Source organism: Deltaproteobacteria bacterium, from assembly GCA_019308905.1.
Taxonomy (GTDB): Bacteria; Desulfobacterota; BSN033; order WVXP01; family WVXP01; genus JAFDHF01.
This window is the reverse complement of sequence record JAFDHF010000001.1, coordinates 115344-230686: the sequence shown is the minus strand read 5'-3', so window position 1 is coordinate 230686 and position 115343 is coordinate 115344. Positions and strand designations below refer to the sequence as shown.

106 protein-coding genes, 2 tRNA genes, 1 pseudogene and 1 riboswitch (2 of these 110 cut by a window edge) are annotated in these 115343 nt (G+C 56.7%); of the genes and pseudogenes, 77 read left to right on the top strand and 32 right to left on the bottom strand.

From position 1 onward, the window contains the following. The 3 genes in view from JRJ26_01050 to JRJ26_01040 are tightly spaced (at most 13 nt apart) and all read left to right on the top strand, a layout consistent with a single transcriptional unit that may run on beyond the window. Positions 1–33, top strand: the final stretch of a protein-coding gene (locus JRJ26_01050) for an inositol-3-phosphate synthase (protein ID MBW2056062.1). 1062 nt of this gene lie to the left of the window's left edge; 33 of the gene's 1095 nt are visible here — the last part of the coding sequence; its start codon lies beyond the left edge, outside the window; it ends in the stop codon at positions 31–33. 4 nt (positions 34–37) lie between these two features. After that, positions 38–1369, top strand: coding sequence for an NTP transferase domain-containing protein (locus tag JRJ26_01045; protein ID MBW2056061.1), 1332 nt, complete (start codon positions 38–40; stop codon positions 1367–1369). Between the two features lie 13 nt (positions 1370–1382). Beyond that, positions 1383–1946: a DUF4202 family protein gene (locus JRJ26_01040; protein ID MBW2056060.1), complete on the top strand. Its 564-nt coding sequence runs from the start codon at positions 1383–1385 to the stop codon at positions 1944–1946. A gap of 104 nt (positions 1947–2050) precedes the next feature. On the opposite strand, the pseudogene JRJ26_01035 reads toward JRJ26_01040, so the two are convergent. The 6 genes and pseudogenes from JRJ26_01035 to JRJ26_01010 all read right to left on the bottom strand — a co-directional run bounded on the left by JRJ26_01035 (position 2051) and on the right by JRJ26_01010 (position 9147). Continuing rightward, positions 2051–2635 (bottom strand): annotated as a pseudogene (locus JRJ26_01035) (adenylate/guanylate cyclase domain-containing protein). Between the two features lie 21 nt (positions 2636–2656). After that, positions 2657–4183: a hypothetical protein gene (locus tag JRJ26_01030; GenBank protein ID MBW2056059.1), complete on the bottom strand. Its 1527-nt coding sequence runs from the start codon at positions 4181–4183 to the stop codon at positions 2657–2659. Further along, the gene (locus JRJ26_01025) at positions 4176–7400 is read right to left on the bottom strand and encodes a cyclic nucleotide-binding domain-containing protein (protein ID MBW2056058.1); all 3225 of its coding nucleotides are present in this window, start codon (positions 7398–7400) and stop codon (positions 4176–4178) included. The genes JRJ26_01030 and JRJ26_01025 overlap by 8 nt, the downstream gene beginning before the upstream one ends. A gap of 417 nt (positions 7401–7817) precedes the next feature. After that, positions 7818–8273 carry a hypothetical protein gene (locus JRJ26_01020; GenBank protein ID MBW2056057.1) on the bottom strand — a complete coding sequence of 152 codons (456 nt, stop codon included), beginning with the start codon at positions 8271–8273 and terminating at the stop codon, positions 7818–7820. An 82-nt stretch (positions 8274–8355) separates the two neighbouring features. Continuing rightward, positions 8356–8559, bottom strand: coding sequence for a tetratricopeptide repeat protein (locus JRJ26_01015; protein MBW2056056.1), 204 nt, complete (start codon positions 8557–8559; stop codon positions 8356–8358). 144 nt (positions 8560–8703) lie between these two features. Continuing rightward, positions 8704–9147: a hypothetical protein gene (locus JRJ26_01010; GenBank protein MBW2056055.1), complete on the bottom strand. Its 444-nt coding sequence runs from the start codon at positions 9145–9147 to the stop codon at positions 8704–8706. A gap of 362 nt (positions 9148–9509) precedes the next feature. Between JRJ26_01010 and JRJ26_01005 the strand changes: the two genes are divergently transcribed. Then, the gene (locus JRJ26_01005; GenBank protein MBW2056054.1) at positions 9510–10556 is read left to right on the top strand and encodes a VCBS repeat-containing protein; all 1047 of its coding nucleotides are present in this window, start codon (positions 9510–9512) and stop codon (positions 10554–10556) included. Between the two features lie 24 nt (positions 10557–10580). Here the strand turns inward: JRJ26_01005 and JRJ26_01000 are convergent, their stop codons facing one another. Then, positions 10581–14246: an AsmA-like C-terminal domain-containing protein gene (locus JRJ26_01000; GenBank protein MBW2056053.1), complete on the bottom strand. Its 3666-nt coding sequence runs from the start codon at positions 14244–14246 to the stop codon at positions 10581–10583. A gap of 498 nt (positions 14247–14744) precedes the next feature. Here JRJ26_01000 and JRJ26_00995 point away from each other — a divergent pair, with 498 nt between their 5' ends. Together JRJ26_00995 and JRJ26_00990 are read left to right on the top strand one after the other, a co-directional pair. Beyond that, positions 14745–15377, top strand: a complete 633-nt coding sequence (locus tag JRJ26_00995) for a hypothetical protein (protein ID MBW2056052.1) — start codon at positions 14745–14747, stop codon at positions 15375–15377. 352 nt (positions 15378–15729) lie between these two features. Continuing rightward, complete coding sequence (locus tag JRJ26_00990) at positions 15730–16119, top strand: PilZ domain-containing protein (GenBank protein MBW2056051.1); 390 nt, start codon at positions 15730–15732, stop codon at positions 16117–16119. Positions 16120–16183: 64 nt separating this feature from the next. Here the strand turns inward: JRJ26_00990 and JRJ26_00985 are convergent, their stop codons facing one another. Continuing rightward, on the bottom strand, positions 16184–16813 hold the full coding sequence (locus tag JRJ26_00985) for an NUDIX hydrolase (protein MBW2056050.1): 630 nt from the start codon (positions 16811–16813) through the stop codon (positions 16184–16186). Positions 16814–16863: 50 nt separating this feature from the next. Then, a complete protein-coding gene (ltaE, locus tag JRJ26_00980; GenBank protein MBW2056049.1) occupies positions 16864–17907 on the bottom strand; it encodes a low-specificity L-threonine aldolase in 1044 nt (347 codons plus the stop codon). A gap of 461 nt (positions 17908–18368) precedes the next feature. On the opposite strand from ltaE, the gene JRJ26_00975 reads away from it, so the two are divergent. From JRJ26_00975 to JRJ26_00930, 10 genes are all read left to right on the top strand, one after another. Then, positions 18369–18641: an HU family DNA-binding protein gene (locus JRJ26_00975; GenBank protein ID MBW2056048.1), complete on the top strand. Its 273-nt coding sequence runs from the start codon at positions 18369–18371 to the stop codon at positions 18639–18641. Positions 18642–18809: 168 nt separating this feature from the next. Next, a complete protein-coding gene (locus JRJ26_00970) occupies positions 18810–19133 on the top strand; it encodes a hypothetical protein (GenBank protein MBW2056047.1) in 324 nt (107 codons plus the stop codon). Between the two features lie 293 nt (positions 19134–19426). Beyond that, a complete protein-coding gene (gene selB, locus JRJ26_00965) occupies positions 19427–21337 on the top strand; it encodes a selenocysteine-specific translation elongation factor (protein MBW2056046.1) in 1911 nt (636 codons plus the stop codon). An 88-nt stretch (positions 21338–21425) separates the two neighbouring features. Next, a complete protein-coding gene (locus tag JRJ26_00960) occupies positions 21426–22406 on the top strand; it encodes a hypothetical protein (GenBank protein ID MBW2056045.1) in 981 nt (326 codons plus the stop codon). Position 22407: 1 nt separating this feature from the next. Then, entirely contained in the window at positions 22408–22977 is a 570-nt protein-coding gene (locus JRJ26_00955; GenBank protein ID MBW2056044.1) for an HNH endonuclease, read from the top strand. A gap of 42 nt (positions 22978–23019) precedes the next feature. Next, a complete protein-coding gene (locus tag JRJ26_00950; GenBank protein ID MBW2056043.1) occupies positions 23020–23514 on the top strand; it encodes an HIT domain-containing protein in 495 nt (164 codons plus the stop codon). Beyond that, positions 23515–23814 carry a LapA family protein gene (locus JRJ26_00945; GenBank protein ID MBW2056042.1) on the top strand — a complete coding sequence of 100 codons (300 nt, stop codon included), beginning with the start codon at positions 23515–23517 and terminating at the stop codon, positions 23812–23814. A gap of 2 nt (positions 23815–23816) precedes the next feature. Beyond that, positions 23817–24596, top strand: a complete 780-nt coding sequence (locus tag JRJ26_00940; protein MBW2056041.1) for a nucleoside phosphorylase — start codon at positions 23817–23819, stop codon at positions 24594–24596. 172 nt (positions 24597–24768) lie between these two features. Next, positions 24769–26142, top strand: coding sequence for an amidohydrolase family protein (locus JRJ26_00935; GenBank protein ID MBW2056040.1), 1374 nt, complete (start codon positions 24769–24771; stop codon positions 26140–26142). Positions 26143–26400: 258 nt separating this feature from the next. Next, positions 26401–27150 carry a creatininase family protein gene (locus JRJ26_00930; protein MBW2056039.1) on the top strand — a complete coding sequence of 250 codons (750 nt, stop codon included), beginning with the start codon at positions 26401–26403 and terminating at the stop codon, positions 27148–27150. A gap of 113 nt (positions 27151–27263) precedes the next feature. Here the strand turns inward: JRJ26_00930 and JRJ26_00925 are convergent, their stop codons facing one another. The 6 genes from JRJ26_00925 to JRJ26_00900 all read right to left on the bottom strand — a co-directional run bounded on the left by JRJ26_00925 (position 27264) and on the right by JRJ26_00900 (position 33759). After that, positions 27264–28346, bottom strand: a complete 1083-nt coding sequence (locus JRJ26_00925; GenBank protein ID MBW2056038.1) for a branched-chain amino acid ABC transporter permease — start codon at positions 28344–28346, stop codon at positions 27264–27266. After that, complete coding sequence (locus JRJ26_00920; GenBank protein ID MBW2056037.1) at positions 28343–29239, bottom strand: branched-chain amino acid ABC transporter permease; 897 nt, start codon at positions 29237–29239, stop codon at positions 28343–28345. The genes JRJ26_00925 and JRJ26_00920 overlap by 4 nt, the downstream gene beginning before the upstream one ends. A gap of 3 nt (positions 29240–29242) precedes the next feature. Next, positions 29243–29947 carry an ABC transporter ATP-binding protein gene (locus tag JRJ26_00915; GenBank protein ID MBW2056036.1) on the bottom strand — a complete coding sequence of 235 codons (705 nt, stop codon included), beginning with the start codon at positions 29945–29947 and terminating at the stop codon, positions 29243–29245. Beyond that, positions 29940–30716, bottom strand: a complete 777-nt coding sequence (locus JRJ26_00910) for an ABC transporter ATP-binding protein (GenBank protein ID MBW2056035.1) — start codon at positions 30714–30716, stop codon at positions 29940–29942. The genes JRJ26_00915 and JRJ26_00910 overlap by 8 nt, the downstream gene beginning before the upstream one ends. An 88-nt stretch (positions 30717–30804) precedes the next feature. After that, positions 30805–31980 (bottom strand): ABC transporter substrate-binding protein, encoded by a 1176-nt coding sequence (locus tag JRJ26_00905; GenBank protein ID MBW2056034.1) that lies wholly within the window; start codon positions 31978–31980, stop codon positions 30805–30807. Between the two features lie 243 nt (positions 31981–32223). Further along, positions 32224–33759 carry an amidohydrolase family protein gene (locus JRJ26_00900; protein MBW2056033.1) on the bottom strand — a complete coding sequence of 512 codons (1536 nt, stop codon included), beginning with the start codon at positions 33757–33759 and terminating at the stop codon, positions 32224–32226. Between the two features lie 367 nt (positions 33760–34126). On the opposite strand from JRJ26_00900, the gene JRJ26_00895 reads away from it, so the two are divergent. The 17 genes from JRJ26_00895 to sppA all read left to right on the top strand — a co-directional run bounded on the left by JRJ26_00895 (position 34127) and on the right by sppA (position 52079). Continuing rightward, on the top strand, positions 34127–34858 hold the full coding sequence (locus JRJ26_00895; protein MBW2056032.1) for an amino acid racemase: 732 nt from the start codon (positions 34127–34129) through the stop codon (positions 34856–34858). Positions 34859–35051: 193 nt separating this feature from the next. Further along, entirely contained in the window at positions 35052–35513 is a 462-nt protein-coding gene (locus JRJ26_00890) for a ribosome maturation factor (protein MBW2056031.1), read from the top strand. A 144-nt stretch (positions 35514–35657) separates the two neighbouring features. After that, the gene (gene nusA / locus JRJ26_00885) at positions 35658–37127 is read left to right on the top strand and encodes a transcription termination/antitermination protein NusA (GenBank protein ID MBW2056030.1); all 1470 of its coding nucleotides are present in this window, start codon (positions 35658–35660) and stop codon (positions 37125–37127) included. Continuing rightward, positions 37120–37404, top strand: a complete 285-nt coding sequence (locus JRJ26_00880) for a YlxR family protein (protein ID MBW2056029.1) — start codon at positions 37120–37122, stop codon at positions 37402–37404. The genes nusA and JRJ26_00880 overlap by 8 nt, the downstream gene beginning before the upstream one ends. After that, the gene (infB, locus tag JRJ26_00875) at positions 37392–39920 is read left to right on the top strand and encodes a translation initiation factor IF-2 (GenBank protein ID MBW2056028.1); all 2529 of its coding nucleotides are present in this window, start codon (positions 37392–37394) and stop codon (positions 39918–39920) included. Before JRJ26_00880 ends, infB begins: the two co-directional genes overlap by 13 nt. A 23-nt stretch (positions 39921–39943) precedes the next feature. Continuing rightward, a complete protein-coding gene (locus tag JRJ26_00870) occupies positions 39944–40246 on the top strand; it encodes a DUF503 domain-containing protein (protein ID MBW2056027.1) in 303 nt (100 codons plus the stop codon). Further along, the gene (gene rbfA / locus JRJ26_00865) at positions 40239–40619 is read left to right on the top strand and encodes a 30S ribosome-binding factor RbfA (GenBank protein MBW2056026.1); all 381 of its coding nucleotides are present in this window, start codon (positions 40239–40241) and stop codon (positions 40617–40619) included. The genes JRJ26_00870 and rbfA overlap by 8 nt, the downstream gene beginning before the upstream one ends. After that, a complete protein-coding gene (truB, locus tag JRJ26_00860; protein MBW2056025.1) occupies positions 40597–41580 on the top strand; it encodes a tRNA pseudouridine(55) synthase TruB in 984 nt (327 codons plus the stop codon). The genes rbfA and truB overlap by 23 nt, the downstream gene beginning before the upstream one ends. A 68-nt stretch (positions 41581–41648) precedes the next feature. Beyond that, complete coding sequence (gene rpsO, locus JRJ26_00855; protein ID MBW2056024.1) at positions 41649–41918, top strand: 30S ribosomal protein S15; 270 nt, start codon at positions 41649–41651, stop codon at positions 41916–41918. A 49-nt stretch (positions 41919–41967) separates the two neighbouring features. Beyond that, a complete protein-coding gene (pnp, locus tag JRJ26_00850; GenBank protein ID MBW2056023.1) occupies positions 41968–44082 on the top strand; it encodes a polyribonucleotide nucleotidyltransferase in 2115 nt (704 codons plus the stop codon). Between the two features lie 5 nt (positions 44083–44087). Next, positions 44088–45365, top strand: a complete 1278-nt coding sequence (locus JRJ26_00845) for an insulinase family protein (GenBank protein MBW2056022.1) — start codon at positions 44088–44090, stop codon at positions 45363–45365. A gap of 28 nt (positions 45366–45393) precedes the next feature. After that, complete coding sequence (dut, locus tag JRJ26_00840) at positions 45394–45846, top strand: dUTP diphosphatase (GenBank protein MBW2056021.1); 453 nt, start codon at positions 45394–45396, stop codon at positions 45844–45846. A 133-nt stretch (positions 45847–45979) separates the two neighbouring features. Next, entirely contained in the window at positions 45980–46879 is a 900-nt protein-coding gene (gene xerD, locus JRJ26_00835) for a site-specific tyrosine recombinase XerD (protein MBW2056020.1), read from the top strand. Between the two features lie 140 nt (positions 46880–47019). Then, a complete protein-coding gene (locus JRJ26_00830) occupies positions 47020–49755 on the top strand; it encodes a CBS domain-containing protein (GenBank protein MBW2056019.1) in 2736 nt (911 codons plus the stop codon). Next, on the top strand, positions 49748–50458 hold the full coding sequence (locus JRJ26_00825; protein MBW2056018.1) for a segregation/condensation protein A: 711 nt from the start codon (positions 49748–49750) through the stop codon (positions 50456–50458). Before JRJ26_00830 ends, JRJ26_00825 begins: the two co-directional genes overlap by 8 nt. 14 nt (positions 50459–50472) lie before the next feature. Further along, positions 50473–51186 carry a hypothetical protein gene (locus JRJ26_00820; protein ID MBW2056017.1) on the top strand — a complete coding sequence of 238 codons (714 nt, stop codon included), beginning with the start codon at positions 50473–50475 and terminating at the stop codon, positions 51184–51186. A 2-nt stretch (positions 51187–51188) separates the two neighbouring features. Further along, positions 51189–52079: a signal peptide peptidase SppA gene (gene sppA, locus JRJ26_00815; protein MBW2056016.1), complete on the top strand. Its 891-nt coding sequence runs from the start codon at positions 51189–51191 to the stop codon at positions 52077–52079. Here sppA and JRJ26_00810 read toward each other — a convergent pair. Next, a complete protein-coding gene (locus JRJ26_00810) occupies positions 52052–52717 on the bottom strand; it encodes a uracil-DNA glycosylase (protein MBW2056015.1) in 666 nt (221 codons plus the stop codon). The genes sppA and JRJ26_00810 overlap by 28 nt on opposite strands. A 315-nt stretch (positions 52718–53032) precedes the next feature. Between JRJ26_00810 and tsaD the strand changes: the two genes are divergently transcribed. Continuing rightward, on the top strand, positions 53033–54106 hold the full coding sequence (tsaD, locus tag JRJ26_00805) for a tRNA (adenosine(37)-N6)-threonylcarbamoyltransferase complex transferase subunit TsaD (protein ID MBW2056014.1): 1074 nt from the start codon (positions 53033–53035) through the stop codon (positions 54104–54106). Next, positions 54081–54935, top strand: a complete 855-nt coding sequence (gene rsmA / locus JRJ26_00800; GenBank protein MBW2056013.1) for a ribosomal RNA small subunit methyltransferase A — start codon at positions 54081–54083, stop codon at positions 54933–54935. Before tsaD ends, rsmA begins: the two co-directional genes overlap by 26 nt. A gap of 5 nt (positions 54936–54940) precedes the next feature. On the opposite strand, the gene JRJ26_00795 is transcribed toward rsmA, so the two are convergent. After that, the gene (locus tag JRJ26_00795; protein ID MBW2056012.1) at positions 54941–55222 is read right to left on the bottom strand and encodes a hypothetical protein; all 282 of its coding nucleotides are present in this window, start codon (positions 55220–55222) and stop codon (positions 54941–54943) included. 299 nt (positions 55223–55521) lie between these two features. Here JRJ26_00795 and JRJ26_00790 point away from each other — a divergent pair. From JRJ26_00790 to miaB, 14 genes are all read left to right on the top strand, one after another. Continuing rightward, positions 55522–55596: transfer RNA gene (locus JRJ26_00790), tRNA-Val, on the top strand. Between the two features lie 92 nt (positions 55597–55688). After that, the gene (gene thrS / locus JRJ26_00785; protein ID MBW2056011.1) at positions 55689–57608 is read left to right on the top strand and encodes a threonine--tRNA ligase; all 1920 of its coding nucleotides are present in this window, start codon (positions 55689–55691) and stop codon (positions 57606–57608) included. Between the two features lie 19 nt (positions 57609–57627). After that, positions 57628–58182, top strand: coding sequence for a translation initiation factor IF-3 (locus tag JRJ26_00780; GenBank protein MBW2056010.1), 555 nt, complete (start codon positions 57628–57630; stop codon positions 58180–58182). A gap of 24 nt (positions 58183–58206) precedes the next feature. Next, positions 58207–58404 carry a 50S ribosomal protein L35 gene (gene rpmI, locus JRJ26_00775; protein MBW2056009.1) on the top strand — a complete coding sequence of 66 codons (198 nt, stop codon included), beginning with the start codon at positions 58207–58209 and terminating at the stop codon, positions 58402–58404. 87 nt (positions 58405–58491) lie between these two features. After that, complete coding sequence (gene rplT / locus JRJ26_00770; GenBank protein ID MBW2056008.1) at positions 58492–58848, top strand: 50S ribosomal protein L20; 357 nt, start codon at positions 58492–58494, stop codon at positions 58846–58848. Positions 58849–59056: 208 nt separating this feature from the next. Continuing rightward, positions 59057–60097: a phenylalanine--tRNA ligase subunit alpha gene (gene pheS / locus JRJ26_00765; GenBank protein MBW2056007.1), complete on the top strand. Its 1041-nt coding sequence runs from the start codon at positions 59057–59059 to the stop codon at positions 60095–60097. Between the two features lie 91 nt (positions 60098–60188). Further along, a complete protein-coding gene (locus JRJ26_00760) occupies positions 60189–62675 on the top strand; it encodes a phenylalanine--tRNA ligase subunit beta (GenBank protein MBW2056006.1) in 2487 nt (828 codons plus the stop codon). 121 nt (positions 62676–62796) lie between these two features. Beyond that, on the top strand, positions 62797–63084 hold the full coding sequence (locus tag JRJ26_00755) for an integration host factor subunit alpha (protein MBW2056005.1): 288 nt from the start codon (positions 62797–62799) through the stop codon (positions 63082–63084). Between the two features lie 11 nt (positions 63085–63095). Next, positions 63096–63452 (top strand): MerR family transcriptional regulator, encoded by a 357-nt coding sequence (locus tag JRJ26_00750; protein ID MBW2056004.1) that lies wholly within the window; start codon positions 63096–63098, stop codon positions 63450–63452. Between the two features lie 165 nt (positions 63453–63617). After that, a tRNA-Pro gene (locus JRJ26_00745) sits at positions 63618–63691 on the top strand. A 42-nt stretch (positions 63692–63733) separates the two neighbouring features. Continuing rightward, on the top strand, positions 63734–64795 hold the full coding sequence (locus JRJ26_00740; protein ID MBW2056003.1) for a metallophosphoesterase: 1062 nt from the start codon (positions 63734–63736) through the stop codon (positions 64793–64795). Then, the gene (locus tag JRJ26_00735; GenBank protein ID MBW2056002.1) at positions 64792–67176 is read left to right on the top strand and encodes an AAA family ATPase; all 2385 of its coding nucleotides are present in this window, start codon (positions 64792–64794) and stop codon (positions 67174–67176) included. The genes JRJ26_00740 and JRJ26_00735 overlap by 4 nt, the downstream gene beginning before the upstream one ends. Beyond that, positions 67173–67913: a 5'/3'-nucleotidase SurE gene (gene surE / locus JRJ26_00730; GenBank protein ID MBW2056001.1), complete on the top strand. Its 741-nt coding sequence runs from the start codon at positions 67173–67175 to the stop codon at positions 67911–67913. Before JRJ26_00735 ends, surE begins: the two co-directional genes overlap by 4 nt. A gap of 61 nt (positions 67914–67974) precedes the next feature. Further along, the gene (gene miaB, locus JRJ26_00725; protein ID MBW2056000.1) at positions 67975–69303 is read left to right on the top strand and encodes a tRNA (N6-isopentenyl adenosine(37)-C2)-methylthiotransferase MiaB; all 1329 of its coding nucleotides are present in this window, start codon (positions 67975–67977) and stop codon (positions 69301–69303) included. A 179-nt stretch (positions 69304–69482) separates the two neighbouring features. Here the strand turns inward: miaB and JRJ26_00720 are convergent, their stop codons facing one another. The 6 genes from JRJ26_00720 to JRJ26_00695 form a co-directional block, all read right to left on the bottom strand. Beyond that, positions 69483–70691 carry a transaldolase gene (locus JRJ26_00720; GenBank protein ID MBW2055999.1) on the bottom strand — a complete coding sequence of 403 codons (1209 nt, stop codon included), beginning with the start codon at positions 70689–70691 and terminating at the stop codon, positions 69483–69485. After that, entirely contained in the window at positions 70684–71484 is an 801-nt protein-coding gene (locus JRJ26_00715) for a GntR family transcriptional regulator (GenBank protein MBW2055998.1), read from the bottom strand. The genes JRJ26_00720 and JRJ26_00715 overlap by 8 nt, the downstream gene beginning before the upstream one ends. Positions 71485–71549: 65 nt before the next feature. Then, positions 71550–72647 (bottom strand): histidinol-phosphate transaminase, encoded by a 1098-nt coding sequence (hisC, locus tag JRJ26_00710; GenBank protein ID MBW2055997.1) that lies wholly within the window; start codon positions 72645–72647, stop codon positions 71550–71552. Between the two features lie 303 nt (positions 72648–72950). Further along, positions 72951–74645, bottom strand: a complete 1695-nt coding sequence (locus JRJ26_00705) for an ABC transporter permease subunit (GenBank protein MBW2055996.1) — start codon at positions 74643–74645, stop codon at positions 72951–72953. A 48-nt stretch (positions 74646–74693) separates the two neighbouring features. Beyond that, positions 74694–75767: an ATP-binding cassette domain-containing protein gene (locus tag JRJ26_00700; GenBank protein MBW2055995.1), complete on the bottom strand. Its 1074-nt coding sequence runs from the start codon at positions 75765–75767 to the stop codon at positions 74694–74696. A gap of 76 nt (positions 75768–75843) precedes the next feature. Then, positions 75844–76881 carry an ABC transporter substrate-binding protein gene (locus tag JRJ26_00695; GenBank protein MBW2055994.1) on the bottom strand — a complete coding sequence of 346 codons (1038 nt, stop codon included), beginning with the start codon at positions 76879–76881 and terminating at the stop codon, positions 75844–75846. A gap of 373 nt (positions 76882–77254) precedes the next feature. On the opposite strand from JRJ26_00695, the gene JRJ26_00690 reads away from it, so the two are divergent. The 9 genes from JRJ26_00690 to JRJ26_00650 all read left to right on the top strand — a co-directional run bounded on the left by JRJ26_00690 (position 77255) and on the right by JRJ26_00650 (position 86234). Continuing rightward, positions 77255–77923: a (d)CMP kinase gene (locus JRJ26_00690; protein MBW2055993.1), complete on the top strand. Its 669-nt coding sequence runs from the start codon at positions 77255–77257 to the stop codon at positions 77921–77923. A gap of 96 nt (positions 77924–78019) precedes the next feature. Then, positions 78020–79822, top strand: a complete 1803-nt coding sequence (locus JRJ26_00685; GenBank protein MBW2055992.1) for a 30S ribosomal protein S1 — start codon at positions 78020–78022, stop codon at positions 79820–79822. 506 nt (positions 79823–80328) lie between these two features. Then, on the top strand, positions 80329–81873 hold the full coding sequence (locus tag JRJ26_00680; protein ID MBW2055991.1) for an RDD family protein: 1545 nt from the start codon (positions 80329–80331) through the stop codon (positions 81871–81873). 50 nt (positions 81874–81923) lie between these two features. Then, positions 81924–82904: a hypothetical protein gene (locus JRJ26_00675; GenBank protein MBW2055990.1), complete on the top strand. Its 981-nt coding sequence runs from the start codon at positions 81924–81926 to the stop codon at positions 82902–82904. A 179-nt stretch (positions 82905–83083) separates the two neighbouring features. Further along, on the top strand, positions 83084–83509 hold the full coding sequence (locus tag JRJ26_00670; protein ID MBW2055989.1) for an NUDIX hydrolase: 426 nt from the start codon (positions 83084–83086) through the stop codon (positions 83507–83509). 87 nt (positions 83510–83596) lie between these two features. Further along, positions 83597–84454, top strand: a complete 858-nt coding sequence (gene amrB, locus JRJ26_00665) for an AmmeMemoRadiSam system protein B (GenBank protein ID MBW2055988.1) — start codon at positions 83597–83599, stop codon at positions 84452–84454. Between the two features lie 16 nt (positions 84455–84470). Next, positions 84471–84989: a DUF4124 domain-containing protein gene (locus JRJ26_00660; protein MBW2055987.1), complete on the top strand. Its 519-nt coding sequence runs from the start codon at positions 84471–84473 to the stop codon at positions 84987–84989. Then, entirely contained in the window at positions 84986–85714 is a 729-nt protein-coding gene (locus JRJ26_00655) for a 2-phosphosulfolactate phosphatase (GenBank protein MBW2055986.1), read from the top strand. Before JRJ26_00660 ends, JRJ26_00655 begins: the two co-directional genes overlap by 4 nt. Positions 85715–85748: 34 nt before the next feature. Continuing rightward, positions 85749–86234 carry a pyridoxamine 5'-phosphate oxidase family protein gene (locus JRJ26_00650; GenBank protein MBW2055985.1) on the top strand — a complete coding sequence of 162 codons (486 nt, stop codon included), beginning with the start codon at positions 85749–85751 and terminating at the stop codon, positions 86232–86234. Between the two features lie 38 nt (positions 86235–86272). On the opposite strand, the gene JRJ26_00645 is transcribed toward JRJ26_00650, so the two are convergent. Beyond that, positions 86273–87640 carry an aspartate kinase gene (locus JRJ26_00645; GenBank protein MBW2055984.1) on the bottom strand — a complete coding sequence of 456 codons (1368 nt, stop codon included), beginning with the start codon at positions 87638–87640 and terminating at the stop codon, positions 86273–86275. Positions 87641–87751: 111 nt separating this feature from the next. On the opposite strand from JRJ26_00645, the gene JRJ26_00640 reads away from it, so the two are divergent. From JRJ26_00640 to JRJ26_00630, 3 genes are all read left to right on the top strand, one after another. Then, positions 87752–89065 carry a DUF362 domain-containing protein gene (locus JRJ26_00640; protein MBW2055983.1) on the top strand — a complete coding sequence of 438 codons (1314 nt, stop codon included), beginning with the start codon at positions 87752–87754 and terminating at the stop codon, positions 89063–89065. 4 nt (positions 89066–89069) lie between these two features. Then, positions 89070–89807 carry a tRNA pseudouridine(38-40) synthase TruA gene (gene truA, locus JRJ26_00635; protein MBW2055982.1) on the top strand — a complete coding sequence of 246 codons (738 nt, stop codon included), beginning with the start codon at positions 89070–89072 and terminating at the stop codon, positions 89805–89807. An 82-nt stretch (positions 89808–89889) separates the two neighbouring features. Continuing rightward, positions 89890–91089 (top strand): D-alanyl-D-alanine carboxypeptidase, encoded by a 1200-nt coding sequence (locus tag JRJ26_00630; protein MBW2055981.1) that lies wholly within the window; start codon positions 89890–89892, stop codon positions 91087–91089. Between the two features lie 37 nt (positions 91090–91126). Here the strand turns inward: JRJ26_00630 and JRJ26_00625 are convergent, their stop codons facing one another. Continuing rightward, complete coding sequence (locus JRJ26_00625) at positions 91127–92233, bottom strand: DUF362 domain-containing protein (GenBank protein ID MBW2055980.1); 1107 nt, start codon at positions 92231–92233, stop codon at positions 91127–91129. Between the two features lie 318 nt (positions 92234–92551). On the opposite strand from JRJ26_00625, the gene fusA reads away from it, so the two are divergent. The 5 genes from fusA to amrS are packed head-to-tail and all read left to right on the top strand — an operon-like array spanning position 92552 to position 97607. Next, positions 92552–94633, top strand: coding sequence for an elongation factor G (gene fusA, locus JRJ26_00620; GenBank protein ID MBW2055979.1), 2082 nt, complete (start codon positions 92552–92554; stop codon positions 94631–94633). Between the two features lie 30 nt (positions 94634–94663). Beyond that, positions 94664–95113 (top strand): D-tyrosyl-tRNA(Tyr) deacylase, encoded by a 450-nt coding sequence (locus tag JRJ26_00615; protein ID MBW2055978.1) that lies wholly within the window; start codon positions 94664–94666, stop codon positions 95111–95113. Then, on the top strand, positions 95104–95766 hold the full coding sequence (gene amrA, locus JRJ26_00610) for an AmmeMemoRadiSam system protein A (GenBank protein MBW2055977.1): 663 nt from the start codon (positions 95104–95106) through the stop codon (positions 95764–95766). Before JRJ26_00615 ends, amrA (JRJ26_00610) begins: the two co-directional genes overlap by 10 nt. Positions 95767–95815: 49 nt before the next feature. Next, on the top strand, positions 95816–96403 hold the full coding sequence (gene amrA / locus JRJ26_00605) for an AmmeMemoRadiSam system protein A (GenBank protein MBW2055976.1): 588 nt from the start codon (positions 95816–95818) through the stop codon (positions 96401–96403). Positions 96404–96437: 34 nt separating this feature from the next. Further along, positions 96438–97607, top strand: coding sequence for an AmmeMemoRadiSam system radical SAM enzyme (gene amrS, locus JRJ26_00600; GenBank protein MBW2055975.1), 1170 nt, complete (start codon positions 96438–96440; stop codon positions 97605–97607). 108 nt (positions 97608–97715) lie between these two features. Here amrS and JRJ26_00595 read toward each other — a convergent pair whose 3' ends face one another. The 4 genes from JRJ26_00595 to mazG are packed head-to-tail and all read right to left on the bottom strand — an operon-like array spanning position 97716 to position 102026. Continuing rightward, positions 97716–100064: a fused MFS/spermidine synthase gene (locus JRJ26_00595; GenBank protein MBW2055974.1), complete on the bottom strand. Its 2349-nt coding sequence runs from the start codon at positions 100062–100064 to the stop codon at positions 97716–97718. Further along, entirely contained in the window at positions 100061–100792 is a 732-nt protein-coding gene (gene rsmI, locus JRJ26_00590) for a 16S rRNA (cytidine(1402)-2'-O)-methyltransferase (GenBank protein ID MBW2055973.1), read from the bottom strand. Before rsmI ends, JRJ26_00595 begins: the two co-directional genes overlap by 4 nt. Before the next feature lie 17 nt (positions 100793–100809). Then, a complete protein-coding gene (locus JRJ26_00585) occupies positions 100810–101193 on the bottom strand; it encodes an FxsA family protein (protein MBW2055972.1) in 384 nt (127 codons plus the stop codon). Then, a complete protein-coding gene (gene mazG, locus JRJ26_00580; GenBank protein MBW2055971.1) occupies positions 101190–102026 on the bottom strand; it encodes a nucleoside triphosphate pyrophosphohydrolase in 837 nt (278 codons plus the stop codon). Before mazG ends, JRJ26_00585 begins: the two co-directional genes overlap by 4 nt. 589 nt (positions 102027–102615) lie before the next feature. On the opposite strand from mazG, the gene ileS reads away from it, so the two are divergent. From ileS to JRJ26_00545, 7 genes are all read left to right on the top strand, one after another. Then, on the top strand, positions 102616–105381 hold the full coding sequence (gene ileS / locus JRJ26_00575; GenBank protein ID MBW2055970.1) for an isoleucine--tRNA ligase: 2766 nt from the start codon (positions 102616–102618) through the stop codon (positions 105379–105381). A gap of 97 nt (positions 105382–105478) precedes the next feature. Next, complete coding sequence (lspA, locus tag JRJ26_00570; protein ID MBW2055969.1) at positions 105479–105955, top strand: signal peptidase II; 477 nt, start codon at positions 105479–105481, stop codon at positions 105953–105955. A gap of 17 nt (positions 105956–105972) precedes the next feature. Then, positions 105973–106482: a peptide deformylase gene (gene def, locus JRJ26_00565; GenBank protein ID MBW2055968.1), complete on the top strand. Its 510-nt coding sequence runs from the start codon at positions 105973–105975 to the stop codon at positions 106480–106482. Further along, complete coding sequence (locus tag JRJ26_00560; GenBank protein ID MBW2055967.1) at positions 106479–107420, top strand: methionyl-tRNA formyltransferase; 942 nt, start codon at positions 106479–106481, stop codon at positions 107418–107420. Before def ends, JRJ26_00560 begins: the two co-directional genes overlap by 4 nt. Positions 107421–107506: 86 nt before the next feature. Then, entirely contained in the window at positions 107507–108334 is an 828-nt protein-coding gene (locus tag JRJ26_00555; GenBank protein MBW2055966.1) for a DUF116 domain-containing protein, read from the top strand. Further along, positions 108282–109607 carry a 16S rRNA (cytosine(967)-C(5))-methyltransferase RsmB gene (gene rsmB / locus JRJ26_00550; GenBank protein ID MBW2055965.1) on the top strand — a complete coding sequence of 442 codons (1326 nt, stop codon included), beginning with the start codon at positions 108282–108284 and terminating at the stop codon, positions 109605–109607. The genes JRJ26_00555 and rsmB overlap by 53 nt, the downstream gene beginning before the upstream one ends. After that, entirely contained in the window at positions 109607–110233 is a 627-nt protein-coding gene (locus tag JRJ26_00545) for a DUF3786 domain-containing protein (GenBank protein MBW2055964.1), read from the top strand. Before rsmB ends, JRJ26_00545 begins: the two co-directional genes overlap by 1 nt. Positions 110234–110286: 53 nt before the next feature. On the opposite strand, the gene JRJ26_00540 is transcribed toward JRJ26_00545, so the two are convergent. Beyond that, positions 110287–110466 carry a helix-turn-helix domain-containing protein gene (locus JRJ26_00540; GenBank protein MBW2055963.1) on the bottom strand — a complete coding sequence of 60 codons (180 nt, stop codon included), beginning with the start codon at positions 110464–110466 and terminating at the stop codon, positions 110287–110289. 91 nt (positions 110467–110557) lie between these two features. Next, a riboswitch (cyclic di-GMP riboswitch) is annotated at positions 110558–110636 on the bottom strand. Positions 110637–111036: 400 nt separating this feature from the next. On the opposite strand from JRJ26_00540, the gene JRJ26_00535 reads away from it, so the two are divergent. Continuing rightward, positions 111037–111636, top strand: coding sequence for a hypothetical protein (locus tag JRJ26_00535; GenBank protein MBW2055962.1), 600 nt, complete (start codon positions 111037–111039; stop codon positions 111634–111636). 83 nt (positions 111637–111719) lie between these two features. Here JRJ26_00535 and JRJ26_00530 read toward each other — a convergent pair whose 3' ends face one another. Then, positions 111720–112313 carry a TIGR04211 family SH3 domain-containing protein gene (locus tag JRJ26_00530; GenBank protein MBW2055961.1) on the bottom strand — a complete coding sequence of 198 codons (594 nt, stop codon included), beginning with the start codon at positions 112311–112313 and terminating at the stop codon, positions 111720–111722. Between the two features lie 419 nt (positions 112314–112732). Between JRJ26_00530 and JRJ26_00525 the strand changes: the two genes are divergently transcribed. Beyond that, entirely contained in the window at positions 112733–113023 is a 291-nt protein-coding gene (locus JRJ26_00525) for a transcriptional coactivator p15/PC4 family protein (protein MBW2055960.1), read from the top strand. A 441-nt stretch (positions 113024–113464) separates the two neighbouring features. Here JRJ26_00525 and JRJ26_00520 read toward each other — a convergent pair whose 3' ends face one another. Continuing rightward, positions 113465–113920 (bottom strand): cyclic nucleotide-binding domain-containing protein, encoded by a 456-nt coding sequence (locus JRJ26_00520; GenBank protein ID MBW2055959.1) that lies wholly within the window; start codon positions 113918–113920, stop codon positions 113465–113467. A 395-nt stretch (positions 113921–114315) separates the two neighbouring features. Here JRJ26_00520 and JRJ26_00515 point away from each other — a divergent pair, with 395 nt between their 5' ends. Together JRJ26_00515 and JRJ26_00510 are read left to right on the top strand one after the other, a co-directional pair. Next, on the top strand, positions 114316–114918 hold the full coding sequence (locus JRJ26_00515; GenBank protein ID MBW2055958.1) for a flavodoxin family protein: 603 nt from the start codon (positions 114316–114318) through the stop codon (positions 114916–114918). A gap of 130 nt (positions 114919–115048) precedes the next feature. Further along, positions 115049–115343 carry the 5' portion of a hypothetical protein gene (locus tag JRJ26_00510; protein ID MBW2055957.1) on the top strand. The gene runs 143 nt beyond the window's last position, so the window shows 295 of its 438 coding nt (coding positions 1–295); its start codon is at positions 115049–115051; its stop codon lies beyond the right edge, outside the window.

The following is a 115343-nucleotide window of genomic DNA, read 5'->3' as shown; positions in this document are numbered from 1 at the left end:
AAGATGGTCGAACAGTTCATCAACAGTGCTTGAGGCGATGGCGGTTGTGGAGTGCCTGATTATCGCAGCCGGCAAAGGCAGCAGACTTAAGGGTATAGGGAACAGTAAACCCCTTATTCCGGTCTTGGGCGTGCCCCTGATCGAACGTGTCATCCGCTCTGCCGTGGAGTCCGGAGTCGATGAGTTCTATGTCACGACGGGTTACAACGGGAAGCTGGTTCGTTCTTTCCTCGCCGGTCTCTCCACTTCTCTGAGAGTCCGGATCACACCCATCGTCAACCGGGATTGGAGAAAAGGAAACGGCCTTTCAGTGCTAAAGGCACGGGAGTACGTACACGGGCCCTTCTTGCTGCTCATGGCAGATCAGTTGTTTGATCCTTCCATAGCCCGGAAATTGAAGGAGGTCCCTCTGGGGGAGGGTGAAATCGCCCTCGCTGTGGACAAGGGCATGTCGAATCCTTTGATCGACATGGAGGATGTTACGCGGGTGAAGACGGAAGGGGATAGGATCCGTGATATCGGCAAGGGTTTGAGGGACTTCGACGGCTTTGACACCGGTATCTTCCTCTGTACTTCCGGCATATTCGGCGCGGTCGAGCGCTGTGCGGAAGAACACGGAGACACTAGCCTGTCGGGCGCGGTGCGCGTTCTTGCCGCCGATGAGCGTGCCAAGGCGGTCGAGATCACCGGTCGGTTTTGGATCGACGTGGATGATCTCCCCGCTCTGAGGCGGGCCGAGAAGGCTCTTGTGGCTAATCTGGGGGAGAAATCCAACGACGGGCCTGTATCACGTTATCTCAACCGGCCCATCTCTCTGAGCATATCGAGACGTCTGGCGAACCGCCGAATCACCCCGAATCAGATATCCCTTTTCTCCTTTTTCTGTTCGGTCCTGGCTGCCGGTCTTTTCGTCCAGAGGGGCTATCTCGCCCTTTTGCTGGGGGGGCTGCTGGCTCAGTTCGCCTCGATCATAGACGGTTGCGACGGTGAGGTGGCACGGCTCAAGTTCCGGAGTAGCGCGTACGGAGGCTGGCTTGATGCGGTGCTTGACCGTTACGCGGATGCCTTTCTGCTGTTCTGCCTCACCTGGCACGCCTTTCGGGACAGGGCGGAGAGCGGCATACTCTGGGCGGGATTCCTCGCGGTTATCGGTTCTTTCGTGGTGAGCTATACGGCAGACAAATACGACAGCCTCATGGCGGAAAAGGTGGGCCGCATCTCGAGGCTGCGCCTCGGCCGTGATATGCGCGTCTTCGTGGTGTTTCTGGGCGCCATAGCCAACCAGGCATATCTGGCACTGGTTGTGATCGCCACTGTGATGAACATCGAAGCCATACGCCGTATAGTGATCTGTCGGGATCGTGGATAGCATAGACCGTGCAATGGAGAGAATAAGGGCGATCGTAGCCCGCTCCGAGGTCCCGGAGGACGCCCTGCACGCGGAAAATACCCTTGAATGGGTCTTGAGGCTCGATCCTGAGAGCGGTCAAGCAATCCAGGTTGCGGCCCTTGCCCATGACATAGACCGGGCCGTAGGCCCGACAAAAGTGCGCCGCTCGGATTATGCGGACTTTGACGCCTTCAAAGCGGCTCATGCGTTACAGGGGGCAAAAATCCTGCGGGCGATCCTGGAGGAGTGCGGCGTAGCCGGGCCTACCATCGAGGAGGCCTGCCGGCTGGTGGAACTCCATGAGGTCGGTGGAGACCGTTGGTCGGATCTCCTTAGGGATGCGGACAGTATCTCCTTTTTTGAAGTGAATCTCCCTCTATACTACAAAAGGGAAGGCTGGGAAGAGACCAAGCGCCGCTGCATCTGGGGGTATCGACGTGTCTCGGCGCGAGCCAGGGAGATCATACTCGCCTTGTGCTATGAAGACGGGACCCTCACGGCACTGATCGACGAGTCGATAAGGAGGGTTCCTCAAAAGGATCAAGAGGCTTTCTGAGACGCTCCCTTTGCCCCGTGTGCAGCCTTATTTATTCGCCTAATGAAAAGGGGATGCGGCTTCTCTGATCCCGTCCTGGGGCAGGCTGAGCCGATCGCGGGTGCCTACTTTACCGTGAAGCGGGAGACCCCGTCCCAATCCTCTGGGGGAGGGCCTTGATCATAATCCTTGCAGAGCCCAGAAAGTCGGCGGACAGAAAGGTCCCCGGGATGTTCTGCCTCGATCTCCCTCAGGAGCTCCAGAGCCCGCCTGAATTGCCGTGACTCATAGAGCGAAAAGGCTTCCTCGTAGTTCTTTGCAAAAGCCAGGATCTTTTGATCCACCTCGTCTTTTTGCCCGAGCAGTTCGAAGATCCTGACCCCGCGGGTTTTTCCCTTTACCGCTACCAGGTCGACCTGGCGCCAGAGGAATTCCTCGCCGGCTTTGTCCCGAACAGGCCTGGAAGCAAGCGCCGAAGTCCCGTAGACACGATTGAGAGCCTCCAGCCGGCTGGCGAGGTTTACCGCGTCACCGAGGGCCGTGTAACTCAGGCGGGAAGGGGCCCCTACGTTTCCCACCACTACGGTGCCCGTGTTGAGACCGAAGCAGGTAGGCAGGGGAGGCAGCCCATGTTCAACCCAGTTTCGGTTGAACTCGACGAGTCTTCTCTGGCAGAGGAGGACCGCCTTTACGGCGTTTGTCGCCTGTTGAGGGTCTGGATTTGGCGCTCCTCAAAAGGCCACGATGGCATCGCCCACAAACTTGTCGACCGTGGCGTTGTTCGAATGGAGGACCTCAAGCATCCCATCGAAGTACTCTGCCATCTGGGCTGTCAGAGTCTCCGGAGACATTCCCTCGGCAATGGTTGTGAACCCGCGGATATCGGTAAAGAGAATCGTAAGCACTTCGCTCCGCCCTCCGATCTGGGCCACTTCACCGCGCCGGAGGAGTTCCCGCACCAGTTCGACAGGCACGTAACGGGCAAAAGACCGGAGCCCCGATAGCATCTGTTCCTGGGCCTCGGCCAATTGGTTAACCTCTGCCAGCTTGGAGTTCACACGGTCGCCTGTCCTCAGATCCAGGTCACGAATCCGCCGGCTTTGCTCGGCCAGCTCCTCCAAGGGCCGACCGTACCGGCGGGCAAGGACCGTGGCCATCAAGACCGCCACTGCCAGAGCTCCCATGGTAATCAGGAGAATCATGTCACGCCGTCTCTTGGCTTCGGCGAGAAAATCGGCCTCCGGTACAAGGCAGGCCATCCAGAGAGTCCAGTTTCCGAGATGGAAAGGGTGGAACCCTGCCCACCAGTATGCATCTCCACTCTTGTACCGGAAAAAATCACGGCTGCCTCCATCCATCGTCTTCCAGGTCTTGAAGGCGTCTGCCAGGGGGGGGACTCCCAGGTTTTCCACTTGAGACAGGGCGGCTTTCTTGATGTCTGCGATGCTCTGAAACCTCTGATCCCGTGGCAGTCCTATCATGGTTCCATCCTCGGTGAGGACGAGAGACTTTCCGTGCTCACTCACCTGAAGCCCGGTGGTGAAAATGGAGATGTCTGTCAAGAGGATGTCATAGGCGATCACATAAGTAGGGCCACGGCCCACTCTCGGCCTCCATGCGATGGAAGCGGTGATGCCGGGGTCTTTGGTTGTGAAGAAGGTATAAGGTTCTGTCCAGTACGGCTCGCCTTCGCCCTCCCGGCTGATGGCTCCCTGAAACCACTTGGTTTCCCTGGGATCGTAGTCCAGTTCTTTCCAGGACTCGTCGATCAGATGTTCCGCGTCTTTCCAGCGCCTCCACAGCGTCTTCTTTCCCCAGCTATCGGCCCGGACGATTCGGTTTTTCCATGTCCACGTCTCTGGATCCCGGAGCAGGAGATGTCCAAATCCATCGGTATTCGCCAGGTTCAAGGAAGAAATCTGCGGAAACTGCTCCAGTAGAGGAATGAAAAGCGCGTTTAGACGCCGTGAATCGCCTGAATCGTCCAGCATACCCTCACGTCCCCAATCCCTTGCAACCATGAGGTTCCTCATTATCGGCGCGAATGACTGCCTGAGTTCAGCAGCGGTCCGGTCGGTGGTCAGCCTTATGAGGGAGCGTGAGAAGTCTCTGGCTATCCTTCGCGACCCTGCAAAATAGACCACCGCCAAGATCGCGCCCGAGGTGAGCAAAATCAGCAAAACCATGTTGCGCAGGAGGCTGCGCCGGATGGTGATGGGGCCGCGGGCAAAGAGCCCGGAGAACCTCAGCCTAGGCAACGGTCTCCCCTCCGCTCGAGAGTTTCTCTTCCGACTCTCTTATCCGGCGGCTGAAGACCCGGCAGATATTGATGGGAATCTGAGGGAAATGTCTCATGATATCCTCAAATTGACTCTTTCCAAGAACCAGGAGTTTCGAGTCGGTATCGGCCTTTACGGTATTGGCTCTGGGCTTGTCTTCAAAGAGGGCCATCTCTCCGAAGTAGTCGCCGCTTCCGATCGTATTGATGACCAGGCCTTGGTCTGTACCGTCCTTCTGGATCACCGAGAATTGTCCCGAGATGATCAAGAACATGTTGTCGCCCGGATCTCCCTCTCTGACGACCACGTCACCCGCGGAGCAGTCCTTTTGCGTGGTTGCCGAGCTTATGGCTGCGAGCTCTCTGACCTGAAGGTCGGAGAAAATGTATGCCCCTTTGAGGTGGATCATCTTGTCTGTCGTAGACAGCGAGGTTTTTCCTTCTGTTCCCCTGTCGGTTCCTTTGATCCTGTCCAGGGCCTGCCCCGCTGTTTGCCTGACCATCAGGTCCGGATGATTCCTGAGACTTTCGAGTTTATCAGAAAACCCTGCCATCCTTGCTTCGCCGATCACGGAGAGGGCACAGATCTGGGTTATGGGATCGTTGCTGACCAGAAGGTCTCCAAGGACGGATGCAGGGTCGGAGCGTGTGGCTCCGTCAAGGCCGAATTGTTTCCCGGCGATTTTCAGCTTTTCTTGAGCAGGGATGTCCTCGATGAGAGGGATCAAAATGTGGGTCAGGACGGGATTGAGGGTGGTTTCCAGCGTTTCGAGAGCGTTCGCCCTATCCCTGGCTCCGGCCTTCAGACCCCGATAGACGGTGCGCATCTGTGTGCCTCCTCCCTGAACCTCCAGGATTCGGAAAACAGTGAAGACCGCGTCTTCGTTCCTGTCCTGAAGGTGCTTGACCAGGAGGGCGAGGGCGGGTGTCTGCTCGAGGGCCTTGAGGCTCTCGATGGTGCGAATGTTCTCGTATGCCTGACGGATCTCCCTGGTGATGACCTCCGAAAACTCTAGGTCTTTGACCTCCAGCCTTTCGAGGAGGGTGAGGACTCCGTCTTTGAGGACCCTCCTGGGAGAGGTGAGAGATTTCAGGAGGAGTGGGACGGCCCTTTTGCCGGTCTCTTCGATCCGTTTCAGTGCCGTCTTTCTCACGTCCGGGGACTCGTCTCCGAGCATCTCGATCGCCTGCCCCAGGGCCTCTTCGTCGTCCAGGGCCAGGGCTTCAAGGACGGCACGTCTGACTGCCGGACTTGGGCTCCTGAGCCATGGGATTATCCTGTCATTCCTGCCCGGTATGTCCAAGGCACCCAAGGCCTCAATGGTTCTTGCGCGGACTACGGGATCTTCCTCCTTTTCAAGAATCGCATAGAGGCCATCGGCCAGTTTTGCCTCTCCTGTCCTGGCTGCGGTGGTGACGGCAAGGAGTAAGTCTTCCCGATCTCGGCTTTCCAGCCAATTTGAAAGAAGGGAATACCCGGTCTCTCCCATCCCGCCGTTGTATAACCCGACAATGGCCTCTGCCTGAAGCGCCCTGTCAGGAGCCTCGTACATTCGCCTTAGAAAGTCGATGTTTTCGGTAGGGGCGAGCCTTGCCACGGCTCTGACCAGGTGCGGACGGAGTTCTTGAGGGGCCGTCTCGGTCATTTCAATCAGGGCCGGAACAACTACGGGCGCTTCCTCCGGCTTCAGCAGGTCGAGGAGCTCGGCCTGCACGGCCCTGTCCTTTTCACCGATAAGCGAGAGTATGGTCTCACCGAGCTTCGGGTAGCGGGCTTCGTCGAGGATTCGGGCACAGAGGACCGCGGCCTGCCCCTTTTCCTCGCGCAACCCCTTGAGCAACGTGTCGAGGGCTTCCCTGTCCTGAACCAGAACTGTCAGATCGACCTCCTGGAGCTCTCTCAGGTCGACCTGCTTTTCCAGCAGGCTCTCCAGGAGAAAGGAGGAATACCGCTTCTTCAGCCGGAGAGTCACGAGAATCCAAGGGGCCGCGAAGATAAGGCCGAAGATGGAGAAGTAGCTGGTAGGGATGAAAGCGTTGAGCCCCACGAGTATCAGGGAACCAAGCAGGCTTCCTGCCCTGGAGACCATCTGGAGGAAAGGACGTATCTTGGCCCTGAACCTATCGGGAAAGAGGTTGATAAGGATGTTGTTTGCAGGATTGTGCAGAGTCGTGGTGATGACACTGATGCTTATCCTTCCGTATATCCCCACGATAACGTTGAAGCGAAACAGGAGAAGCGCAAAGACCAAGAAGTAGTTGCTCGGCCTGAACAGGAGGGCATTTGGGATCCCGACCCGGGTATGTACCTTTCCGATGAACATGAGGACGACAAAGGTGATGACGTTCAGTATTCCCCGGAATACCCCGTAGAACTGGGCAAGAGCTTCTTCGGAGGGAAAGGTGTGGGCTAGGATCACGCTGTACTGGTAATCGAAAAGTGGGCCGACCACATTGGGGAGAACCCGGATGGCTGCTAGAAGCATGAAGAGGAGCGAGCCCTTGGCAAGGAGGCTCATCTCTTTGATACCGGCAAGGGGTGAAGACCAGCCTTTTTTCTTTGAAGCGTATATCTTCGAAGCGGCAACCGGGGAGGGGAAGAGCCGTCCGACCCGCTGGCTGGCCACGGCTGCCAGAAAGAGCAGGCCGGCAGAAATGAGGAGAAGATTGTCGATGTTTGTGGCCCGGGTCAAGAAGTCCGTGGAGAAACTCCCAATGACACGTCCCAGAATTCCGCCTGCCGTAATCAGGGGGAAGATCCTTTTGGCCTGGCGCGTGTCAAAGATGTCGTTGCAGATGTTCCAGAAGATAATGAGGATTACGCCGTCGATCTGCAGCCGCAGGAGAAAGATTAGAGGGTAGAGGAGAGAGAAGTTCAGCAGGATCAGAAACCGGCAGATTACCTCAACGGCGGCGAAGATCAAGAGGATCCGCGTCAGGAGTACCATGGGAGAGTACTTCCCCACCAATGCCCGGACCAGGTCCATGGCAAAGAAGACGAACACGGCGTCGATGACGAACATGTGCGGGAGGTACTGGACGCCGAATCGCTTGATAAAGGCCGTGTCGGCAAAGTTTGCAAAAAGAATCTGACTGGACAGAATCAAGAACATCAAGCCGGCCGTCCAGCCGAAAGCCTTGTACTCCTCGGAACGGACGGTAATCACCCTATGTAGGATCGTTGACGGAATATTCATGTGCAGGCTCCTGTTTCTGACGCGCAGCGGCAACGAGAACCGATTCTACGATAGTAGCATGTTTTCCGCAAGGCCGGAGGCAGAACATGAATGGCTCTCTTAGGGTATACGGTCTTTTCGGTCTTCCCTAACTCCCCTTCAGAGAGGACGGCCCTCATCGTCCGGGGAGCGATTCCCCCGCACGAAGCGCCGTAATTGGTTTCAAGCAAACAGGGCCATGGGCGAGGTCCAGAAACAGTGCGGCGGCAATGGCCCCGAGAGCGGCTTTCATGAGTTATCGGTCTTCATCCGGTCGGTCTGGCCATTCTCTATTGTGCCGAGAGGAAGCAGCAGAAAGAAACAGTCAGCTCTCCCAAAGCCGAGCCGACGTAATAGCAGGGTAGGGTTCGGTCTCCATTCACGGGGGTTTTCTCTCTATCAGGGATACGTACCCCATGCGCTCCATCTCCGCCAATCCATAGCCCCACTCTGAGCCCTTGCTGCCATCGCTCGCTCGTGGTCGACCTTCTTCTCTTGGGCGAGCTGTTGATACCGCCGATAGGCTTCCTCGGTTCCCACGTATGCACACCTGCAAAAGGTCGCGTCCGCATACAAGTATTGGACCTTGCCGTCCCGTTGTTCTTGGCGGACGAGCTCACGCTGGGGGAAGGCCTCAAGACGGGCGAGTTTCTCGGGTGTATCGGCGGGCCACATCTTAAACCCGGCGGAAGCGAGCATCTCCTTGATATCGGGTCCTCTGTTGCCTTGGGTGGTCGCACATCCCGCCAGGACGAATCCCAAGCCGAGCAATAAGACTACAGGTCTTATCCGTATCCCACACCTTCTCACCGTGTCTCTCCTCTCCACATCGACATACGTTTCCAGCTTTTTCATCACCTCGTCTCCGTCGTCTCGATTTCTTGCCCGTGGCCTGCGGAATCAATCCGCGAGGAACCGCAATTGCAAGCCCTGCCTGTCAATCACTCTCTGCGGCGGGCGGCAAGGCCTGGAGTCTCGATTCCAAACGGTATCGATCGCGTCTGGAAAGCTCTTGTGTGGCCAGGGCCTGGCGGTAAACGGCCCGGGCCTCTTCCGCTTTTCCTTGCTTCTCATAGATGTCACCCAGCAGCAGGTAGACCTCAGCGTAGGGTGGCTCTAGCTCAATCGTCGGTCGCAGCACCTTGATCGCACTGTCTGTATCACCTTTTTCCCGCAAGTAAAAGGAAGGGTATAGGCGTATTTCGCATTCGGGCTTAGCTCAAAGGCTTTCGAGCACCAGTAGACGGCCTCGGTTAGACGGTCCCTACTCAGAAGGACGGCCAGATTATAGGCTGCCGCGGCCAGCGGCGTCGTACCACGCGTTTCTACGCACATCATAGGCCACAGGCAGAACCTGGAGGCAGCCCCGCTCCATGGTCGTGAGAAAATAATAGACATTCTTTCCGCCCAGGGCATATGCGATCCCGTACTTCTTCTCTCCCTCGGGTCCACGCTCGAGCACCCAGCCTGTTTCGCCACCGATCTCGGCACGGGCAAACTCGGGAGTGTAGGGCTGCATGGCCAGCCCGTGGTGTGAGGGTGCCCATAATTTGTAGAACTTCTCGTGACACTCCCGGCAGCTCACGGAGCCGGTGTATTTTTGTGACTGAGGCGATGCCTCAGGTTCCTCGGCAAGGGCCGGCACAACATCCGGCCTTCCGGCTAACCAGATACCCGCTGCCAGGCAGGTTGTGAGAAGAACGGCTAATGCCAAATTAGTCTTACCCAATCTCGGGTCCCCTTGCCGACTATTCGACCGCCACATCTCTCCCGACGTGAGCGAGGGGTGTGTCAAGGAGCAGTCTGCCGTGATGGTTACGTGTGGGATCTGCTTGTGGGGCTAATCGTTATGGAAAAATTATAACACGCGGTGTCAAGGGTCGGTCAATCGGGCTTTGTTTCGATACAGAGTGGTCGTGCCCGTGATGTTGGAGGGGGTGGCCCGGCCTTGAGGTTTTGATGTAAAATCATGCAAAAATACTTGACAGGATTTTCAACTCTGCTATGATGGAACCCTCCGTACTCACGGTTCTTGGAGTGCTAATAACCGGGAACGGGCGGGCATAGGGACCGGCCTTACAGGAGACGATAATGTTGAGAGGCATCTCTTGGAAGACGTACTTGCCGGTGGTATTGACGTTGAGCCTGGCAACGTGCAACGGTGGAGGCTCGTCAAACGGCGGGGAAAGCCCTCTTCCATCGGTGCAAATCGTCGCCCTCGACCCTGCTGCCAACGAACGTGCCGCCGCGGTCAATACAACGGTTAAGGTCGAATTTGACCAGACCATGAACCCTGCCGACAGCAGCACTTTTGTGGCGGACGGTTCTCTGAGCGGCAGGCTGGAAGGCATGTACAGCGGGGGCGGAACAACCTTTCTGACCTTTGCTCCTGACAGTGACTTCAAACCTGGCGAGGAGGTCGAGATCACCCTGACCAAGGGCGTGACCTCGCCCACAGGAGCGGCTCTGGATCCACCGTTTGTGTTTCGCTTCCGTGCTGCCGTGTCCGGGGGCGATGCTGATTTCACGAAGGCCCCGGGGAGCCCCTTTGGAGTGGCCGGCACCCCTTCATTTATCACGACTGGTGACCTGGACGGAGACGGGGATTTGGATCTGGCGGTGGCGAACTCCTCGACCCGCAATGTTACTGTGCTGTTGAACGAGTTGAGCGGGCCTGGTGGAGGATTTAGTGAGGCGTTGGGGAGTCCTTACGATGTGGCGGGAGAGCCTTCTTCGATCACTCTGGGGGATTTGGATGGAGACGGGGATTTGGATCTGGCGGTGGCGAACTCGACGACCTGGAATGTCACTGTGCTGTTGAACGAGCCTGGTGGAGGATTTTCGGGGAGTCCTTATGATGTCGATGGCGACCCTTCTTCGATCACTCTGGGGGATTTGGATGGAGACGGGGATTTGGATCTGGCGGTGGCGAACTCGACGACCTGGAATGTCACTGTGCTGTTGAATGAGTTGAGCGGGCCTGGTGGAGGATTTGGCGAGGCGTTGGGGAGTCCTTACCATGTGGCGGGAGAGCCTTCTTCGATCACCCCAGGGGATTTGGATGGAGACGGGGGGCTGGATCTGGCGGTGGCGAACTCCTCGACCGTTAATGTTACCGCGCTTCTTAACGGGCCCTAACCGGTTGCCGGCTGAGGGATTCTTCTACCACTTTTCCTTCTTCTCAGAGAGCACGGGTTCTACTATCTTGACAGGGAGCGTGAGGGTTCTCGTGAAGATACCCAGAAGTTGGGCTCCAACTGCCGAGGGAGAGAGAGTCACAACCGTCGGGTCTGTCAAATCACCCTTGACCTCGACGGGAATTGAGACGAGAGACCCTCCGAGGATCTCACGAACCAGTGGAACGAGCTTGACGATGCGGTCCACGGTTTTCAGTGGGGCTACCAGAACCTTGAAATCCATTTGCTGGTCGATCAGATCGAGTTCACCGTGCCAGGCGAGCTTCATAATAGGAGAGTCCATGATCCCTTCTTCTATCGTGAGCTTGTCCCCCTTGAGATCCCCTTTGATCCTTATGGAATCGTATGGAACCCCCTTTTTGCCCAACTCTGGTGCCTTACCCACGAAGATTTCGGTGAGATTGAGAAGGGCGAGGACCTTTTCGAACCGTATCTCGTGGCGGACCAGGCCGTTCCTGGCAACGAGTTTGAAACCTCCTCTCAGGGACCGAACAAGCTCTTCCGGCCTGCCCCGGCCCGTGATCTCCCCCTTGAAGTCGAGGCTGCCTGTCACGAGCACTTCCTCGTTCGCGACGCACTGCAGCGTGTGTGTCAGGTCCTGGCCCGTGGAAGCCGCTTTGAAATCAAGTGACACAACCTGAGGAGTGATCTTTATGACCCCGGGAGTCGAAATCCCGCACAAATCCGCATCGGTGACGGCGACTGTCACCTCGTCATGACCAAAGGAGATGTCAGCGTGAAAGGGCCTCCAGGTGAACCTCCCATAGGTGAAATACTCTGATTTGACTCTTAGATGTCCTCGCAGCGGCAAAGCCCACGTCTTTTCGGCCTTTTCAGATGGGCTTGGCCGATTCTCTCCTCCTATTATCCGTTTTATCCCGCTCCACTCAAGGCCGTCTGCAGACAGAGCCATATCGATCGTGAACTCTTCTCCTGAAAGATTCAGATCTCCGTAAAGGCTCACGTGGTGGCCTCCCATCGTGAGGCTGGCAGATTCGACCTCGAGCCTGTTTCCCGTGGCGATGAGGGAGACCTTCTCTATGTTCACCGGCACCTTCAGTCCCAGCGGGTTGCCGAGCCCGACTGCCTGGAGCTTTCCGTGAGCCGTCGAACCCATGGGCTGGTCGAACAGGATGTGAGCCTCGAAGTCCCCGTCGATCCGTCCGGCGAGAACCCGGTTTTTCACGAGAAGCCCGTCGAGAGTCGCCTTGTCCAGGTGTCCCTTGAAGCCAAGATGGAGCTCCCTCTTCTTGAGGCCGACGGCAAGACTCGCACGAGAGGCTCCATCCTCAACAAGCAGCTTCTTGATAGTAAGTTCCCCTGGGTTCGCGAGGAGGTCGAGAGAGACCACGGGACCGTCTTCCACGGCCAGATCACCCGAAAAAGATAGCCTCCCCTTGCCCTTCCATCCCAGTTTCCCCTTTGAGATCGAGAGGGGGGAGCGGACCCTGAGCCTCTGGGGCAGGCGGGCCAGGTCTGAAACCCAGGAGGCGGCCTTAGGCCCGAGCCTTCCTTGGATGGCAAGAAGGAGCCTGCCGGGCCCTTGTCGATAGCCCCTGAGATCCCCCGACACCCTCCCAGAGGCATCCAGAAGGCGAGCCCGGGCATCTGTGATAGAGATTTTCTTCTCGGTTGCCTCGAATCCAGCGCCGTCGGCTGCCAACCGGCCCGGGAGAAACCGAGAATCCACGACGAGACCCTCGATCTTTCCATTTGTCCTGAAACGCCATCGTTGAGGTGCGGAAAGAGGCCCCTCCAGACGCATGGATGAGAAACTGAGGATGCCGCTCACGGACTCGAGATCCTTGAGAGCGGCCTTCAGTCCCTTGAGGGAGGAAAGCCACGGATAGATCTCATCCAGCAGGATCGAGAACTTCCCCGAGAGGATCTCAAGAGAAGGAGGCCTTCCAAAGCGCACACCTCCGGTGAGCCCTGAGAAGGAGGACCTTCCCAGTGTACCCTCGATGTCCTTTACCGCGATCCTGCCTCCGCGGTAGGAAAACTTCCCGCTCCGTATTTTCAGGGGATAGGGAATAGGGCGATACCTGGCCGACAGGTTGAATCTTGAGATATCCACACCGGCTTGGATCGATCGTGTGGTCTCCCCCAAGACAAGCCTTCCTGTTGCACTGCCCTTGAGGTCGCTCACAAGGGCGATCTCTCTGCGCAAGGGTCTGCTCTTTATCAGGTCCTTGAGCACACCAGGCAACCGGCGGAGGTCTGCCTTCAGCACCGTATCGAGATGGAAGGGCGCATCCCCGCCCCTCAGGCCGAGGGTGATACTACCCCCGGTGATCTCGGTTTCCTTCCACCGGGCTCGAAGGTTCTGCCCGCGGAGCAGGCCCTTGGAGATGACCACATCTCCCTCCACAGCCTGGAGATCGAAGTCGACCTTGCCGAGGTTGAAGTCAGACCCTGGAATGAAGATATCTCCCCCGGCGATGCTCCCCCTGATGACCATGTTTTCCGGTTTCAGCAAATCGACCGGCGAATTTCCCTCGGCCTCGGCCGTGATCAGGGGTACCAGGCCTCCCCTCACTATGGTGAAGAGCTTCTCTAGGGTTGGTGAATCTCCTGCCAGTGCGAGAAGCACCTGCCGTGTGGATGAAACGTCGACCTCCCTCCCCTCGAGCTTCAGACTCAATCGTGGAGAGGCGTTCCTTGCCAGGAGGCTTCCAGAGAGATTGAGGCGCGGATACTCAAGATCGAAGCCCGTGAGGGATATTTCTGCCAGATCCCGGCTCAGATCGAGAGTCCCCATCAGATCCTTGCCCTTGATGACTACCTTCTGATCCCCCTTCCCGAGGGTGAGTTCCGAAATGGAACCCTGCAGTTCCCCGTGGAGAACACTTAGCCCCTCGGCCCTGAAACGGAGATCGAGATCCACCTGCGAATCTCGAATAGTCGGTCGGCCACGGCCGGGAACGAGGGCAGGCAACTCGTGGGCCTTGAAGTTTACGAGTGCTAATTGGCCGGCAGCACCGAGATTCTCGGGGTCGAGAAACCCGGTGAAGGACATGCTTTCCCAGAGGTTTGAAGTACAACCCAGGTTGACCTTGAGTCTGTTTGGTGGTAGGTCGATGCGCGCCTCGATGGCCTCAAACCGGGCGGCAGGCCGACCTCCTCGAGAGAGACGGAGCTTCCCATTGCTCACTCTCACGGCAAGACCTGGTACCTTTGAGGTTAGAACCGCCAGGAGATGTCCCACCTTTTGCTTGACGGACTCAACAGGGGGCGGTGGGTGTTTCTTCGGCTTTTCTTGCGGCTTGTCGGGAAGTGCCGCCGTGAAATCCGGAGATCGAATCTCGATCCGGGAGATCTGAAGCCGGCCGGCAAAAAGGGGGAGAATCTCAGGATAGATTCCTGCAGAGCGCAGGGTTCCCCCGATTATTCCAGGGATGGAGAGACTCACCCCGCGAGCTATTACACCGGGCCTGGGGAAAAGGAAGAGATCCATCCGCTCGAGTTCGACCCGGCCTCCTACTGCATGAGAGATACGGCCCAGGATCTTTTCTCGCACGGGCTGGAAATTGATCAGCCGGGGCAGGAGAATGATCAAAGCCAAAAACAGGACCACAATGGTGCTTGCGATTGCCGCAGCCCAAAGGGCCAGTCTATCGCGCCGCTTCATGGAGAACCCCCATCTCCTCGGCCTATGGTCGATTCACCGGGGAAAACCAGCAGAAAGTCGGATGCCGAGTCATGACATAAAAGCGTGGCGCTTTCTCCCGGCCATGCAACGGCCTTTCTGCACCATGAGGGACTGTCAGGGTGCAAACGACCTTGACAGGTGTTTCTTTCAAACCTACCACATTCCCGGGGATCTGACCACGGCGAGGGTCGACTGGGCATCCGTGGTTTTCAAACACGCTCGTCTTTGAGGATCTCGTGGAAACGGAACAAGCCGGGCAGTGGATCTCGAGGGGCTCGGAAAGGCCGGTTCCTCATGGTAGTGGATTGTTTCGGGCCGAGAGAGGACGGTTTTCTTGCAAGAGCACTTGACAGGGGTCTCGACTCTGTTATGATACAAGCGTCCCCGGGTTCAAGACTCCCAGTCTTTTATGGGCGGTCTGATCGGGGAGGGATCGTTTTTCCATGACGATGATGCCTGGGGGCAGAGGGGGGAGACGTGAACAAGGACCTCTTGAATTTCTTCCTTTCCAACTACGGCCGGGGCCGGGTGGCTCTTGTAGGCACCTCTGACCTGATCGGGGAGGCTGTCAGGTCGAGCCAGAGGAGACTGACACGCGATGGCGGTCCTTCTCTTTGGTCACACGCCTTCATACTTGGGGAGATGCGCCCTGATCGACGGGGCCCCCAGGGACAAGTGGGACGCAGCCCCTATATCTTTGAAAGCGACCTGCAGATCCATCCCCAGCGGGTGCAGATCCGCAACGGTGCCCAGGAAAACTGGGTCGGCAAATGGTGCTCCGAACAGGTTGAGCATGCGGCCATCCTCGACTTCGATCTATCCGTGGGCGAGGAGGATATGGTTTTGGGTACTGCCCTGCAACTCTGCGACGAGCAGCTCCAGTACCCGATTTTGGAGCTGGTGGGAACATGGCTGGCCATCATGACAAGGCGGCTATGGGCGACAAACCCCTTTGACGATCCCCATGCCATGTTCTGCAGCGCCTTTGTGCGCCACTGCTATCGGGAGACGGGAAGGGATTTCCTGGGTGAGGAGGTCTCCCTGTCCAATACGGCACCCGAGCATGTGGCCCAGAGCGCTCCCTTCCACGCGGAGTGGCACAAGACATAGATCCTGCCACAGCCCCCTTTCACCCAGGCGGTATTTTCCAATTCATTGGGGATGGAGCGGATCAAAAAAGAAAAACCGTGAAGTCACGGACTTGCAAGAATCCTGATCCAAGACGAAGGAAATTCCGGCAGAGCCCGTCTTTGACAAGAGCCCGGCCCGGGGTTAGACTAGAGTGAAACGTCGAAGTTCCAAGCTGGAGGGATCTGCCTTGAGGCGATATCTCATGTGACTTTGCGTCCAGCCCTCTTTGCCGTTCTTTGCGGACCACCTTCGCTGTCCAGCATTCGCCCTGTTTCTCTAGCTTCCCGCTGTTTCCCGGCCGGTCCCAGGGGGCCTGAGATAAGGGTTCATCATGACCGCTCTTTCTGGTCTGAGAAGAAGCCATCCGAGGCCTGAGCTGCAGAGGATCGTATCCTATTTCCATCGAGGCAAGCGGTTTCTCACGGTCACTTTGAATTTGGGGCTTGGCGGCATGAAGATCAGAACCCCGTACCACATCCCCGAGTGTAGAAACCTGGGTTTCAGGCTGGTCCTGGCCGGGCAATCTATCCGGCTGAGGGGAAAGGTGGTTTATAGTCGTCTTCTCTCGGATCACGAAACAGTATCAGGGGTCCAGTTTCTTGGGCTTTCCAGGAAGGCGGAAGCCGCTCTGCGCCGGGAGCTCTCCGGTCTGGTCGGATCATTCAGAATGGCAGAGACAGGCCACACAAGGCCCGATGAAAGAACGGGAAATGACAGGTGAGGGAGAATAGGCACGGTTCCAAAGAGCGAGTATCCCGTACCCCTTGTTGGGACTTGACGACTCCTCAGTCAAAAGCCACGGGACGGCAGGGATCGAGAAAGTGGGCCAGGACATCGTCGAGGTGCCTTCTGTTTGTGCGGTTGGTCGACAGGGGAGGCAGGTCGTCGAACCTGAAGAAATCGACGGCCGCAGTCTCCTCGCTGGGCCTGGCTTCACCTCCGGTAATATCGCACAGAAAAACGATCTTGTAGGCATGATAGAATTCCAGCGGTCTCCCGCTTCGGTTGGCATCGTAGACGCCGATTATCCTTTTGGGTGAAACCTCGAAGCCACTCTCCTCCCACACCTCCCTTGCGACCATTTCGGAGGGAAGTCGCCCGACATCGGCCCATCCCCCAGGCATGCACCAGAGTTCGTCCGACCTTTCCTGGACGAGGAGAATCCTCCCGTCTTGTATGACGGCTCCCCGGACATCGACCTTGACCGTCGCATAGCCCGGCTGAGAGAGAAAGTTTTCCACCAGCGCGTCCTTGGGGAGTCCTGAATGGGTGTGAACGATCTCAGCCGCGATCTCCATCAGGCGCCGGTAGCGCTGGGTCTCATATGTGTTGCTGCTATAGGTGAGCCCGGTTTGGCTCAGAGCCTGGATCTCGCGGGCCCACTCGAGCCAGGCAGGAAGCCTTTCTTCAGTCATCGATCTTCCTCATCACCCGGTTTTCCAGGTGCGAATCGGCTGCATCCGGTTCAGCCCAGGCTTGAAAATACCTCGTTGACTATCTCGATTGCCTGCTCTATGTCGCGGGAAGCCACATCGAGGTGTGTGACCGCTCGAATCCGGGTGTGGCTTACGGGCAGCATGAGAACCCCATTCCCCTCGAGACGATGGGTGAGTTCTCCTGCATCCGTCCCGGTTCCGGATACGTCGAAGATGACGATGTTGGTATCGACCTCCGCCGGGTTCACAGCCACCCCTTTGACTCCATGGAGGGCCGTTGCGAGTCTTCTGGCGTTGTCGTGGTCGTCTTTGAGCCTGGCTATGTTGTGTTCGAGGGCATAGATGCCCGCTGCGGCGAGAATGCCCGCCTGACGCATGCCGCCTCCGACCATCTTTCTGTACCGATGGACTCTGTCTATGAGTTCGGATGAGCCGGCAACCACGGATCCCACAGGGCACCCCAGCCCCTTTGAGAGGCAGAAGGAGACAGAGTCGAAGTAACGGGCGTATTCTCTTGCCTCGATTCCGGAGGCGACTGAAGCATTGAACAGCCGGGCCCCGTCTAGGTGCATGGGAATCCCGGCCTCGCGCGCAACCTCGTGAATTCTGATGATCTCTTCAAGGGGATAGACAGACCCGCCTCCCCGGTTGTGGGTGTTCTCGAGGCAGATCAGCCCGGTACGTGCAAAGTGGTGGTCCGCGGGCCGGATTGCTTCCCTCACCTGCCGGCTTTCCAGAATCCCTCGCCTCCCATCGATAGGGTGAACCAGAACCCCTGAAAGGGCAGCAACGCCCCCCGATTCAAAGTTGAAGGTGTGGCAGTTCCTGTCGGCAATGATTTCGTCACCATGATGGGTCTGGGCCATGATAGCCAGTTGGTTGGCCATGGTACCGGAACAGACAAAGATGGCCGCTTCCTTACCGAGTAACTCGGCGGCCATGGCCTGGAGTGCATTGACAGTGGGGTCTTCACCAAATACGTCGTCACCCACCTCCGCCTCGGCCATGGCCCTTCGCATCTCAGGGGTCGGTCTGGTAACGGTGTCACTCCTCAAATCGATGGGCCTGTTCATGATGGTTCCTCACAATCGGCTTTTAGGGAAATGTATAGGTGGGAGCAAGGTGGTGTCAAGGGCCACTGCGCGGGCTTGAGGATCAGGGGGGAAAGGTCTTCCCCTGGCAAAAAAGAAAAAAACTGTGAGGTCGGATACTTGCAAAACCCCTGGCCGAAGGGTTGGGAAGCTCCGGTCGAGACCTGCGAGGCCGTACGGAAATTCGGGACTGACCCGTTGAATCAATTCTGGCATGCTCCCTCAAAGTGCGGTTGACTCTGGTTCTTGTCTTGGAAAATTTGTGGTTGACATTTCGGGAAATACCTGCTTTATAGTATAACTGACGGGAGGGAGGCGTGGAGAGTAGGTATACCAATGGTTTCCAAACGGAGGGCCCAGGGATGCCTTAAGGGTAGTGGTTTCCTGAAGGCTCACCTGCCTCTGTTTGCCGGCTGGGAAAAAAGGTAAGGGAGGAAAACTGTATGACCAAGGCTGAACTGATTTCATCGATAGCGAAGGATGCAAAGATTACCAAGGCAGCAGCGGAGAAAGCGCTGAATTCTCTGACAGGAGCGGTGACAAAGGCCTTGAAGAAAGGGGATAGGATTACTCTGACCGGTTTTGGAACTTTCTCGACCTTGAAGAGAAAAGCACGGAAAGGCCGGAACCCGAGGACAGGCAAAGAGATCAAGATAGCGGCGACGAGGGTGGCCAAGTTCAAACCGGGCAACAAGTTGAGGAAGGCCGTGAAATGACAGCACCTGAGGGACTGTTTCCCTCTCCTCAGTCTTTCTGAGTCTTCCTGGTACCTCTCTTCTCCATCTGAGCGCCTCTGTCTCCCGTTCTTCACGCCGGCAGGAATAGAAGGGTCTTGGGGCGGAGAGGTTGCAACCTTACAGGTAATGAGACTCGGAGGTAGGGTCATGGAAAATCGCCTTTTGGGGAACGGGAGAGTTTCCAGAGCACTGAAGGGAGTCCTGGTTGTGGGACTGGTCGTCTTTGTGGTGATCGGTCCCGCGGGCGTTTCGTGGGGTGGGCAGCCCGAAGGTGCGAGGGTCGAGGACATCGTAGACCTTCTGGTGATGCGACCGCTGGGTGTCATAGCTACCCTGGCCGGGACAGGCCTTTTCATTGTGACCCTGCCTTTCACCGTTCCCACACGGAGTGTGGACAAATCGGCCCAGCGCTTTGTAGTGGCCCCTTTCAGGTACACCTTTTCAAGACCCTTTCCTGACAAGAACCTCTAGACGGGGCCGTCCTCTCACCAGCCGGTGTCTCTGATGGGATCGGGCCTGTGCGCGCGGGCAGGACTGCCCCTTTTCTATGTCAACGGTGGCGTGTGGTTCCTCCCGAGTAAACCTCACCTGGTTCGTCCTCGAAGGTTCGGAACGGGCATGTCTTTAGTCTCCCCCTGGTGGACAGGCCCGACCCTACATCACCCCTGGAGATCGAAGAGTCAGGAAGCTCCGCCTTCCGGGAGTTCTTGAATTACCGGCATTTTTCTGTTAGTTTTTAGCGGTTTTACCCCAGGAAAGAGAATATGAAACAGATCGTACTTGGTACGGCGGGCCATATCGACCATGGAAAGACCGCCCTCATAAGGGCCTTGACCGGGATCGACACGGACCGCCTGAAAGAGGAGAAGGAACGGGGGATCACCATCGAACTGGGCTTTGCCTCTCTCACCCTGCCCAGCGGGCTCCTTATGGGGATCGTCGATGTTCCGGGTCATGAGAAGTTCGTCAAACATATGGTGGCCGGTGCATGGGGAATCGATGTCGTGGCTTTGGTGGTGGCTGCGGACGAGGGAGTCATGCCCCAGACTCGTGAACATCTCGATATCTGCCGATTGCTTAACGTAAAGAAGGGACTGGTGGTCATAACCAAGGTCGATCTCGCAGATGAGGAATTGATCCAACTCGTCGAGGAAGATGTCCGGGAGTTTGTGAGGGGAACGTTCCTCGAGGGTGAGCCCATTATCAGGGTTTCCTCCCTCACGGGCGATGGGATAGATGATCTCCGCAAGGCCTTGGAGAAGCTGGCCGATGAGACCGAAGAGCGTCCGGCAAACGGGCTCTTCCGACTCCCCATCGACCGGGTCTTTGTCATGAAAGGGTTCGGAACCGTGGTTACAGGAACCATGGTCTCGGGACGTGTCCACGTGGGCAGCATGGTGCAGGTCCTGCCGTCGGGTCATGAGGCCAAGGTGAGGGGGATTCAGCTCCACAATCGGGCGGTCAGCGAGGCAAGAGCGGGCCAGAGGGCTGCCCTGAATCTCCAGGGTCTGGACAAGACAATGATCAGGCGGGGCGAGGTGGTCTGCCATCCAGGGACGCTCCAGCCGACCCAGGTTCTCGATGGTGAATTGGAACACCTGGAGTCTTCGCCGCGGCCTCTGAGGAACAGGGTCCAATTGCGATTCCATATCGGAACGAGTCTCGTCCCGGCCCGGATCATCCTGCTCGACCGGGAAGCCCTGAACCCGGGCGAGAAGTGCATGGTACAGCTCCGTCTTGATGCTCCTGTTGTCGCTCTACCCCAGGACCGATTCGTTATCCGAGGGTCGTCTGCCGTGCAGACTCTGGCGGGAGGAGTCATTCTCAACAACCATCCTCTCAGGCACAGGCGGCTCGATCCTGCTGTTGTTGAAGACCTGGTTCGCCTGCGGGACGGAGAACTCGGAGACGTGATCACCTACCACATCCGCCAGAGCGGGTATGGCGGGCTATCCTTTTCGGAGCTGTGGGGCAGGATCGGCAATGCTTCTGATGAGGCAATCCGCCAGACACTGGAGAGGTTGGTCCAGCGCAAGGAGATCGTCGCCGTGGGGGGTGACGGGACCCGGTATGTACACAGCGGTATCTATCAAGCTTTGGAAGAGGAAGCCCTCAAATGCCTGGAAGATTTCCACCGGAAGTCCCCCATGGCTCTGGGGCTTTCCAAAGAGGAACTGAAGACGAAGCTCCCCAAGTCGATGGGGTCTCGGCTGTTTCAGATGCTTCTCAGGGAAATGATCGGGACAGGGCGGGTGGTCCTGGATGGAGAGAAGATCCGGTTGTCGGGCCACCGTATATCGGTCAAGGAGGAGTTCCTCGAGCAGGTGGAAGGAGCGATCCGAGATGGAGGTTTGCAGCCACCCTCGGTGAGAGAGTTGGTCGAGAGGTTCTCCGTGACCGCGCAAGGCCTGAAAGACCACCTGGAACTGCTGGTGAATCGCGGAGCATTGATTCGGGTGAAGGGAGACCTCTATTTCCACAGGGAAGCGGTTCTTCGGCTGAAAAGGGATCTTTTGGATTTCATCCGCGCCAACGGCGAGATCACCACCCCCCAGTTCAAAGACCTGACAAGGGTCTCCAGGAAGTTCGCCATCCCGCTCCTGGAGTATTTTGACAGCATCAAGGCAACCATTCGTGTGGGGGACAAGAGGATTCTCAGGGGCGGCTCCGGGTGAGGACGCCGTTGCGCGAGAGATCGAGACTTGATATGGGGCCGGAAAGAGCGGTCCTTCGGGCCGGGGCCCTGAAGAAGCAGGGGACCTGATGGCGCGTTTCCGTTTTTCTGATGGAATAGAAGTAAGATCCCAGCGAAATCAATACAAGCGGTACGATGTCTTTCTGTGCCGGCAGGAGGGTCACAGGGCCTTCGGCTCCCGCGTGTCGGTCTATCATGTGCTGAGGGAGAAGCAGTGCTACCCGGGGGGATGCCTTGGTTTCGCATGGAAATGCCTCCGCCTCAACAAGGGGCTCTCATGCCCGAGAGGCATGCACCATGTGGGGAAGATGTGCTTTGGGTGCAAGTTCTTTGTAGACGAAAAGATCAACTACCGACCAGAGGTGCTTCTTTCTCCCGAGGAGTTCGATGCTTTCAGGGAGGAACTGCGGGAGTTTGAACGGTGGGTGGAAGATCACCGGGGAAGAGAGGTCAACTGTTCGGGGACGGTATTGTCGGTAAAACCACATTTGACCATCGATCCCTCTCGAAGCTGGCGGCCCTCCTTCCACGGGTTTCTGGCGGTCATCGCGGATGGTTTTGTAGACATGGTCCATTTCGAGGATTCCTGTTACGTGAGGTTGGGTAGTCGAGCCCAGGAGAGGTATCGCTTCAGACCCGGGGATCGGGTCGACCTGTACGGCCGTTTTAAAGAAGACAGGGGAAGAATAATACTGACAGGGGTAAATCGAGTGGAGGTCGAGCACCGGTCTGAAGGCCTCTGGTGGAACGAAGCCCGGGCACGAGTAGCCCTCCACACGGGGAAGATACTCGAAGGACAGCCGCGGAAATGTCTCGATTGCAGGAATGGTTGTCTCATCGATGTCAGACCCGCCCGGGGATGGGAGACAAGGTCTCGTCGCATACTCTTCTGCCTGGAAGGCATCGAGGACCCCTCGCTTTGCACCCGTGTGGAAACCGGAGAGGAGATCCGAGAGGGGTGCGGTATCCGGACAGGAGCATGCACAGGGAATGGAGGTTTGACGGTTCACCAGGATGCTGCAATGAATCAGGCGCTGGTTACTCGTTGAGATGGGGGAATCTGCGGGGAGAGACGTGGAAAGGGCACTTCTTCTCAACTCTACCTTCATGCCCCTCCGAATTGTCTCATGGAAAAAAGCCATAATCCTGATGGCCCTGAGAAAGGCGGAGGCCATCGAAGTCTATGACAGAGAGATTCACACGGTCTCCCTGTCCATCCCCTTGCCTTCGGTGATCCGGTTGTTCAAGTTCGTCAGGATTGGAGACCAAGAGGTCCGTTTCACCCGGCATAACATCTATCTGCGAGACCAAGGCCGGTGCCAGTACTGTGGGCGCAGGTTCAATCTGAGAGATCTCACCTATGACCATGTAATTCCCAGAGCCAGAGGGGGAACGGCTACGTGGGAAAACATCGTCACATGTTGCCGGTCCTGCAACCTGAGAAAGGGCGGGAGGACCCCGAAGGAAGCCGAAATGACTCTCATAAGGAGGCCGGTGAAGCCGAAGTGGTTGCCCATTCTCGACGTGGCGATGGAGATCCATAGGGCACCGAAAAGCTGGCGGAACTATCTTCCAGAGGGAAGGTTGTTTCCTCTTTTCTTTGACCGTTCCGCGGAGTGAGTCATCCCAATGGGAAGGCAGACGAAGAGGAGAGAGAGGTCTATGGATCGGCTCTGGGCCCCGTGGCGGATTGAGTACATACTTTCCGAGAAGAAGGGGGAATGCATATTCTGTGTCAAGCCCTCCAGGAGTGGAGACCGGAAAAGGTTGATCCTCTACCGGAGTCAGTGGTCCACGATTATGATGAACCGGTTCCCATATACGAGCGGCCATCTCATGGTGGCTCCTATGAAACATACCTCGAACCTGGACGACCTGACACCCGAGGAGCTGACCGACCTCTTTCTGGTGTTGAGAAAGGCGGTTTCCCTCCTGAGGAGAGCCATCGCCCCGGAGGGTTTCAATATCGGTATGAATATCGGGCAGATTGCAGGGGCTGGGATTGCCGACCATCTCCATTTCCACGTGGTTCCCAGATGGAGCGGCGATACCAATTTCATGCCCGTTTTGAGCGGAACAACGGTCGTACCCGAGTCCCTCGACAAGACCTTCGGGAAGCTCCTTTCCGTGCTGAAGGAGATGGACCGAGAGAAGTGAATGAAAATCCTGAGAACACTCCTCTACGGGCTGCTCCTGGCGGCTACGATCACGTTTTCATTGAAGAATTATGAAAGCGTCCGGTTAAGGTACTTCCACCTGATCGACTCTGTCGAGCTTCCCCTGTTTTTGGCCGTTCTGCTTTCTGTTCTCTTCGGGATGGCGGCCGGTGGTTTGCTGGACGCGGTTATGCGTCTCCGGCTCAGGAGGGCGATCCAGAGGGAGAAGAAGACGATGGAGGAGCTTGAGAAGAAGACGGCGGCGCTGAGAAGCGTCGTACTGTCCCTTTCCAAGGAGTAGTCGTGGATTTTTTCGACCCCCAGGCAGAAGGAGTGATAGGCGCTCGGGATATGGTAAGACATCTCGTTCTACCGAGGTCTTCAGGGGATGAGGTCCTCGAGTTGCCGCCCAGAGCGATCGTGACATTCAGCTCGAGGATGCTGGACGGCCTTGTTCGAGGTTGCAGTGCAAGGAGATGCGAGGCGTGGCGAAGGCGGAATCCGAAGCTCTTTCTGGCCGGGGCAGGGACGGAGCGGCTGGTTTTGACAATGTCTCCATACGGTAGTCCTGCGGCCGCGATGCTCCTCGAGGAGCTCATAGCCTTCGGAGTCAACCGGGCTCTGTTTCTCGGTTATTGCGGATCGATCCAGGAGAGCCTCGGCCTCGGGGATATGGTTCTACCCTCCCTCGCGTTGCGCGAAGACGGTACCTCGTATCACTACCTGCCTCGAGGGGTGGAGTGCCGGCCCGATAAAGAGCTTTTTCTCAGCCTGGAGCAGTACCTGGAGAGAAGGGGTGTGAGTATCAGAGCCGGGCCGGTGTGGACGACGGATGCCCTCTACCGTGAAACGAGAGACAAGATAGAGGATTACCGTACCAGGGGGGTACTGGCGGTGGAGATGGAGATGTCCGCCCTGTTTGCCGTCGCATCGTTGCGGATGATCGGTGTTGTCGCCCTCCTGCTCGTTTCCGACTTGCTCTCCCGTGACGCCTGGACACCGGGTTTCTCGGATCCCAGGCTGTTGGACAGGGAGCGGTTGGTCAACAGAATCGTTCTCGACTGGATGGGAGGGAAGGGGTGAACGGGGGGCCGGCCGGTTCTTTCCGACGCGGGATTGCCGGAAGAGGACGACTGCATCCCTTTTGTCGGGCAGGAGAGCAATATCGGAGGTTTGTGCCGGGGCGTTGGGCCCCGGCCGGGATGGTTCCCGGGGCAGAGGCGAGTCACTACGGGAGTGAAAGGAGTATAGAGAGATGAAGGTCGATTTGAAAATCACCAATTGTCGTATCGTCAAACCGGACCAGACTCTGTCTGCGGGCCTGGCCATAAAGGATGGCCAGATTGTGATGATCGCCCCTGACCACTTGCTGCCCGAGGCAGTCAGGGAAATCGATGCCGGAGGAGACTACGTGCTGCCTGGGTTCATTGACCCTCACATGCATGTGGATTGGCCTGACTGGGATCTGGTGGAAGCGACCGAAGCCTCGACAAAGGCCGCTGCTGCCGGTGGATATACCACGGTGATCGACTTCCTCAGTTGTCCAGGAAGCCTGGCGGAGTTCTTCACCGAGGCCAAGACCGTCTTCGAGGCCCACTCGTACGTGGATGCCGGTTTTCACATGGCGATCTTCACGGTTGACCAGATAGAGGAGATTCCGAAGATGGCGGATCTGGGGGTCTCTTCCTTCAAGTTTTTCCTTCCCTACAGGGGATCTGAGGTCGTGTTGCCCCTTGTGGGGATCGACGACGGAATCGTCTACCTTGGATTCAGAGAGATCGCCAAATTGGGATACCCGGCCAGGGCCCTGGTTCACTGCGAGAACATAGAGATCGTCTTCAAACTGAAAGATCTGTTCATGAAGGCAGGCAGTGAAGCCCGGGTGACCTGGGATGACGTGCGGCCTCCTGTCTGTGAGTATGAGGCGATAGGGAGGATGGTCGCCTTCTCAGAAGACACCGGCTGCCCCTTCTACATCGTCCACATGAGTACCAAGGAGGGAGTAAGGGAGTTGAAGAAGGCAAAGGAGAGAGGGATAAGGGCCACGGGTGAGACGTGCGTGCAGTATCTCACCCTCACGGCGGACGATGTGGACAGGACCCTCGGCAAGGTGAATCCTCCACTGCGCAAGGACAGGGTTCATGCTGAGAGACTTTGGGAGGCCTTGGAGGAAGGGATTATCGAATGTATCGGCTCTGACCATGCCCCCTGCGCCAGGAAACACAAGACCGATTTCTGGACAGCCACTGTGGGGATGGCCGGAATCCAGACGCTCATACCGGTCCTGTTGAGCGAGGGGGTCAACAAGGGGAGGATTACGATCAACAAGGTGGCGGAAGTGTGCAGCTACAACGTTGCCAGGAACTTCGGGCTGCTGCCCCGCAAGGGGGTCATAGAGGTGGGGGCGGATGCCGATCTGGCTGTCGTGGACTTGACCAAGAAGTCCACGGTCCGGGCGGACAGGCTCTATCACATATCGGACTTCAGCCCCTTTGAAGGTTGGGAATTGACGGGTTCGGTTCGATACACGATTCTCAGGGGGAGGGTGATCCTTGAAGACGGCGAGTTTACAGGTAAGACCGGTTTGTCGAAATTCATTCCCAGGCCGCTCAAGAACCGCCGGGATTAGCCCGGTTTCTGGAAGCCGTCAAGGGGAGATGTATCGGGCGTTCCTGACTTTTGAATAAGGTCCCTGTCCCCGAGCGACACTGCGGAAGAGGTGGGGTACCCATCGAGGGGAACCGGCGTTTTTCGGTTACGACCAACCGACCCCCGGTAAGAATCCTTGCTCGAAAAGTGAGGAAGCTCCAGAGACGTATTGAGCGAGGAGAGGGGACCCAGAGAGAGTCAATCCAGATCTCATACCCGACAGAGAGGAGGTATCATCATGAATCCCATCAAGCTCGAGGAGCACAACCAGCATTCCTTCCAAGAAGCCGGAATCGACAAGGCCATCCTGGCCGTGGGTTCGACCGAGAGCCACGGGGAGCACCTGCCCTTCGGATGCGACACCTTCGTCTCTTACGAAATTGCTCTGGAGGTGGCGAGCCGCCTGGACAAGACCGTAGTGGCCCCGCCCGTGTGGTACGGAATGAGCCTGCACTACCGGCACAAGCCCATGTGTATCAGCCTCTCCAACGATACCCTGACCAGGGTGATCAGGGACGTCCTCGAGTCGTTGATTTACTGGGGCATAAGGAAAGTCCTCATCATCAATGGGCACGACGGCAATATCCCCCCTATCGAAGTGGCCGCCCGGGATATCAAGCTCGAATATCCGGACATGGGTCTTGCCGTACTTGACGCCTGGTGGGTGACTGCCGGGAATCTCTTGCCTGAGGACACCTTTGAGGTCTGGAACGGCCTCGGCCACGGGGGAGAGGGAGAGATGTCCATCGGTTTGGCGATCTTTCCGGAGCTCTGTGATCCGAGTCGGGCAAAGGGCAGGATACCGGACATGGATCCAAATGTGAAGTTGATCTGGAATTTCCAGGAATTGACCGACTTGGGTGCAACAGGTGCCCCTGAAAAGGGTACTGCTGAGAAGGGCAGAAAGATGAAGGAAGTTCTGGTCGATTATCTTGTGGGATTTGTCAAAAGGATGGAGAAACAGAACTGGAGATACACAAGAGAGTAGCCTGAACGCGTCGACCTGGAACAACAGGCAGGGGGGGAATCTGCCGTGATGTCCCTCTCTCCTCTCACCGGCCGACCCGAGAATCCTTGACCCTTCGTTCCAAGCATTCCCCATCACGGGGGATCCGGCAAGGTACCTTTGTGCCTTTCTCCTGTGGATCCGAGCAGGCGCCTGAACCACTGCCCGAGACCTTGAAGGGTCAGATTCCCTCCCACTATCCCCTGTGGCCTCCACAACATGATCACGATCAAGAGGCTCGCATAGACCAACTCAATCAGGCCGTAGAGTCTGAGGCTCTCCTCGAGAGGCTTGAGGGCGTAACCTAGGGTGATGAGCAGCGCGGCTCCCACCACGGGGCCGATCATGGTACCGGCACCGCCTATGACAAGCATGATAACGATTTCGAAAGTCATGGTAAACGAAAACTCATAGGGCCGGATGGCTCTGGCAAGGTGGGCGTAGAGCCCTCCGGCCACCCCCGCGAAGAAGGCCCCGATAACGAAGGACAGGAGTTTGTACTTCACCAGATTTATCCCCTGTGACTGGGCAGCCGTCTCGTCGTCCCTTATGGCCATCATGGCCCGTCCATAGGAGGAATTTATGATTCTCCAGATCACATAGACCGTGATAAGAGCCCACACATACACCCACCAGACATTCGTATAGTGCGGGATCACCTGGATTCCCGCCGAACCCCTGGTAAGCCATTTCAGGGTCTTGGCCATGGTAGTGATGATGACCATGAATCCCAGGGTCGCAACGGCCAGATAGTGCCCCCTCAGCCTCAGGACCGGGGCGCCTATGAGGACCGCTCCGAAGGCCGCGAGGATCCCGGCAACGAGGATGGCCGGCAGAAAAGGCCACTGATAGCCCTGCCCCCCGAGCAGTGCCGGGAGGAGGGGGAGATCATAGGCCTGCCTCAGGGAGACGGGGAACGTCAGGAGAGTCGAGGCGTAAGCCCCTATGGCCATGAACCCGGCGTGTCCCAGGGAGAAAAGGCCGGCGTATCCGTTGGTCAAGTTCAGACTCACTGTGGCGATTATGTAGATGCCCATCACAGAGATGATGTACATGAGGTATCGGCTGAGCACGAGATGGGCGCCGCCCAGCAAGAGGAAGAACAGAACAATGGCGAGAAGGGCTTTGAAGTGGCCCGGGATCGCTTTTCGTTCTCTTGCGGTAGTCCTGTTGTTCATACCTTCGCTCTTTCGCCCATGATCCCAGAGGGTTTGAGGAGTAAGACGAGTATCAGTATGGCAAAGACTATTCCATCCCTGTATTCGGCATAGCCAGGGGGAAGCAGGGCTACTGAGAAGGTCTCTGCGATGCCCAGTACATAGCCCCCCACCATGGCCCCCGGAATACTGCCAATACCTCCGATCACCACGGCCACGAAGGCTTTGACCCCGGCCATGAACCCCATGGCGTAGGATATCTGCCCGTATTTTCCGCCCCACATGAACCCCGTTATGGCCGCAATGGCCGATGCCAGGACAAAGGCAAGGCCGATCACCCGATTGATATCGATGCCCACTAATCTGGCCGTCTCTCCGCTCTCTGCGATGGCTCTCATGGCGATACCTACCTTTGTCTTCTTCACGAAGAGGGCGAAAAAGACCATGATGCCCACAGAGACCAGTAGGATGAATATATCGATCGTGAGGAAGGTAACCCCTCCCGCGGTCTGGTTGACTTGGCTCAGGAAAGGGGGAGGCCGGAACGCATACGGCTGCGGCGAAGCCAGCATCTTCACCAGGTTTTCTATGAAGATGTAGAAACCGAGAGAGGTGATCAGAAGTGCGACCTCAGGACCTCCCCTGATCTTCCTGTACGCTACCAGGTCGAGGAGGATCCCGGTGATGCCGCCGAATATGACCACCAGGGCTATCGCAGCCAGAAAGGGGAGGTGGAGCGAGACAAAGAGCACGTAGAAGCAGAAGGCGCCGATGGTTATCACCGCTCCGTGGGCGAAATTGATCAGCCTCAGGATGCCGTAAATCACTGTCATTCCAAGGGCCAGCAACGCGTACATGCTGCCCAAGACGGTCCCGTTCAATACCTGCTGTGCAATGTAGCCTGATGCATACATGGATCAACCACCGAGATAAGCCTTCTTGATGTCCTCGTTTTCCATTATCTCTTCTGGGCGGCCCTGCATTGCAATCCGTCCCGCCTCCATGACGTACACATAGGTGGCCAGTCGGAGTGCGATATTGACGTTCTGCTCCACAAGGAGGATCGTGAGGCCGGCCCCCAGTATTTTCTGGATGGCATCATAGACACCCCTGACGGTCAGGGGGGCAAGGCCCAGAGAGGGTTCGTCCAGAAGAAGCAGTTTGGGCTGGCTCATCAGCCCTCTCCCAAAGGCAAGCATCTGCTGCTCACCTCCACTCAGAGTACCGGCCAGCTGGGATTCCCTCTCTTTCAGCACGGGGAAAAGATCGTATATCCATTGCATATCCTTCTTGATCCCCTCGGTATCCCGCCTGTGATAGGCTCCTATGACGAGGTTTTCCTTGACCGTCAGAGTGGTGAAGATCTGTCTTCCCTCGGGTACCAGGACAATGCCCATCCTCACCCGTTTGTCCGCCGAGAGTCCGGTCACATCTACCCCATCGTATAGGATGGTACCCTTCTTAGGGCGGAGCACACCCACCGTGGCCTTAAGGGTCGTACTCTTGCCGGCGCCGTTTGCTCCCACCAGAGCAACGATCTTTCCGTCGCCGACTCTCAGGGACACACCCTCTATGGCCGGAATAACGCCGTAGTGTACATCTAGGTCACTGATCTCAAGCAATGCGATCGTCCGCTCCCAGGTACGCCTCGATGACCCTCGGATCGCTCCTGATCTCCTCGGGCGTTCCTTCGGCGATCAGAGCACCGTGGTCGAGGACCTGGATCTTCTCGGCCAGTCCCATAAGGAAAGGCATGCGATGTTCTACGATGATCAGAGTCAAAGAACGCTTCCTGTGGATATCTCTCACCAGTTCGGCCAGGTCTTCGGATTCCCTGGGATTCATGCCGCAGGTGGGCTCATCGAGGAGCAGGAGCCTAGGGCCGGAAGCAAGGGCCACGGCGATTCCGAGCTTTCTCTGAAGGCCGTAAGGCAGATTGCCGGCCGCCACATTCCTGAACTCGATCAATCCGAACATGTCGAGGAGATCTTCGATGAGAGACTCCAACCTCTTTTCCTCTCTCAGGAATCCCGGAAAGGACAACAGCGCGCTCAGCAGGCCGTAGTTCAGGCACGTGTGGTATGCTATTTTCACGTTCATCGCCACACTGAGATCCCTGTACAGGCGCAGGAGCTGGAAGGTTCTCCTTATCCCTCTTTCTGCCACCTGATCGGGTCTCCAGCCGGTGATGTCAACACCGTCAAAACCGATGATTCCCCTGTCGGGTTTGAAAAGGCCGGTGATAAGATTGAAGATCGTGGTCTTCCCCGCTCCGTTGGGGCCGATCAGCCCGAATATGCTCCCCTGGGGGAGTTCCAGGTGGTAGTTGTTGACCGCTTGCAGACCCCCGAAAGACTTGTCCAGATTCTCTATTCTGAGCAGCACCGACATGACCAACTGATAATCCTTAAACGGTTTTTCGTGGAGCGGTCAAGCAGGGGAGGAAGCCGCCGGTGAGCGGCTTCCTCCCCCTTGCCTCTTACTTAGACAAGTCAGGCGGGGACAGGTATTCAGGGGTGACCTTGGCGATGGTGTTGAACTTGCCTCCCTCGACCTTGAGAAGGGCCACGGATTTATCAGGGACCCTGCTTCCAGGCCTGTAACTCACGGTTCCTGTGACGCCTTGGAATTCCCTCACAAGAGAGAGTCCTGCGCTGACCTTCTTCGGTTCTGCAGAGTTGATCTTCTTGATCGCCTCGGCGACAAGTCCCATGGCATCATAGCCCAGGGCTGCAAAGGCATTCTCGGGTTTGGTCCCCCATTTCTTCTCGTAGGCTTTCACGAAATTCACGACCACAGGCGCCTTGTCCTCAAGGGAGACGTGGCTCGTGAAGATCACTCCTTCCGCATACTTGCCGGCGACCTCGACAAGGAGGGGGGTATCAAATCCATCTTCGCCGATGATCGGCAGGGTCACGCCCCCTTCCCTGATCTGCTTGACAATCAGCCCGCAGTTTCCCGGGACACCGCCCACGTAGACGAAATCGACCTTTCCTGCATCCTGCTGGGCTTTGAGTCTGGTCACCAGAGCGGAGTAATCCTTCCACTCTGTCTCAAAGTAGTCTTTGTAGACTACTTTTCCTCCGTAGTGGTTGAACGAGTCATCAAAATAGGTGCACACGGCGATGCTGAAGTCACAGGCCGAATCTATCCAAACCGCGGCGTTTCGCAGATTCATAGTCTCGGTCGTGTACTTGGCGACCGCTCCGGCCTGTGCATTGTCTCCGAAGCAGGCCAGCCAGGCTCCGGTTCTCTCGGGAATACGCGGATGAGTTGCCCCGGCCGTGATAAAGGGTATCCTGTACTCCCTCGCAATTGGAGCAGCAGTCAAGACCCAGTGGGTGTCACAGTAGCCGATGATGGCAGAGGCCCCCGACTCGGCAAGGCGGATCGTGGCTGCAACGGTTTCCGCTTCATCCGCCTTTGTGTCGATGCAGTTGGCCTCGACCTTCCTCCCCAAGAGGCCGCCGGAGTCGTTGATCTTGTCGACAGCCAACTGGATGGCTTTCCATGCCGGCTCGTCTATGGAGGCCCAAGGACCGGTTAGGTTCATGAGGACACCGATCTTGATAGGCTTCTCAGCCGCTTGAGAGTAACCGAAACCCATAATCACCACAATCCCGACAACCAGTAGAGCTATTCCCCATCTTTTCATACCGGACATCTCGTTCCCTCCTTTCTCTAAAGATGAGCTTTGAATGAGATTCGGAGACTACTGCTGAAGTGCTCCCACCTCCCTCCTTGTTTGGCTTGCCCGGTTCTCCGGGTTTTGGCGCAAGCAAAACCAACCGTATCGTTTATACTACACCCGCTGATCAAGATCAAGGGCTATCTGCGCATATCCGACGACCTTGTCGATCTTCAGCCCAAGGAGCCGTGCCATGAGGACCATCGGTCTTCACTTGCGACTGTTCATCACATAGAAGGGGTCAAAATCCAGCTTCTCCCACCCCTCATACCACTTGTGGTAGTATGGTTTGATCCTCTGCAGCGTTTCGGCAAAGGACCTTTGATCCGGGCCGATTCCCCTGGATGCCTGTTTTCGGACTTCCTCGTAGAGGCCGTCCACGTCCACGGTGAGGAGCCTCCGGTCTTCCATGATCACCTTCCCCCCGACGATGGCGGTGTTGACGTGGACCCCTTTTGCGCGGTTGATGAAGATTTCAGCGATGTTCAACTCCGGAGACACCCAGGGATCCTCCATGATCTGTTGAAGGTCCACGAGAATCATGTCTCCTTTCATGCCCTCCTTGAGGGCGCCGAGTTCCCCTCCGAAGCCGCAGACCCGGGCTGCATTGGTGGTGCCCATTTTCAGGACATCGAAGGCGTTCAGAGCGGGCGTCCTGGCCAGATCAAAGCCTGAAACCCGGTGGAGCCGGTGGATCATCCTGAGTTCCATGATGCCGTCCCCATCGTCGTTTATGGCCTTGTCGTCGATTCCCAGGGCGACGTTGACGCCGGCCTTGTAGAGATGGTAGACAGGGGAGATTCCGTTCCTCACAGCGAGGTTGCAGCTCGGATGGTGCGTGGTGGATGCACCTCTTGAAGCCAGTAGCTCGATGTCCGACTCGGTCACGAAGACAGCATGGCCCAGTGTCAGATTCTCATCCACCAGCCCGAGATCGTCGAGATGGCCGACCAGAGATTTGCCGTACTTGCGGATTCCGAACGCCTTCTGGATCGGTGTCTGCAAGGTGTGGAGATGGATCTGAATCTTTCCAAGCTGGTCTGCCCGTTCCTTGACCTGTTGCAGAAATTCATCGGTACAACCCTGGGTCCAGCTCGGACCGAAGAGAATTCTAGTCTCCTCGTCGTTGTAGCGGCCGTGGAGTCCCTCGAAGAGATCCATGTAAGCCTCCACAAAAGCCTTCTTGTCATAGTAGACCATCGGCCGTGCGAACTCCTGGAGGTCTGGGGGCAGGGTTGCGAAAAAGTCCGTATCGTCCAGGGCCAGACGATTCACGTTCCTCCCTCCGGGCGAGTATGCCAGTCGAATGCCGACCTTCTGGTACCCGCTGATCGCCTTTTCGGCGTTTTCCATGAGGTTGGGCTCTTCACCCCAGTTGTTATGGTGCATGGTGGTGCAACCTCCCTGGAGGTGGCGTACCGCGCTCATCATGGCCGATACCTCGGGATCCAGAGGAACCATGAAGGCCCAGTCGATAAGGCCGTTCTCCAGGAAGTCGAGGTCAAAACCCATCTGAGTCAGAGTCAGTCCCCAACCGTGACTGTGTCCGTCGATGAGTCCCGGCATGAGGAGTTGCTTGCCGTTCCCCTTGACGGCGGCCTGGGGGTGTCTCTCCTTGAGAGAAGCGTAGTCACCCACCTCGACGACTCTTCCTCCGGACACGTAGACCGCTCCATCGGTCAGTATTCCCTTCTCCCCTGCACCGGCATCGGTGATCACGTATTTTCCCCTCACCAGAATATCCATGTCATCCTCCCTTCCCCGGTCTGTACTGTACGGTCCAGCCACGGACTGCAGGGACAGAAAGCCGCCCGTGCTCTATCCCAAGGCGGCCCATCCCCTCTGCTGCTTATAGATACTCCTTGTCTTTCCTTTTGCCAAGGGGATGGTGTGACTCGAGTTTGCGGGCTCCCGGGGCCAAGGCACGGGGTCGTGCTTTTGAACCCCCCGAGGCGGGGGTTGAGGGTTCTTTCAGCCTCTGGTAGAATCCATGGTGTCCCTGGGTTTCCCGACTCTCAAGGAAGGGAGGGACTGCTCCTTCGGGCAGGAGAGTGGGTTGGGAGTAGTTACAGGTTTGGGCCGGGAGACCCGGAATCTGCAACGAGGAGTTCTTATGAGGAGTTACGAGAGGAGACTCGGAATACTGGGTGGGATGGGGCCTGAAGCAACGGCCGGTTTGTATCTCAACATAATAAGGCGCTGCCAGGAGAAGCTCGGTGCCAAGTACAACTCCGACTTTCCGCACATGGTTATCAACAGCGTTCCTGTTCCAGACGGTCAAATGTGGAGAGGATTTGATAGAGACCGGGTAATTGAAACGTTGCAGGAGGGTTGCCGGCTGTTGGAGAGGTCAGGGGTTGACTTCATAGTGGTTCCGTGTAATTCGGCCCATTACTTTATCGGAGCTATGCGCGAGGCGGTGGGAATATCGGTGGTCAGCCTGGTGGAGGAGACCACCAGAGCCGTGAAGCAACGGGGACTTGACGTGGTTTCAGTCCTTGGGACACGCTTCACCCTTTCAATGGGCATCTACGAACGCCACCTCCAGGACCAGGGCATAAGAGTCGTCAACCTCCTCGAAGAACAGAAGGAGGAGGTAGATAGGATCATCGTGAGAATCGAGTCCGGGGCGAGACTCCAGTCCGACAAAGCCTTTCTCAAGAGGGTGATGGAGGATTTACGGCAGAGAGGAGCACATGGGATAATCCTCGGTTGCACGGAGATTCCCTTGCTGGTCCGGCAGGAGGAAGTCTCGATCCCTCTGTTCGATACGATCGAGATTTTGGCTTCGTCGTCGTTCGAGCTCTTGACCGGAGAAAATCCTTCTTCCCGGGGGCTTGTGTAGCCGGGCGGTAACAGATCGTGTTGGGTTGGGGAGGGGGGGCGGAGGGTCGGGTTGTTTTGGACGGGGATCTCGGGAGTGAGAGGATTTTGCTTGCATTCCTTGATTTTGTGTGATATAAATATTTTGTATTCCTGGTTCACTGAGAAGGTGGGCTGTTCGGCCCGCTTTTTTATTAGGGCAAGGGTGATCCGTGATCGACGATCGCGAGATTGAGGCCAAGGTAAGGGAGATAGGAGAGCCGATTGTTCGGTTCGAAGGGATGGAACTGGTCGACGTGGAGTACCGGAGGGAGCAGAGGGGGCGGGTTCTCCGCCTGATCATCGACCGGGAGGGAGGAGTTACGCTCGACGATTGCACTTCCATCAGCCGGGAGGTGGAGAAGAACCTGGATATCGAGGGGATCCCCCCAGGGCCGTATACCCTGGAGGTCTCTTCCCCTGGGCTCAACCGGCCTCTTAAGGGGGAGGCGGATTTTCGCCGTTTCACGAATCGAAGGATCAAGGTGAGGACGGCCGTTCCCATAGAGAAGAGGAAGACTTTCACGGGGAAGCTGGTGGCGTGTCATGACGGTGTTCTCGATATCGAGTTGGAGAAGGGGATCACGCGAATTCCCCTGGATCATATCGTCAAGGCGAATCTGGAATATGATTTCTAGCGTCATCCTTTGTGAGGCGTCGTTGTTCGACGGCCAAAGAGGAGTCCAAGCCTATGCCGGGCTATGGGAGGCTTAGGGAGGAGTCGGTAGAGCCGGCCATGGCGGGGTTGATGGGTAGTTGAGAAATTCAGAAGGAGAGCGGATATGGCCCAGAACCTAAATTTCATCATCGAACAGGTGGGGAGGGACAAAGGCATCGACAAAGAAATCATCATCGAGGCTCTGGAGTCTGCAGTACTCACCGCGTCGCGTAGGAAATTCGGAGCCCAGAAGGATATAGAGGCCCATTACAATGTAGAGAGCGGTGAGGTTGAGCTCTTCCAGTTCATGAACGTGGTTGAGACTGTGGAGGATCCCGAGACCGAGATCTCCCTCGAAGAGGCTCGAAAGCTCGACGAAGGGGCAGAGATTGGAGACAGCCTGGGGGTGAAGCTGGATACCAGTAATTTTGGGAGAATCGCCGCCCAGACTGCAAAGCAGGTTATCATCCAGCGGGTAAGGGATGCCGAAAGGGAGAACATTTACAATGAGTTCAAGGACAGGAAGGGTGAACTCATCACCGGGACTGTTCAAAGAATCGAACGGGGCAACCTCTATGTCAACATCGGGAGAGCCGAAGCGGTTCTCTACTCGAGGGAGCAGGTGCCGGGAGAGTCCTACCGCCAGGGGGAGAGGATTCGGGCCTATGTCCTGGACGTCCAAAGGACCGCCAGAGGACCGATGATTTTCCTGTCAAGGACGCATCCCGGACTGTTGGTAAAGCTTTTTGAAATGGAGGTTCCCGAGATTTCAGAGGGAATCATCAGGATCGTCAGTGCGGCCAGAGAGCCGAGAGAGAGGGCCAAGATCGCGGTGTACAGTCGGGACAGCGATGTAGACCCTGTGGGGGCCTGCGTGGGGATGAGAGGTTCCAGGGTCCAGAGCGTGGTCCAGGAGTTGCGGGGAGAGCGGATCGATATCGTTCCATACGCCGAGGATCCTGCCAAGTATGTCTGCAATGCCCTGTCTCCCGCAAAGGTCTCCACGGTGTACATAGACGAAGAAAACCGATACATGGAGGTCATCGTTCCTGATGATCAACTCTCACTGGCCATAGGGAAAAAAGGGCAGAACGTCCGTCTCGCATCCAAGCTCACAGGGTGGAAGATAGACATCAAGAGCGAATCGAAGATGGAGAGGATGTCCGAAGAGGCCCGGGAGGCTCTCAAGACGATTCCAAACGTCGGGGATGTCATGTCGCGGGTGCTTTACAACGAGGGATACCGTTCGATCGAGGATATCGCCAATGCAGAGCCCGAGGAGTTGGCACGAAAGGCCGGAATCAGCCTGAAGACGGTGGAGAAGATAGTGGCTTCGGCAAGGGAGATGGCAAGGACTCCGGAAGCGGCCGAGACCGCCGAGCCTGCGGATCAACCCGGGGTCTCCCTGGGGAATCTTCCGGGCGTGGGCGCCAAGACGGTTGCCCTTCTGGAATCACACGGCTTCGAGACGGTCGCCGCGGTTGCCCGTGGTACGGCCGGAGAGTTGAGCCGAATACCGGGGATCGGGGAGAAGAGAGCGGAGAAGCTTATTCAGGCTGCCTGGGAGTTGCTGGCACAGAAACAGAATGGATAGGGACCGACATGTTCCGGTTCGAATGTGTGCCGGGTGTCGAAAGAGACGGCCGAAAGCCGAGCTGGTACGGCTGGCCCTGGATTCTGCGGGCAGGCTGGTAGTGGATCGGGAGAAGATTCTTGGCGGAAGGGGTGTCTATGTCTGTCCGTGTGAGGAGTGTTTGAATCTGGCCGTCAAGAGAAAGGGAATAGTCAGGGGTTTCAGGGGCAGGCTCAGACAGGTACCGCCTGGGGAAGTTTTGAGAGTTTTTCAGGAGGAAGGGGAATGGCGAAGATAAAGGTCCTCGATGTGGCTCAGGAAGTGGGAATGGAGGAGGATAAGCTCCTGTCCAAGCTCAAGGGGATGGGGGTCAAGATCAAGGAGAAGAAGGAAGAAGAGACCAAGGGTGAGGAGGGCTTGGCCCCGGACGAGAGAGTGATCGAACGGAATGAGATGAGAGAAGTGGTCGAGAAACGGGTCAAGCCCACGGTGATTCGCAGGAGAGTCAGGACCCTGGAGTCCAAGGAGCCTCCAGCCGAGGTGGCACCACACCCACCTGTTGAACCCGAAGATATCTCCGCCGGAGAGGAGAAGGTCGGAGTCGAGCTTCCTGAGCCCACTATGGAGGTGACTCCAGGGGAGGTTCCTCAGGAAGGTGTCCCCGGGAGTGAGGAGGCGGCGGTCGGGCCTGAAGAGGCGAAGGCCCTCGGGGTGGAATCCGAACCCGTGAGCACGAAGGCTGTGGAAGCAGAGATCGTTGTTCCGGAAGCCCCGGAGCCGGAAGAGGTCGTGGTCAAGGCGGAGACGGCAGAGGAAGAGAAGAAGGCAAAGAGGGGCAAGAAAAAAGAGAAGGAGTTACCCGGGAAACGACGTCCCCGCATTGCCATGAGAAAGGAGGATCTCAAGAAGAAACGGGACCTCTTTGAACAGCTTGTGGAGGAAGAACCAGAGGAAAAGCCGGAAGTCCAGAAGGAGGTGGTCTTCCATCCTGTCAGACGGCCCATGAAGAAGAGGGTAGTGACCAGGCCCTCGAAGAAGACGGAAATCACCATGCCCAAGGCGAGCAAGAGGGTGATCCGTATCGAAGGTGCCGTCAGTGTGGGGGAGATGGCCAAACGCATGGGAATCAAGGCCAACGAGATAATCAGGAAGCTCATGGGCCTGGGGGTGATGGCTACTATCAATCAGAGCCTGGATGTGGATACCGCCTCGGTTGTGGCGTCTGAATTCGGATACCAAGTGGAGAATGTGGCCTATGATGTGGATGCGGCGCTCCAGAGAAAGGAAGATAGGCCGGAGGACCTGGTCCCGAGACCTCCGGTGATCACGATCATGGGTCATGTCGACCATGGCAAGACTCTGCTCCTCGATGCGATCCGCCACTCCAACGTGGTGGAGGAAGAGGCAGGGGCGATCACCCAGCACATCGGTGCTTACAGTGTCGAGTTGGATGGGGGGAACGTCGTGTTCATCGACACGCCGGGGCACGAGGCTTTCACGGCCTTGCGGGCCCGGGGGGCGAAGGTGACGGATATTGTGGTTCTCGTCGTCGCTGCAGACGACGGCGTCATGCCTCAGACTATCGAGGCCATAGATCATGCCAAGGCTGCCGATGTTCCAATAGTCGTGGCCATCAACAAGATAGATAAATCCAACGCCAATCCGGACCGTGTGAAACAGAGGCTCGCCGAGCTTGGATTGGCTCCTGAGGAGTGGGGAGGATCGACCCTTTTTGCCGAAGTCTCAGCCAAGAAGAAGACCGGCATCAGAGAGCTTCTGGAGCTGATTCTCCTTCAGGCAGAGCTCCTGGAACTGAAGGCAAATCCCCGGAAAGCCGCCCGCGGGACTGTGATCGAATCGAGACTCGATAGCAGGCGCGGTCCTGTGGCCACAGTGCTCGTGCAGGAGGGGACCCTCAAGAAGGGGGATTTCTTCGTGGCGGGGACGCATTACGGCCGAGTGAGGGCCATGGTCAATGACAGGGGCAGGGCGATCACCGCTGCCGGCCCGTCCACACCCGTCGAGGTGATCGGGGCTTCCGGCGTTCCAGAGGCAGGAGAGCCTCTTGTGGTGGTGGAGAGCGAGCGGGTCGCCAAAGAAGTCGTCGCAACCAGGCAGAACCAGCAGCGCGAAAGGGAGCTTTCCCGGCTGAGCACCGTAACCCTGGAAGACCTGTACGAGAGGATGCAGAAGGGAGAAGCCAAGGAACTCAACGTGATCATCAAGGCCGATGTGCAGGGGTCTGTCGAGGCTCTCCGTGAGTCTCTGACCAAGCTCTCCACCGAGGCGGTGAAGGTCAGTGTCATCCATGGGGGCGTGGGGGCAGTTACGGAAAGCGACGTCAACCTGGCTTCCGCCTCCAAGGCCATCGTCATCGGGTTCAATGTCCGGCCCGGGATGAAGGCCATGAGTATGGCGGATCAGGAGGGGGTGGATATCCGCACCTATTCCGTTATTTATGATGCCATAGAGGATGTGAAAAAGGCCATGGAGGGCTTCCTGGAACCGGTTTACAAGGAGAGAGTGATCGGACAGGCCGAGGTGCTGCAGCTGTTCAATGTCCCCAGGTTCGGGGTGGTGGCCGGAAGCCATGTGACAAGCGGCAAGATCGTCCGGGGCGCCCATGCCCGGATCCTCCGAGACGGCGTGGTGGTCTACGAGAGCACTATCGGGTCTCTCAAGCATTACAAGGAGAATGTGAAGGAGTGTCAGGAGGGGCTCGACTGTGGGATCAAGATCGAGAACTTCAATGACATAAAGCCGGGAGACGTGATCGAGGCCTACGTCAAGGAGGAGACCACCCCCAGCTTGTAATCTCCGGACAGGGAGGGTCTGAGGTGGTGATAGGGGTATGTCAGGTTGATCTGCTTATTCCCGGCAACGCTTCGCTCAAGGGAAAACGCAAGGTCCTCCGGAAAATCATCGATCGGGTGAAGAATCGTTACAACATCTCGATTTCAGAGGTCGGTGACAACGATCTGTGGCAGCGGTCCCAGATCGGTCTCAGCGTCGTTGGAAACGATTCCCGCCACATCAACTCGAGTCTCGACAAGATCATCGACTTCATCGAAGGCATGAATGTCGCCGAGATTCTCAACTCCGAAATCGAGATCATCCATATCCACGGGAGGGATGGATAGAAGATTGAACTTCAAACGGGCCGAAAGGGTGGGGGATTTGATCCGCCGGGAGATTTCCGAGATGCTGATCCGGGGGATAAAGGATCCCCGTATCGGGCTTGTGACCATCACCAGGGTGCGGATATCCGACGACTTGAGGGTGGCCAAGGTATACTTCAGCGTCATGGGGGGTGAGGAAGAACGGGAGAGGAACCTTCAGGGGCTTGAAAGTGCAAGGGGGTTCATCAAGAGAGAGATGGGCAAGCGGGTGCGTTTGAGGTATGTGCCGGAGATCGTCTTCAGATACGATCCCTCTCTCGAATACGCGGATCACATAGATCGTCTGATCAAGGAGATCCGCAAGGAGGAAGATGTCTGCCAGGAGGAGGGATAGGCCGCTGTCTGCCGCAGGGAGATCTGTTGGGGGGATTCTTGTTATCGACAAACCCTCTGGGATGACTTCGTACGATGTGATCCGGGTGGTAAAGAGGTATCTCCGCCCCAGGAAGATAGGCCACACAGGCACTCTGGATCCTCTGGCGAGCGGGGTCTTGCCGGTGGTCATCAACGGGGCAACCAGAATCGTCCCCTTTCTCGATGAGAGGGTAAAGAGGTACGAGGGGACCTTACGGCTCGGGGTGGTGACGGATTCGGACGACAGCACGGGGAGGGTAATCGAGGAGACGCCTCTTCACGGAGCCGGTCCGGCAGAGGACCGCATTCAGGAGGTCTTCGGCCTGTTCGTCGGCAGGATCAGGCAGGTTCCACCGATGTTTTCTGCTGCCAAGCACAGGGGGAGGCCGCTGTACGAGTTTGCACGCCGTGGAATCCAGGTGGAGAGGCGTGAGAGAGACGTGGAGATCTTCTCTCTCGAAGTCATGCGAATTGACCTACCCCTGGTGGATTTCAGGGTCTCCTGCTCAAGGGGTACTTATGTGAGGGCCCTGGTCCGGCAGATCGGGGAAGAGCTGGGAGTCGGGGCCCATCTGTGCCGTCTCAGGAGGATTTCGAGCGGCCCCTTCACATTGGGCCAGGCACTGACCCTTGAAGAGTTTGAGAGGCTGGCGGAGGAGGGTGGGATGGAAGACAGGATCATCAGCCCGAGGGAGGCCCTGGCGAGCATGCCCGAGATCGAAATCGACAGCGATCTGGGCAGCAGAATCAGCACCGGTGGCCGGGTACTGTTGAGGGATCTGGAGGGGTTGCGCCTGCCCTGTGTGGGGAGGGGACAAGAGGTGAAGATACTTCACAAGGGCGAGGTTTTGGCCATAGCGAAGACCCGGGTCTCCATCGGGCAAAAGGGCGGGCAGATGCTCGAAGGTCCGGCCCTATCCCTTCTGAGGGTTTTTGCCTAATGGCGGGAGCGGCTTGTTGTGCCCTGTCCGGCACGGGCTGGTTGAAATAATACAAGGAGGATCATGGGATGGTTTTGGAAGCGGAAAGGAAGAGGGAAATCATAGAGAACTACCGGATCCACGAAAGCGACACGGGTTCTCCCCAGGTTCAGGTGGCACTTCTGACCGAGAGAATCCAGTACCTTACGGAACACTTCAAGACACACAAGAAGGATCACCACTCCAGGAGGGGGCTCTTGAAGCTGGTGGGCCGTAGAAGAAGACTTCTGAGTTACCTGAAAGACACGGATGTCGAACAGTATCGGGCACTGATCTCGAGATTGGGGCTTCGAAAATAGACGATGAGATTCATCTCAATTAGATAGAGAGAATGGAGTATAGGCAAAGATGGAAAAAAAGTTGAGCACTGAAGTCGGAGGTAAGACTCTTACCATTGAGACAGGAAAGGTGGCAAAGCAGGCGGACGGTTCCGCAATGGTCTGGCTTGGAGAGACGGTGGTACTGGTTACGGCCGTATCATCGGACAAGACAAGACCCGGAATCGATTTCTTCCCCCTTACGGTCAACTATCAAGAGATGACTTACGCCGCCGGTAGGATACCCGGGGGGTTTTTCAAGCGGGAGGGCCGTCCCAGCGACCGGGAGACGCTGGCGTCACGTTTCATCGACAGGACGATCAGGCCTCTCTTTCCGAAAGGATTCAAGAACGAAACCCAGATCATTGCCACGGTTCTGTCGGCAGATCAGGAGAACGATCCAGCAGTAATGGCGATCGTAGGGGCCTCGGCAGCACTGGTCATATCCGATATCCCCTTTCTCGGACCCATCGGCGGGGTTCGTGTGGGACGGGTTGATGGGTCGCTGATCTGCAACCCCACCACCAGCGAACTGGAACGGAGTGATATCGATTTGATCATCGCCGGAAACCGGGAAGGCATCACCATGGTCGAAGGGGGTGGTAGCCAGGTGAGGGAAGAGGAGATGCTGGAGGCCTTGCTTTTCGGCTATGAGTCTCTGGCTCCCACCCTTGAGATCCAGGACAGACTGGCCAGTCTTGTGGGCAGGCCCAAGAGGGAGGTTCCACAGGTAGATGACCGTGAGTGGGTGGAGAAGGTGAAGTCCTATGCGGCCGGTGCTCTCCAGGAGGCTTACCGGATCAGAGGCAAGCTCGAACGCCAGAGCCGTTTGAACGAAGTGGTGGAGAGAACAGTGGAGGAGTTGGCGGGGGAGGACGAAGAAGCCCGCGAGAGGGTTCTCGACGCGGTGAAGACCGTTGAACGGTCGCTGGTGAGGGAGGCGATGCTGCGAACCAACCGGCGGATCGACGGCCGCGGGTTCTCGGATATCCGCCCCATCTCCTGCGAGGTAGGTATCCTTCCCCGGACGCACGGCTCAGGCCTCTTCACTCGTGGAGAGACCCAGGTCCTTGCAGTCACCACCTTTGGTACGGCCGCCGACGAGCAGAAGATCGAATCGATAACCGGGGAGAGTTACAAGACCTTCATGCTCCACTACAACTTCCCACCCTTCTGTGTGGGAGAGACGGCAATGCTGAGGGCCCCGAGTCGAAGAGAGATCGGTCACGGTGCTCTTGCCGAGAGGGCCATCCTCCCGGTCCTTCCTTCGGACGAGGAGTTTCCCTATACCATAAGGATGGTTTCGGAGGTGCTCGAGTCGAACGGATCGTCCTCGATGGCCACTGTCTGTGGGGGGAGCCTTTCGCTCATGGACGCGGGTGTACCCATCAAGGCAGCCGTGGCTGGAATTGCCATGGGCCTGGTCAAAGAGGGTGATCGGGTCGAGATTCTCTCCGATATCCTGGGAGACGAGGACCATCTGGGTGACATGGACTTCAAGGTGGCTGGAACCGAAAGGGGAGTAACGGCACTCCAGATGGATATCAAGGTTCCCGGTATCTCGCGGGAGATCCTGGAAAGGGCCCTGGGCCAGGCCCGTGAGGGCAGGCTTTACATCCTGGAGAAGATGAATGAAACCATTGCGGAACCGAGGGCGGAGATCTCCGTCTATGCGCCTCGGATCACGACGATTCATATCAAGCCCGAAAAGATCCGAGACGTGATCGGTCCTGGTGGTAAGAACATCCGTGCCATCATCGAGGAGACCGGGGTAAAGATCGATGTGGAGGACTCGGGAATGGTCACCATCGCTTCCCCGGACAAGGAAGCCGTGGAAGAGGCCATTGCCATGGTAAAGAAGCTCACCCAAGAGGTAGAAGTGGGGGCTTTGTACCTGGGCAAGGTCAAGAGGGTTCTGGATTTCGGAGCCATCGTAGAGATCTTCCCCGGGGTCGACGGCTTGGTTCATATCTCCCAGATCGCAAACGAGAGGATCCGGGCTGTATCCGACGTACTGAAAGAGGGCGACGAGGTACTGGTCAAGGTCCTGGAAGTCGAACACAACGGGCGAATCCGTCTGAGCAGGAAGGCGGCCTTGCGAGAGCCGCGTCCTGCCTCAAACCAGGGGGCTCAGACAAAGGCGTAGAGCAGATGGAACAGAAGACGATCCTGGACAACGGCATCCGGGTTCTGACCGAAACGGTCCCCTACTATGGGTCGGCCTGCATCGGGGTATGGGTACTCACGGGTTCCCGGGATGAGGAGGACTCTGAGAACGGAGTCTCTCATTTCCTGGAGCATCTTCTTTTCAAGGGGACCGAAAGGAGGACGGCCCAGGACATCGCCAGGACCATCGATTCGGTGGGAGGGAGTCTGAACGGCTTCACAGGGCGGGAATGCACCTGTTTCTATGCAAAGGTCTTGGATCGGAATCTCGATCTCGCAGTCGATCTCCTGTCTGACATGCTTCTCAATTCCAAGTTCGATTCCCAGGAGATCGAGCGGGAGCGGGCAGTGGTTCTTCAAGAGGTGAAGATGGTGGAAGACACCCCGGATGACTACGTCCACGACCTTTTCAGCCGGGCCTTCTGGGGTGATCACCCCATGGGGCAGCCTGTCATCGGTAGAAGCGAGAGGATTCGCTCCCTCTCGAGGGAACAGATCCTGCGGCATTTTGACGACTACTACAGGTCGGATCGGATGATCATTGCGGTGGCGGGGAACGTGGAACACGGGGCGGTAGTCGACATGGTGGAAAGGGCTTTTGCCGGAGCACCCCGGGGTTCCAAGACGATGAGAAGGGGGAGACCCACGGGCTACTCCACGAAGGCTTCGGTTCGCAGGAAGAAGACCGAGCAGGTTCATCTCTGCCTCGGGACCGAGGGGCTTGCCTATGTGAGCTCAAGGCGGTTTGCCAGTTACGTACTGAATGCTGTCCTGGGAGGTGGAATGAGCTCTCGTCTCTTCCAGGAGGTGCGCGAGAGAAGGGGGCTCGCCTACTCGATATACTCTTACCTGCCCAGCTACGCCGACACGGGGCTGCTCGTCGTCTATGCCGCAACAGAGAAACAGAGGGTTGCCCAGGTTGTGGAGATGATCCTGAAGGAATTCGAGGCCCTGAGAGAGAAACCCATCAGCCAGGACGAGCTCGTCACCTCCAGGCAACAGCTGAAGGGCAATCTTCTCCTCTCCCTCGAGAATTCCGACAACCGAATGACCCGGCTGGCCAAGAACGAAATCTACTTCGGTAGATTCCTCCCCGTAGAGGAGGTGATCGACCGGATCGACGGCGTGACTGTCGACGAGATCACCGAGCTCGCCGCCGACCTCTTTCTCCCCGAGCATCTCTGCCTTACCCTTCTGGGGCCCATTACCAGGGGTGAGTTGAAGCGGGATCTGGATGGGTGCTGGCCAGGAGGGGGGCTGTGAGAGAAGAGGGCTCTATCGATCGATTCCCATGGGTCGAATAAAGATCAAAGTGAGGAGACTGGGGGTAGGGGATGATGTGCAGCTCCCCCGCTACATGAGCGACCATGCTTCGGGGATGGATCTCTTTGCCCACCTCCCTGCAGAGGTGACCCTCAACCCTGGAGACCGTTGCCTGGTCCCTACAGGCATAGCAGTAGCCATACCCGAGGGGTACGAGGGCCAGATCAGACCGAGAAGCGGCCTGGCAATGAGCAAGGGGATCGGGATCGTCAACTCGCCGGGGACCATCGATTCCGATTATCGGGGGGAGATAAAGATCATCCTCATCAATCTGGGAGCCGAGCCCTTCGTTGTGAAGAGCGGAACGCGGATCGCTCAGCTGGTGATAAGTCCTGTTGTCCGGGCGGAACTGGAAGAGGTCCCCGATCTTCCCGGGACAGACCGTGACCAGGGAGGCTTCGGCCATACGGGCTCTTTCTGAACGTTCCTCTGCCGCCGGGTGGGGCCGACTCCGAGAGAGTGCGTCACAGGGCTCCATCCGAGGACGGGCAGGCCGGTTTCGAGGCAGGCTGTGAGAGCCGAGTACCGGAGTGATCCGGGGGTTCCATTTGAGCTTGGCAAGGAGAAACGACTTCTGGATCGATCGATTCTTTGATTATCTGACCGTAGAGAGAGGTCTTTCTCGAAATACTCTGGAGTCATACAGCAGAGACATACGTCGGTTTCTCGATTTTCTCGATAAAGCCGGACCAGACGACCTCGAAAGGGTGCGCGACATCGACGTGCTCTCCTTTATCGTGGCCCTCAGGACGAGCGGTCTCTCTGAAAGGAGCGTGGCCCGTCTTCAGGTCACCCTGAGACAGCTGTACCGGTTCCTCGTCGCCGAGAGAATCCTGAAGGAAAACCCCCTAGAGTCCGTAGAATCCCCCAGAGTCGCAAAGAGGCTCCCCCAGGTTCTCTCCGAGCAAGAGGTGGAGCGCCTGTTGGGCGGGCCGGACAGGAGGACTCCCCTGGGGCAGCGTGACAAGGCCGTGCTTGAGCTGCTCTATGCCACGGGCCTGCGGATCTCCGAGGTGGCCGCCCTCCGCCTGGATCAGATCAACCTGGAAGTGGGGTGCGTAAGGGTCTTGGGCAAGGGGGGGAGAGAGAGGGTGGTTCCCTTTGGGCAGGAGGCCGAGACCTCCCTGCGGGCCTATCTCAATCAGGGACGCGGCCGGATTCTGAAGGGTCGAGCCACCCCTTACGTATTTGTGGGCTCCAGGGGACGAGAGATGACAAGGCAGGCCCTGTGGAAGATCATCAAGAAATACGGCTTGAAGGCGGGGATCAAGGGGAAGCTGACCCCCCATACGCTTCGTCACTGCTTCGCCAGCCATCTCCTGGACAGGGGGGCGGATCTGAGAACGGTCCAGACTCTGCTGGGGCATGTGGATATCTCCACCACCCAGATCTACACCCATGTCTCCCGGGAGAGGCTGAAAAGGCTCCATGAGAAGCACCATCCCCGGCCGTAGCAGTTGCTCCCTCCAAGTGGGTTTGATATGGGGAGGGTCCAGGCCCGACCGTGAACCAAAGCAGCTTTAGGAGAGGCAAGGGGAGAGAGCCGGGGGAAAAACATTCGGCCTCTACCCTCATCGCCTCCGGGCGACCATGTATGGAGATCATCGCCACCCACACCAATGCGGATTTTGATGCCCTTGGCTCGATGCTTGCGGCCAAGAAACTCTATCCCGAGGCGATTCCGGTCTTTCCGGGATCCCAGGAGAGGAGCCTGAGGGATTTTTTTGTCGATTCGGCCTGGTACGCCTTTGAGACACAGCGGATCAGAGATATCGATATGGACAGGATCAGGCGCCTCATCCTGGTAGACACAAGGCAGTTGAGTCGTATCGGGAAGTTCAAGGAGATCATCGGCCGTCCGGGCCTCGACGTCCACATCTTCGACCACCATCCGCCCTCCCCGGACGATGTTCGAGGGTCCCTGGAGGTGATTCGGGAGGTGGGTGCGACCGTGACGGTCATGCTTTCGGTTTTGAGGGAGAGAGGTGTCGAGGTCGCCTCGGATGAGGCCACGGTCATGATGCTGGGCCTTTATGAGGACACTGGAGGCCTCACCTTCTCCTCCACGACTCCTGAGGACTTCCACGCGGCTGGATACCTCCGGTCCAGGGGGGCAAGCCTGAACATCATCTCGGACATGATCAGTCGCGAGCTGACGGCGGAGCAGGTCTTTCTGCTGAATGATCTCATTCGATCGGCCACCAGGTACACCGTCAACGGAGTGAGCCTGGTGATCGCCATGGCTTCCGTCGACCGGTATATCGGCGACATCGCGGTCCTGGTCCACAAGCTTAAAGACATGGAAAACCTCGATGTCATCTTCGGTCTTGTAAGGATGGCTGATCGTGTCTATTTGATCGGCAGGAGTCGGATCGAAGAGGTCAATGTGGGATTGATCGCCGCCGGATTCGGCGGCGGCGGGCATCCTACTGCTGCTTCCGCAACCATAAAGGGCATGACCCTGTACGAGGCGAGGGAGAGACTCATCGAGCTACTCCAGGAGACGATTCAACCCGAGAGGTGCTCCAGGGACCTTATGACTTTTCCTGTAAAAACCATAGAGGCCGACAGGAGTCTTGGTGCTGCGGCTGAGTTGCTCACCCGGTACGACATAAATGTCCTTCCTGTATTGGAGCGGGGAAGGGTGGTGGGACTCATCTCCCGTCAGGTGGTCGAAAAGGCATCATTTCATGGCTTGAAAGACCGGCCCGTTCGGGAGTTCATGGCCTCGGAATTCGCCACCGTGACCCCGGAGACCCGGGTTGCCCAACTCCAGGAACTCATAATAAGGAAGGGTCAGCGGTTTGTGCCTGTGCTGAGGGGAGAAGAACTGGTGGGGGCGGTCACCAGGACCGATATTCTCAGGTCTTTCCAGGAGGAGTTCACCAAGGCTGGGGATGTTCCATCGCCCGTGGAGTCGAGAAGGCTCCAGGACAGGAGGAAGATGATAACCAGGCTCATTGAGGAGCGCCTCCCACGGAGGATCCAGTCGATCCTGAGAGAGCTGGGCAGGGTGGCCGATGAGATGGGATATTCTGTCTATGCTGTGGGGGGCTTTGTCCGGGATTTGGTCATGGGTGTCAACAACCTGGATGTCGACATCGTGGTTGAAAAGGACGGGATAGGTTTTGCCCGAGAGGTGGCCCGGCGGTTTTCCTGCCGGTTGAGGGTCCACAAGAGATTCGGCACGGCAGTTCTGGTTTTCCCCGACGGCATCAAGGTGGACGTGGCCACGGCACGATTGGAATACTACGATTTCCCGGGGGCGACTCCGACCATCGAATTGACCTCTATCAAGAGGGACCTTTACCGGCGGGATTTTACCATCAACACCCTGGCCGTCAGGCTCAATGAGGCCCAGTTCGGGACCCTGATGGATTTCTTCGGTGCTCTTCAGGACATCAGGGAGAGGACGATCCGGGTACTCCACAGCCTGAGTTTTATCGAGGATCCCACCCGTATTTTTCGGGCTATCCGGTTTGAACAGCGCCTCGGCTTCCAACTCGGCAAGCAGACGCAGAACCTGATTCGTAACGCCCTCAAGATGGGTTTTCTAGAGAAACTGTCCGGTGGGCGTATCTTCTCGGAATTGTTGCTGATTCTCAAGGAGGAGGATCCCGCGTCGATTCTCCAGAGATCCGAGGATTTCGGGCTGCTCCGCATCATCAACTCAGATCTCGTTTTCACCCGGGATCGAGCAGTCCTGTTCGAAAGGATCAGAGCCATTCTATCCTGGTATAGGCTTCTCTATCTGGGAGAGCGGTACGACCGGTGGCTCGTCTATTTTCTGGGTCTTGTCGACGGCCTCTCAGAGAGAAAGCTGAACGCCCTTTTTGAACGGCTCGCCCTGCAGGGGAAAAACCGCATAAGGATCACCGAGGCCAGGAGGGGCGCCCAGCAGGCCCTGACGGCCCTCCGCAGGAAGACGAGCGGCGGGAGGCGGCTCAGGGCGAGCGAGATCTATGACATCATGGATCCACTGCCCACGGAGGCCAGGCTCTTTATGATGGCCAAGACAGAGGACGAGGAGATAAAGAGGCTCATCTCCCTCTATTTCACATCCCTCAAGAATGTCAGGACCGCCCTGCGGGGCAGAGACCTGATCTCCATGGGTTTTGAACCGGGTCCTCTTTTCAGGGAGATCATAAACGCTCTGCTTATGGCGAGGCTAGACAAGAAGATCGAATCGAGAGAGGACGAGGTGGCTTTTGTTCGCAGGAGTTACGGTTTGCCGCTGGAAGGGACAAGAGGCCGTTCAAAGGCGAGTCAGGAGTCGGGTCGTCCCTCCAAGGCTCCGGAAAGGGTGAGGAGGGGAGCCGCTGATGGATGAGAGGGCGGATTACCGGGTGAAACTCGACATATTCGAGGGGCCTCTGGATCTTCTCCTCTATCTCATACGGAAGAACGAGGTGGATATCTACGACATCCCCATTGCAGAGATTACCGAGCAATACCTGGGCATGCTGAAGATGATGAGGACCCTGAATCTCGATGTGGCCGGGGAGTTTCTGGTGATGGCCGCGACTCTGGCCCAGATCAAGTCCAAGATGCTTCTGCCCGCTGCCCCGGACCAGGGGGAAGAGGAGGAGGAAGAGGACCCCCGCAGGGAACTGGTCGACCGCCTGCTGGAGTACGAGCGGTTCAAGAATGCGGCCCGTCAGCTGGAGGGCCAGGATATCTTGGGAAGGGACGTGTTCACCCGGATCCCGGCAGGGGAAGAAGAGACGGATGAACTCGAGGTGAGTCTCTTCGATTTGATCGAGGCCCTCCAACGGGTGCTCAGAAAGTCGTCCCAGGAGTTGGTGCACGAGATCACTCTGGAGAGGATCAGCATCGAGGAGAAGATTACCGAGATTATCGACCGCCTCACCGGTTGCGGTGGAGAATTGGAGTTCGCCCGTCTCTTTGAGGGTGAACCGACAAGGGAGGTGGTTATCTTCACCTTCCTCGCTTTGCTGGAATTGATGAAGATGAGGATGGTCCGGGTTTACCAGAAGGGGAATTTCCGCCCCATCAGGATCAGGAAGGTATAGGAGGGTTGTCGTCAATGAGGGATAAGGCCGTTTATCTGTGTGTGGCCCTGGCCCTGATGCTCGGCCTTCCGGCCGGACGGGCCGCTGGGCTCGACACCTCGGGCAGGACCATGACCTTGATGACCACGGGAACGACGATTGTCATCGAGGGGAATCTGGCAAGGGCAAGAAGCATGGCCATTGCCAATGGGAAACGGAATGCCCTGGAAGCAGCAGTGAGGGAGCTGATTCCCGAGACTTTGGCACTTGAGAATTACGACCTCATCAATCAGGAGATCTATCAGTCGAGCGGGCGATTTATCGATACCTTCCGCATTCTCTCAGAAACGACCAGGGAGAACATCTATGAGGTCAATCTCGAGAGCACGGTGGCAGTGGAAAGACTGAGAAAGACCCTCGTGAACCTGGGGCTGATCGAGGAAGAGCCCGGTGGGGCTGTGTGCCGCTTTCGGTTTGAAGTCTCCGGGGTCTCATGTGCCGCCTGTATCACAAAGCTGAGGAATTACCTTGAAAAAGGCATGGAATCCGTTGAAAGGGTTTCTCTCTATTCGATCAGCCCCGGCAGGTTCACTTTCCGGGTTGTATTGAGGGGAGACATGGAGGCATTCCGAGATGCTCTGATATCCGAGTCATTTGAAGACTTCCGCCTGGACCCGGAAGGGATGAGTGAGGGAGTCCTCCGGTTGGCCATGGTCCCGTATTCATCACAGGAAGGCTTGTGGAGGTAGCCATGAGAAGACACCCGGTGCTGTTGGCCCTTCTCGTCGTCGTTGTCCTCATCGGCGCTTTTGTCGCCTTTGTGCTGGCCTTTTCGCGCCTCGGCGGGAGGAGGCCGGCCTTTGTCCTGGGAGACAAGATCGGAATCGTCGAGATAAAAGGGGTGATCGCCCGTTCCGGAAGGATCATCGATCAACTGATCGCATACCGTGAAGACGGAGGAGTCAAGGCCGTCGTTCTCCGTATCGACTCGCCGGGAGGGGCTGTGGGACCTTCTCAGGAGATTTATCGGGAGGTCATCAAAACACGGAGGAAGAAGAAGGTGGTCGCATCGCTCGGCGGGGTCGCCGCCTCTGGGGGATACTATATCGCCAGCGGGGCGGACGCTATAGTCGCCAACCCGGGAACCCTTACCGGGAGTATCGGTGTGATAATGCAGTTTTCCAACGTGGAGGGGCTGATGAAACTCGTCGGCTTGAAGACGTACACCTTCAAGAGCGGCAGGTACAAGGACCTGGGGTCTCCTTTTCGTGAGCCGACTCCGGAGGATCAGGAGGTGGTCATGGGGGTGATCCGGAGCGTATACGATCAGTTCGTTGAAGCGGTGGCCAAAGGGAGAGGCATGGAGTTGGAAAAGGTGAAAAAACTGGCCGATGGCCGGATTTTTTCCGGCCGCCAGGCGCTCGAACAGGGGCTGGTCGACTACATGGGAAACTTACAGGACGCGATCGACGTTGCAGCCAAGATGAGCGGTATCCGGGGCAAGCCCCACGTGATCTACCCCAGGAGGAGGCGGAATATACTCGACCTTCTCTTTGAAAAAACCCTGGCAAGACTGATCGAGCAGACGAGGAGTTTAAACTACAGGCTCTATTATCAGGCTTCCCCGGTGAGTGCCTTCTGAACAAGCCTCATGTCGTGCCAGGCCTCTCGCTTCCTGTCGGGATTTCTAAGGAGATAGGCGGGATGAAAGGTCGGCATGACTCTGATTCCCTCCCACGAGTGGAAAGTACCCCTGAGGCTGGTGATCCCCGCGGAGGTACCGAGGAGGGTTTGAGCTGCCGCGTTTCCGAGGGCACAGATGACCCTGGGCTGGATGATCTTCAACTGGTCTTTCAAAAAGGGGTAGCAGGAAGCGATCTCGTCCGGCCGCGGAGTCCGGTTTTGTGGCGGGTGGCATTTCACCACATTGGTTATGTAGACTTCGTCCCGGGTCATGCCGATAGCGGCGATGATTCTCGACAGGAGCTGTCCGGCCTTTCCCACAAAGGGCCTCCCCTGGAGGTCTTCTTCGTAGCCCGGCGCCTCTCCAACAAAGACGAGGCGGGCCTTCTGGTCTCCCTCTCCAAAGACGATGTGCCTCCTGGTCTTGTGCAGCCGACAGCGCCGGCACTCTCCCAACTCCTCTCGCAGGGCTTTGAGGCTTTGAGAGGCACGGCTGGAGCGGGGAATGGCCCTCAGGCCCAGCCCCTTCTGGTAGAAGAGGTAGCTTCTCAAATGAGCAATCAGGGCGAGGATCTCTGTTCTTGCATCAGGGTTCATGCTGTTCCGTCAAGGCCCTTCGGCTTGATACAAACGAATCTATATTCTTCCCAAAGGCCGTGTCAAGAGCTTGATGGGATGTTGTTGCCGGCAATGTCAAATGCCAAATGAAATCCCAATGGCTTAAATGTCGAAGTCCCGAATCTTCGAAGAGTTACATTGGGGAGGCTGTTGGATCAGTCGAGAATCGAGCAATTTGGATAGCCTAGCTTTATCGATTTGTCATAGCAAAACCCAGCCGGCCTTTTTTGTTTTCCTTCTTGAAAACGATATAGTTTAGAGGATCTGTTACAACCGGGGGGAGAAGGAGAAAGCGTGCTGATTTTGGCCATAGAATCCTCATGCGATGACACGGCAGCCGCCGTGGTGGAGGAGGGCAGGAAGGTGATCTCCAGCCGGGTTTCAACCCAGATCGAGATCCACCAGAAGTATGGAGGCATTGTGCCCGAGCTCGCCTCACGGAGGCACATCGAAACCATAATTCCCGTGATCAGGGCTGCCCTGGAAGAGGCTCGGACGACCCTCGATGATATCGACGGTGTTGCCGTCACCTGCGGGCCCGGGCTGATCGGGTCCCTTCTTGTGGGGCTTTCGGTTGCAAAATCGATCGCTTACGCAAAGGGGAAACCCTGGCTCGGAGTCAATCACATCGATGGGCATCTCTGTGCGGTTTTCCTGGAGCGGGACGATGTGGCCTTCCCCTTCCTGGGGCTGGTGGTCTCCGGGGGCCATACCAGCCTCTACCGGGTGGAGGGGGTTGGGCTCACTCGCCTGCTGGGCCGGACGAGGGACGACGCGGCAGGGGAGGTTTTCGACAAGGTGGCCAAGGTATTGGGGCTCGGGTATCCGGGAGGACCGATCATCGACAGATTGTCGGGAAAGGGGGATCGAGAGACGGTGAGTTTCCCCAGGGCGCTCCTGTCGGCAAGAACTCTGGATTTCAGTTTCAGTGGTCTCAAGACCGCGGTGGTCAACTATCTTCGGGCAAACCCTTTGAAGGAAAACGAAGAGGACCGGCTGGCAGGGGTTGCCTCGAGTTTCCAGGAGGCTGTGGTCGATGTGCTGGTGAGAAAAGCAAGGCAAGCCGCGCGCATTGAGAGGCTCGAGAGGATCGTGGTCTCCGGGGGGGTTGCGGCCAACAGCCGGCTCAGGCAGAGATTTCAGGAGATGGCCGGGGAAGAAGGGCTCCGGGTCTTCTTTCCTTCCCCTGGCTTGTGCACCGACAATGCCGCCATGATCGGGGTCGTCGGGTTTCACTGGCTCAGGCGAGGATGGGTCTCTCCCCTCTCACTCAACGCCTTTGCCACTCTGCCGATTCCAGCGGAGAGTCTGGTCAGGCAAGGGATTGCCGGAAGAAGTCTTCATGAAGAGAGGAATCGCCAAGAATAGGTGGGGGCATCTGCCCCGGAAAAGGCTCGGCCAGCACTTCCTCGTGGATAGAAATGCAATGGAGAAGCTCGTCGCGGTTGCCGATTTGGGCCCGGAGGACGTGGTGCTGGAGATCGGACCGGGCCGGGGAGAGATGACGCTGCTCCTGGCCCGGAGAAGCCGGCGGGTCGTCGCCGTTGAGATCGACGAATCTCTGGTCGGCCCTTTGAAGGCCAAGACCGCCCCCCTGGGCAACGTGACCGTGATCCACGGTGACGCCCTCAAGGTAGACCTGGAGGAGGTCTGCCGGTCTAGTGGGAGGAGGGTCAAGATCGTGGCCAACCTCCCCTATCAGATCTCCACTCCCCTGCTGAGGCGTTTCATTGGCCTGCGCCATCTGATTTCTTCCATGGTTCTCATGCTCCAGAAAGAGGTGGCTTTGAGAATCGTTGCGAAGCCAAGAACCAGGCAGTACGGGGCTCTCTCTGTCTTCCTCCAGCTCTACACGACGCCCAGCATCGAGATGGTTCTCCCTCCCCGTTGTTTTTTCCCCCGGCCGAAAGTGGATTCGGCCCTGGTAAGGTTCTCCGTCAACCGGGCTCCAAGGGTCGAGATTCATGATGAAAGGAGCTTCGAACGGGTGGTCCGTGTGTCTTTCGGCCACCGCCGCAAAACCCTCAAGAACGCGCTCAGGACGATTCTCCCAAGTGATCTGTTCACCTGCAAGATCGAAAAGTTGATGGAGGAAGTGGGGATAGACCCTGGAAGGAGGGCCGAAACCATGAGTCTGGATGATTTTGCTCGATTGACGGATGGTCTCATCCCCTATCTGTTGCCAGAGGGGCAGTAAAGAGGTCATAGAAACCCGATGTGGTAAGGATGGATGGCTTCAGCGGATCTTACCTGTTCTATACGGGAGGATTCATCTTCTTTGAGCAACTCCCTTTTCTCCTTGGCGGCCTTGCCCACGAAGGAAAGGATCAGGCTGGCTGCCACCAGACCGAGCGCCATGACGACCAGGAGTTTCACGAGAAACCAGAAATTCCTTATGAGAAGCAAGATGAAAAGAAAAGTGATGGCCGCCGCAAGCAGCTTGTGATCCTTCAAATAGTCGAGTGCGAGATCGATGTATTCCATACGCCCTTGCCTCCCTTCGACCAGGCTGAGATAAAGAAAGACCCGGAACTTTCATGATTTAGTATAGCAGGCAGAAGGTCGAAATCAAGGGGGGTTGTTGAATCAGGAGAGCCTGAGACAGGGGATGGCCGAAAATCGGGGGGCCGAACGCGGTTCTGGGAGTCGCCAGAATATGCTTGCCATGAAATTGAAGATCTGCTATTCTATCTTTGACAATAAATTTAGGTTCTTAGGGGAGTTTTTCCTCTTGACATGGCCTTTCGAAATTGGTAAGAGGTATACGGTAATCGATCGGGCGTAGGCACGTAGCTCAGGGGGAGAGCGCTACCTTGACGCGGTAGAAGTCGGCGGTTCGAAACCGCCCGTGCCTACCATTTTCTTACCTGGGGCATGGAGAGGGATTGAGGTGTGGTGGTTCCTGTCCCGCTTCAGGCCGGGTTCCTGTCAGGTTTTGACTGGACGGATCATGGATGTCGTTACCGTCTTTCTTTCAGATGGGTCTCAGACAGAGGTGGAAAAGGGAATATCCCTGCGGGAAGTTGCCAAGCGCATAGGCCGGAAGGATCTGGACAGGATCGTCGCGGCCCGGGTCGATGGGCACCTGGTGGACCTGGAGTCCTCCCTCAACGGGGATGCGAGTGTCGGCTTTGTTACCGAAGACTCTCCTGAAGGGTTGGAGATCCTGCGCCACTCGGCCTCTCACGTCATGGCCGCAGCCGTGAAGGAGCTTTTTGACGGAGTCAAGGTGACCATAGGCCCTCCTATCGAGGACGGGTTTTACTATGATTTCGATTTCTCCAGAGGGTTTACTCCTCAGGACCTGGAAGCCATAGAGAAGAAGATGAGGGAGATCATCCGGCAGGATGTACCCTTTGTCCGGAAAGAGGTGGATAGGGATCGGGCGATTGAAATGTTTCGGGAAATGGGGGAGCCCTACAAGGTGGAACTCCTCGAGGAAATTCCGGACAAGACCGTCTCCCTTTATGAATCAGGGGGTTTTCTAGACCTGTGCAGGGGGCCCCACGTAGCCTCTTCAGGAAAGATCAGGGCCTTCAAACTCCTGCGCGTGTCAGGGGCGTATTGGCGGGGAGATGAACGGAACAAGCAGCTCCAGCGCATCTATGGAACGGCCTTTTTTTCCCGGGAGGAGTTGGAATCGTACCTGAAGAAGCTCGAGGAAGCCAAGAAGAGGGATCACCGGATCCTGGGAAAACAACTCGACCTCTTCAGCACCCATGAGTTGGCCGGAGCCGGATTGGTGTACTGGCATCCCCGGGGGGCTCTGATTCGAGAGATTATCGAAGATTTCTGGAGGAGGGAACACCGCAGACGGGGCTACGAAATCGTCTATTCGCCGCATCTGTACAGGGCTTCTCTTCTCAAGGTCAGCGGGCACCTCCAATTCTACCGGGAGAGTATGTATTCTCCCATGGATATCGACGGGGTGGACTACTACATCAAGCCCATGAATTGCCCCGGGCATATCATGATCTACCAGAATTCGATTCGCAGTTACAGGGACCTTCCAGTTCGGTATGCCGAGTTGGGAACCGTCTACCGGTACGAGAGGTCGGGTACCCTCACCGGGATGTTTCGGGTAAGAGGGTTTACCCAGGATGACGCCCACATCTTCTGTACACCCGAGCAGTTGAAGGACGAGATCCTCGGGGTGCTGAACCTTGCCGACTTCATGATGCGAACCTTCGAATACGAATACCGGATCTACCTGGCGACCAGACCGGATAAATACAAGGGATCCGAAGCCCTCTGGGAGCGTGCCACCGGATCCCTGGAGGCGGCTCTTGAGGAGTTTGGGAGAGGGTACGACGTCGACCCCGGAGGGGGGGTCTTCTATGGGCCGAAGATCGACATCAAGCTCATCGACGCCCTGGGTCGTCTGTGGCAGGGTCCGACCATCCAGGTGGATTTCAATTTTCCGGAGAGTTTCAATATCGAGTATGTCGGAAAGGACGGCAATCGGCACAGGGTTGCGATGATTCATAGAACGGTTCTGGGCTCGATGGAGCGTTTTGTCGGCGGGCTCATCGAACACTACGGAGGCGCTTTCCCCCTGTGGTTGGCTCCGGTCCAACTGACCGTTTTGACTATAACGGACCGCAGCAAGACCTATGGCAAGGAGGTGGCGGCGCGGCTTAGGGAGGCCGGCTTCAGGGTAGGGGAAGACTTCAGGAACGAGAAGATCGGTTTGAAGATTCGAGAGGCACAGCTTCAGAAGGTTCCCTATATGCTCGTTATCGGAGACAGGGAGGTCTCGGGCCGGTCCGTGTCACCGAGGAGGCTGGACGGCCAGCAGCTCGAACCCATGGCCCTTGACCGGTTGATCGACCTAGTGAGGTCCGAGGCCAGGGTTCCAACAGCCGAATAAGTCGAGGAGGTGGGAGAGTATCGCGAGAAGAGACAGTAGTTTTCGGGAAAGAAGGCAAGAGGTCAGGGTGAACAACCGCATTCGGGCAAAGACGGTGCGGGTGATTGCGCCTGAGGGCGAGCAGCTTGGTGTTCTGCCCATAGCAGAGGCCCTGAGGATTGCCGGAGAATACGAATTGGATCTCGTGGAGGTTTCCTCCAAGTCGGATCCTCCTGTCTGCAGGCTGATGGATTATGGGAAATTCAAGTACCAGCAAAGAAAGAAGGCCCAGGAGGCCAAGAAAAAGCAGGCAGTGGTCCAGGTCAAGGAGGTAAAACTCCGCCCCAAGACAGATGTCCACGATCTCCAGTACAAGGTGAGGCACATAGAGCGGTTTCTGAAAGAGGGGTTGAAAACCAAGGTGACAGTGGTTTTCCGGGGCAGGGAACTGAGCCACCCCGAGATCGGCCAGCATCTCCTGAAGAGAGTGTCGGAAGAGGTCACGGAGTGGGGTCTTATCGAGCAGCAGCCGAAGTTCGAGGGGAGGGCGATGGTTATGATGCTCTCGCCCCGTCCGAACCAAACGGTGGAATAGTTGATCTGCAAAGGGAGAGACGTCGTGCCCAAGCAAAAGACGAACAGGGGAGCGGCAAAGCGCTTCAGAACGACTGCAAAGGGGAAGATCAGGCGACAGAAAGCCTTTGCCAACCACATACTCACAAAGAAGTCTCCGAAACGGAAGAGGTCTCTCAGGAAGGGAACAGTGGTTCACAGGACCAATGAAAAGGAAATCAGGAAGTTGATCCCTTACGCCTGATGGCTGAATGCCCAGAAAGAGGGGGGTTGCTTGTTTCCGTAAAGGCCGGTGGGCTTCCAAGGGAGGCGGAAGAGGAGTTTCCATACAATGCCGAGAGTGACGAGTGCTGTTAGACGGAAAAAAAGGAAGAAGTCGATTCTTAAACTGGCCAAAGGTTTTCGAGGCGGACGTGCCAGGCTCTTCCGTACGGCGACCGAAGCCGTTGACCGTTCCCTCAGGTATGCATACCGGGACCGCAAGGTTCGCAAGAGGGAGTTCAGGCGGTTGTGGATCGCCAGGATCAACGCCGCGGCTCGGTCCTACGGGATTTCATACAGCCGATTGATGGCCGGGATCCGCAAGGCCGGTATCGGGATGGACCGGAAGGTACTGGCCGATATGGCGGTTTCTGACGCCGGGGGATTTGCAAAAGTCGTGGAGATGGCCAAGGAGAAGTTGGCATAGCGATTCGCGGGTTGGGGGGGAGGGGGTTGGGGTTTTCTCTGCAGGATGAAAGGAGAAGGCTCTTTGGTATATCCGGGTCGGGTCGTTTGTCTCCGTGAACGGTCCGGCGTGATCAGCCTTTCCAGCGACTGCAATCCACGGGTTTTCCACTGTCATAGACCCGCTTTCCTGTAAAGCTACAGAGCCAGGGTGGAAATCGAGAGTTCGAATGGAAGAGGGTCATTTGATCATAGAGAGGATCGCACATCTGGAGGAGGAGACTCTCTCAAAGCTCAAAGAGGTTGAAACGGTCGAGGCTCTTGAAGACTGGCGAGTCAAGGTGCTCGGCAAGAAATCCGAGCTCGTGAGGCTCCAGAGAAGCATCGGAGACCTTCCAAAAGAGGAGCGCCCCCTTGTGGGGAAGCGGTCCAACCTGGCAAGAAAGAGGCTCGAAGAGGCTTTTGAGAGCCGGAAAGAGGAACTGGAAAGACTGAGAATCGACCCCCTTCTCAGGGAGCGGATCGATGTTACCCTGCCCGGATGGCCGGTGAGACAGGGAAGCCTCCATCCGAGCACTCAGGTGCTCCGGGAGATCCACTCGATCTTTTCAGAAATGGGATTCCAGGTCTTTGACGGGCCAGAGATCGAAACAGACTACTACAATTTTGAACTCCTCAACATGCCTGCCAACCACCCTGCCAGGGATATGTGGGACACCCTGTATATCAGCGACACCCTCCTGTTGCGGACCCATACCTCTCCCGGCCAGATCCGGGCCATGAAGGCTTTCTGCCCCGAACCCATCAGGGTCATTCTGCCTGGAAAGTGCTATCGTTACGAGGCGATCACGGCACGTTCAGAGGTGATGTTCCACCAGGTGGAGGGGCTCGCTGTGGGCAGGAAGATCACCATGGCAGACCTGAAGGGAGTCCTCATCGAGTTTGGCAGGAAGATGTTCGGATCGGAACGCAAGATCCGTTTTCGATGCAGCCACTTTCCCTTCACCGAGCCGAGCGTCGAGGTCGATATGGACTGCCTCGTCTGTGGAGGGGCGGGTTGTTCAGTGTGCAAGTATACGGGATGGGTGGAGATCCTGGGGGCCGGCATGGTGCATCCCAAGGTTCTTGAGAACGGCGGGTATGATCCTGAGGTTTTCAGCGGTTTTGCTTTCGGCATGGGACCCGAACGGATTTTCATGTTGAAGTACGGCATCGATGATATCAGGCTTTTCTTCCGGAACGATCTCCGGTTTCTGAAACAGTTCGGTTGACGAGGTTCTTCTGCCCCCTTCCCGTCCTTCGGAGACAAAGGAGGGCTGGCCAGAGCGTTGCAGCGGTAAGGCTGCTGAAGATCGGAAGCATATGCGAGTTCCCTTGAGTTGGCTGAGGGATTTTGTCTCTGTTGAGGTCGCCCCCGAATCACTGGCGGAAACTCTGACCATGGCCGGCCTGGAGGTCTCAAAGATAGACCTTGTGGGCCGGGACTGGGACAGGGAACTGATCCTGGTGGGCGAGATCGTGGAGGTCAGACCGCACCCGGAGGCCGACAGATTGACCGTCGCCAGGGTGGCTTATGGATCGGGCCGCGTGGCCGAAACCGTGAGTGGAGCACCGAACGTCCGGGTTGGTGACCGGGGGCAAAAGGTTGTTCTGGCCCTTCCCGGTGCTTCCTTCCTGGATCCTGAATCGGGTGGACAACGGCGGATCATCCTGAAGCCCGCGGAGATAAGGGGAGTTCGGTCAGAGGGGATGCTCTGTTCAGAGAGAGAACTCGGTATCTCGGAAGATCACAGTGGCGTGATGATCCTCGATCCAGAGGTGCCCGTGGGTACTCCCCTTCAGGACTATCTCGGCGATACCGTGCTGGATCTCGACCTGACCCCGAATCTCGGCCGGTGTTTCTCGATCATAGGGGTAGCCCGAGAGGTGGCAGCCCTGACAGGTCAGGCCTTGAAGAGGCTTCCCCCCGACGCCCTTGCTCTGAGCAGCGAGGGAGGATGGAGGTGTTTGACCGATGAGAACCCGCGGAAGGCCACGACGAGTTATGTGAGTGTGGAGATCCTTGAGCCGGAGCTCTGCTCCAGATACTCCGCTTGTCTGATCGAGGGGGTGAGGATCGGGCCGTCTCCCATGTGGATGCAGAATCGCCTGCGCTTGGCCGGGATGCGTCCCATCAACAACGTGGTGGATGTGACCAACTACTGCATGTGGGAATTGGGTCAGCCCCTCCATGCCTTCGACTATGAGAAGATAAGGGGTAAGAGGGTATTGGTCCGGAGAGCGCAGCCGGGGGAAGAGATAGTCACCCTCGATGGCGTGCTCAGGGGACTCACGGACCAGAACCTCTTGATAGCGGACGAGGGCGGGCCGATCGCCATCGCAGGTGTCATGGGAGGGCTCGATTCGGAAGTCGGCGAGGGTACCAGATCGATTCTCCTGGAGGCGGCGAACTTCGAGCTGACCAGCATCAGACGGACCGTGCAGGCCCTCAAGCTCCCCAGCGAGGCCTCTCTCCGATTCGGCAAGGGTATCGATCCTGAGCTGACGGTTCCGACCTTACAACGGGCAAGCCTTCTGGTCAAGGGATTTTCCGGGGCTGCGGTCTCCCCTGAGATTGCCGATGCCTATCCTGTCAGGGTGGAGGAGAGAGTCATCCACCTGAGCACGGGTGAGATCAGGAGAATCCTCGGCATGGATTTCCCGGTGGAGAGGGTCTCGGCTATTCTCGAGTCTCTGGAATTCCAGTGCGTGAAGACAGAGGAGCCGGGGACCCTCGCCGTGACGGTCCCCACCCACCGTCTTGATGTCTCCATTGCCGTGGATCTCATAGAAGAGGTGGCCAGAATCCACGGGTATGACAAGATTCCGGCCACTCTGATGCAAGACGTTCTGCCGCCCCAGCGGTCCAGCCCCTATCTGGACTTTGAGGAACAGATACGGGACGTACTGGCAGGCTGCGGTCTCATGGAGGTCATCACCTACACCATGACCAACGGGGAGAGTGTCTCCAAACTCGATCCCGGTAAGAGAGAGCCCGATCTGTCGGAGTTCATCAGGCTGGTGAACCCGGTCAGCCTGGACAAGACGGTCATGCGGAGGAGTCTCCTGGCCGGGATGCTCGAGACGGTCTGTTTCAATTCCAGATTCTCAAACCAGTTGATGTTCTTTGAGATTGGCCGGGTCTATCGGCCTTTGCCTGATCAGGAGCTTCCGGAGGAGGAACATCGCCTGGGGATCGTGGTTTCCGGTCCCGCGGACAAGGGATGGTGGGGCGGTCCGGAGAGCGGCATGGTTGGATTCTTCCATTTGAAGGGCATTCTTGACGTTCTTTTCGGCCGTTTGGGGGTTGTCCCCTGCGAGTATGTTCCTGCCACTTACGGGCCATTCCATCCGGGTAAGAGCGCGGTAGTCCGTGCCGGCGGGGAAGACGCGGGGTACCTCGGCGAACTCCATCCGGATGTCCAACGCAATTTCGAGCTGCCTGATCAACCGGTAGCGGCTGCGGAGTTGAATCTGGATTTGCTCTTCGGACGGAGAAGGGAGCGGCGCTATAGGCCGATTTCACCTTTTCCTGCAGCAAGAGAGGATCTGGCCGTGGTTCTAAAGGAGGAGATCCCGTTCCACGAGATCGTCAGTGTGGTCATGGAAGCTGGGAGCCCCCTCGTCAAAGAGGTGGAGCTCTTTGACGTTTGGAGGGGGGCGAAGATCCCGGAGGGGGAGAAAAGTATTGCCTTTTCCCTTGTTTATCAGGCGGACGATCACGTGCTCAGGGCGGAGGAGATAAAAGAGACGCGGGAGAATATCATCGATAGGCTGTCCAATGCACTGGGAGCCAGACTCAGGGAGTAGATGGAGATCCAGGGTTGCCTGGCGGGGTCGGAGGCGGCGGGGGCTTTGTCTCCAATCAATATGAAGTCCCGTGGTTCTCTTTGACTCCAGAGGTGGTCCCATGACTAAAGGAGGTTCCGTTATGACAAAGGTGGATATCATCAGCAGTGTGTACGAGAAGGTGGGTTTCTCCAAGAAGGAGGCCGTTCATGCCGTGGAGACGATCTTTGATGTCATGAAGGAGACACTGGAGAGGGGTGAGAAGATCAAGATCTCCGGATTCGGGAATTTTGTTGTGCGGAACAAGCGCGCCAGGAGGGGGCGAAATCCTCAGACCGGTGACGATATCGAGATATCTGCGAGAAGAATCCTGACCTTCAAGCCGAGTCAGGTTCTCAAGAACTCATTGAACAGGGCTAACAGGAAGTGAGGAGAGATCGGTTGGGGTCGAAGCCTTTTGCCGACAAGATCTACTATAGAATAGGAGAGGTTGGCAGGATCACGGGGGTAAAGCCTCATGTCTTGAGGTACTGGGAATCGGAGTTCAAGGAGATTAGGCCCTTGAAGAGTCGATCCCTCCAGCGTCTGTACCGGAAGAGAGACCTGGAGCTGATCCTCGAGATCAGACGGCTTTTGTATGACGAGGGCTACACCATTGCAGGGGCGAAGCCGAAGATAAGGGAGTTGGCCAGGAGCGGTGGGAGGCAGAACAAGCCCGGGATTGACAGGGAGAAGTTGCAAGAGTTTTTTGTCGACCTGAAGGCGGAACTGGAAGGAATCAGACAGATACTGGAGTGATCTCCAACCGAAACAGCAGAGCGGGGGGTTCCCGTAACCGGCCTTTGGCCGATCCTGGGGCCCAGACAAGTCCGAGAGTTGTGCCTTATTCCTGCCTTTTCTTGAAGACAACAGCAGCTGAAGTTCTGGACATTTGGATTTCCTTTCAGTATATTGAAAGAGCGTCGGGGCGTGGCGCAGCCTGGTAGCGCACTGGTATGGGGTGCCAGTGGTCGCCGGTTCAAATCCGGCCGCCCCGATGTTTTTTTTTGGGCTGGATCGGGGTGCATGGTGAAAGGGACATGAAGATCCTCCATACGGCTGACATCCATCTCAGGACCAAAGGAGATGAGAGGTGGCAGACCCTTGAGTCTCTCGTCTTGCTGGGCAGGAAGGAGGGTATCGATCTACTCGTGGTGAGCGGGGACCTCTTCGACGGGGAGGGAGACGCCGAAGAGCTGCGGCCGGCAATACGGGAGGTCTTTTCTCAGACAGGGTTCAAGATTGTTCTGATTCCCGGGAATCACGACAGGGACGCGTACAGGAAGGATGTCTGGTTCGGGGAAGACGTGGTCGTCCTGACCCGTCTCGATGCTCCGTTCGAATACAAGACGGTGAGGATTTGGGGGATGCCCTTTGAGCCCATAGGAGGGGAGGAGATCCTCCGGAGGCTCAGGATCCTGGGAAGCCGCCTCGCCTCGGACAGATGCGAGATACTGCTGTACCACGGGGAACTGCTGGATGCATTCTTCTCGAGAGGGGACTTTGGTGAGGAAGGCGAAGAGAGATACATGCCGGTCAAACTCTCCTATTTCAAGGACCTGGACCTCGACTATGTCCTCGCCGGTCATTTCCATTCGAGGATCCATTTCTGGAGTCTGGCCAAGGGGGGGTATTTCGTGTATCCGGGCTCTCCTGTGTCGATAACGAGAAGGGAGAGGGGCCGGAGGAAGGTCAATCTTTTTGAGCCTGGTAGTATGCCGTCCGAGTACCCCCTGGATTCGCCTCATTTTGAGGAGGTGGTGATAGAACTCGATCCCTTTGGAGACGAGAAGCCCCTCGAGGTGGTGAGGGGACGTCTCGGTGGAATTTGCGGTGAGGCGAGAATCATTCTCACCGTCAAGGGCTTCCTGAACGGCAGGACCGCCGGGATGGGAGAGAGCCGGCTTGTGGAAGAGATCAAGGGGATTTGTGGGGGGAGGTGCGTAGAGGAACATTATGAGTTCAAGGATATCGAGTCGATCCTCGAGGACGATCTGTTCAGGAGTTTTGTCGAAAAATTGGGGCGGATAGGATACAAGGAACGGGAGAAGGAAGAGGTGCTCAAGATCGCGACCAGGGCGATGATGGATGCCATGCGATGAGAATCAAGGAGTTCCTCGTAAGACGGTACGGTCCCCTCCACGACAGGGGGTGCACTTTCAGGCGTAATCTCAGCCTCATCTTCGGCAGGAACGAGCGGGGCAAGACCCTCACCATAGATGCCCTTGTGAAGCTGATGCTCGGGAAGAATATAAAGGATTTTGAGTTGATAGATCGCGTCGAGGAGAGCCCGGAGGGCTACGTCATCCTGGAGGAGGGGGAAGGCAGGGAAGTAAAGCTCCCGGAAAGAGGGACCCTCCCAAAGGTTCTGGACCTGAGTTCCGCGGAATGCAGGAACATCTTTGTCATAAGAAACAGTGACCTCTCCATCTCCCGGGAGCAGCAGTTCTATGCGGGATTGACAGACCGGCTGCTCGGTCTGAGAACTGCCGAGATTGCGAGGATAAAGGAGGCCCTTCGGGAAATCGGCAGAATAACTCCTACAGGTTCGTTCCGCGATATCAAGGAAGAGAAACTGAAGACTCGAATAGAGGGAGGGGAAGAACTCCTGGGCAAGATAGAGGGTCTCCTCGAGGAGGTGAGGCAAGAAAATTTCGACGACCTCGAAGAGGAGGCTGCTCGTTACGGTGACCGCCTGGACCGTATAGGGGAGATGATGGAAGAACTCGAGGCGGCCCGCAGAAGGGAGCGATACGAGAAGGGGAAAAGAGCCTTCGACAGCCTCAGGGAGTCCCTGGGGAGATTGGGCGGTATGGGGGTCTATGAGGAGAAAAGCGGCCAGGTATGGAGAGACTGCAGCAGGGATATTCAGAGACTCCGTGATGACCGCAAGGCCCTTGAGAGGGAGTTGGAGATAAGAGGTGCCGAACTCAAATCCCTGGTTAGAGCGTTTGATACGAAACAGAGCGATCTCCAGGTGATGAGAGAGGTGAAAAACCGGCTCGACAACGAGATCAGGCAGGAATTGAACGACTATGGAAGAAGGAGGCAGCGTCTGGTTTCCATGGAGAACCAGGAGAGGTTTTTCCATGGTGCGGGACTCATCTCCTCACTGTTGGCCGGTATCTGCCTGCTCGGGCTGCTGATCGAGCCCTCCCGAGTGTTCCTGGTGCTCTGCCCTCTGCTCCTTGTTTCGGCCCTGGTGCTGTGGGTAGCCAGGTTCAGGACGGTGAGGTACCGGGCTTCCCTTGCCGCCGACTTTGAAAGAATCAAATTGAGTCTCTCGAGGCTCGATCTGAGCGGAGGAACGGTGGAGGAGATTCTGTCGAAAATCCACCGGTTCGACGCGGAATTCATCAGGAGGAGTGAGGAACTCCAGGACGTGAGGAGGAGGAAGGAGAGCACGGAGGAGAGAATCAGGGAAGTGGAAGAGAGGGCTATCCCGGAAGTCGATAGAAAGATCATGGAGGCGAATGGGAAGATCGATGAGATAAGAAGGCGTTCCGGAGTCGAGTCTCTGGAGGAGTATATGGAGAGAGTCGGCCTGAAGCAGAACCTCGAGAAATCGGCAGGAGAGTCTGCAAGCGTTTTGAGAAGCCAATTCGGAGAGATTCAGGGAGGGTTGGCGGTAAATGTCCCATACTGGGAGAAAGAGATAGCAAGGCTTGAGAAGTACCGGGACAGGGCCGGGGGTACCAGATACAGCGAGGAAACCGTGGCAGAGCTGGAGCAGGAGAGGCAAGGGCTCCTTGAGAGTCTGGCAGAAACCAGGGATAAGGTAGGCTCTTTCCAGAGAAGAATGGAAGAGATCGAACGGAAGGCCAATGAGATTCTCCGGCCGGGTGAAGAGTATCTCTACTGTCGAACCTCGGTGGATCTGAGGGGGATCAGGAAGAGACTCGAGGATTTCCTTGCCCGGAACAGCAGGATTAGGAACTCCGCTTTGAAGGCCATATCCATCTTCGAAGAGATAGAAGGAGAAGAGAAGGAGAAGATATCCGAGCTCTTCGAGCCTGGAGGCCCTGTTTCGGGGTACTTTGTGAGGATAACCGGAGGACTCTACAGGGAGGTCACCCTTAACCAGCGCCTGGGGCGGATCGAGGTGGAGCGGGCCGACGGGGTTCGACTGGGCGCGGAGAAGCTGTCGGGAGGTGCTTACGACCAGTTGTACCTTTCCATCCGGCTTGCCTTGGGTGAGAGACTTCTGAAGGGAGGGAAGGGTTTTTTCCTCATGGACGATCCCTTCATAAAAGCGGACGAGGAAAGACTGCGAAGGCAGATGGAGGTGCTCAAGTCGATCTCTGCTTCCGGCTGGCAGGTCGTGTATTTCTCCGCTAAGGAGGAGGTCAGAAGGGTGTTGGCAGATGAGATACGAAGGGATAGTATTGACTATGTGGAAGCCGAGGCCGTGTTCTGTTGGCCGGGCCCGGGTTCCGGTGATATCCAGGGAACCGGCTCCTATGGCAATGGGCGGAGTGGATGAAGATACTTGTAACGAATGATGACGGTATCCATTCTGAGGGGCTCCATCTTTTGGTGGAAGCACTGAGAGAGGTGGGTGAGGTAATCGTTGTCGCTCCGGAAAGAGAGCGGAGCAGCGTGGCCCATGCTCTGACCATGGACAGGCCCCTTAGAATCAACAAGGTCGGGGACGATACCTATACGGTCGACGGCACTCCTGTGGATTGCGTGATACTGGGGACCCATATGCTGCGGCCGGAGCGCCCTGCAATCATCGCCTCTGGGATCAACAAAGGGGGGAACATGGGGGAGGACATCCTCTATTCGGGCACCGTCTCTGCTGCCCTGGAGGGGACGATCATGGGCATCCCGTCTTTTGCGGTATCGACTGTCTCGCGGGAGGATTTCAAGTTCAGGGGGGCTGCAGAGTTCGCCGTCCGAGTGGCCAGATTCATTCTGAGAAATGGACTGCCCCGGAGAATGCTGCTGAACGTCAACGTCCCGAATTTGGATCCAGAATATGTCCGGTCTTACAGGATTACCCGCCAGGGAAAGAGGATCTACGGGGATGTGGTCTGCGAGAGCAACGACCCCAGGGGCCGGAGGTGCTACTGGATCGGAAGCAACGAGTTGAGATTCGAAAGGGAAGAGGGGACCGATTTTGAGGCGGTTTCCCAGGGGTATGTCTCTGTGACCCCTCTTCATCCGAATCTTACCTGTTCTTCCTGCCTGAGAGAGATGAAATCCTGGGAGATATGACTTGGCTTCCCATTCTGGAGACCGAAGAGCAGCGGTCTCTTCGGGTTGGAGGGGGATCAAGGTGGAGCCGAAAAGGATCTATCTGGAGACTTTCGGCTGTCAGATGAACGAGCACGACTCCGAGAAGATCCTCGAGATTCTGAGTCCCCTGGGATACCGGCGGACCGTTCATGTCCATGAGGCCGACCTGATCCTCATCAACACCTGCACCGTTCGGGAGAAGCCGGAGCACAAGGTTTACAGCACCCTGGGACGACTGAGGAGATTGAAGCAGAACAAGAGGGGACTGGTTATCGGGGTGGGAGGCTGTCTCGCCCAGCAGGAGGGGGCGAGGCTGCTCGAGAGGGTTCCCCATCTCGACCTGGTCTTCGGACCGCATAATCTCAGTATGCTCCCCAGTCTGCTCGAGGACGTCCGGAAAAGGGGCAGCCGGCGGTGCGAGACCGGATTCCGCGAATGTGCTTCCTCCATGGAGGTGGTCCCTCTTCTTGAGGTGAAGGTACGGGCCTATGTGACCATCATGGAGGGGTGCAACAACTTCTGCTCTTACTGTATTGTTCCCATGGTCAGGGGGCCTGAGAGAAGCCGTTCCATGGCCGGGATCCTGAACGAGGTGAGAATCCTTGCCGGAAAAGGCGTGAAGGAGGTCATCCTTCTCGGGCAGAATGTGAACTCTTACGGGAAAGGCTTGAAAGAAGAGGCGAGTTTTCCGGCCCTTTTGAGAGAGATAGACCGGATCGGAGGGATAGAGCGAATCCGCTTCACCACATCCCATCCGAAGGACCTCTCGCCGGAGCTCGTCAGGTGTTTTCAGGATCTTCCAAAGCTCTGCGAGCATATCCATCTGCCCTTCCAGTCCGGGTCGGATCGAATCCTGAAGAGGATGAACAGGTCTTACACCCGCGAGGACTACCTTGAGAAGGTGGAGAGGCTTCGAGAGGTGTGCCCGACGATTGCCATTACAGCGGACGCCCTGGTGGGATTCCCAGGCGAATCCGACAGGGATTTTGCGGATACCATGGATCTGATAAGAAGGGTCCAGTTCGACGGTCTCTTCTCCTTTCGCTATTCGAGGAGGAGAGGAACCGCTGCGGCCGACTATCCGGATCAGGTGCCCGAACAGATCAAGAGGGAACGGCTCAGGATCCTTCAGGAGGTCCAGAGGGCGGTCACCCGGAGGAAAAACCAAGAGGCAGAGGGAAGAGTAGAGATGGTCCTGGTGGAAGGCAGGAGCCACAAGGATCCGGGTGAGATGACCGGCAGGACCCGGTCCAACCGCATTGTCAACTTCCCTGCAGGAACGGATCTTGTAGGCAAGGAGGTCCCCGTCCGCATCGAAAAGGGGCTCGCCAATTCTCTGCGAGGCGTCCTCCTGGATGACAAGGTCTGAGGCCTGTCAGGCCTGTGTCATTTCAGGGTGATACCATACTCCCTCGGTTTCTCGACCCTTCTTCCGCAGAGCTTTGTGGGCTCACCGGCGGGCTCCATCGTGTTAAGGTCGTAAACTTCACCAAGGGCCCTGCCTCTCGGTTACCGACCCTGCCGGAGACAGCCGGCTCTCCGGGTCTCTCACATCTTCCCTTCAGCCTGGAACTGCTGGGCCACGAAGTCCACGGTCGCCCGTGTCGCCCTGGAGAATTCGGTTGCAGTGGCCACCAAGGCCCCCTGCTTGTTGAACTGATCCTTTGTCATCCCATCCTCCTCGTAAGCCTCGACAAAGTAGGGAAGCCTGAGGAGCTTGTCGAGTACCTCCCTTGGAGGCTCCTCATAGATAGCCTGGGGATTGAAGGGCTTCATCCTGTCCTCCACCTCCATGAGCTGTGCGATGTATTTCGGAGGACAGGTGTAGATAACATTGCCTCCGGCGATCTTTTCGATGTGCCAGCTTGCCGCACTTCCATCGGTCGTGGGCGGGCTGATCCGCATGCTGCACATGAGCATCTTGTTGGGGTATCCTTTCTCCTCGATGATCCTGTACGCCCGCTTGAAGATCGCAAGCTCTGCCCAGCGGATCTCCGCCTCGCTCAGGTCGATCCCCCTGGCCTCAGCCTGTGTGCTCAGGTCTCCCAGGGTTCCATACCTGGCTGACATGTGGGTGATCACCGATCGCCATCTGTACAGGTCCACACCATCTGCTTTCGCTTTTTCCAGGCCACGCTGGACGGCCTCCATGCAGGAGACGAACTGGGGTACCGTGAAAGCCAGGGTATTGTTGGTCGCGATTCCCATTGCCGTCAGCCTCTCAATCAGTTCGTAACCCTGTCGGCTTCCAGGGCATTTGATCATCACATTGGGACTCAACTCTGCGAGTTCAAGAGCCTGGGCGAACATCCGCTCGGTGTCGTAGACGTCCCTGGGGTCCACCTGGCCGGACAGGTAACCGTAAGAGTGCCCGGATTTCTCCCAAACCGGCATGAAATACTCGGCTCCCCGCTTCACGATCTGCTTGTAAGTCATCCAGAAGATATCTTCAACCCCCTTGTCGGGATTTTCCCGAATCATGCCACGGACTATTTCGGCCCATGTCCCGGGATCGTCCTTGATCGCGTTGTAGCTCAGGGGGGGGTTGGTGGTTACACCTCGGAAGAGGGTCTCTCCAGGTTTATCAGGATTGAAAAGACGTTCGAGTTGCTCTTTCCAGGAGACTTTTTTCTCCTCTGGAGCACTCTCCACCACGCTCGCCGCCCAGTTTCCGTAGACCAGAGGTGATGAATCCCACCAGATCTCCGCGTCAGGGTTCACATCCTGCAGTCTCTCCAACACTCCTTTTTCAGCCATTTCCACTGACCTCCTTGCCCGGGCTTTCTTTCTTTGCCTCCAGGTTCACCCGGTAGTGTCCCGAGTGGACCTGGAAGACGTACTTGTCACCCCGATAGTGTGATTGGAGCAGCTCAACGGCCACCCCCTTGGTATCGTAAATGATGCTCTCCAGAAATATACCAGGCGAGCCCGGGGGCACCCTGAGAAGCCTGGCCTCGAGGCCGGTCAAGAGCACCCCCCTGAAGTTCTGAACGGAACGGTCGAGTTCCAGGCCGAAACGGTCTGCCAGAAGGCGATAGAGGGAGCCTGTCAGATCCATTTCCAGGATTTCGCTGAATTCTTCGTAGGGCAGGTGGCTCCTCTCCAGGATCAGGGGGATTTCGTCTCCCATTCTGAGGCGGACCACCTGGATGATCTTCGACCTCGAACCGAGCATCAGTCTTTCCGAAATCTCTCTGGTAGCCTCCACGACCCTCTTCGAGATCAGCTTGGTCTTGGGGGTGTAACCGGCGTATCGCACGTCTTCAGAAAAACTCGAGATCCGGTCCAGAGAGTATCTCGCCCTTTCAGGGATCCTGGAGCTTATGAAGGTGCCCACACCGTTCTTGGTGGTCACCAACCCCCGGCGGACCAGTTCCGAGATGGCCTGGCGGATCGTGTTGCGGTTGACCCCGCAAAAGGCGGCAAGCCTCGCCTCTGAGGGGAGTCTGTCACCGACTTGAAACCGCCCCTTGGCGATCATCTCCTCGATCCATCCCCCGATTTGCAGGTACTTCGGTATGCGGCTCTTTTGGTCGACGATCTCCGCCATGTAACGGGATCTCCGCCTGATGGCGCACCTACCCCCTCCGGGTCTCACGCCGTGGCCCCTGTCTGCTACCTTGTCCTGGCGGCAAAGAAGGAGGCAATCCCCTCCATGCAGGCTCTGTTTTCCTCGGCTGTACCCAGGCTGATCCTGAACAGTCCCGGCCTGTCCTTGAGGGTGCTGACCGCCTTGATCATGATCTTCTTTTTTTCGAAGAGGTAGTCGACTACCTCCTGCCCGTCAACGCCGAGGTCGGTGGCGTCGACGATTATGTAGTTTCCGTATGAGAAGTACGGTTTGAGCCCCCTTATTTTTGAAAGCTCGTCGTAGATGTATCGAATCTGGGCATTGTTGAATTCGATCTTCCTATTCAGCCCCTCCCTGTCGTCCAGGGCTGCCTCTGCTGCGGCAATCGACAGAAGACTCGTGTTCCACGGGATCTGGATTTTCCTGAAGGCCTGGATGATCTTTTCGTCGGCAAGAGCATAGCCGAATCGGATTCCGGCCATCCCATAAGCCTTGGAGAAGGTGTGACTCACCACCGTGTTCGGATACTCCCTGATCAGGTAGTCCTTTGATTCGTGGTCGGGGTGATATTCCAGGTAGGCCTCATCCAGGAGCGTGGGAATCCCGGCTCCAAGCAACCGCCTGATGTCTTCATCGGGGATGAAGGCACCTGTGGGGTTGTTGGGATTGCAGAGCACCATCAGTTTTGTTTTCGGCGTCATGGCAGCCAGCATGCCGTCTGTGTCGTACTGCATGTCAGGGGTCACGTCGACGGTGATCACGTTGGCTCCCACATTGAGCGCCCTGATCTCATAAAGAGAGAAAATGGGATTTGGAAGGAGAATTTCGTCACCCGGTGCCAGAAAGAGCCTGCACATGAGTTCGATGATCTCCGATGATCCGTTACCGATGTATACGTTGTCGGGATTCACCTTGTGGATTTCGGCGATCCTTTTTCGAATCCGTACTCCGTTGTCAGGGTAGCGATTGCCGAGTCTGGCAGCGTCTGTCACGGCCTGGACCACCTTTTCCGAAGGCCCGAGGGGGTTCTCGTTCACAAACATGCGGTGAAGTTCCTGGTTCTGCCAAGCCATGGTGATATTGTCGGTCTTATACGGCTTGATCCTGTCATACCAGGGAACAAAAAACTCTGTCACATCCATCTGCCCACTCCTTTCGATACAGAAAGTAGATGATTAGCTGTCTATACACCTTACCAGAGTGACCGAGTCTCTGTCAAGAGTCTCTTCTGCCAGGGTTTCCTCGATTTTCGATGAAAAATACTTCCAACCGGTTGATTTTGCCGTTTTTTCCTCTTTTTGACGGCAGAAATCCCTGTTGCCGAGCCCTTGCGGGCGGCGAGTCCCTACATCAGCGGTCTGCCGCTTTTTCTCGAGATGGGGCTGATTCTCCGAGAACGGAAGGATTGCGGATCGTTGGAAGGCATTTCCTTGAGGGGCGCAGTCTCACGTTGCACCGCCTGCCACGGCGTATCCACCCCTTTTGCCCATGACGATTCTGAGCAGGCCGAGCATGACGAGCACGATGGCGATGACGCAGGTGGCCATAGCATCGGCACTGGCCGTCCAGCCGTCGTTATCGAGCCAGATGATCTCGATGGCCGCCAGATGAACGGTTGCGGATACCAGGAAGATCACCGCGCTGATGGTCGTCATGGAACGCATAAAGAAATAGACGTAGTTCTGGAAAAAGGCCACCCTGGAAAGGGGGAAGATCAGACGGACGAAGGTGCTGATCGATGTGGAGCCGAGGCTGGTGGCGGCCTCCTCGATGGACGGATCGATGTTCTTGATATTGGAGATGCTTGAGAGAGTCCCCAGTGTGAAGTTGGCGATGACGACACAGATGATTATTATCCAGGGGGTTCCGTAGAAGGGATAGTAGGGCCTGTTGAAGGCGAGGATATATCCGAGCCCCAGGACCAGACCCGGAATAGCCGCAGGCATGACGGAAAGCAGGTAGAGGATCTGGACCCCAAAAGGTTTCTTCTTCTCCACGATGTATCCTGCGATGAGTGTGAAGAAAGCGCCGAAGAAACCGACCAGGATCGAAATCCAGAAACTGGTCCAGATTGCGGAGTAGCCTCCCAGGGATGGAAACCGGTAATGCTTCAGGGTGAGAGACCAGTCATAGGGCCAAACGCTGACAAAGGATCCCATAACCACCGTGGCGAAGACCATGATGATAGAGGCCGAAACCAAAGAACAGTAAGTGAAAAAACCCCATTTCCTCAAGGGCCGGGAGGGCCGGATGAAAGGCCGGGCCGCGCCGCTGATAAGAGCAAAACTCTTCCTGGTTACGTAGTAGTTGAACATGAAGGCCGCCACAGAGGGGACGAGAAGGATTACACTCACCGTGGCCCCGAGGTCGAAGCGGTAGAGGTTTGTCACCTGAGCGTAGATCTCTGTGGCGAGCACGTTGTAGTCCGCCCCTATCACGACCGGGTTGCCGAAGTCTGTAATGGTAAGGTTGAAGGTGAGGGCTGCTGCACTCAGGAGCCCGTATTTTGCAGCGGGAACGGTGACCCTCCAGAAGACCTGGAGAGCACTTGCTCCCAGGCTTTCCGCGGCTTCATCCAGACGGGTGTCAACCGCTGAGAGGGTGGTATAGAGGATTACCAGTGCATGGGGGAGACAGTAGAGAACCTCCGACACGATGATGCCCCATGCCCCGTATATGGACCAGCCGGATTTGAACAGATGGGCGGTTATGAGGCCGTTACGGCCGAAGAGCAGGATGAGGGCCAGAGCCTGAATTATGGACGGGGCTATGAGCGGCATGAAGGCCACCGTATTGAAAAAACCCTTTCCCGGTATGGTCGTCCTTGTAAGAGCGTATGCAAAGAAGAAGGCCAGCACAGTGGTGATCGCCATGGTCATGAGGGAGACATAGAAACTGTTATAGAGGGACCTGGCAATGCGGGGAGTTCCAAAGTACTTGATATAGTTGCTCAAGGTGAAATTCTCCAGGCCGAAGGCTCCTTCCTTGAAGAAGCTCATGACCAGGATCTTGTAAATGGGAAAGAGCATGAAGAAGACGAGAAGAAAGGCGATAAAAAGGCTTACGCCGGTCAGGATATACCGGTCGACGGCCAGGCTTGCAGGAGAAACAGCGTATGTCTCGTTCCTCGATCGGTTCATCGAGCATCCTGCTCCATTTGCAAAAGAGGGTACCCTACTCGGTCGGATCTAATCCGGCTCGTACACGAGAAACGCATCCGGGGGGAAATACATCAGAACCTCATCTCCCCGTTTCAGTTCGCGGTGTTCGAAATCTTTTTCCACCATATCGACGATGACCTCTGCCTCCGGATTTGTCACGAGGAGTCTCACTACGGCTCCGAGAAAGGTAATGACCTCAATCCTCCCGCTGACCATATTCGATGGTTCCAGGCCGGGGGGTTCTTTCCCAGGGGTGATGATCTCGACCTTTTCCGGCCTGATCGACAGGATGACCCTGTCTGAGGGTAGGGACCGGACGAGGGGAACGACAAAACTCGTCTCCTTGACCTGCACCGCACCGTCTTGGCGTCTGCCTTCGAAGAAGTTGGAGGTTCCCACGAAATCAGCCACAAAGCTGGACAGGGGATTCTTGTAGATCTCCATCGGTGTGCCTATCTGCTTGAAAATTCCCTGCTCCATGACTACAACCCGGTCGGCGATGGCCAGGGCCTCCTCCTGATCGTGAGTCACGTAGATCATGGTTATGCCGAGCTCCTGCTGGAGCCTCTTTATCACCGCCCGGAGCCGGACACGGATCTTCGCGTCGAGGGCACTCAGAGGTTCATCGAGAAGGAGAACACTTGGGTTCGGAGCGAGGGCACGACCCAGGGCTACCCGCTGTTGCTGGCCGCCGCTCAACTGGGCCGGATAGTTGTTCCGCCAATCCCTGAGCCCGATCAGATCGAGTATCTCATCGACCCTTTCCTTGATTCTGTCCCTGGGCATCCTCCTCATCTTGAGGCCGAAGGCGACGTTCTCCGAAACCGTCATATTCGGAAAGAGGGCGTATGACTGGAAGACGATCCCGAAATCCCGCCTCTGGGGAACGAGATCGTTGATGACCTTACCCTGGTATACGATTTCGCCACTTGTGGGTGTCTCAAACCCCGTGATCATCCTGAGGATCGTCGTCTTACCGCACCCGCTGGGTCCCAGGAAACAGACGAACTCTCCCTCCTCGACCTCCAGGTTGACCCTGTTCACCGCCACCAGGGTACCGAACACCTTGGTCAGGTCCCGTAGCTGCAGGTTTCTTGGCATGACCGACCTTCTATACTCCCTTCTCAAAGAAAAAGAGAGGAGACACAGCCGCCGTGCCTCCTCTCCTGGAATTGGTCTATCTCAGGAACTTGTCCTGCCAGATGACCAGGATCTCTCCCCTGTTGGTGGCCTGCCACTGGAAGTCCATGGGAGCGAGCTTGATGGTCTCCAATCTTGGCAGGTCAGGGGGGCCGGGAATTCCTGGGAGGGTCACTCCGAGCTTGAACGTGGCATACTCTCGCATGGCTCTCTCGCTGATGGCCCAGTCCAGGAATTTCTTTGCAGCCCTCTTATGCTTGGCTCCCTTCAGAAGGGCATTGGCCTCGAGTTCGTAACCAGCCCCTTCGCTGGGAAGGACCATTTCAACGGGGAACCCTTTCTTCTTCAAGGACGAGTAGACGAAAGCAAAGGAGCACCCGATGGCGTATTCTCCCGCAGCGGTCAGTTTGGCCGGCTTGGAACCGCTCTTGATATACTGCCCCATGTTCTTGTCGAGCTTTTCCAGGAAGGCCCAGGCCTTGTTCTTCTTGACGGGCTTCTTTGCGTAATCCGGGTCGAACATCTCCAGGATACTGGCCACCTGGAGGAAGCCCGTGCCGGAGCTAGCAGGGTTGGGCATGATCAACTTGCCCCGGTACACGGGGTTGATCAGGTCGTGCCATCCCTTGGGCTTGGGAAGATTCTCCTTGGCCATCACCTGTGTATTGAGAACAAAGGCAGCCATGTAGAGGTCGATGGCGACCCAGTAACCGTTCGGATCCTTGAATTTGGCAGGGATCTTGTTCCAGCCCTTCGGCTTGTACCGGTCTAGGAGCCCCCTGTCCCTGAAATCCTCCATGTTGGTTACCGCCCATCCCCAGACCACGTCGGCCTGAGGGTTGTTCCGTTCGGCGAGCATCCTGGCGCCGAGCTCGCCTGTGGAAAGGCGAATGATCTTGATATCCAACCCGGGGAGTTCCTCTTTGGCCAGCTTGAGGTACTCCACGGTTTCTTCCGTTTCCAAGGAGGTGTAAACAACGACCGGCTTCTTCGCAGCAAGGACCGGTCCGCTGAGAAACACGGAGAGGGAAAATACCAGCAAAAACACGATTGAAATCCTCTTGATCTTTCTCATAGTTCCTCCTCCTCTCGAAGATAATCTGCCCTTGTGGGCAACCCCGGTGCTCGGCTGTCAAAAGACGGCGGACACCTCGACCTCTTGGAACCCTCCATTCGCATCCCCCCTTTCCAGAGTCGTTCCCTTTGAGGGTACATCGAAAAATAGATAACCCCCGGCCGGTTGAGAATCACGATTCCTTTATATGTCCAAAAGAGAAAATTGTCAAATCGTCTCCGACTGCTGGCTTCCCCGCGTCCGGGTGGGCCCCCTTCTTGACAGGCTTTTCCCTTATCTGGTAGATCAGATCAGGAGGGGGAGAGTTTTGCCGCTGGGGGGACGCAAGCTGAAGGATGGAGGAACAAGCAGAATAAAGGGGGAAGGCCCCCCCATGGTCGTTGCCATCGACGGACCTTCTGGAGCCGGCAAGAGCACCGTTGCAAGGCTCCTGGCCGGGAGGCTCGGGTTCCTCTACGTCGACACGGGTGCCATGTACCGGGCCGTTGCGTTGAAGGCGAAGAGGGCCGGCCTCGATTTGCGTGATGAGCACGGGATGGGAGAGCTTTGCCGTTTCTTGGAGATCGATTTTCTGCGGGATGAGGAGGGGATTCGCGTCATCTGCAGCGGCGAGGACGTAACTGATCTCATCAGGAGCCCTTCTATAAGCCTCCTGGCTTCTGAGATTTCACGGATTTCCGCGGTCCGGCAGTCTCTGGCGGAGCTCCAGCGGGGATTCGGAAGGAGAGGCGGGGTTGTACTCGAAGGTAGAGACATCGGGACGGTCGTCTTTCCAGAAGCTGATGTGAAATTCTTCCTCGATGCGGATCCGTCGGTTCGAGCCAGGAGACGATACGAGGAGCTCAAGGCAAGGGGTGAAGATGTGGAACTCGAGGAGACTATCCGGGAGATGGAGAGGAGAGACTACAATGACCGGACTCGTGCCCTGGCGCCTCTCCGGGCCGCCCCTGACGCAGTGCTCATCGACAGTACCCACCTAAGTGTGGATGAGGTGGTCGAGATGATGGCCGATATCTTCCGTGAAAAGGCAGAGAAGAGGTGAGATCCGTCAGGGCCGGTGGTGGACTCGAATCGATTTGTTTTTTTTGCGATAGTGTGCTATATTTTGGCCAATTGATGAGCAGGGGGTGCTTTGTTAATGGAAAAAAACGGGATTCCGCCCGAGGAGGCAGGCACAGGGCCGGCCGAGGAGGCGGAGAGGGAAGCGGGTAGTGCAAAGAAGGAGGAGGAGAGCTTCCAGAAACTCTACGAGGAGAGCCTGAAGTCGGTCGAAGAGGGGGAAATCATACGGGGTGTTGTTATCGACTTCAACGAAGACTTCGTGACCGTGGACATCGGTTATAAGTCGGAGGGGCAGATTCCGGCCAGCCAGTTTCGTTCTAAAGAGGGGGAGATCTCCGTCAAGAAGGGAGATGCCATCGACGTTCTGGTGGAGAGAAAAGGGATCGAGGACGGCTTGCTTGTTCTGTCCAAGGAGAAGGCCGACAGGTTGAAAGCCTGGCATGAGGCGAGCGAGGCTTGCCGGGAGGGAGAAGTCGTTGAGGGACAGATAGTCGGGAAGGTAAAAGGGGGTCTGTCGGTCGATATCGGGATCACGGCGTTCCTGCCGGGATCACAGGTCGACATCCGGCCTGTTCGCAACCTCGACAGGTTCATCGGGCAGAGGCTCGAATTCAAGGTGATCAAATGCAACCGGAAGCGGAACAACGTGGTCCTCTCCCGCCGACTTCTCTTGGAGGAGAGGAGGCGGGAGCTGAGGGCTCAGACCCTGAAGCTTCTCAAAGAGGGAGAGATTCTCGAAGGGGTAGTCAAGAATATCACCGACTATGGAGCCTTCATCGACCTTGGAGGTATCGACGGACTCCTCCATATCACGGATATTTCGTGGGGTAGGATCAGCCATCCGTCCGAAAAGGTTTCCGTGGGCGATCGAATCAGGGTGAAGATACTCAACTACGATCCAGAGACCGAGAGAGTCTCCCTGGGTTTGAAGCAGACGACCCCTGACCCCTGGGAACATGCCCTGGAGGCCTATCCCATCGGCTCGAGAATCAAGGGAAAGGTTGTAAGCATTACTGATTACGGTGCGTTCGTCCAGCTTGAAGAGGGGATCGAGGGACTGGTCCATATCTCTGAGATGTCGTGGACCAAGAAGCTCAAACACCCGTCGAAGATCGTCGACGTGGGGGATATTATCGAAGCCGTCGTGTTGGACATCGATCCGGCCAAGAAGAGAATTTCCCTTGGCATGCGCCAGGTGGAACCCAACCCCTGGACGATCATCGAGAGCAAGTATCCCGTGGGTTCTAGGATCCAGGGCAAGGTGAAGACCATAACCGATTTCGGGGTTTTCGTGGGATTTGAGGAGGGGATCGACGGTCTCATCCATGTTTCGGAGATGTCCTGGACCAAGAAGGTGAAGAACCCTGCCGAGATGTTCAAGAAGGGCCAAGATATCGAGGCGGTTGTCCTGAGCATCGACAAGGATAGCGAAAGGTTCTCTCTGGGAATCAAACAACTGACGGCTGATCCATGGGATGATATTCCGAATAGATACCGGGTCGGGGACAGGGTAAAGGGGAAAGTAACAAACATCACCGATTTCGGGGCCTTTGTAGAACTGGAACCGGACATAGAGGGGTTGGTCCATGTTTCCGAGCTCAGCAAGGAGAAGGTGAGTAACCCTGCAGACGTGGTCAGCCTCGGGGAGCCTGTCGAAGCCGTGATCATCAATGTGGACCGGCGAGAAAGGCGGATCGGCCTGAGTATGAAGAACGTTAAGGAATGGAACGAGAAGGAGGAATACGAACGGTACCTTGCCCACCAGTCCTCCACCAGTTCCTCTCTGGGAGAACTGATTCAAAGGGAGATGGAGAAAAAATCGATTGAAGAGAGGCGCAACCAGAAAAAGGAGACCGAGGATTCGACAAAGAAGGAATGAGCAGCCGCCTCTTCAAACCACCATCGGGGGCTCGGCCAGAGCCCGCCTTATCCGTCCCTGGTACTGACAAAATCGCATCTACCCGAAGCCTTGTATCGGCACGATCCTAAGCCTCGTTTTGGTTTTCCTTGTTATCCCTTGTAGTTAATTTTTCCACGGAGGTCCCAGACGGCTCTGAAGTTTTTTCAGCCGGAGACTTCCCAATTTTGTCAGCTCCTTGCAGGGTCCCTCTTGGAACCGGGTTCCCAGGCTTTTCTTCAAACCGGGGATACGATTAAGGGCGCGGTTGGATGAAGTGGTGCGCCGCAAAGCGGATTCGCGGTATCGAGTGGGTGTGCCGGTTTTCTTGGAGACTCGATTTAGGGCCATGGTTGGGGGGGGAGAAGGCTCCGACAGGGAGGGGATTCCTGGCAGTATTATTGCATGACAGGTGGCTCGGTACTTGGTGGGCACGAGGCGGTTCCCTAGGGTGCCCTGAGCGGACGAAGAGAGGGAGTTTTTTTCAGATGAACCCAGATCAGACAAGGAAAGGTGAGGGTTATCGCGTCGTCTTTGTCGGACTCCTGGATCCATCGGAGGACAATGTTAGAGCCTTTGCCGAGGAGCTCTCAGCGGGTTTCCGGATCTCACTGGCGAGGGCGGTCCGCATAGTGAGAAACGCCCCCATGATCATCAAGAAAGGCGTCTCCCGTTCCAAGGCGGAACGGTACGAACACTGGTTCGCCAAACGGGGGGCCCGGATCAGAATAGAGGAGACCCACCCGCAGGCCCCGGCCATTTCGAGCCCGGCCGGCCAGCCGAGGGCAGAGGGTTTCGAGACTACGGCGATACAGACAGATGAACCGACAGGCGAAGGGTCGGCGGCGGACGGGGCCGTGCCGAGAGACGAAAGTGTTGCCAAGGCCTACGATGACGAGATTGCAGCTGCCTATGATGAAACCTTCACCCCGCCGAGTCAGAGCCCCCCAAGGCCGCAAGGAGCACAGGCCTTTCGCTGCCCCCAGTGTGGACAAGAGCAAGAGAGGGGAACAGAATGCGTCAGGTGTGGAATCATCTTTGAGAAGTACGAGCGGATCATGGAGAACGAGGAGATCAGGGAGGCCGGTTCCAGCCGGGCGCGTGAGGAGGAAGAACCGGCGGCCGACGGGGGACTCCAGATCAAGATTGAACCTGCAGGCTTCTGGGTCAGACTTGCGGCCTATGCCGTCGACGGGTTTGTCATCAACCTGGGCATGGGCATGGCAGCCCTCCTCCTCTTTTTTCTCCTGGTAAAGGGCGGTGGGAACTTCAGGGGTCTTGCATCGCTTGCCCCCACAGGCTCCTGGATTGTTCTTTCCGGCGTCTTTGCCTACCACATCTACTTTCTCGGCAAGAGGGGCTACACCCCGGGCAAGGGTTTTCTTAAGCTTCAGGTTATTCGTCAGGACGGCACGGGCATGTCTTACGGAGATGCAGCCATCAGAACGTTTTCCTACACCCTCTCCTCGATCCCTTTCTACCTCGGCTTCCTCTGGATAGGATTCGATGCGCATAAGCAAGGCTGGCATGACAAGATAGCCAAGACCCAGGTCATCAAGGCTGAAGAGACTCCGTCCTGGCGTAAATGGGTTGTTCTTGTGCCGGCGGTTCTCCTCCCCATGACCGCCGTCATAGGGGCTGTCGGCATCCCCGCTTACAGGGGATATGCTTCTCGAGCCGACGTTGCCAGGGCAGTCAACGATCTTCAGACCCTCAAGAGCCACCTGGAAGAGCACTTCTACCGGTACGACAGATACCCTCTTACGGGTGAATTCGGATCGTTTCTCACCAGCAGTCTCGGCCGAATCCCACGGGATCCCTTCAACCATGGCCGGCCCTACCGGTATGTGTCGGACGGCTCGAGCTTCACCTTGTGGAGCATCGGCCCTGACGGGGTGGACAACGGGGCTCGGATAGCCTATGATCCTCTCTTTACTAAGGGCCTCAGACAGAAAGGGGATATCATAGTCTACTCCGACGAGGGGACCAGCGACGGGGGCGAACTTTTCGGGATGACTCCTTCCCCATCTTAAGGCCGATGTGATAAAATCAAAGGAAGATCACGAGAAAGGTCTTCGGAGCCTTGGCTGATTCGTGGGGCAAAATCGTAACACATACCGATTTTGACGGTGTGGTGAGCGCGGCTATCTGCTCCTTCTCCCTGGGCATAAACCAGATCGTTTTTGCTGGCCCCACGGCGATCGAGCGGAACCTCATATCCGTGTCGGACCGCGACGTGGTGTGCGATCTGCCCTACCCGCTGGAATGCGGCCTCTGGTTTGACCATCACCCCGGCAATCTGGAGGCGCTTCGCCTCAGGGGATACGATCCGGCGCGGATCCCGGGCCGATTCGACCTGAGGGATAGTTGCGGCCGTGTGGTCTACGAGTACTTCTCGTCGAGAGTCGGATTGCCCCCCTATTTTGAGGCCACTGTCTACAATGCGGACGTCATCGATGCCTTCAAGTACCGGGATGTGGAGGATTGGAGAAGAGAGACACCGGGAAAGGTGGTCGATTGTGCTCTGAAAATGGCGGGCCACCCGGGAGACGGAAACTATCTCCGGAGAAAATCCGTCTTTCTTCTCAGGGACAACCCCCTGGAGGTTGTCGCCGCGGACCGGGAAATCAGGGGACAATACCAGGCCTACAAGGGCCAAGAAGAGAGGATGCTGGCGACGATCCGGGAGGCTTCCTATTTCCTGCCGGAAGACGAGGAGCACGAACTCATCATCATCGATCTCACCAGGTACAAGCGGCGGCCCTCGATTCTCAGAAACCTCGCCTTTCTCCTTTACCCGACTTCACGGGGTGTTGTCGAGATCAGGAGCCTCTACAGGCAGGGGATCAAGACAAACAACTTCAGCCTTTCGATATCGCTCAGTCCTAGTTGGGGCTCTTTTTCAACCTCTAGGGATCTGGGCGAAATCATGAGGGTTCTCAATATTGGTGACGGCCACAAAGGGGCTGCCGGGGGAACCGTGAACTGCCGGTCCAAAGATGAGATGATTCGGAGAAAGCAGGAGCTTCTGGAGAGGATCCTCTCACTGTGGAAGGCAGGCTAGGGGTTCGATCAGGGGATTTGTCGGAAGGAACGAGTTCGAGTGCCTAGCGGGGAATTCGCCGGGATTTGAGCCTGCCGAGTGGATACGAGAGGGAAACCGCTTTGAATGTGAGGGCAGGGGAACAGAGGTGGGCGCGATCCTACCCCCGGCGCCCGATACCTGCCGTGGGAGGGGTCGTTGTGAAAGGAAGAGATGTGCTTCTCGTGATGAGGGGCAAGGAACCGGGATATGGGGAGTGGTCTATCCCAGGAGGCGCGATTCACGTGGGAGAGACCATGGAGCAAGCCGTGGTTCGAGAGATCAGCGAGGAGGTGGGCATCCTCACGGACCCTGTACAACTGGTGGGAATCCTGGACCGGATCATTCATGACGAAAGAGGAATGGTCCGGTATCATTACGTTCTGCTCGATTTCTTGTGTCTGTACCGGTCCGGCAAGGCCAAGCCGGGTTCGGATGTGCTCGAGGCGCGGTGGGTGAGGGATGCTGAGTTGGGCGGGTATGCTTTGCCCGAGGAGACCGAGGAGGTGATCCGAAAAGGACTGGAAGTCGCCGGTTCGATCCTATTGGGGAGAAAGAAGAAGCCGGTAAAGACAACCGGATCCTGAGGCCAGGGTGGTGAACTTATTCATAGGGTGAATATAGTGTAAATCTCTATGATTGTCTCCTATCCTTTAACGAGAGAGGTGAGAGGAGTGGCTTTAAGAAAGCCTGATTATGCAGGAAGTTGGTACCCGGCGTCCCCGGAGCAGTGCCGGAGAGAGATCGAGCGTTACGAGGAGAGGGCAAGAGAGCTGTCGGTCACACCGGATGAGACGGTCGGAGGGATTGTGCCCCACGCTGGTTGGTACTACTCGGGGGAAGTGGCGTGTGCTGTTCTGAAATCGATTGCCAGGTGGTCCTCTCCTGAAACCGTCGTCATTTTCGGGATGCATCTCGGGCCCGCAAGTGATCACGTAATCATGGCGGAAGGAGCCTGGGAGACCCCTCTCGGTATTCTCGAGATCGACGAGGTCCTCTCCCGGGAATTGACAGAATCGTTCGACTTCGTTGAGGAGACGCCCTCTTTCTACGAACCGGACAACACGATCGAGGTGCAGTTGCCTTTTGTCAAGTATTTCTTCCCGGAGAGTCGTATTCTGCCAGTGGGAGTGGCCCCTCGAGCAGAGGCTCTGGAGATCGGGGAGAGAGTCGCTGATCTTCTTGCAAAGAGGGAGGGGCAGGGGGTGGTCGTGGGGTCGACGGACCTGACCCACTACGGCCCAAACTACGGGTTTGCACCGAGGGGGACAGGAGAGAAGGCGGTCGAATGGGTACGGAACAACAACGATAAGAGGATGACGGATCTGATGGTTCAGATGAATCCCTCTGCCATGCTCCAAGAGGCCCGCTCAAGCAGGAACGCCTGCTGCGTGGGAGCGGCTGCTGCGGCCGTGGCTGCAGTAAAGAGGCTCGGCTGCCGGGCAGGAGAACTCCTTGTGTACCGGACGAGCTATGATATCGAACCCAGTACAAGCTTTGTGGGATACGCCGGGGTGGTCTATTATAGATAGAATCCCCAGGCTCAGGATGGATTTCAGACGGGCGGCAAGTGTTCTGGGGCTGATTGTCTGGATAGCCTTCCTTGTCGCTGCTCCGGTCTCTCACGCGGGGTCAGGCGAGCTGTACTACTGGACCGACGAGGCGGGTAAGGTCCACATCGTAGACAGGATCGACCTGGTCCCCAGAGGCCGCCGGATAGGGGTAAGGGAGGAGAGAGTCTCGAAGCATCCAAGGGAAGGCTCCCCTGTGCAGAGCTCCCCAGAGGAGGAGGGAGCGAGCCCGGAAGTTCAGCCGGAGCATCCTGACAAGGTAGCGGACTCGAGTGTTTCGGAGGCCGCGAAGAAGGATGAGGAGAAGAGAATCGAGGCTCTCCGCGGGCAAAAGGACGAACTGGAAGCCGAAAAAGTCCGCCAGCAAGCGCTGAAGAGACGATTCAAGAGCAGTTCGGTCCGATCCAGGGTCTATGGAAAGAGGGTCGAAGAGCTGGACAAGAAGATCGAATTGATCGAGAAGGAGTTGGAAGCATCCTCTTCCAAGGTTCCATGAAGGTCGATTGTCAGTTTACTCCTCTGATGATTTCGGGCCGGGAAAACAACGATCCGGTCTTTGTAGTCATCGACGTGCTCAGGGCGACCTCCACGATAGTCACCGCTTTCATGAACGGCTGCAGGTCTATTCTGCCCGTGGCCGAGGTGGAAGAAGCGCTCCGGTTGGCAGAAGATTCGAGAGAAAAAGTCCTCCTCGGAGGCGAGAGAGGAGGCCTCATTGTTGAGGGATTCGATCTGGGCAACTCCCCGTTGGAATATACCCCTGGCCGAATAAGGGGGCAGACCGTAGTTTTTACAACGACCAATGGATCGCGGGCCTTTCGGGCCCTCCCGAAAGGGGCAACGGGTGTGGTCGCTTCCTTCTTGAATCTGAGGGCCGTGGGCGGATACTGTGTGAGAGAGGGGAGGGACGTGGTGGTGATCCTTTCGGGGCGGGAGGGGGGATTCTCGCTGGAAGATGCGGTCTGCGGCGGCGGAGTGGCTGCCGTGGTGCGGAAGGAGTTGGGAGAGACAGCCGAACTGACCGATTCTGCGCTGGCCTCTCGGATTCTTTACGATCATTTCAGAGAAGACCTGGTAGGTATGTTCAAGGCGAGTTTTCACGGCAGGCATCTTGTCAGGATTGGAGCAGAACAGGATCTCCGTTACTGCGCTCAGCTGGATTTGACGGAAATCGTCCCTCTTTACCGGGACGGCAGGATAGAGCTTTCGGGCAGGAATTGAGGTTCAGGACAGACGGGTTTTGGAGACCGGGGATATGAGGAGGGAGGAGAGAGAGATCAAATCGAGGCAGAGGGTAGAGGAGATCCTCCAGAGGGCCCAGGTGGGGAGGCTGGGAACCCTCTCGCAAGAGGGAGGCCCAATGATCAAACCCGTCAACTTCCTCTACTCGAAGGGGAGGATCTATTTCCACTCGTCTTTCCAGGGGGAGAAGATGGGCGATCTCGCCCTGAACCCCAGGGTCTGTTTTGAGGTGGACGAGGCCGTCGAATACATCCCGGCATCGGGTTCTCCCTGTACGGCGAGTTTCGCGTACCTGAGCGTCATCATCCTGGGGCTGGCCCGCCTGGTTGAGGACCCGGAGGAGAAGATCAGGGTTCTCAACCAGCTCACGGAGAAGTACCAGCCCGGGACTAAGCTTTCTCCGCTGACCAGGGAGACGGTTCAGAATGTCGCCGTCGTTGAGATCGTGGTGGAGAAGCTGACCGGCAAGGAGAATCTGCCCCCGGGATTTCGACCTTGAAGCTCTGAGAGCTCTCCTGTTTTGTGAAGGCCGGGGGGCTAGCCGAAAAAGGATCGATGAACCGCCCTCAGGGCGGGCTTGAGATCGTGCTCCTTGACCATGAAGTAATAGGCAACTCTTGAAGGTCCCATAGAGATCATCTCGATATTGACGCCGGACTCTGCAACAGCGGTAAACACCTGGGCGGCGATCCCCCTCTTTTCGGCCAGTCCTTTGCCCACTATTCCCACGAGGGCCAAATCGCCGGCTTTTTCCAAATGCACATAGGGCCTGGGACGGATGTTCCTGATCTCCTGGTAGCCCTTTTCCATATCTTCTCGTCCGAGGAGAAGGCTGATACAGGTCTGTGAAGTGACAACGGATGTGATGTTGATCCCTTTGCCGCTCAGATGGGTGGCGATTGCTCCCAGGACTCCTGGTTTGGCACCGAGCCCGGAAGAGTGAATCTTCAAGACCCCTACATCCGTGTTGTGGGCGATGCTCTTTACGACCGTCTTGGTACGGTCCGTCTTTCTTGTAATCAGGGTCCCCTCTCGATCAGGATGGAAGGTGTTTCTGACAGTCAGGGGAATCCCGGATCCTTTCAGGGGCTCCACGGTGTTGGGATGCAGAATCTTGGCTCCGAAATAGGAGAGCTCTGCGGCCTCTTCGTAAGAAAGAACAGGAATCATGTCGGCTTCGGGTACGAAGGCGGGATCGGCACTCATGAAGCCGTCCACGTTTTTCCAGACTTCGAGGCACTCTGCGTCCAGGGCCGCGGCGACCACAGCGGCGCTGTAGTCGCTGCCCCCCCTGCCGAAGGTGGTCACGCACCCATGCGTGTTGACGCCGAAATACCCGGTCACCAGGACGATCCGGTCTTCAGTGACCGCGGGGAGGAGTCTTTGCCTGAGGTTTGTGCGAGTCGGTTTCATGAGTGCCGTGGCGCTTCCGTACTGGCCGTCGGAGATGATGCCGATCTCCTCGGCCGTGTATCCCACGGTTTCCACCCCCTTGCTCTTGAGGGCTCCTGTGAAAAGCATGACCGAGAGCCTCTCCCCAAAGGTCATTATCATGTCTTTGAGCCGGGGGGTGACCTCTCCCGTGAATGTGAGGCCGAAATAGAGACGTTCGAGGCGTGAGAGAAGATCCTCCATGGAGGCGGCTGTGCTATCGCGCAGTTCGGGCTGCGAAACGAGAAATTCCAGCAGCGGGAGGTGCATCTCCCGGAGCCCCTGGATCACGCCGGCGATATTCTCTTCCGAAACCAAAGCCCTCTCGATGCCGGCGGCAAGAGAGTCCGTCACTCCCCCCAGACCCGAGAGAACCACCACGTTTCCCCTGCCCCTCTGGAGGATGATGCGGACAATCTCACCGATCTGCTCCTTCTCGGCAAGGCTTCCCCCGCCTATCTTTATGACTCTCATGGCCGCCTTACCTCTCCCGCGACATTCAAAACAACAAGTATAGGAAGCGGATATTCTCTAGTCAAGGGAAAAGGGCCTTTTCTGGAGTTTCCTGACTTTTGGAGAACACCCTTGCCCCTTCGCTCCCAAGCTCACGCGGTGACCCTCTCGAGCTTCGCGGGTGGGGATTTCTGCTTCTTCCCCACGAACACGAACCACGAGCCACGACCACGAGCCACGACCAAGGCGGGGCGTCCCCGGGGACTGTTGACAGGCCATGGGACGGCTGGTTATGTTTTTAAGACCATGAAAGTCCAGGTTTCGGTTGTCCGCTGTGAAGGCTACGAGTACGAGAGAGTGTCAGAGGCGGTCAAAGAGTCTGTAGGCCGCCTGGGTGGAATGGGCCGCTTTGTCAAGGCCGGGCAGAAGGTCCTGCTGAAGCCGAACCTTCTGGTCTCTTCTACTCCACAGAAGGGTGTGACGACTCACCCGATGGTGGTCAAAGCCGTAATAGAGATGGTCAAGGCGGCAGGGGGTGTACCCGTGGTGGGAGACAGCCCGGCTGTCGGAACAGCCCTTCGTGTGGCTGCCAAAGCTGGAATCGCCCAGGTGGCGGAGGAGGCGGGGTGCCGGGTCGTCGACTTCCGGGAAATCCTTCGGGTACGGGCACCAGAGGGGTTCATATTCCGGAGATTCGAGGTCGCCCGAGAGGCCGTGGAATCAGACTTCGTCATCAACCTTCCCAAGATCAAGACCCACGGGCAGATGCTGCTTACCCTGGGGGTGAAGAACATGTTCGGGTGCGTCCCGGGCACCCGCAAGGCCGCTTGGCATCTCAAGGCAGGGGTGGACAGGACATACTTCGCCAGGATGCTCGTTGAACTCTACTCGACCCTGAAGCCGGGCCTGACCGTCATGGACGGAATCGTGGCCATGGAGGGAAACGGACCGAGCAGCGGGACGGCGAGACCCCTTGGGATGATTCTTGCAGGAACCGACTGTGTTGCTCTTGACTCGACGGTCACCCACATTCTCGGTCTGCCCAGGGAGAGATTGTGGACGACGCAGGCGGCCATTGAGTGCGGCATCGGCGTAGCCGCCCCGGAGTTGATAGAAGTACTTGGGCCTTCGTTGCGGGAGCTGTCCGTTGCTCCTTTCAAACTCCCCGTGGCTGCGGATCTAACCTGGGGTGTCCCGGGGTTCATCAGAGGTCTTGTGAAGGATGTGCTGGTGCCCCGACCCGTGATCGAACGGAGCCGATGCAGTGAGTGCCTGAGCTGTGTCAAGGTCTGTCCTCCCGGGGCGATGAAACGCGGGGCCGGAGGCATTGTCATTGATCGGGATAGATGCATCCGATGTTTCTGCTGCCAGGAGGTCTGCCCCGAAGGGGCGATCGAGATCAGGTCCGGCTTCCTGCACAGGGTTCTGAGGAGAGGGCGGCAGTAAGAGGATGAGAAACATCAAGCTCACCATAGAGTACGACGGGACGGCTTACCACGGATGGCAGGTCCAACCGAATTTGAATACGATTCAGGGAACCCTCCAGGAAAAGATAGGCGTAATTGCAGGGGAGAGTGTCTTGCTCATCGGAGCCGGAAGGACCGACGCGGGCGTGCACGCCCTGGGTCAGGTGGCCAACTTTAGGACGGAAAGCAGAAGGCCCCTGGAGGCCTTCAGAAAGGGAGTGAACAGCCTCCTCCCTCCTGACATTGCCGTGAGAGGGGTAGAAGAGGTGAGCCTCGACTTCCACTCCAGGTTGGACGCCAAGGGCAAGGTCTACGAATACAGAATCCTCAATAGTCCGGTCTGCTCGCCCATCCGGCGGAGGTTCTCCTGGCACGTCCCTCAGAGACTGGACCTTTCCAGGATGGAGGAGGCGGGGAGGGTGCTTCTCGGGACTCATGATTTCACATCCTTTCGGTCTGCCGGATCGGACAACCTCAATCCACTTCGCACTTTGACGGGTCTGGAGATTCTCAAAGACGCAGATGGAGTGATATCAATCCGGATCAGGGCTGATGGTTTCCTCAAACAGATGGCGAGAAACATCGTGGGGACCCTGGTAGAGGTGGGCAGAGGAGCGAGGGATCCCGAAGACCTTGAGGAGATTCTCAGGATGCGGGACCGGAGGCGGGCAGGGATAGCCGCTCCGCCCCGTGGCCTGTTTCTGGTGGAGGTCGAGTATTAGGTTGCCGGTTTTTCCAGGAGAAGGGGGGTTCCTGCCCTCTAAGTCTTTTGTCCAGCACCGGCTACGAGAGAAGGAAGGAAAAATGAAAAAAGAGTGGCTCTTTCCCTGGATCGTTCTTGGAGTGGGGATATTCTTGATCTGTCCGGCTCGGTCGGCCGGATCCTGGTCCCAGCCGAACCTTACCCTCCACGCACCATCCGCCGTGCTGTTGGATGGAACAACCGGCCAGATACTCTTCGAGAAGAATCCCGAGGAACGGTTCGCCCCTGCGAGCCTTACCAAGGTGATGACCCTGTATCTCGCCTTTGATGCTCTCAAGAGGAGAGATGTGAAGTTTGACGACCAGGTCCTTGTCAGCAAGAGAGCCTGGAAAATGGGAGGCTCCCAGATGTTTCTCGAGGTGGGAGACAGGGTCAAGTTCATCGAGTTGATCAAGGGGGTCGCCACCATATCGGCAAACGACGGGGCTCTGGCCATTGCGGAGTTTCTCACGGGTTCCGAGGAGGTCTTTGTCCACGAGATGAACGAGAAGGCGCGCGCTCTCGGCATGGAGCACACCCGCTTCGTGAATCCCCACGGGTTGCCGAGAGAGGGCCAACATACATGCGCCATGGATATGGCCGTTCTCGGACTTCACTACCTCCACGATCACCCAGAGGCGCTGGAGTTTCATGCCCTCCGGACATATACCTACGGCGGAATAAAGCAGAAAAACTGGAATCCCCTCCTAGGGCTCGGGGTGGGGGTGGACGGTCTCAAGACGGGGTACTTGAAGACTTCGGGCTACCATATCCTTTTCACGGCCAAGAAGGGAGACCGGAGAATCATCGGCGTTGTCATGGGAGCAGATACTGCGGACCATCGCAACAATGACGCATTGAAACTCATCGGATACGGGTTCAAGAACTTCTCGAACCGTGCCCTGGTAAAAAAGGGAGATGTCGTCGCCAGGGTGGACGTGCCGAACGGCACTCCTCCTCAGCTAGCGCTTGTGGCGGCTCGGTCGGTGGTCGTAACGGTTCCGAAGGCCATGGAAGGCTCCCTCCCCGTGAGAGAGGAGATCCCCTCGTCGGTAAAGGCCCCCATCAAGCAGGGAGAGGTTGTGGGAAAGCTCGTTTTCGAGGGCGAGGGGTTTCCGAGCAAGGAGGTTGACCTGCTCGCGAGCCAGGATGTGCAGGTCAGATCCTATGTTCTGTACTACGCGTTGGCCTCTGCAGCCGTGGCCGGGCTTCTCGGTCTCGCCTTCTGGAGGAGGAGGTTTTCCAGGAGAAAACGGCAGTGAGCGGATAGGCGTTGGGCGGCAGACAGACGGGCCTCATTCACACAGGGACGAGATCGTAGGTCCGACTTCCAAGCCCCATCTGTTCGCCGTACTCGAGTTGGACCTCCCAATCGACTTCAGGATAGAGACCGCGGAGCTTATCCTCACCCGGGTTCAGATTCTTGGTGAGTTTTGAGCCGGGGTTGCCCTGGGCCGCATTTACAAGGTCTACAGCAGCCTGGTCGATGGCCACAGGGTCTGTGGAAGCGAGGATTCCGATGTCTCCCACGATCGGAGCGTCGTTTGCTCCGGCGCAGTCGCAGTGAGGGCTCACCTGCAGGAGGAAGTTGAAGAAAAAGGCTTTCCCCTTCTTGTTTTGGAGCACACCCAGGGCATGTTCAACGAGTTTTTTTTGAAAAAGGGGAACCTCTCTGTTCCACTGGATCGCTATGGCCCCCTGGGGGCAGACCACGATGCAGATGCCGCAGCCCTTGCACTTCTCAAGATGGACACGGGCTTTTCCCCTGACCATGGATATGGCCTCAAAGGCACACTTCTCCGCACATATGCCGCATGCCTTGCACTTCTTACGGTTCACCTTCGGGCCCAGATTGGAATGCTGACTCAGTTTCCCCTCTCGGCTGACCCCCCCCATGCCGAGATTCTTGATGGTGGCGCCGAAGCCAGTGAATTCGTGGCCCGTGAAATGGGCGACGCTCACCAGGCAGTCTGCATAGTAGATGTCGTGAGCCACGGTGATTTCCTGAAAGAAATTTCCATTGATGGCGACCCTAACCGAGGCGTTTCCCATGAGTCCGTCGGCGATGATGAGCGGAGCGCCGACAGAAGAGAAGCCGAAGCCGTTTGCCACGGCCGCCCTGAGATGGGATACCGATTCGGACCTCTCACCCCTGTAAAGGGTGTTTGTGTCGGTGAGAAAGGGCTTGCCCCCGAGCCCTTGGATGTGCGAGAGGATCCGCCTCAGGAAGATGGGCCGGACATAGGACGAGTTGCCGGGCTCTCCGAAATGGAGCTTGACCGCCACGAGGTCGCCTGACTCGACGAGCTTTTCCGGTGCGGCCCTCGACATCAAACGCTCCAGCTTGTCGAGGACGTTGGACCGTGAATCGATTCTGAGATTTGCAAAGTAGACTTGGCTTTTCATGATCGGCTCCTTGTCTCCTTACTCCGGCAATAGACCGGGAAGCAAATCTAAGGGAGTTGTCACTCCTTGTCAAGGGCCGCCTCCCTGGGGCCTGGTGAGTTTTTGATCGAGGATTGTCACCGGTTGTTGGTTGGCTGTCAGCGAAAAAGCCGCCCTCGCTCCTGAGTCACACAAAGACCCGCGCCGGACCGGCTGACAGGCTTTGTCCGCAGTCCGGACGTCGACCTTGGCAGCGTTGTTGACATTTACCATGAAAGACAGTAATTTTTCTGACTAAGCCGTGGCGAGTCCATCTCTATTACGCAGGGGTCAAGTTTGATGAAAAAGTTCGAGACTGAGAAGATCAGGAACGTCGGTCTTTACGGCCATGGAAGCGATGGGAAGACTTCCCTTGCCGAGGCCGTCCTTTTTGCTACCGGTGAGAACAACCGCCTGGGCCGGGTGGATGAGGGTTCTTCCCTGATGGATTATGAGCCTGAGGAAGTCCAGAGGAGGATGACCCTCACGGCTTCTTTTGCCCAGTGTGAGTGGAAGAAACACAGGATCAATCTCATCGATACGCCGGGTGACCCGAACTTTATCGACGACGGGAAGGTTTGCATGACCGTGGTGGACGGAATCATCATGGTCCTCGGTGCCAACACAGGAGTCAAAGTCAAGACCGAGGAACTCTGGAATCTCGCCAACAGGATGAAGATTCCAAGAATCATCTACATAAGCAAAATGGATATGGAGAGGGCGGATTTTGACGGAGTCGTCGAGGAGATAGGGAAGTGCCTGGTCTCGGTTCGGGCCGTTCCGGTGTTGATACCCCTGGGCCAACAGGGAGATTTCAAAGGAGTGGTGGACCTCATCAAGATGAAGGCCCATGTCTATGAGGGCGACGGGAGCGGGAGTTTCAAGACCGAGGAGATTCCAGCTGACCTGAAGGCAGACGCGGAGGCAAGAAGGGAGAAGATGATCGAAACCCTGGTGGAAGCCGATGACAGCCTGATGGAGAAGTATCTCGAGGGAAAAGAACTCACAGAGGAAGATCTCCTTTCCTGCCTGCGCAAGGGGGTGAAGGAATTGATCTTTGCCCCGGTGGCTTGCGGTTCCTCGGTCAGAAACTTCGGGGTGGCAGCGCTTCTCGACCTGATCAATGCCTGTATTCCCCCACCAGACTGGAGGGTAACCGTTGAGGGGAAGAACCCCAAGACAGGAGAGGTGGAGACAAGAGAGCTGAGAGAGGACGAGGCCTTCTCTGCCCTTGTATTCAAGACGGTTGCAGACCCCTTTGCGGGAAAGCTGACCCTCTTCAGGGTCTATTCGGGGGCTCTCAGCCCTGATTCCACCGTGTACAACGGGACGAGAGAGATAAAGGAACGGGTGGGACAGATCTTCGTCATGGTGGGAAAGAAGCAGAAACCGGTCGGGTTTGCCGGAACTGGAGATATCGCCGTTGTAGCCAAGCTGAAGGAGACGAGGACCGGCGATACCCTCTGTGACGAGAAGCGACCCATCGTGTTCAGCCCCCCTCCCAGATCCGAGCCGGTCATATCCTTTGCTCTCAAGCCCAAGAGTAAAGGGGATGAAGACAAGGTGGCTTCGGCCCTGCAACGACTAATGGAGGAGGACCCCACCATCAGGGTCGGCCGGGACGAGCAGACCAAGGAGATCATTCTTTCAGGGATGGGACAGGTTCACGTCGAGGTGGTGGTGGACAAACTCAAGCGCAAGTTCGGCGTGGAAGTCGATCTAGAAGCTCCCAAGGTTCCATACAAGGAGACCATAAAGAAGCCGGTCAAGGGGGTCATCTACCGGCACAAGAAGCAGACCGGGGGGCGGGGGCAGTTTGCCGAAGTCCATTTTGATATCACCCCCCTTGAGAGGGGTAAGGGGTTTGAATTCGAGAATGCGCTGACGGGCATGAACGTGCCGAGGAATTTTGTTCCCGCCGTTGAAAAGGGGATCGCCGAGGCCATGAGATCTGGAGTTCTGGCCGGATACCCTGTTGTCGATCTGAAGATCCGGTTCTACGACGGCAAGTCCCATGAGGTTGACTCATCAGAGATGGCCTTCAAGATCGCCGCCTCCATGTGTTTCAAGAAGGGGGCCAAGGAGGCCAGCCCGGTACTGCTTGAACCGATCATGAGGATGGAGGTGGTCGTCCCTGATGAGCACATGGGGGATGTCATCGGGGATATCAACAGCCGGAGAGGCCGCGTCCTGGGTGTGGACAGCAGGGGAAACTACCAGGTCATCAAGGCCCTCGTGCCCATGGCTGAAGTTCTCAAGTACGATCCCGACCTCAGATCCATGACAGGGGGGAGGGGGTCCTTTTCACTCGAATTCGACCACTACGAGGAAGTCCCTGCCCATCAGGCTGAGAGGATCATCCAAGCCCAGAAGCAGGAGTAGACGGGAGAGCCTGCAGCCAAGACCATCACGATGAGAGCGGTAATTCAGCGGGTCAAGTCAGCCCGGGTTTCCATCGAGGGGAGGACCGAGGGGAGGATCGAGCGGGGTCTCTTGGTCTTCCTTGGTGTGGGAAACGGGGATGAGCCCAAAGATGCCGACTACCTCGCCTCCAAGATTGCCGGCTTGAGAATATTTCCGGATACATCGGGGAAGTTCAGTCTCTCTGTGAGAGACGTGGCAGGGGGGATACTGGTCGTTTCCCAGTTCACTCTGTACGGGGACTGCCGTAGGGGACGGCGTCCCTCCTTCACGGGCGCCGCTCCAGGCGATGTCGCGGAGAGACTGTACGGGTATTTCATTGAAAAGATGTGCCAGCAGGGGCTTCCGGTGGAGAGCGGAATTTTCCAGGCGGCGATGGAAGTCCATCTCGTCAACGACGGACCCGTGACGATCCTCCTGGACAGTCGGAAATGCCTGTAGGCTTCGAACGATCCAAGGGCACGGTCAAGACATGGGTTGCTCTGCTTTGTCTGGCATCCTTCGGGTCGGTTTGGGCACGCGAGCCACTGTGCTCGCCGCGCCTGGAAACCCAAGAGCACGGCCTCACGCAGAGAGAGCAGGCTGCCCTTCGTACCATTGCGAGAAGGGCGATAGCATCTGCCGTGAGGGGGGAGGCCCTCCCACACTTCGCTGTTTTCTCAAAGCGACTGGAGGAGCGCCGAGGGGTCTTCGTGACCCTCAAGAAAGGAGGGCGGCTCAGGGGTTGTATCGGATGCCTTACGGCGAGTACGCCCCTGTATTTGACGGTGGAGAGGATGGCCATCCAGGCCGGTACGTCTGACCCGCGATTTCCGCCCCTGGGGAAGGACGAACTCGACGATCTCGAGATCGAGATATCTGTTCTCGGGCCTTTGAAGCCCCTCGAAGGAGTGGATGAGATTGTCATAGGGAAGCATGGGGTTTTTATCTTACAGGGGAGACACAGAGGTGTCCTGCTGCCCCAGGTGGCTCTGGAGAACGGATGGGATCGAGAGACCCTCCTGGAGCATCTGTCACGTAAGGCAGGTCTGCCAGTGGACGCCTGGCGAAGCGAGAAATCCCGGATCTATCTTTTTACCGCTCAGGTCTTCTAGTCTTCCAGGGGGTAGTCCGAAGGGGTGAGAGGGATGGAGGGGGACGAAAATGAGTGAGGAGAGAGAAAAGAGGAGGAGGGATCAGCGGGTCGGTGTCGATCTCGGTCTGACAGGGCAGGAGAAAGAGTGGCTCCTACGAGTTGCCAGGACGGTCATCGAAAGTCGAGTCCTGGGCAGACCGGTTCCCGAATTCAAGCCCCCTTCCGAGAGGCTCAATGAGAAGAGGGGTGCCTTTGTAACCCTCAAGAAGGGAGACGAGCTTAGAGGTTGTATCGGCAGCATTCGGGCCAGCAGGCCCCTTTACAAAACCGTTGCGGCCATGGCAGAAGAGGCGGCCTTCAATGATCCGCGTTTTCCGCCGGTCTCTCCGCAAGAGCTGGACGATCTGGATATCGAGATCTCCGTGATGACCCCTCTTACAAGAGTCGAGAATGTGGAGGAGATCGAGGTCGGGAAAGACGGAATCTATATCGAGAAGGGGTTTTACAGCGGCCTTCTCCTCCCCCAGGTAGCCACGGAATACGGCTGGGATCGGACGACCTTCCTGGAGCACACCTGTTACAAGGCCGGTCTTCACAAGGATGCCTGGAAGGAGAAGGAGACGAAGATCTATAAGTTCTCTGCAGACATATTCTGAGGATGGAGTGGGATCCGACCAGAGAGGCGGAGCCATGGAAGGACCATCGGTCCTGAGCTGGGTGAGCCGGCGGGATTTTCTCGGCAGGTGTATCCGTTGGTCCGCTTTTTTCGCCCTCTCCGGTACAGCCCTGGCAGGCCCATGGTTGAGAAGAGCGGTCGGCAGGGTATTGCGGGGAAAGCCTGGATTCACACGGCTCAAGGTATCGCCTCTCTTCGTGCCGTTGGAGCACGGATATGTGGAGTGTACCCTCTGCCCACGGGAGTGCCGTGTTGCCCCCGGGGAGCGCGGGTACTGCGGGGTACGAGAAAACCGGAAGGGAAAGTACTACACTCTCGTCTACGGGAACCCCTGTGCCGTCCATGTCGATCCCATCGAAAAGAAGCCATTTTTCCATGTGCTCCCTGGGTCGAGGTCTTTTTCCATCGCCACGGCGGGTTGCAACTTTGACTGCAAGTTCTGCCAGAACTGGGAGATCTCTCAGGCCACACCCGAAGAGACGGTGAATGTCGACCTTCCCCCTAGAGAGGTTGTTGACTTGGCAGAGGAGTATGGATGCCGGTCGATCGCCTCCACCTATGTGGAACCCACCATTTTCTTCGAATACATGTTGGACGTGGGTGTGGAGGCCCGAAAACAGGGCATACTCAACGTCTATCATTCCAACGGATACATAAATCCTGAACCGCTTGAAACACTGATGGAATTTCTTGACGCGGCGTGCATCGACCTCAAGGGTTTTACCGAAGACTACTACAGGAGCATGACCGAGGGGACTCTCCAACCCGTGCTTCGAACTCTCAAGGCTCTTCGCCGACGGGGTGTCCATCTGGAGATCGTAAATCTCGTGATTCCGACGAAAAACGACGATATGGATGAGGTTCGTAGGATGTCGAGATGGATCAAAGAAGAGTTGGGCCCGGAGGTTCCTCTCCACTTCAGCAAGTTCTACCCCATGTACAAGCTCAGAAACCTCCCGCCAACCCCGGTCAGCACCCTGGAAAAGGCCAGAGAGGTCGCTCTCTCTGTGGGCCTGCAGTATGTTTATCTGGGAAACGTCCCGGGGCATGAGGCGGAAAATACCTTCTGCCCCAAGTGTAGGAAACTCCTGATCCGGAGGACAGGCTATATGGTGGGAGAGATAAACCTGGAAAGGGGGAAGTGCAAGTACTGCGGGAATCCTATCCCGGGGATCTGGATCTGATCGCCGGGGAATTCCCGGGAGTCCGGGCGATCTCTCACCTATCTCAGGCGAGAGGGGATCTAGTGGGTGGACTCGGGTTACTCCTGGTGGTTTCTATTCCTGCCTGTCTCATGCCTGGGGTTCAGCGGTGGAAAGAATCGGGTCTCTCGGCTGCCCATCCCATGAGGGGTGAGTCCTCTTTGCCAGGACGAGCAGAAAAACGGCCGAGAGATTGAGGGCTGAGATGAAACAGAGGGTCTGGGGGATCCCAAAAACGGGGAGAAGGACAACCCCGGCAAGGAGGGCTCCCGCAGAGGATCCCACAAGGTCGATCCCGTTTACCAGCCCTGCTGTTGCAGCGAGCCGGGTGCTCTCTCCCAGATAGATGCGGTTTGCCAGGGGGAAATGGAGACCTCCCAGAAAACCGGCAACCCCGGTGAGAAATGGGAAGAGGATTTCGATGACAAGGAAGTTCCCGGATAGTTTCGGCAGGCCTTGGAGCACCAGGACCACCAGGAGGACGACCAGGCCGTAACATGCCAGCCCCAACTGGAGGGCGATCAGATTTTTCAGGGGGTTCTTCATCTTGAGAAGCGTCCGCGTCATGGTCCAGCTTCCCGTCACCAGCCCGATCATAAATCCTGCTATGATCAATCCCAACTTCTCATAGAGAAACCCGTAGAATACCTGGAAGGCGAGGAGCAGGACCACCTCAAGGGTCATCTCCGTCCATCCGGAGGCCAGGACGGCGGGGAGAATAGCGGCCCTCTTGCCGGACCATTCCCCCGGCCTGGCGGCAAAAGGGGAGAGGGCCAGTGTGATCAACCCGAGCCCACACAGGATCTCCCACAGGCGGACCCTGGCGAGCCTGAGAAATACCCCCTTGAAAAAGGGTTCATATTGGGCGCTCCAGTGGACCGCATCATAGAAGTAGCAGACAGGCTTCAGATCGTGGCTGGTCGGGGCGGCAGCCAGATCGCCTTCCAGAAAAGACCGCAGGTATTCCTGCCGGTCCTTGGAGAGATTGAAGATGATGTAATACTCCCGGACAAACCGGAGCCTGAGATGCCTCTGCCGGATGCGGTCCACCAGGAGACGGGGATCTGAAACCATTTTCCCGTGGCTGGATCCAAAGAAGCGGGCAGTCGCCCCTGGAAAGACGATGATCTCCGGGAAAACCTCTTTCATTGTTCGATAGACCGACCTGAGATACTGGGCCAGGGTTGGTCCGATGATATTCTCCGAAGAGGTTGCTGAGAGAGAAAGGACTCCCTCGGGGGTCATGACCCTCGCTGCCTCTCTCAGGAACTCTACCGTGTAGAAGCGGTTGAGCTGGGCTGTCATTGGGTCCGGGAGGTTGATGATGATCACGTCGTAGCGGCCGGAGGCTTTCTTTATGAAGGTCCTCCCGTCGGTGTAGTGGATCCTGACCCTCTGATCGCCCAGAGAGTGAACCGCGCCCGGGGGCAGGTAGGCCCTGCCGAGCCGGATCACGGCGGGGTCGAGCTCAACATAGTCGACCGTCTGTATGGATGGGTGTTTGAGGATTTGAGAGAGACAGCTCGAGACTCCACCGCCGATCAGGAGCACCCGTCTCGGAGCCGGGTGCTGGAGCAGGGCATAGTGGACCGACTCCTCGGAGGTAAGGGGATCAGGGTAGGAAAACACCCAGAGCCCGTTCTCATAGAGGCTGACCTGCTCGTCTCTGGAGAGAAAGGCGATGTTTCCATAAACGGTGTCCTTCGACTCGATGAGCCGGAAGCCACCCCACTGGAGACCCCTGGTTTTGCGGTCCAACAGGTTTGCCCGGGTGAGAGCATAGGCCTCTCCCCCGATGGCGAAGAGAGTCAGGAGGGTGACGAATCTCCGGGCAGACAGTGAGGTTTTCATCGTGTTTTTCCCTATCAGGAAAAGGCCGGAAAGGCACAGGAGGAGAGATACCATCAGGGCGATCTGGACGGGATTGAGCCTGCCCAGAAAAAGATAGGTGAACAGAAGACCACCCAAGGCGGCTCCAAAGGCCTCGTAGAGGTAAGAGAGAGCAACGGATCCGGCCTTCATCCCCATCGTTTCGTCGAGAATCGCACAGGCAAGGGGGAAGAGGAAACCGGAAACCAGGCAGAACGGTGCGAGAAAGGAGAAACTGAGGGTCAACATACCGAGCAAGCCGATAATCTCTCCCGGAGGTATCCCCCAGAGAGTCTTGGCGTAACGGAGAGACAGGATGGAAAGGGGGAGTGCAAAGGAGAGGAAGAGCTGGCCGAAGAAGAAGACGAGGTTTTTCCGCCGGATCCGGTCCACGAATCTTCCCAGGCCCATGCTGCCCAGAGCTGTCCACATCAGCCAGGACGCCAACACGATCCCGGTTGAGAGCTCATGGCCGCAGAAGATCACGATGAGCTCCCGGATCAGCAGGATCTGGCCGGCGGTCGCAACGAAACCGACGACAAGTATGGCAAAGAGCAGGGTGTTTTTCATTTTCCCGTGGAAGTCCTGGTGAGGGGTTTCTTCCTCCTCTCCGTTCCTGCCACCACGAGGGTGAACTCTCCCTTTACCCTTCTCCTGTTGAATTCTTCGAGGACATCGCCGATAGTCCCCCTCAAAACCTCTTCAAAGGATTTGGTGAGTTCCCGGGCCACGGCGATCTCACGATCGCCGAGGATTTCCAGAAGATCCTTGAGGGTTGCGACGAGACGGTGGGGAGATTCGTAGAGGACCAGGGTCCGGTCCCATTCCCTCCATCTTTCGATGGCCTTCCTGCGCCGCGTTGCCCTGTTCGGGAGGAAGCCGAGGAAAAGAAAGCTGTCGGTAGGAAGGCCGGATACGCTGAGGGCCGCAAGGAGGGCAGAGGGCCCCGGGATGGGTTTTACTGGGATCTGGTCGCGTATGGCAAGACGGATCAGGCGGAACCCCGGATCCGAGATTCCAGGTGTGCCGGCTTCCGACACCAAGGCGATCGTCTTTCCCTCTTTGAGCCGGGCGAGGAGGGTTTCGGCCTTTCTCGGCTCGTTGTGTTCGAAATAGGACGTTTGAGGCGTCTTGATTCCATAGTGACGGAGCAATCTTGCTGTTGTACGGGTATCCTCTGCCGCGATCAGGTCGACCTGCTTCAGTATCCGGATGGCCCGGAAGGTTATGTCCTCCGGGTTTCCCAGGGGTGTGGCCACCACATAAAGGATTCCCTGTGCATCTGGGTTTGTCTTCATGGATCCCAACAGCTCGCTCAGGCCATGATGTGGGAGTGGATCCTCTTTTCAATCGCCCTCTGGATCTTTTTCAGAAGGCAGCGCCTGGTTTGGGGGACCAGGAGGAGCATACCTATGCCGTCTGTGAAGAACCCCGGTGTGAGAAGCAGGATCCCTCCTGCCAGCACAAGGGCACCTTCGAGGATCTTTCGGGCCGGGGGAACCCCCCTGGCGAGGTCGTTCTGGATTTCACCGAGAACGGCAAAACCCTGAATGTGCATGAGATAGGCGCCCACGAGGCCTGTCAAAAGGATCAGGAAAAGGGTATTGAGAGTTCCGATCCGCGTTCCCACCTCAAGAAGGAGCAGGATCTCGATCAGGGGGATAATGGTGAAGACAGCCAACAGACGGAGCAACCTCATTCTTTCTCCTTGGCCTCTTCCCAAAGGCGGTCCATCTCTTGGATCGTCGTCTCTTTGAGGCTTCTATGAGATCTTTCCAGGGCTTTCTCAATGTAATGGAACCGCGCGACGAATTTACGGTTGGCCCCCTGGAGGGCCTCTTCGGGGTTGTTCCCCGTCAGCCGGGCGATATTCACCAAGACAAAAAGAAGATCCCCCAGCTCCTCGTGAATCATTTCCTCCTGTCCCAGGGAGATGGCTTTCTTCAATTCGCCTATTTCTTCGTCTAGCTTCTCGAAGATCTGGTCGACCTCGGCCCAATCGAACCCTACCCGGCTCGCCCTCTCCGTGATCCGGTACGCCCTGAGGAGAGCGGGGAGATGCCGGGGAATCCCTTCCAGAACTGACCGGCGCTGGTTCTTCTCCCTTTTCTTCAGGTCGAACCAGGCCTCTTCCACCTGCCTGGAGGTCGAGATTCTCTTTTCCCCAAATACGTGGGGATGCCGCTCGACCATCTTTCTTGATACGGACTCGATTACCTCCCAGATGTCGAACTTTCCCTCCTCTTTGGCCAGATGGGAGATGAAGAGGATATGGAACAGGAGATCTCCCAGTTCCTCTCTGAGACCTGCAGGATCGCCCTCATCTATGGCTTCTATGACTTCGTAGACCTCCTCGATGAGAAAGGTCTTCAGGGTATCCATGGTCTGTTCCCTGTCCCATGGGCAGCCCTGGGGAGACCTGAGGCGCTCCACGATGGAGATGAGTGTGTCGAAGTTTTGCTTTTTCTTTTCCACTGTCGTTCCGCCGGTTTTAGAGAAACATAGGACAATCCGGATGCCTTTGCAAGGCATGCAGGGGGGAGAGGTTTGTGTCTCTCTAACCGAGGAGCTCTGGAAATTCTCAAAATCAGGGTGGGCTCTCTCTCTGTCGCGAGAATACCCTTGTCCCTTCGCTCCCGAGCCCGCGCGATGATCCTCCTTGGGTTCTTGGTTGGTTGTCGCTGAAAAATGCCGCCTTGGCTCGGCAAGGGGGGCGACCAAGAATGGTCGCAAAGTTGGCACGATATTTGATAGTCCAAGTTTTCAGCTCTGAGTTCACCTCCTTTCTTTGGCAGAGTCCTTTGCAATCCCCCCTCAGGACTCTGCCCTTTTTTGGCATTTTTCTGCTTTTCATGTCATTTTTTTGACTCTTGACGCGGAAATTCCGACGCTTTTGCACCACCCCTTCTCTGCCTCCCCCTGCGAACTCTTTCCCCTTGGCCGGACTGGATCGTCACCTACGGCTCGGGGCCTTGGAATGCCGGGCCTTCATCTTGCTTTGGCTGTTTTTTTGTGTTATTTTTCAGGTTCGATTGCAAAAATTTTATTCGTTTCAATATATTAGAGTCTTTTGGTCCGCCTTGGATTTCCGGGCGAATTCGTGGAGGCAGAAGGGGAGGCCATGGATTATAAGGCAACGCTGAATTTGCCCAGGACGGATTTCCCGATGAAGGCAGCCCTGTCGGAGAGGGAGCCGATGTTCTTGAAGGAATGGGATGAGAAGGGAATCTACGCAAGGATCCTTGAGAAATCCAAGCACAGGCCCAAGTATATCCTCCATGACGGTCCCCCCTATGCCAACGGCCACATTCACATTGGGACGGCGTTGAACAAGATCCTAAAGGATTTTGTTGTCAAATCGAAGTTCATGAGCGGCTATAACAGCCACTATGTTCCCGGCTGGGACTGTCACGGTCTTCCCATCGAGAATGAAGTGGACAAGCAGTTGAGGGAGAAGAGGAAGACTATGAATGTCCTGGAGGTCCGGGCGCGATGCCGGGAATTCGCCGGAAGATTTCTGGATATCCAGCGGCAGGAATTCAAACGCCTGGGGGTCCTTGGCGCGTGGGAGGATCCATACCTTACAATGAGCTACGATTACGAGGCGACTATTGCCAGAGAATTCGGCAAATTCGTGGCCAAGGGAAGTGTCTACAAGGGCAAGAAGCCGATTCATTGGTGCTACCACTGCAAGACAGCTCTGGCCGAGGCCGAGGTTGAGTACGAAGACCATGTGTCTCCGTCGATCTATGTCAAGTTTCCGGCCCTTTCCGATTTCGGTGAGAGGTTCGAGCCTCTCAAGGGAAGGAAGGTGTCGGTCGTGATCTGGACGACCACGCCCTGGACGATACCTGCCAACCTGGCCATCGCCTTCCATCCTGAATACGACTATGTGGCCGTGGATGTGGGGGGTGAGGTTCTGATCCTGGCCGAGGCCTTGCTGGATACGTGTATGGAGAAATTCGGGTTCTCCGAATACAGGGTCATAAGCCGTTTCAAGGGGAAAACGGTGGAATACCTGAAATGCCGCCATCCTTTTATCGACCGGGAGGTCCTCCTGGTCCTGGCCGATTATGTGACTCTCGATACAGGTACCGGATGTGTCCATACGGCTCCGGGACATGGCAAGGAGGACTATGAGACCGGGCTGGCCTATGGTCTCGACATCTACACCCCTGTGGATGATGACGGAAACTTCACGGATGATGTACGGTTTTTTGCAGGCCGGTTCGTCTTTGATGCCAACGAGGCGGTGAATGAGAAGCTCCGCGAAGTGGGGAGCCTGCTCAAGCGTGAAGAGATGAAGCACTCCTATCCCCACTGCTGGCGTTGCAAAAGCCCGATCATCTTCAGGGCGACCGAGCAGTGGTTCATCTCCATGGAGAAGAACGATCTGAGGAGAAAGGCGCTCGAGGCCATAGAAAAGGTGGAGTGGACGCCCCCCTGGGGTAGGGACAGGATCTACAGTATGATTCAGAACAGGCCGGACTGGTGTATTTCCAGACAGCGTGCCTGGGGGGTACCGATAGTCATTTTCTATTGTGATACCTGCAACCACGCCCTGGCCGACGAGGGGGTGATCAACCATGTGGCCGACCTGTTTGAGAAGGAGGGGGCTGACAGCTGGTTTGAGAGACCAGCCGGGGAACTCCTGCCCCCTCAGACCGTCTGCCCTGAGTGTGGAGCCGAGAAATTCAGGAAAGAGACGGATATTCTGGATGTATGGTTTGACTCGGGGGTGAGCTATGCGGCTGTCTGTGAAAAACGCGAGGAGTTGAAGGCCCCTCCGGATATGTACCTCGAAGGAAGCGACCAGCACAGAGGATGGTTTCACAGCTCCCTGCTCGCATCGGTGGGAACCCGGGGGATAGCTCCCTACCATGCGGTTCTGACCCACGGCTTCGTGGTGGACGGCAGGGGGGAGAAGATGTCCAAGTCAAAGGGAAACGTCATTACCCCCGATCTTGTTATCAAGAGGTATGGGGCCGAGATCTTGCGGCTTTGGGTGGCGGCCGAGAACTATCGGGACGATGTCAAGATCTCCGAGGAGATTTTGAAGCGAATAACCGAGGCCTACCGCAAGGTGCGGAACACCTGCAGGTACATTCTTGGAAATCTTTACGACTTCAGTCCCCCCAGGGACACGGTCCCCTATTCGAGCCTCGCCGAGTTGGACCGGTGGGCTCTCCACAGACTCCAGAAGACGATAAGCCGCGTTGTCAAGGCTTACGACGAGTTTGAATTCCACACGGTTTTCCATACCATAAACAACTTCTGTTCGGTGGATTTGAGCGCCTTCTATCTGGACGTGCTCAAGGACCGAGTCTATACCAGCAGGCCGGCCTCCCCGGCGAGAAGGTCGGCGCAGACGACCCTGTATAGGATTCTGGTGGACCTGACCAGACTGATGGCCCCTGTTTTCTCCTTTACGGCCGAGGAGATCTGGAGGCACCTCCCCCCAGACGGCCAGAGAGAGGAAAGCGTTCATATGAGCGCCTTTCCAAGTGTAAATGAGGAGTATCTCGATGAAGATCTTGCAAGCCGGTGGGGACGGATTCTCCAGGTCCGGGATCAGGTCTCCAAGGCCCTGGAAGAGGCGAGAAATGCGAAGACCATCGGGCACCCCCTCGACGCCCGAGTCGAGATCGAGGCCTCCCCTGGTATGATGGGGCTTCTGGAGCCCCTTTCAGAGGAGCTGAAGTACGTATTCATCGTCTCCCAGGTTTCTCTGAGGGAGAATCCAGAGATCGGCGGTGTGGAGGTGAAGGTCGACAGAGCACGGGGGAAAAAGTGTGAGCGGTGCTGGAACTACGACACATCAGTGGGAAAGAACAGGGTTCATCCGACAATATGCAGCCGATGTCTTGAAGTCATCGAAGGGGAATGAGAACCCGTGGTCCTTTGCCCCAACAGGAATTCCACTGGATAGGGAGACGGCAGAGAGAGTGAGACTTCCCCGAAAGTATTTGATTCTGTGCCTGGGCATGCCGATCATTCTCGCCCTGGACCAGGGGAGCAAGGCCCTGGTGAGGGCTACCATCCCGCTTTTCGGATCCTACCCCGTGGTTCATGGATTCTTCAGGATTACACACATAAGGAACACCGGGGCCGCCTTTGGTCTTTTGGGAGGGGACGCGGGTACTGTCCGGACGGCGTTTTTTGTGGTCGTTACGATAGGGGCAGTGGTATTGATCTTTTCTATCTTGAGGAGGATCAAAGAGAATCGGTTCCTGGTCCCCCTGTGTCTAACCATGATCATGGCGGGTGCCATAGGAAACCTGGTGGATCGAATCAATTTGGGCTATGTCACCGACTTTCTCGACTTCTACTGGCGAGGTTACCACTGGCCGGCCTTCAACGTCGCCGATTCGGCAATCACCATCGGGATCGGCCTGCTCATAGTGGAGAACCTTCTTTTCCGGAGGGAGCCGGAGAGAGTCAAGAGGGATGACCAACAATAGCGGATGAGGTGGATCTTATGTCACTCCGTGATGTCGTCACCTATCCTCAGCCGGCATTGAGAAAGAAGTCCGAGCCGGTCAAGGAGATCAATGAGGAGATCAGGAGTCTGATTGCCGATATGAGGGAGACCATGTACTCCTCAAAGGGCATCGGACTTGCAGCGCCCCAGATCGGGGTGAATCTCCGTGTCATCGTCGTCGATGTCACCCCATACCAGCCTGATCAGAAACCTTTCGCACTGATCAACCCGGAGATAGTTTCGGGTGAGGGTGAGGTGGAAAGCAGTGAAGGCTGCCTGAGTGTGCCGGGACTGTTTGAGACCGTGAAGAGGAAGGAGAAGGTCACGGTTCGAGGGATAAACGAGGATGGAGAGGAGGTAGAGATACATGCAACAGGGATGCTTGCCATCTGCCTCCAGCACGAAATCGACCACTTGAACGGTATGACAATCGTTGAGAGGCTCGGCCCCCTGAAAAGGGAGATGGTCAGGAAGAAACTAAGGAAGGCTGCCAGGAATCAGCCATGAGGAGGCCGCTGTCCGTCGTGTTCATGGGGACCTCTGGATTCGCCGTCCCCATTCTCCACGCCCTGGCCGACCGCTATGAGCTTGTCGCAGTGGTCACTCAGCCGGATCGACCCAGGGGGAGGGGACGGGGTCTGGCCATGTCAAAGGTCAAAGAGACTGCTCTGGAACTCAACCTTCCCGTGCTTCAGCCGGAGAGAGTCGGGGATCCCGCCTTTGTCGAATGGATCAGGGCAGTAAACCCCAGATTGATAGTAGTTGCTGCCTACGGCCAGATTCTCCCTGCTCCCCTTCTCAGAGCTCCGCAAATGGGTTGTGTGAATGTCCATGCCTCCCTGCTGCCCAAGTACAGGGGGGCGGCGCCTGTGAACTGGGCTCTCGCCAATGGAGAATCCGAAACCGGGGTGACTACCATACTGATGGATGAGGGGACGGATACGGGTCCGATTCTTGTGAGCCGGCCCGTTCCCATCGGCCCGGTCGATACTGCTCCTGTTCTGGAGGCGAGACTGGCAGAGGTTGGAGCAGAGCTCATCGTGGAGACGATCATCGGGTTGGAAGAGGGAAGGATAGAGCCCGTTGCCCAGGATTCGAGTAGGGCGAGTTACGCGCCTCCCCTGAAGAAAGAGGACGGTTGGATCGATTGGAATCAACCTGCCGGTGTTCTGGAAAGAAGGATAAGGGCCTTCGACCCCTGGCCGGGGACATTCACTCGGCTGGGGGATAGGATTCTGAAGATCTTTCGGGCGGAAGTCGATCCGGGAGGCGAGAGCCAGCGGCCTGGCCTTGTGCTCCAGGTGGGTCAGGAGGGGATTCGAGTTGCCACAGGCAGCGGATCTCTCGTCCTGAAGGAGCTCCAACTGGAGGGGAGGAAACGTCTTCCCGTTCAATCCTTTGTCTTGGGGCACGTCCTGGAACCAGGGACGGTTCTCGGGGATTGAGCAGGCAGAAGTGGATCCGGAGAATCCGATCCCCAGAGGGTTGAGCAATTTCTGTTTGTCCTAACCGATCTGACAGCGGGGCTGCGATGGAAGATTCCCGCCCCCAGCAGAGGATATTCATAGGGCTTCTCCTCTTCACCCTTTTGATTCTCTCGGGTGTCGTGGTCCTGCTGTGGGTCGTGCCGTATATCGGCCTCTCCCGCATCAGCCCTCTTGCTCCGATCATACTCGCCGTGTGTCTGGGAATTCTTCTCTTTCTGGTCTTGCTTGGGGTGGCTCTTCTGGTTCTCACAATAATCCTGGGAAGAGATCTCTTTCTTTCACATAACCTCAGGGGGCTTGTGGTTCAGGTGCTCTTTCCCTTCATGGTTTTGGTGGGCAAGGTGGTGGGCATTTCCAAGAGGAGGGTTCAGCAGTCCTTTATCGCCGTCAACAACCAATTGGTTGTTTCGAATTGCCACCGGAGAATCAAACCCGAGAGGATTCTCCTGCTGCTGCCCCATTGCATCCAGGATTTCGACTGCGATGTCAAGATTACCGGGAATATCAAGAACTGCCGCAAATGCGGCAGGTGCGAAATCAAGGACCTGCTTGAACTCGCCGACGCTTACGGCGTTCAGATCGCGGTGGCAACCGGAGGAACCCTGGCCCGGCGAATCATCGTGCAGAACAGACCCGAGGCGATCGTGGCCGTGGCCTGTGAGCTCGATCTGACGACAGGGATCCAAGATGCCTATCCTCTCCCTGTCATCGGGATACTCAATGAAAGGCCTAACGGGCCGTGCATCAATACTAGAGTCGATATCGGGAGGGTACGAGAGGCGCTTCTCTATTTCTTGGAAAATGAAAACCCCACGCCAAGTGGCTCTGGAAATCCTGATTCGTGTCGAGACGAAGGGCCGGCATCCGGATGATGTCCTGGATGAGGCCTTCAAGAAATACCGGTCTTTGACCGACCTGGACAGGGCGTTCGTCACCGAGCTGGTCTACGGTACGCTCCGGTGGCGGGGAAAGATCGATTGGGTGATCGCTCGTTTTTCCAGGATCAAATTCGATCGGATCGAGAGGATCATCCTTTACATACTACGGCTCGGTGTCTACCAGCTCCTCTTTCTCACGAAGACGCCTGACAGGGCGGCTGTGAACGAGTCGGTGATTCTTGCCAAGAGGCTCAAGAGTCAAGATGCGGCGGGTTTTGTCAATGCGGTCCTGAGGCGGATCATACGGGAGGGCGGGATGGATGGACTCCCTGTTGCGAAAGGATCGCCTCAGGACGTTCTCGCAGTGGAGCAGGCATTTCCCCTATGGGCAGTGATCAAGCTCTGGAACGGATGGGGAGAAAAGGAGACGAGGGCCTTTTGTGAGGCCTCCAACCGGCCTGCACCCCTCGTTCTCAGGGTCAACACTCTTGCCATGGACCGGGAAGACCTGATCAGCAGGCTGAGGAGAGAGGGGCTTTCGGCCTGCGCGACCCGCTTTTCGCCCAACGGTGTTGTCATCGAAGATGGTCGTCCTGTACCGAAGATGCCCTTTCTCAGAAGCGGATACTATCAGATCCAAGACGAGGCCGCCCAGCTCATCTCCTTTCTCGTCGACCCCAAACCGGGGGAAAGGGTTCTCGACGTCTGTGCGGCTCCTGGTACCAAGACGACTCATTTGGCCCAACTCATGGCGAACAGGGGGAGCATCTATGCTCTGGACATAAACGGCGCCGGGCTTGCCAAGTTGAGGCAGTCGTGTCAGAGGATGGGTGTCACCAATGTGACCGTGCTGAAGAGGGACCTCACTCAGCCGGTCTCTCTTCCGCAGATAGAGCCTTTCGATGCGGTCCTCGTGGATGTACCGTGTACGGGATGGGGAACGATCCGCAGAAACCCGGATATCAAGTGGCGAACGGGGCCTGATGACATACCGCGAATGGCCTCCCTCCAGAGAAGGATTCTCGACAACGCGGCTGCCCTGGCAAGGAGAGGGGGGAGAGTCATATACTCGACCTGCACGGTGTACCACGAGGAAAACGAGGGTGTGGTCGAGGGGTTTCTTGGGTCAAGAGAGGATTTCCTGCTGGATCGAGACAGGCCCGGTCTCTTCCGAGAGGAGCTGTTCGATGAGAGGGGATTCTTCAGAACCCTGCCGCATCGTCACAACACCGACGGGTTTTTTGCGGCTAGACTGGTGAGGGAATAATGGAGAAGCAGAAGAGCTATCGCCGGGCCTTTGAAGTGGCCCGCCAGGAGATTCAATCCCGTGACCCGGCGTACATGGCGGCCTGCAGTGGAGCAGAGTACCGTGTGAGGCAGGGAAAGGAGGAAATCGTTCTCTCCTTTTTTGGGGATCCCCATACCGTTACTTTCCCTGAAATCGAGATTTTCTCTCCTAGGACAGATAAGATTTCACTGGTCACCCGGATCATGCTTCTCCACTATTTGATCCGAGCAGACGGAACAGAGCTGGAAGGCACTCTGATTCCGTACAAGGAGATTCCAGGTGGAAGGATGTATGCGGGAGTCTTCGACAAGAGGGTGACAGAAGGCCTCATACGCGTTTTCGGGCAGAAGCCCGGGAATTTTCTCCGGGCCGGGCTTGCCATGGGAGGGAATCAGGCTGATTTTGGCGATGCTTCGTTTTCCCTGGTAATCCTTCCAAGGGTGCCCGTCACCTTAGTTCTCTGGAGAGGGGACGAGGAGTTCCCCCCCTCTGTCCAGGTTCTTTTTGACCGATCCATCGACAGGTATCTCTCCCTTGAAGATGTCGTTGTCCTGGGTGAGATGACGTCCAAGAGACTGATAGCCAGAAGCTCAACGACGAGGTGAACCACCCTTGCGGGAAAGGATGTCCCTGCCCGAGCGGCGGGAAGAGGTGCAACCTATTGTTCTCTCTTCGTCATATAGGCCTGGATCTCCGACATGAGGACCTTCCAGCCTCTTCCCAGTTTTCTTGCCCTGATCTGATTGGTTTGGACCAGTTTGAGGAAGGTGGGCCTCGAGATTCTCAGATACCTGCATGCCTCTTTGGTGGTAAGGACTTCGCCTTTTGGCCGTGTCATAGAATCTTTCCTCCATCGGTTCGCAACGGCAAGAAGCCGGGCCCCTTCTGTTTAAGGGAAGCCCGGCTGCTGGTCCGGTTCTCGGTGTCTCCCAGGCAACCCGGCTGACCCTCTTGTAGGGTTCCGTGGCTTTCCTTCCCACCCTTGCGAGTGGTTTGGCCTTTCTCTGAGACGGTGCCTCTGTCCTTTTGTCGTCCGTTATGCTAATCCCGTGCCAGCAAGAGTGGATGAAGAAAATCAAATAAAATCAATGTACTGCGCTAATGTACGATTGCCGTTCCCCGAGAGACCTATGAAATGGATTCATAGAACGAGACCAAATTTGACACTAATCCATCGCCCAATGGCTTATCTGGGCAGCAATTGACAACACTTGATGGGTGCCTGGAGCCCCGGGCGGCGAGGTTGCAAGGGATATGGCGATACGGCCGGGGACCCTTTCCCCGAGGGATGCCGTTTTTCTCCCCTTTCCAAAAGGAGCGGTCCCTAGTATTATTAGAAGAGCTCCGTGGCAGAAGGCCTTTTCGGGTCGATAGGGAGCTCAGACTCTCGGCTCAAAGAGGAAGAATAATGGAATCCACCCTATCAGAAGTCCTGGCGAAATTGAAACATGCAGAGGAGCGCCTGGAAGGGCTAAACCAGGATTTCCACACCCTGGAATCCGAAAAGCAGGTCCATCTCCGTGAGATAATCAAGGGAGGTCAGGGTTCCCCGGAAGTGAAGCGGACCGATCAAGCCATCAAGGAGAAGGGTATTCTCATTTCCCAGGCAAAGGAAGAAGTCGCCAATCTACGGAGCCAACTCGAGATGGAACTCACTCTGCTGAGAAAAGAGCTGATAAAGGAAAAGCAGAGGGAACTCGATCATTTCATGGAGCAGAGGGCGGTCTACTTGAGGCGCATAGAGGAACTGGAAACCGAGAAATCCAGGTACCGGTACCTCATAACCGGGGAAAAGGACCATCGTCTGGCCAAGGAGAAGGACCCACTGCCTTTGGAGGTGCGAGGCCGGGGAGATTTCGTGCCCATAGATGAAACAATCGGTAAGATAAAGCTGGAGGTGTCGAGGATCAACCGATTGAGCAGCAAGGCTTTGTTGGAAGAGTATCTGGCGAGCAAGGGAGAAGGCGAGCGCGCGGCCCAGGACCGCTTGCCGGAAGGAAGAGATTGAAATCTCCCCGGGCGAATCCTCCCCCTTGATCTTCTGTTTTTCCTTTCAGCGAAGGGTAGAACTGGTCTGCATGGCGCGAGAGGCTAAAAGAATATCTGCCGCTTTTTCTTGGGCTTCCTCAACATATATCCCGTGACGAGTCCCAAAAACAGGGCCACAATACCCGTAACATAGACCTCCTTGAGCCTCTTGACCGTATCTTCCTTCGTGGAGACCTCGATACGTTTCTTCTGCTGGCTGATCTGGCTCTTCAGGGCTTCTATCTTCTTTTGCAGGGCTTTCTGCTTTGCTTCCAGCATGGCCCGGTCGGAAATCTCCTGCTGTCGCGAGGCATTCTCGCTCTGTAGCTTATCGAGCAGGAAGTCCTTCTTCTCTATCTCCTGTTTCAACTGTTCAATAACGACGGATTTGGGTACATCCTTTACCAGAAACCTCTTCAGCACCCATCCCGTTCTCCCGTCATCGAGGGCCACCCGGGCCCAATTGTTTTGGATTTCAAGTACCTCGACCTTGGTGTCTGAAGGGAGAAGGGCTATAGCAGGCTGATCCTGGTCCGGTATGCTGCGGAGCGAGAGATAGAGGCGGTCGGTGACATACATGGTCTCGGCACTGCCGATCCCCGGCCACCAGAAGAGAGAGAAAACGAGAAGGGACAGATACCATCTCCTTTTTGTCATCGAGACATTTCTCCTTCACCCAGCCGCTACCAGGTAACTCTGCTGCCTTTGTTTCGCTCTGTCTCCACCGCACGGTGCACAAGCAAAAAGAATGCCGAAGAGCCCGTGTGATGGCCTAGGCGACGTCCATCAAGATACCAGAATCGCCTTTCCAGGTCAACAAGCGTAATCCGAGAGCCTCACATACCTGGGAAACCTCTCGTTCCAGGGGGACACTACAGGAGCGGCGGGCACTGCCCCGAGCACATTCTGAAAAGAAACATTCTGTTCCGGGGAAACCCTGGCTGCCGGATTTGTCTTGCCATGGAGCCACGAGTAAGGTAAGATCGGTTTTTGCTGATCGAAGGGTTGAAGGCGAGCATGGCATCCTATTTGCTTTGGCCCCCCTTTTGTCAAGATCCGGCTATGAGAGGAGGAAGATGGCGGACAATCAGAAAGAGATTGGACGGATGAGACTCAATGTCATGGACAGCTTGGTTTTCCAGACGAGTGAGTATCGGGGGAAGAAATACGTCGACATCCGAAAGTACGTCGAGTCTCAGAGTTACACGGGCTTTACCAAGCAGGGGATACGTTTCAATGCGGGCCTCTTCGAGGAGTTCATGGAAAACCTCAAGAAAGTGTCCGAGGACCTCGGCCTCGAAGCGGAAGAAGAGAGGGCGGAAGAACAGCCCGGTGAAGCCGGTGAGGCTGACGGAGGCGGGTCGTAGGTTCCCCTTACCACTGGAGGCGAGGAAGATCTCCGGAAGAGTGTTCTACAGGGAGTTCGACTAATGGGCGGTAAGGTCATCATCTATGGAAAGCTTGGCTGACCTCACACCCAGGATGCCAGGTCGGCATACGGCGGTGATGCAGAGTTCTTCGACGTCCAGGCAGACAACAGCAGACTCAAGGAAATGTTGAAGCACTCCGGCGGGGTCAGGCAGGTGCCGGTAATCGTGGAGGGAGAAAAGGTCACCATAGGTTACGGCGGCACGTGAGGGGTTTAGCAACCCGCCGGTGGCGGGTTGTGAAACCCTCGGGAGGAGCCCCTTCGCCTGCCCATGGTCCTCTGCCGTGCCCGTCCCTCTGGCCGAAGAACCGTCTCTGCTCGAGAGCGATCCTGATCGGTTAGAGACTCAAAGATCCTATCCAGGTGAGGCTTCTCCTTCCTAGCCATAGGAAGGAAGAGCCTCACCTTCGTAAGCCGAAAGCAGGGCCGAGTAACTGTGGGTCAGGCGCTCACCTATGATCCCTGCCAGGCGTTTGAAGAAGACCATTCCACTGGCAGGGTTCCTTTCGAATACCCTGTTGAGCATTTCTTTCTCGATCTTTATCACCTTGCTCGGAGCCAGACACTCCGCCGAGGCCGTGTAGGTATTCCGGCCGACCAAGCTCGACCAGCCCAAGGTCTCTCCCGGATTGGAGATCAGATGAGTTATTCGGCCTTTCTCCCCCACGCTGAGTCTTATCTTGCCCTCCTCGAGAATGTAGAAATGCTCGGCAAGGTAGGTCTCTTTGAAGATGAAGGACCCCTTGCCGTAGAACTCTTCAACCATGCTTTCAGCGATCTCGTTGATGACCTCGGGACCAAGGTCTCTGAAAAGTTCGGATTCTTGGATGATCATGGCATTACCCTCCTTTTTTCAGAAGAAAGACATTGAACCCTCTCGCTCTCCTTCCCTCCTGGATGCTCGAGTCCGGCTATGCTCCTACAGTATGATTATACACCAAAGACGTTCAATTTGAGTGATTCCACCGTTGGATTCATACTCCTGAGTTTCCGGGACCGGCCGTGTTGTGATTCGCACGGAGAGATTTCCGTCCTTGCCGTCAAACCCCGATAGGTTCCCGCCGCTTCGGCCGTGTCGCTCAGTGGGAAGGGTGTGCCGCAGAAGTCAGGGCTCTCCGGTCTCCTCTGATTGTTGACATTGTGCGGAATTTCCCCTTTAATTGTGACAGAGTCCAGAAGCGGTTTCTTGGTGCTGAGGAGGATGGAGACGTGGGTAAGGATCATGAACCCTTGGGGCGGAAGATCCTGGGCGTCGGGGGGAGTCCGAGAGAAAAGGGGAATTCCGATGCATTGCTGACCAGCATTCTCAGTGGTGCTCGCGGCAAGGGTGTTGTGACGCGAAGAGTCCATCTGAGGGATTACGATTTCCAATCCTGTATCGGGTGTGAGGGGTGTAGAAAGAACGGTACATGTACCGGCTTGAACGATGGGATGCAGCTCCTGTACCCCAAGATACTGGAATCCCGCGGTCTGGCTCTGGTATCGCCGACACACAACTACAACGTGACCGCGTGGATGAAGGCTTTTATCGATCGCCTTTATTGCTTTTATGTCTTTGATGACGAGCGGCCCAGAGGATGGTCGAGTCGACTTGCCTGTCAAGGGCGCAAGGCGGTCATAGCCGCGGTCTGCGAGCAGGAGGACCGAAGGGATATGGGGTTCACCCTTGAGGCGATGCGCCTTCCCCTGGAGGCACTGGGTTTCGAGATCGTAGGAGAACTGGCTGTCTTGGGTATCTTCGACCGTGGTATGGTCAGCAAGAGAGGAGAGACACTGGCCAGAGCCTCAAGCCTTGGAGCCGACCTGGCCGAATCACTTGCAGACGGCCGGTAAGCGGAGTCTTTGTTTCGGTTTCAACCTGCCCTTGGAGTCTCCGGACCGCGCTCCAGAGACATGTCTTCTTCCCGATTGCCGGAAGGATCTTTCGGGTTATGCTACGAAGGAATTCGAGAAGGGATGAATCATGAAGAGGGATCTCATACTGACCGGGGTGGTCGTGGCAGGGCTGATCCTGGTGGGATGCCAGAAGAGACAGATGATTAGGACCCTTGTCGAGGTTTCGTCTGTTCCGGAGCAGGTCTATGGGGTTACAGAGTATAGGAGCCCTGTGCCCGGGGGCTATGCCGTCCTCTTCGACGTTCCCGGGGACGGGAAAGAGGTCTTCATGAGGCATACCCCTTTTACCGAAAAGGTTGGGCGGGATTACTCTGTGAGCTATCTGGAGGAGTTTCAGACCACGGTCAGAGGATACAGGGTAC

What these genes read in the sequence shown, in the direction of transcription:
- JRJ26_01045 (MBW2056061.1), top strand. Translation starts at nt 38, where the DNA reads ATGGCGGTTGTGGAGTGCCTGATTATCGCAGCCGGCAAAGGCAGCAGA.
- JRJ26_01040 (MBW2056060.1), top strand. Translation starts at nt 1,383, where the DNA reads ATGGAGAGAATAAGGGCGATCGTAGCCCGCTCCGAGGTCCCGGAGGAC.
- JRJ26_01025 (MBW2056058.1), bottom strand. Translation starts at nt 7,400, where the DNA reads ATGAATATTCCGTCAACGATCCTACATAGGGTGATTACCGTCCGTTCC.
- JRJ26_01020 (MBW2056057.1), bottom strand. Translation starts at nt 8,273, where the DNA reads ATGAAAAAGCTGGAAACGTATGTCGATGTGGAGAGGAGAGACACGGTG.
- JRJ26_01005 (MBW2056054.1), top strand. Translation starts at nt 9,510, where the DNA reads ATGTTGAGAGGCATCTCTTGGAAGACGTACTTGCCGGTGGTATTGACG.
- JRJ26_01000 (MBW2056053.1), bottom strand. Translation starts at nt 14,246, where the DNA reads ATGAAGCGGCGCGATAGACTGGCCCTTTGGGCTGCGGCAATCGCAAGC.
- JRJ26_00990 (MBW2056051.1), top strand. Translation starts at nt 15,730, where the DNA reads ATGACCGCTCTTTCTGGTCTGAGAAGAAGCCATCCGAGGCCTGAGCTG.
- JRJ26_00985 (MBW2056050.1), bottom strand. Translation starts at nt 16,813, where the DNA reads ATGACTGAAGAAAGGCTTCCTGCCTGGCTCGAGTGGGCCCGCGAGATC.
- ltaE (MBW2056049.1), bottom strand. Translation starts at nt 17,907, where the DNA reads ATGAACAGGCCCATCGATTTGAGGAGTGACACCGTTACCAGACCGACC.
- JRJ26_00975 (MBW2056048.1), top strand. Translation starts at nt 18,369, where the DNA reads ATGACCAAGGCTGAACTGATTTCATCGATAGCGAAGGATGCAAAGATT.
- JRJ26_00970 (MBW2056047.1), top strand. Translation starts at nt 18,810, where the DNA reads ATGGAAAATCGCCTTTTGGGGAACGGGAGAGTTTCCAGAGCACTGAAG.
- selB (MBW2056046.1), top strand. Translation starts at nt 19,427, where the DNA reads ATGAAACAGATCGTACTTGGTACGGCGGGCCATATCGACCATGGAAAG.
- JRJ26_00960 (MBW2056045.1), top strand. Translation starts at nt 21,426, where the DNA reads ATGGCGCGTTTCCGTTTTTCTGATGGAATAGAAGTAAGATCCCAGCGA.
- JRJ26_00955 (MBW2056044.1), top strand. Translation starts at nt 22,408, where the DNA reads ATGGGGGAATCTGCGGGGAGAGACGTGGAAAGGGCACTTCTTCTCAAC.
- JRJ26_00950 (MBW2056043.1), top strand. Translation starts at nt 23,020, where the DNA reads ATGGATCGGCTCTGGGCCCCGTGGCGGATTGAGTACATACTTTCCGAG.
- JRJ26_00945 (MBW2056042.1), top strand. Translation starts at nt 23,515, where the DNA reads ATGAAAATCCTGAGAACACTCCTCTACGGGCTGCTCCTGGCGGCTACG.
- JRJ26_00935 (MBW2056040.1), top strand. Translation starts at nt 24,769, where the DNA reads ATGAAGGTCGATTTGAAAATCACCAATTGTCGTATCGTCAAACCGGAC.
- JRJ26_00930 (MBW2056039.1), top strand. Translation starts at nt 26,401, where the DNA reads ATGAATCCCATCAAGCTCGAGGAGCACAACCAGCATTCCTTCCAAGAA.
- JRJ26_00925 (MBW2056038.1), bottom strand. Translation starts at nt 28,346, where the DNA reads ATGAACAACAGGACTACCGCAAGAGAACGAAAAGCGATCCCGGGCCAC.
- JRJ26_00920 (MBW2056037.1), bottom strand. Translation starts at nt 29,239, where the DNA reads ATGTATGCATCAGGCTACATTGCACAGCAGGTATTGAACGGGACCGTC.
- JRJ26_00910 (MBW2056035.1), bottom strand. Translation starts at nt 30,716, where the DNA reads ATGTCGGTGCTGCTCAGAATAGAGAATCTGGACAAGTCTTTCGGGGGT.
- JRJ26_00905 (MBW2056034.1), bottom strand. Translation starts at nt 31,980, where the DNA reads ATGAAAAGATGGGGAATAGCTCTACTGGTTGTCGGGATTGTGGTGATT.
- JRJ26_00900 (MBW2056033.1), bottom strand. Translation starts at nt 33,759, where the DNA reads ATGGATATTCTGGTGAGGGGAAAATACGTGATCACCGATGCCGGTGCA.
- JRJ26_00895 (MBW2056032.1), top strand. Translation starts at nt 34,127, where the DNA reads ATGAGGAGTTACGAGAGGAGACTCGGAATACTGGGTGGGATGGGGCCT.
- nusA (MBW2056030.1), top strand. Translation starts at nt 35,658, where the DNA reads ATGGCCCAGAACCTAAATTTCATCATCGAACAGGTGGGGAGGGACAAA.
- JRJ26_00880 (MBW2056029.1), top strand. Translation starts at nt 37,120, where the DNA reads ATGGATAGGGACCGACATGTTCCGGTTCGAATGTGTGCCGGGTGTCGA.
- infB (MBW2056028.1), top strand. Translation starts at nt 37,392, where the DNA reads ATGGCGAAGATAAAGGTCCTCGATGTGGCTCAGGAAGTGGGAATGGAG.
- rbfA (MBW2056026.1), top strand. Translation starts at nt 40,239, where the DNA reads ATGGATAGAAGATTGAACTTCAAACGGGCCGAAAGGGTGGGGGATTTG.
- truB (MBW2056025.1), top strand. Translation starts at nt 40,597, where the DNA reads ATGTCTGCCAGGAGGAGGGATAGGCCGCTGTCTGCCGCAGGGAGATCT.
- rpsO (MBW2056024.1), top strand. Translation starts at nt 41,649, where the DNA reads ATGGTTTTGGAAGCGGAAAGGAAGAGGGAAATCATAGAGAACTACCGG.
- pnp (MBW2056023.1), top strand. Translation starts at nt 41,968, where the DNA reads ATGGAAAAAAAGTTGAGCACTGAAGTCGGAGGTAAGACTCTTACCATT.
- JRJ26_00845 (MBW2056022.1), top strand. Translation starts at nt 44,088, where the DNA reads ATGGAACAGAAGACGATCCTGGACAACGGCATCCGGGTTCTGACCGAA.
- dut (MBW2056021.1), top strand. Translation starts at nt 45,394, where the DNA reads ATGGGTCGAATAAAGATCAAAGTGAGGAGACTGGGGGTAGGGGATGAT.
- JRJ26_00830 (MBW2056019.1), top strand. Translation starts at nt 47,020, where the DNA reads ATGGAGATCATCGCCACCCACACCAATGCGGATTTTGATGCCCTTGGC.
- JRJ26_00825 (MBW2056018.1), top strand. Translation starts at nt 49,748, where the DNA reads ATGGATGAGAGGGCGGATTACCGGGTGAAACTCGACATATTCGAGGGG.
- JRJ26_00820 (MBW2056017.1), top strand. Translation starts at nt 50,473, where the DNA reads ATGAGGGATAAGGCCGTTTATCTGTGTGTGGCCCTGGCCCTGATGCTC.
- sppA (MBW2056016.1), top strand. Translation starts at nt 51,189, where the DNA reads ATGAGAAGACACCCGGTGCTGTTGGCCCTTCTCGTCGTCGTTGTCCTC.
- JRJ26_00810 (MBW2056015.1), bottom strand. Translation starts at nt 52,717, where the DNA reads ATGAACCCTGATGCAAGAACAGAGATCCTCGCCCTGATTGCTCATTTG.
- rsmA (MBW2056013.1), top strand. Translation starts at nt 54,081, where the DNA reads ATGAAGAGAGGAATCGCCAAGAATAGGTGGGGGCATCTGCCCCGGAAA.
- JRJ26_00795 (MBW2056012.1), bottom strand. Translation starts at nt 55,222, where the DNA reads ATGGAATACATCGATCTCGCACTCGACTATTTGAAGGATCACAAGCTG.
- thrS (MBW2056011.1), top strand. Translation starts at nt 55,689, where the DNA reads ATGGATGTCGTTACCGTCTTTCTTTCAGATGGGTCTCAGACAGAGGTG.
- rplT (MBW2056008.1), top strand. Translation starts at nt 58,492, where the DNA reads ATGCCGAGAGTGACGAGTGCTGTTAGACGGAAAAAAAGGAAGAAGTCG.
- pheS (MBW2056007.1), top strand. Translation starts at nt 59,057, where the DNA reads ATGGAAGAGGGTCATTTGATCATAGAGAGGATCGCACATCTGGAGGAG.
- JRJ26_00760 (MBW2056006.1), top strand. Translation starts at nt 60,189, where the DNA reads ATGCGAGTTCCCTTGAGTTGGCTGAGGGATTTTGTCTCTGTTGAGGTC.
- JRJ26_00755 (MBW2056005.1), top strand. Translation starts at nt 62,797, where the DNA reads ATGACAAAGGTGGATATCATCAGCAGTGTGTACGAGAAGGTGGGTTTC.
- JRJ26_00740 (MBW2056003.1), top strand. Translation starts at nt 63,734, where the DNA reads ATGAAGATCCTCCATACGGCTGACATCCATCTCAGGACCAAAGGAGAT.
- JRJ26_00735 (MBW2056002.1), top strand. Translation starts at nt 64,792, where the DNA reads ATGAGAATCAAGGAGTTCCTCGTAAGACGGTACGGTCCCCTCCACGAC.
- surE (MBW2056001.1), top strand. Translation starts at nt 67,173, where the DNA reads ATGAAGATACTTGTAACGAATGATGACGGTATCCATTCTGAGGGGCTC.
- JRJ26_00720 (MBW2055999.1), bottom strand. Translation starts at nt 70,691, where the DNA reads ATGGCTGAAAAAGGAGTGTTGGAGAGACTGCAGGATGTGAACCCTGAC.
- JRJ26_00715 (MBW2055998.1), bottom strand. Translation starts at nt 71,484, where the DNA reads ATGGCGGAGATCGTCGACCAAAAGAGCCGCATACCGAAGTACCTGCAA.
- hisC (MBW2055997.1), bottom strand. Translation starts at nt 72,647, where the DNA reads ATGGATGTGACAGAGTTTTTTGTTCCCTGGTATGACAGGATCAAGCCG.
- JRJ26_00705 (MBW2055996.1), bottom strand. Translation starts at nt 74,645, where the DNA reads ATGAACCGATCGAGGAACGAGACATACGCTGTTTCTCCTGCAAGCCTG.
- JRJ26_00700 (MBW2055995.1), bottom strand. Translation starts at nt 75,767, where the DNA reads ATGCCAAGAAACCTGCAGCTACGGGACCTGACCAAGGTGTTCGGTACC.
- JRJ26_00695 (MBW2055994.1), bottom strand. Translation starts at nt 76,881, where the DNA reads ATGAGAAAGATCAAGAGGATTTCAATCGTGTTTTTGCTGGTATTTTCC.
- JRJ26_00690 (MBW2055993.1), top strand. Translation starts at nt 77,255, where the DNA reads ATGGTCGTTGCCATCGACGGACCTTCTGGAGCCGGCAAGAGCACCGTT.
- JRJ26_00685 (MBW2055992.1), top strand. Translation starts at nt 78,020, where the DNA reads ATGGAAAAAAACGGGATTCCGCCCGAGGAGGCAGGCACAGGGCCGGCC.
- JRJ26_00680 (MBW2055991.1), top strand. Translation starts at nt 80,329, where the DNA reads ATGAACCCAGATCAGACAAGGAAAGGTGAGGGTTATCGCGTCGTCTTT.
- JRJ26_00660 (MBW2055987.1), top strand. Translation starts at nt 84,471, where the DNA reads ATGGATTTCAGACGGGCGGCAAGTGTTCTGGGGCTGATTGTCTGGATA.
- JRJ26_00655 (MBW2055986.1), top strand. Translation starts at nt 84,986, where the DNA reads ATGAAGGTCGATTGTCAGTTTACTCCTCTGATGATTTCGGGCCGGGAA.
- JRJ26_00650 (MBW2055985.1), top strand. Translation starts at nt 85,749, where the DNA reads ATGAGGAGGGAGGAGAGAGAGATCAAATCGAGGCAGAGGGTAGAGGAG.
- JRJ26_00645 (MBW2055984.1), bottom strand. Translation starts at nt 87,640, where the DNA reads ATGAGAGTCATAAAGATAGGCGGGGGAAGCCTTGCCGAGAAGGAGCAG.
- truA (MBW2055982.1), top strand. Translation starts at nt 89,070, where the DNA reads ATGAGAAACATCAAGCTCACCATAGAGTACGACGGGACGGCTTACCAC.
- JRJ26_00630 (MBW2055981.1), top strand. Translation starts at nt 89,890, where the DNA reads ATGAAAAAAGAGTGGCTCTTTCCCTGGATCGTTCTTGGAGTGGGGATA.
- JRJ26_00625 (MBW2055980.1), bottom strand. Translation starts at nt 92,233, where the DNA reads ATGAAAAGCCAAGTCTACTTTGCAAATCTCAGAATCGATTCACGGTCC.
- fusA (MBW2055979.1), top strand. Translation starts at nt 92,552, where the DNA reads ATGAAAAAGTTCGAGACTGAGAAGATCAGGAACGTCGGTCTTTACGGC.
- JRJ26_00615 (MBW2055978.1), top strand. Translation starts at nt 94,664, where the DNA reads ATGAGAGCGGTAATTCAGCGGGTCAAGTCAGCCCGGGTTTCCATCGAG.
- amrA (MBW2055977.1), top strand. Translation starts at nt 95,104, where the DNA reads ATGCCTGTAGGCTTCGAACGATCCAAGGGCACGGTCAAGACATGGGTT.
- amrA (MBW2055976.1), top strand. Translation starts at nt 95,816, where the DNA reads ATGAGTGAGGAGAGAGAAAAGAGGAGGAGGGATCAGCGGGTCGGTGTC.
- amrS (MBW2055975.1), top strand. Translation starts at nt 96,438, where the DNA reads ATGGAAGGACCATCGGTCCTGAGCTGGGTGAGCCGGCGGGATTTTCTC.
- JRJ26_00595 (MBW2055974.1), bottom strand. Translation starts at nt 100,064, where the DNA reads ATGAAAAACACCCTGCTCTTTGCCATACTTGTCGTCGGTTTCGTTGCG.
- rsmI (MBW2055973.1), bottom strand. Translation starts at nt 100,792, where the DNA reads ATGAAGACAAACCCAGATGCACAGGGAATCCTTTATGTGGTGGCCACA.
- JRJ26_00585 (MBW2055972.1), bottom strand. Translation starts at nt 101,193, where the DNA reads ATGAGGTTGCTCCGTCTGTTGGCTGTCTTCACCATTATCCCCCTGATC.
- mazG (MBW2055971.1), bottom strand. Translation starts at nt 102,026, where the DNA reads ATGCCTTGCAAAGGCATCCGGATTGTCCTATGTTTCTCTAAAACCGGC.
- ileS (MBW2055970.1), top strand. Translation starts at nt 102,616, where the DNA reads ATGGATTATAAGGCAACGCTGAATTTGCCCAGGACGGATTTCCCGATG.
- lspA (MBW2055969.1), top strand. Translation starts at nt 105,479, where the DNA reads ATGCCGATCATTCTCGCCCTGGACCAGGGGAGCAAGGCCCTGGTGAGG.
- def (MBW2055968.1), top strand. Translation starts at nt 105,973, where the DNA reads ATGTCACTCCGTGATGTCGTCACCTATCCTCAGCCGGCATTGAGAAAG.
- JRJ26_00560 (MBW2055967.1), top strand. Translation starts at nt 106,479, where the DNA reads ATGAGGAGGCCGCTGTCCGTCGTGTTCATGGGGACCTCTGGATTCGCC.
- JRJ26_00555 (MBW2055966.1), top strand. Translation starts at nt 107,507, where the DNA reads ATGGAAGATTCCCGCCCCCAGCAGAGGATATTCATAGGGCTTCTCCTC.
- JRJ26_00545 (MBW2055964.1), top strand. Translation starts at nt 109,607, where the DNA reads ATGGAGAAGCAGAAGAGCTATCGCCGGGCCTTTGAAGTGGCCCGCCAG.
- JRJ26_00540 (MBW2055963.1), bottom strand. Translation starts at nt 110,466, where the DNA reads ATGACACGGCCAAAAGGCGAAGTCCTTACCACCAAAGAGGCATGCAGG.
- JRJ26_00535 (MBW2055962.1), top strand. Translation starts at nt 111,037, where the DNA reads ATGGAATCCACCCTATCAGAAGTCCTGGCGAAATTGAAACATGCAGAG.
- JRJ26_00530 (MBW2055961.1), bottom strand. Translation starts at nt 112,313, where the DNA reads ATGACAAAAAGGAGATGGTATCTGTCCCTTCTCGTTTTCTCTCTCTTC.
- JRJ26_00525 (MBW2055960.1), top strand. Translation starts at nt 112,733, where the DNA reads ATGGCGGACAATCAGAAAGAGATTGGACGGATGAGACTCAATGTCATG.
- JRJ26_00520 (MBW2055959.1), bottom strand. Translation starts at nt 113,920, where the DNA reads ATGATCATCCAAGAATCCGAACTTTTCAGAGACCTTGGTCCCGAGGTC.